The sequence below is a fragment of the Streptomyces globisporus C-1027 genome (assembly GCF_000261345.2).
Lineage (GTDB): Bacteria > Actinomycetota > Actinomycetes > Streptomycetales > Streptomycetaceae > Streptomyces > Streptomyces pakalii.
The window spans coordinates 3,484,400-3,597,225 of record NZ_CP013738.1; the positions used below are offsets into that span (position 1 = coordinate 3,484,400).

At 72.2% G+C, this 112,826-nt stretch carries 107 protein-coding genes, 1 tRNA gene and 2 pseudogenes (2 of these 110 running past the window's edge); 45 read left to right on the forward strand and 65 right to left on the reverse strand.

From position 1 onward, the window contains the following. On the forward strand, positions 1–189 hold the 3' portion of the coding sequence (gene cseC / locus WQO_RS14975; RefSeq protein ID WP_010063766.1) for a two-component system sensor histidine kinase CseC. The gene continues 1,149 nt to the left of window position 1, outside the view; only the last 189 of its 1,338 coding nucleotides appear in the window; its start codon lies beyond the left edge, outside the window; the stop codon is at positions 187–189. Between the two features lie 324 nt (positions 190–513). Here the strand turns inward: cseC and WQO_RS14980 are convergent, their stop codons facing one another. Then, a complete protein-coding gene (locus tag WQO_RS14980; protein WP_010063765.1) occupies positions 514–1,227 on the reverse strand; it encodes a M23 family metallopeptidase in 714 nt (237 codons plus the stop codon). A 455-nt stretch (positions 1,228–1,682) separates the two neighbouring features. On the opposite strand from WQO_RS14980, the gene WQO_RS14985 reads away from it, so the two are divergent. Both WQO_RS14985 and WQO_RS14990 read left to right on the forward strand, forming a co-directional pair. After that, on the forward strand, positions 1,683–2,039 hold the full coding sequence (locus WQO_RS14985) for a trypco2 family protein (protein WP_010063764.1): 357 nt from the start codon (positions 1,683–1,685) through the stop codon (positions 2,037–2,039). Next, positions 2,036–5,185: a serine protease gene (locus WQO_RS14990; RefSeq protein WP_010063763.1), complete on the forward strand. Its 3,150-nt coding sequence runs from the start codon at positions 2,036–2,038 to the stop codon at positions 5,183–5,185. Before WQO_RS14985 ends, WQO_RS14990 begins: the two co-directional genes overlap by 4 nt. Before the next feature lie 55 nt (positions 5,186–5,240). On the opposite strand, the gene WQO_RS14995 is transcribed toward WQO_RS14990, so the two are convergent. Further along, the gene (locus tag WQO_RS14995; RefSeq protein WP_006125502.1) at positions 5,241–7,769 is read right to left on the reverse strand and encodes an ATP-dependent Clp protease ATP-binding subunit; all 2,529 of its coding nucleotides are present in this window, start codon (positions 7,767–7,769) and stop codon (positions 5,241–5,243) included. Positions 7,770–8,219: 450 nt separating this feature from the next. Here WQO_RS14995 and WQO_RS15000 point away from each other — a divergent pair, with 450 nt between their 5' ends. Next, entirely contained in the window at positions 8,220–8,834 is a 615-nt protein-coding gene (locus tag WQO_RS15000; protein WP_010063762.1) for an SCO3374 family protein, read from the forward strand. Here WQO_RS15000 and WQO_RS15005 read toward each other — a convergent pair. The 10 genes from WQO_RS15005 to WQO_RS15050 all read right to left on the reverse strand — a co-directional run bounded on the left by WQO_RS15005 (position 8,813) and on the right by WQO_RS15050 (position 17,142). Next, entirely contained in the window at positions 8,813–9,148 is a 336-nt protein-coding gene (locus tag WQO_RS15005) for a histone-like nucleoid-structuring protein Lsr2 (protein ID WP_006125504.1), read from the reverse strand. The genes WQO_RS15000 and WQO_RS15005 overlap by 22 nt on opposite strands. Before the next feature lie 144 nt (positions 9,149–9,292). Continuing rightward, entirely contained in the window at positions 9,293–9,862 is a 570-nt protein-coding gene (locus WQO_RS15010; protein ID WP_029182643.1) for an amino-acid N-acetyltransferase, read from the reverse strand. Positions 9,863–9,871: 9 nt separating this feature from the next. Continuing rightward, a complete protein-coding gene (locus tag WQO_RS15015; protein ID WP_010063759.1) occupies positions 9,872–10,318 on the reverse strand; it encodes a BlaI/MecI/CopY family transcriptional regulator in 447 nt (148 codons plus the stop codon). Between the two features lie 171 nt (positions 10,319–10,489). Then, positions 10,490–10,669: a hypothetical protein gene (locus tag WQO_RS15020; RefSeq protein WP_006125507.1), complete on the reverse strand. Its 180-nt coding sequence runs from the start codon at positions 10,667–10,669 to the stop codon at positions 10,490–10,492. A gap of 81 nt (positions 10,670–10,750) precedes the next feature. After that, positions 10,751–11,335 carry a hypothetical protein gene (locus WQO_RS15025; RefSeq protein ID WP_010063758.1) on the reverse strand — a complete coding sequence of 195 codons (585 nt, stop codon included), beginning with the start codon at positions 11,333–11,335 and terminating at the stop codon, positions 10,751–10,753. Between the two features lie 160 nt (positions 11,336–11,495). Continuing rightward, a complete protein-coding gene (locus tag WQO_RS15030; protein ID WP_010063757.1) occupies positions 11,496–12,293 on the reverse strand; it encodes a type III pantothenate kinase in 798 nt (265 codons plus the stop codon). After that, positions 12,293–13,360, reverse strand: coding sequence for a carboxylating nicotinate-nucleotide diphosphorylase (gene nadC / locus WQO_RS15035; RefSeq protein ID WP_032749197.1), 1,068 nt, complete (start codon positions 13,358–13,360; stop codon positions 12,293–12,295). The genes WQO_RS15030 and nadC overlap by 1 nt, the downstream gene beginning before the upstream one ends. A gap of 133 nt (positions 13,361–13,493) precedes the next feature. Further along, positions 13,494–15,179 (reverse strand): L-aspartate oxidase, encoded by a 1,686-nt coding sequence (locus WQO_RS15040; RefSeq protein WP_010063753.1) that lies wholly within the window; start codon positions 15,177–15,179, stop codon positions 13,494–13,496. Beyond that, a complete protein-coding gene (panC, locus tag WQO_RS15045; RefSeq protein WP_010063752.1) occupies positions 15,176–16,195 on the reverse strand; it encodes a pantoate--beta-alanine ligase in 1,020 nt (339 codons plus the stop codon). The genes WQO_RS15040 and panC overlap by 4 nt, the downstream gene beginning before the upstream one ends. Further along, positions 16,192–17,142, reverse strand: coding sequence for a Rossmann-like and DUF2520 domain-containing protein (locus WQO_RS15050; protein WP_010063751.1), 951 nt, complete (start codon positions 17,140–17,142; stop codon positions 16,192–16,194). Before WQO_RS15050 ends, panC begins: the two co-directional genes overlap by 4 nt. A gap of 180 nt (positions 17,143–17,322) precedes the next feature. Here WQO_RS15050 and WQO_RS15055 point away from each other — a divergent pair, with 180 nt between their 5' ends. Further along, the gene (locus WQO_RS15055; RefSeq protein WP_010063750.1) at positions 17,323–18,486 is read left to right on the forward strand and encodes a threonine aldolase family protein; all 1,164 of its coding nucleotides are present in this window, start codon (positions 17,323–17,325) and stop codon (positions 18,484–18,486) included. A 230-nt stretch (positions 18,487–18,716) separates the two neighbouring features. On the opposite strand, the gene WQO_RS15060 is transcribed toward WQO_RS15055, so the two are convergent. Next, positions 18,717–18,914 (reverse strand): hypothetical protein, encoded by a 198-nt coding sequence (locus WQO_RS15060; RefSeq protein ID WP_010063748.1) that lies wholly within the window; start codon positions 18,912–18,914, stop codon positions 18,717–18,719. 103 nt (positions 18,915–19,017) lie between these two features. On the opposite strand from WQO_RS15060, the gene WQO_RS15065 reads away from it, so the two are divergent. Then, positions 19,018–20,130 (forward strand): DUF5937 family protein, encoded by a 1,113-nt coding sequence (locus WQO_RS15065; RefSeq protein WP_010063747.1) that lies wholly within the window; start codon positions 19,018–19,020, stop codon positions 20,128–20,130. Between the two features lie 27 nt (positions 20,131–20,157). On the opposite strand, the gene WQO_RS15070 is transcribed toward WQO_RS15065, so the two are convergent. Next, positions 20,158–20,832 carry a response regulator transcription factor gene (locus WQO_RS15070; RefSeq protein ID WP_010063746.1) on the reverse strand — a complete coding sequence of 225 codons (675 nt, stop codon included), beginning with the start codon at positions 20,830–20,832 and terminating at the stop codon, positions 20,158–20,160. Positions 20,833–20,929: 97 nt separating this feature from the next. After that, positions 20,930–22,132 carry a sensor histidine kinase gene (locus tag WQO_RS15075; RefSeq protein ID WP_010063745.1) on the reverse strand — a complete coding sequence of 401 codons (1,203 nt, stop codon included), beginning with the start codon at positions 22,130–22,132 and terminating at the stop codon, positions 20,930–20,932. Positions 22,133–22,228: 96 nt separating this feature from the next. Here WQO_RS15075 and WQO_RS15080 point away from each other — a divergent pair, with 96 nt between their 5' ends. Further along, complete coding sequence (locus tag WQO_RS15080) at positions 22,229–23,230, forward strand: SAM-dependent methyltransferase (protein WP_010063744.1); 1,002 nt, start codon at positions 22,229–22,231, stop codon at positions 23,228–23,230. Positions 23,231–23,268: 38 nt separating this feature from the next. Next, a complete protein-coding gene (locus tag WQO_RS15085) occupies positions 23,269–24,411 on the forward strand; it encodes an NADH-quinone oxidoreductase subunit D (protein WP_010063743.1) in 1,143 nt (380 codons plus the stop codon). A gap of 35 nt (positions 24,412–24,446) precedes the next feature. Here WQO_RS15085 and WQO_RS15090 read toward each other — a convergent pair whose 3' ends face one another. The 4 genes from WQO_RS15090 to WQO_RS15105 all read right to left on the reverse strand — a co-directional run bounded on the left by WQO_RS15090 (position 24,447) and on the right by WQO_RS15105 (position 28,146). Then, positions 24,447–25,529 (reverse strand): hypothetical protein, encoded by a 1,083-nt coding sequence (locus tag WQO_RS15090; RefSeq protein WP_107115821.1) that lies wholly within the window; start codon positions 25,527–25,529, stop codon positions 24,447–24,449. 138 nt (positions 25,530–25,667) lie between these two features. Continuing rightward, the gene (locus WQO_RS15095) at positions 25,668–26,642 is read right to left on the reverse strand and encodes an ABC transporter substrate-binding protein (RefSeq protein ID WP_010063740.1); all 975 of its coding nucleotides are present in this window, start codon (positions 26,640–26,642) and stop codon (positions 25,668–25,670) included. An 88-nt stretch (positions 26,643–26,730) separates the two neighbouring features. Beyond that, positions 26,731–27,405, reverse strand: a complete 675-nt coding sequence (locus WQO_RS15100) for an ABC transporter permease (protein ID WP_010063738.1) — start codon at positions 27,403–27,405, stop codon at positions 26,731–26,733. Between the two features lie 3 nt (positions 27,406–27,408). Further along, the gene (locus WQO_RS15105; protein ID WP_010063736.1) at positions 27,409–28,146 is read right to left on the reverse strand and encodes an ABC transporter permease; all 738 of its coding nucleotides are present in this window, start codon (positions 28,144–28,146) and stop codon (positions 27,409–27,411) included. A gap of 151 nt (positions 28,147–28,297) precedes the next feature. Here WQO_RS15105 and WQO_RS15110 point away from each other — a divergent pair, with 151 nt between their 5' ends. Continuing rightward, on the forward strand, positions 28,298–29,470 hold the full coding sequence (locus WQO_RS15110) for an ABC transporter ATP-binding protein (protein WP_010063735.1): 1,173 nt from the start codon (positions 28,298–28,300) through the stop codon (positions 29,468–29,470). A 101-nt stretch (positions 29,471–29,571) separates the two neighbouring features. On the opposite strand, the pseudogene WQO_RS15115 reads toward WQO_RS15110, so the two are convergent. Next, positions 29,572–30,641, reverse strand: a pseudogene (locus WQO_RS15115) (alpha/beta hydrolase). Between the two features lie 177 nt (positions 30,642–30,818). Between WQO_RS15115 and WQO_RS15120 the strand changes: the two are divergent. From WQO_RS15120 to WQO_RS15145, 6 genes are all read left to right on the forward strand, one after another. Continuing rightward, positions 30,819–32,675, forward strand: a complete 1,857-nt coding sequence (locus WQO_RS15120) for a phosphatidylglycerol lysyltransferase domain-containing protein (protein ID WP_193407195.1) — start codon at positions 30,819–30,821, stop codon at positions 32,673–32,675. Between the two features lie 40 nt (positions 32,676–32,715). Then, on the forward strand, positions 32,716–33,576 hold the full coding sequence (folP, locus tag WQO_RS15125) for a dihydropteroate synthase (protein ID WP_167552037.1): 861 nt from the start codon (positions 32,716–32,718) through the stop codon (positions 33,574–33,576). After that, positions 33,573–34,046, forward strand: coding sequence for a nuclear transport factor 2 family protein (locus WQO_RS15130; RefSeq protein ID WP_010063732.1), 474 nt, complete (start codon positions 33,573–33,575; stop codon positions 34,044–34,046). The genes folP and WQO_RS15130 overlap by 4 nt, the downstream gene beginning before the upstream one ends. 241 nt (positions 34,047–34,287) lie before the next feature. Continuing rightward, complete coding sequence (gene folB / locus WQO_RS15135; protein WP_010063731.1) at positions 34,288–34,647, forward strand: dihydroneopterin aldolase; 360 nt, start codon at positions 34,288–34,290, stop codon at positions 34,645–34,647. Beyond that, a complete protein-coding gene (gene folK / locus WQO_RS15140; protein ID WP_010063730.1) occupies positions 34,644–35,255 on the forward strand; it encodes a 2-amino-4-hydroxy-6-hydroxymethyldihydropteridine diphosphokinase in 612 nt (203 codons plus the stop codon). Before folB ends, folK begins: the two co-directional genes overlap by 4 nt. Before the next feature lie 74 nt (positions 35,256–35,329). Further along, positions 35,330–35,818, forward strand: coding sequence for a DUF3180 domain-containing protein (locus tag WQO_RS15145; protein WP_010063728.1), 489 nt, complete (start codon positions 35,330–35,332; stop codon positions 35,816–35,818). Positions 35,819–35,891: 73 nt separating this feature from the next. Here the strand turns inward: WQO_RS15145 and folE are convergent, their stop codons facing one another. The 6 genes from folE to dacB form a co-directional block, all read right to left on the reverse strand. Then, positions 35,892–36,497: a GTP cyclohydrolase I FolE gene (gene folE, locus WQO_RS15150; RefSeq protein ID WP_006125533.1), complete on the reverse strand. Its 606-nt coding sequence runs from the start codon at positions 36,495–36,497 to the stop codon at positions 35,892–35,894. Between the two features lie 165 nt (positions 36,498–36,662). Continuing rightward, the gene (ftsH, locus tag WQO_RS15155; protein ID WP_029182641.1) at positions 36,663–38,720 is read right to left on the reverse strand and encodes an ATP-dependent zinc metalloprotease FtsH; all 2,058 of its coding nucleotides are present in this window, start codon (positions 38,718–38,720) and stop codon (positions 36,663–36,665) included. A gap of 184 nt (positions 38,721–38,904) precedes the next feature. Then, a complete protein-coding gene (gene hpt, locus WQO_RS15160) occupies positions 38,905–39,444 on the reverse strand; it encodes a hypoxanthine phosphoribosyltransferase (protein WP_003968263.1) in 540 nt (179 codons plus the stop codon). A 108-nt stretch (positions 39,445–39,552) separates the two neighbouring features. Continuing rightward, entirely contained in the window at positions 39,553–40,665 is a 1,113-nt protein-coding gene (tilS, locus tag WQO_RS15165) for a tRNA lysidine(34) synthetase TilS (protein WP_010063726.1), read from the reverse strand. Positions 40,666–40,862: 197 nt separating this feature from the next. Beyond that, on the reverse strand, positions 40,863–41,996 hold the full coding sequence (locus WQO_RS15170) for a zinc-dependent metalloprotease (protein WP_010063725.1): 1,134 nt from the start codon (positions 41,994–41,996) through the stop codon (positions 40,863–40,865). Between the two features lie 70 nt (positions 41,997–42,066). Continuing rightward, positions 42,067–43,515 carry a D-alanyl-D-alanine carboxypeptidase/D-alanyl-D-alanine endopeptidase gene (gene dacB, locus WQO_RS15175; protein WP_032749201.1) on the reverse strand — a complete coding sequence of 483 codons (1,449 nt, stop codon included), beginning with the start codon at positions 43,513–43,515 and terminating at the stop codon, positions 42,067–42,069. A gap of 113 nt (positions 43,516–43,628) precedes the next feature. Here dacB and WQO_RS15180 point away from each other — a divergent pair, with 113 nt between their 5' ends. Together WQO_RS15180 and WQO_RS15185 are read left to right on the forward strand one after the other, a co-directional pair. Next, a complete protein-coding gene (locus WQO_RS15180) occupies positions 43,629–44,123 on the forward strand; it encodes an inorganic diphosphatase (protein WP_003968257.1) in 495 nt (164 codons plus the stop codon). 176 nt (positions 44,124–44,299) lie between these two features. Then, a complete protein-coding gene (locus tag WQO_RS15185; RefSeq protein WP_010063723.1) occupies positions 44,300–46,003 on the forward strand; it encodes a threonine/serine exporter family protein in 1,704 nt (567 codons plus the stop codon). Between the two features lie 109 nt (positions 46,004–46,112). On the opposite strand, the gene WQO_RS15190 is transcribed toward WQO_RS15185, so the two are convergent. Further along, positions 46,113–46,829, reverse strand: coding sequence for a DedA family protein (locus WQO_RS15190; protein WP_010063722.1), 717 nt, complete (start codon positions 46,827–46,829; stop codon positions 46,113–46,115). Positions 46,830–46,981: 152 nt separating this feature from the next. Here WQO_RS15190 and WQO_RS15195 point away from each other — a divergent pair, with 152 nt between their 5' ends. From WQO_RS15195 to WQO_RS15210, 4 genes are all read left to right on the forward strand, one after another. Continuing rightward, positions 46,982–47,347, forward strand: a complete 366-nt coding sequence (locus WQO_RS15195) for a YbjQ family protein (protein WP_010063720.1) — start codon at positions 46,982–46,984, stop codon at positions 47,345–47,347. Between the two features lie 134 nt (positions 47,348–47,481). Further along, on the forward strand, positions 47,482–48,783 hold the full coding sequence (locus WQO_RS15200; RefSeq protein ID WP_058953994.1) for an ion channel protein: 1,302 nt from the start codon (positions 47,482–47,484) through the stop codon (positions 48,781–48,783). Between the two features lie 124 nt (positions 48,784–48,907). Further along, complete coding sequence (gene wrbA, locus WQO_RS15205) at positions 48,908–49,531, forward strand: NAD(P)H:quinone oxidoreductase (RefSeq protein ID WP_010063718.1); 624 nt, start codon at positions 48,908–48,910, stop codon at positions 49,529–49,531. A 67-nt stretch (positions 49,532–49,598) separates the two neighbouring features. Beyond that, positions 49,599–51,026, forward strand: coding sequence for a glutamate decarboxylase (locus WQO_RS15210; RefSeq protein ID WP_058953995.1), 1,428 nt, complete (start codon positions 49,599–49,601; stop codon positions 51,024–51,026). A gap of 16 nt (positions 51,027–51,042) precedes the next feature. Here the strand turns inward: WQO_RS15210 and WQO_RS15215 are convergent, their stop codons facing one another. The 4 genes from WQO_RS15215 to WQO_RS15230 form a co-directional block, all read right to left on the reverse strand. Further along, the gene (locus tag WQO_RS15215; protein WP_010063716.1) at positions 51,043–51,870 is read right to left on the reverse strand and encodes an ABC transporter permease; all 828 of its coding nucleotides are present in this window, start codon (positions 51,868–51,870) and stop codon (positions 51,043–51,045) included. Next, entirely contained in the window at positions 51,867–52,832 is a 966-nt protein-coding gene (locus WQO_RS15220; RefSeq protein ID WP_010063715.1) for a daunorubicin resistance protein DrrA family ABC transporter ATP-binding protein, read from the reverse strand. The genes WQO_RS15215 and WQO_RS15220 overlap by 4 nt, the downstream gene beginning before the upstream one ends. A 95-nt stretch (positions 52,833–52,927) precedes the next feature. Further along, positions 52,928–53,569, reverse strand: coding sequence for a PadR family transcriptional regulator (locus WQO_RS15225; protein WP_010063714.1), 642 nt, complete (start codon positions 53,567–53,569; stop codon positions 52,928–52,930). 15 nt (positions 53,570–53,584) lie between these two features. Continuing rightward, positions 53,585–54,898 carry an MFS transporter gene (locus tag WQO_RS15230; protein ID WP_107115822.1) on the reverse strand — a complete coding sequence of 438 codons (1,314 nt, stop codon included), beginning with the start codon at positions 54,896–54,898 and terminating at the stop codon, positions 53,585–53,587. Between the two features lie 64 nt (positions 54,899–54,962). On the opposite strand from WQO_RS15230, the gene WQO_RS15235 reads away from it, so the two are divergent. Further along, on the forward strand, positions 54,963–55,970 hold the full coding sequence (locus WQO_RS15235; protein ID WP_029182639.1) for a GlxA family transcriptional regulator: 1,008 nt from the start codon (positions 54,963–54,965) through the stop codon (positions 55,968–55,970). 7 nt (positions 55,971–55,977) lie between these two features. Here WQO_RS15235 and WQO_RS15240 read toward each other — a convergent pair whose 3' ends face one another. After that, positions 55,978–57,435 carry an aldehyde dehydrogenase family protein gene (locus WQO_RS15240; protein ID WP_010063710.1) on the reverse strand — a complete coding sequence of 486 codons (1,458 nt, stop codon included), beginning with the start codon at positions 57,433–57,435 and terminating at the stop codon, positions 55,978–55,980. Between the two features lie 58 nt (positions 57,436–57,493). Further along, on the reverse strand, positions 57,494–58,357 hold the full coding sequence (locus WQO_RS15245) for a helix-turn-helix domain-containing protein (protein ID WP_010063709.1): 864 nt from the start codon (positions 58,355–58,357) through the stop codon (positions 57,494–57,496). A gap of 367 nt (positions 58,358–58,724) precedes the next feature. On the opposite strand from WQO_RS15245, the gene WQO_RS15250 reads away from it, so the two are divergent. Further along, a complete protein-coding gene (locus tag WQO_RS15250; RefSeq protein ID WP_058953996.1) occupies positions 58,725–59,222 on the forward strand; it encodes an ATP-binding protein in 498 nt (165 codons plus the stop codon). A 46-nt stretch (positions 59,223–59,268) separates the two neighbouring features. Here the strand turns inward: WQO_RS15250 and WQO_RS15255 are convergent, their stop codons facing one another. Further along, on the reverse strand, positions 59,269–59,511 hold the full coding sequence (locus WQO_RS15255) for a DUF397 domain-containing protein (protein WP_010063707.1): 243 nt from the start codon (positions 59,509–59,511) through the stop codon (positions 59,269–59,271). A 220-nt stretch (positions 59,512–59,731) separates the two neighbouring features. Between WQO_RS15255 and WQO_RS15260 the strand changes: the two genes are divergently transcribed. Further along, entirely contained in the window at positions 59,732–60,247 is a 516-nt protein-coding gene (locus tag WQO_RS15260) for a hypothetical protein (RefSeq protein WP_010063705.1), read from the forward strand. Positions 60,248–60,325: 78 nt separating this feature from the next. Here WQO_RS15260 and WQO_RS15265 read toward each other — a convergent pair whose 3' ends face one another. Both WQO_RS15265 and WQO_RS15270 read right to left on the reverse strand, forming a co-directional pair. Beyond that, the gene (locus WQO_RS15265; protein WP_010063704.1) at positions 60,326–62,452 is read right to left on the reverse strand and encodes an FUSC family protein; all 2,127 of its coding nucleotides are present in this window, start codon (positions 62,450–62,452) and stop codon (positions 60,326–60,328) included. 38 nt (positions 62,453–62,490) lie between these two features. Then, positions 62,491–63,669, reverse strand: a complete 1,179-nt coding sequence (locus WQO_RS15270) for a DUF2786 domain-containing protein (RefSeq protein WP_010063703.1) — start codon at positions 63,667–63,669, stop codon at positions 62,491–62,493. A 62-nt stretch (positions 63,670–63,731) separates the two neighbouring features. On the opposite strand from WQO_RS15270, the gene WQO_RS15275 reads away from it, so the two are divergent. Continuing rightward, positions 63,732–65,426, forward strand: coding sequence for a bifunctional 3'-5' exonuclease/DNA polymerase (locus WQO_RS15275; protein WP_010063702.1), 1,695 nt, complete (start codon positions 63,732–63,734; stop codon positions 65,424–65,426). Between the two features lie 42 nt (positions 65,427–65,468). On the opposite strand, the gene WQO_RS15280 is transcribed toward WQO_RS15275, so the two are convergent. The 4 genes from WQO_RS15280 to WQO_RS15295 all read right to left on the reverse strand — a co-directional run bounded on the left by WQO_RS15280 (position 65,469) and on the right by WQO_RS15295 (position 69,500). Continuing rightward, positions 65,469–66,386, reverse strand: coding sequence for a hypothetical protein (locus tag WQO_RS15280; RefSeq protein ID WP_010063701.1), 918 nt, complete (start codon positions 66,384–66,386; stop codon positions 65,469–65,471). Positions 66,387–66,461: 75 nt separating this feature from the next. Then, positions 66,462–66,971 carry a SigE family RNA polymerase sigma factor gene (locus WQO_RS15285; protein WP_010063700.1) on the reverse strand — a complete coding sequence of 170 codons (510 nt, stop codon included), beginning with the start codon at positions 66,969–66,971 and terminating at the stop codon, positions 66,462–66,464. A 178-nt stretch (positions 66,972–67,149) separates the two neighbouring features. Then, entirely contained in the window at positions 67,150–68,007 is an 858-nt protein-coding gene (locus WQO_RS15290; RefSeq protein WP_010063699.1) for a dioxygenase family protein, read from the reverse strand. A gap of 113 nt (positions 68,008–68,120) precedes the next feature. After that, positions 68,121–69,500: an alpha-lytic protease prodomain-containing protein gene (locus WQO_RS15295; protein ID WP_010063698.1), complete on the reverse strand. Its 1,380-nt coding sequence runs from the start codon at positions 69,498–69,500 to the stop codon at positions 68,121–68,123. A 200-nt stretch (positions 69,501–69,700) separates the two neighbouring features. Between WQO_RS15295 and WQO_RS15300 the strand changes: the two genes are divergently transcribed. Beyond that, positions 69,701–70,381, forward strand: coding sequence for a phosphotransferase (locus WQO_RS15300; RefSeq protein ID WP_010063696.1), 681 nt, complete (start codon positions 69,701–69,703; stop codon positions 70,379–70,381). 99 nt (positions 70,382–70,480) lie between these two features. Here the strand turns inward: WQO_RS15300 and WQO_RS15305 are convergent, their stop codons facing one another. Both WQO_RS15305 and WQO_RS15310 read right to left on the reverse strand, forming a co-directional pair. Further along, entirely contained in the window at positions 70,481–70,753 is a 273-nt protein-coding gene (locus WQO_RS15305) for a DUF3263 domain-containing protein (RefSeq protein WP_010063695.1), read from the reverse strand. Positions 70,754–70,822: 69 nt separating this feature from the next. Then, positions 70,823–72,100 (reverse strand): ABC transporter substrate-binding protein, encoded by a 1,278-nt coding sequence (locus WQO_RS15310; RefSeq protein ID WP_029182638.1) that lies wholly within the window; start codon positions 72,098–72,100, stop codon positions 70,823–70,825. A 434-nt stretch (positions 72,101–72,534) separates the two neighbouring features. On the opposite strand from WQO_RS15310, the gene WQO_RS15315 reads away from it, so the two are divergent. The 3 genes from WQO_RS15315 (at position 72,535) to WQO_RS15325 (ending at position 75,689) form a co-directional block, all read left to right on the forward strand. Continuing rightward, positions 72,535–73,428, forward strand: a complete 894-nt coding sequence (locus WQO_RS15315; protein WP_010063693.1) for an ROK family protein — start codon at positions 72,535–72,537, stop codon at positions 73,426–73,428. Next, a complete protein-coding gene (gene nagA, locus WQO_RS15320) occupies positions 73,428–74,585 on the forward strand; it encodes an N-acetylglucosamine-6-phosphate deacetylase (protein ID WP_010063692.1) in 1,158 nt (385 codons plus the stop codon). The genes WQO_RS15315 and nagA overlap by 1 nt, the downstream gene beginning before the upstream one ends. Before the next feature lie 177 nt (positions 74,586–74,762). Further along, positions 74,763–75,689, forward strand: coding sequence for a 1-phosphofructokinase family hexose kinase (locus tag WQO_RS15325; protein WP_010063690.1), 927 nt, complete (start codon positions 74,763–74,765; stop codon positions 75,687–75,689). A 42-nt stretch (positions 75,690–75,731) separates the two neighbouring features. Here the strand turns inward: WQO_RS15325 and WQO_RS15330 are convergent, their stop codons facing one another. Then, positions 75,732–76,742 (reverse strand): carbohydrate-binding protein, encoded by a 1,011-nt coding sequence (locus tag WQO_RS15330; protein WP_010063689.1) that lies wholly within the window; start codon positions 76,740–76,742, stop codon positions 75,732–75,734. A gap of 144 nt (positions 76,743–76,886) precedes the next feature. Beyond that, positions 76,887–78,545 carry a diguanylate cyclase CdgB gene (cdgB, locus tag WQO_RS15335; protein ID WP_010063688.1) on the reverse strand — a complete coding sequence of 553 codons (1,659 nt, stop codon included), beginning with the start codon at positions 78,543–78,545 and terminating at the stop codon, positions 76,887–76,889. A gap of 386 nt (positions 78,546–78,931) precedes the next feature. On the opposite strand from cdgB, the gene WQO_RS15340 reads away from it, so the two are divergent. Next, complete coding sequence (locus WQO_RS15340) at positions 78,932–79,438, forward strand: flavin reductase family protein (RefSeq protein ID WP_010063687.1); 507 nt, start codon at positions 78,932–78,934, stop codon at positions 79,436–79,438. A gap of 107 nt (positions 79,439–79,545) precedes the next feature. Here the strand turns inward: WQO_RS15340 and arfB are convergent, their stop codons facing one another. Beyond that, positions 79,546–79,980 carry an alternative ribosome rescue aminoacyl-tRNA hydrolase ArfB gene (gene arfB, locus WQO_RS15345; protein ID WP_029182636.1) on the reverse strand — a complete coding sequence of 145 codons (435 nt, stop codon included), beginning with the start codon at positions 79,978–79,980 and terminating at the stop codon, positions 79,546–79,548. Between the two features lie 184 nt (positions 79,981–80,164). Here arfB and WQO_RS15350 point away from each other — a divergent pair, with 184 nt between their 5' ends. Further along, positions 80,165–80,740 carry a TerD family protein gene (locus tag WQO_RS15350; protein WP_010063685.1) on the forward strand — a complete coding sequence of 192 codons (576 nt, stop codon included), beginning with the start codon at positions 80,165–80,167 and terminating at the stop codon, positions 80,738–80,740. Between the two features lie 270 nt (positions 80,741–81,010). Beyond that, a complete protein-coding gene (locus WQO_RS15355) occupies positions 81,011–82,621 on the forward strand; it encodes a M4 family metallopeptidase (protein ID WP_010063684.1) in 1,611 nt (536 codons plus the stop codon). A gap of 28 nt (positions 82,622–82,649) precedes the next feature. On the opposite strand, the gene WQO_RS15360 is transcribed toward WQO_RS15355, so the two are convergent. The 4 genes from WQO_RS15360 to WQO_RS15375 all read right to left on the reverse strand — a co-directional run bounded on the left by WQO_RS15360 (position 82,650) and on the right by WQO_RS15375 (position 86,629). Continuing rightward, a complete protein-coding gene (locus tag WQO_RS15360; protein WP_010063683.1) occupies positions 82,650–84,050 on the reverse strand; it encodes a M1 family metallopeptidase in 1,401 nt (466 codons plus the stop codon). Positions 84,051–84,167: 117 nt separating this feature from the next. Continuing rightward, entirely contained in the window at positions 84,168–85,433 is a 1,266-nt protein-coding gene (locus WQO_RS15365) for a YncE family protein (protein WP_010063681.1), read from the reverse strand. Next, positions 85,430–86,026 carry an ankyrin repeat domain-containing protein gene (locus tag WQO_RS15370; protein WP_010063679.1) on the reverse strand — a complete coding sequence of 199 codons (597 nt, stop codon included), beginning with the start codon at positions 86,024–86,026 and terminating at the stop codon, positions 85,430–85,432. Before WQO_RS15370 ends, WQO_RS15365 begins: the two co-directional genes overlap by 4 nt. 45 nt (positions 86,027–86,071) lie before the next feature. Further along, the gene (locus WQO_RS15375; RefSeq protein ID WP_010063678.1) at positions 86,072–86,629 is read right to left on the reverse strand and encodes a GlcG/HbpS family heme-binding protein; all 558 of its coding nucleotides are present in this window, start codon (positions 86,627–86,629) and stop codon (positions 86,072–86,074) included. A 243-nt stretch (positions 86,630–86,872) separates the two neighbouring features. On the opposite strand from WQO_RS15375, the gene WQO_RS15380 reads away from it, so the two are divergent. The 3 genes from WQO_RS15380 (at position 86,873) to WQO_RS15390 (ending at position 89,783) form a co-directional block, all read left to right on the forward strand. Then, on the forward strand, positions 86,873–88,375 hold the full coding sequence (locus WQO_RS15380) for a sensor histidine kinase (protein WP_058953997.1): 1,503 nt from the start codon (positions 86,873–86,875) through the stop codon (positions 88,373–88,375). Further along, on the forward strand, positions 88,372–89,052 hold the full coding sequence (locus tag WQO_RS15385) for a response regulator (RefSeq protein ID WP_010063676.1): 681 nt from the start codon (positions 88,372–88,374) through the stop codon (positions 89,050–89,052). The genes WQO_RS15380 and WQO_RS15385 overlap by 4 nt, the downstream gene beginning before the upstream one ends. A 233-nt stretch (positions 89,053–89,285) precedes the next feature. After that, a complete protein-coding gene (locus WQO_RS15390; RefSeq protein WP_010063675.1) occupies positions 89,286–89,783 on the forward strand; it encodes a hypothetical protein in 498 nt (165 codons plus the stop codon). Positions 89,784–89,805: 22 nt separating this feature from the next. Here WQO_RS15390 and WQO_RS15395 read toward each other — a convergent pair whose 3' ends face one another. Continuing rightward, a complete protein-coding gene (locus WQO_RS15395; protein ID WP_193407197.1) occupies positions 89,806–90,489 on the reverse strand; it encodes a pentapeptide repeat-containing protein in 684 nt (227 codons plus the stop codon). Positions 90,490–90,591: 102 nt separating this feature from the next. On the opposite strand from WQO_RS15395, the gene WQO_RS15400 reads away from it, so the two are divergent. From WQO_RS15400 to WQO_RS15410, 3 genes are all read left to right on the forward strand, one after another. Beyond that, positions 90,592–91,803, forward strand: coding sequence for an NAD(P)-binding protein (locus WQO_RS15400; RefSeq protein ID WP_010063673.1), 1,212 nt, complete (start codon positions 90,592–90,594; stop codon positions 91,801–91,803). A gap of 73 nt (positions 91,804–91,876) precedes the next feature. Beyond that, entirely contained in the window at positions 91,877–92,878 is a 1,002-nt protein-coding gene (locus tag WQO_RS15405) for a zinc-binding dehydrogenase (protein ID WP_010063671.1), read from the forward strand. A gap of 140 nt (positions 92,879–93,018) precedes the next feature. Then, entirely contained in the window at positions 93,019–93,975 is a 957-nt protein-coding gene (locus tag WQO_RS15410) for an IS481 family transposase (protein WP_058953910.1), read from the forward strand. Here WQO_RS15410 and WQO_RS15415 read toward each other — a convergent pair. Both WQO_RS15415 and WQO_RS15420 read right to left on the reverse strand, forming a co-directional pair. Then, positions 93,972–94,460: a GNAT family N-acetyltransferase gene (locus WQO_RS15415; protein WP_010056734.1), complete on the reverse strand. Its 489-nt coding sequence runs from the start codon at positions 94,458–94,460 to the stop codon at positions 93,972–93,974. The genes WQO_RS15410 and WQO_RS15415 overlap by 4 nt on opposite strands. A gap of 30 nt (positions 94,461–94,490) precedes the next feature. After that, a complete protein-coding gene (locus WQO_RS15420; RefSeq protein ID WP_382796553.1) occupies positions 94,491–95,414 on the reverse strand; it encodes an aminoglycoside phosphotransferase family protein in 924 nt (307 codons plus the stop codon). A 148-nt stretch (positions 95,415–95,562) separates the two neighbouring features. On the opposite strand from WQO_RS15420, the gene WQO_RS15425 reads away from it, so the two are divergent. Then, complete coding sequence (locus tag WQO_RS15425; protein ID WP_010056731.1) at positions 95,563–96,963, forward strand: NAD(P)/FAD-dependent oxidoreductase; 1,401 nt, start codon at positions 95,563–95,565, stop codon at positions 96,961–96,963. Positions 96,964–96,970: 7 nt separating this feature from the next. Here the strand turns inward: WQO_RS15425 and WQO_RS15430 are convergent, their stop codons facing one another. Together WQO_RS15430 and WQO_RS15435 are read right to left on the reverse strand one after the other, a co-directional pair. Further along, positions 96,971–97,609 (reverse strand): class E sortase, encoded by a 639-nt coding sequence (locus WQO_RS15430; RefSeq protein ID WP_032747576.1) that lies wholly within the window; start codon positions 97,607–97,609, stop codon positions 96,971–96,973. Positions 97,610–97,692: 83 nt separating this feature from the next. Beyond that, entirely contained in the window at positions 97,693–98,139 is a 447-nt protein-coding gene (locus tag WQO_RS15435; RefSeq protein WP_010056729.1) for a MarR family winged helix-turn-helix transcriptional regulator, read from the reverse strand. Between the two features lie 141 nt (positions 98,140–98,280). Between WQO_RS15435 and WQO_RS15440 the strand changes: the two genes are divergently transcribed. Next, positions 98,281–99,759, forward strand: a complete 1,479-nt coding sequence (locus WQO_RS15440) for an MFS transporter (protein ID WP_010056728.1) — start codon at positions 98,281–98,283, stop codon at positions 99,757–99,759. A 113-nt stretch (positions 99,760–99,872) separates the two neighbouring features. On the opposite strand, the gene WQO_RS15445 is transcribed toward WQO_RS15440, so the two are convergent. The 6 genes from WQO_RS15445 to WQO_RS15470 all read right to left on the reverse strand — a co-directional run bounded on the left by WQO_RS15445 (position 99,873) and on the right by WQO_RS15470 (position 106,340). Then, entirely contained in the window at positions 99,873–101,549 is a 1,677-nt protein-coding gene (locus WQO_RS15445) for an FAD-dependent oxidoreductase (protein WP_010056727.1), read from the reverse strand. Positions 101,550–101,558: 9 nt separating this feature from the next. Then, on the reverse strand, positions 101,559–102,473 hold the full coding sequence (locus WQO_RS15450) for an AurF N-oxygenase family protein (RefSeq protein ID WP_010056726.1): 915 nt from the start codon (positions 102,471–102,473) through the stop codon (positions 101,559–101,561). A gap of 224 nt (positions 102,474–102,697) precedes the next feature. Then, positions 102,698–103,489 carry an ABC transporter permease gene (locus tag WQO_RS15455; protein WP_010056725.1) on the reverse strand — a complete coding sequence of 264 codons (792 nt, stop codon included), beginning with the start codon at positions 103,487–103,489 and terminating at the stop codon, positions 102,698–102,700. After that, on the reverse strand, positions 103,486–104,487 hold the full coding sequence (locus WQO_RS15460) for an ATP-binding cassette domain-containing protein (protein WP_058953998.1): 1,002 nt from the start codon (positions 104,485–104,487) through the stop codon (positions 103,486–103,488). The genes WQO_RS15455 and WQO_RS15460 overlap by 4 nt, the downstream gene beginning before the upstream one ends. 331 nt (positions 104,488–104,818) lie before the next feature. Further along, the gene (locus WQO_RS15465; protein ID WP_010063531.1) at positions 104,819–105,709 is read right to left on the reverse strand and encodes a DUF4097 family beta strand repeat-containing protein; all 891 of its coding nucleotides are present in this window, start codon (positions 105,707–105,709) and stop codon (positions 104,819–104,821) included. A gap of 106 nt (positions 105,710–105,815) precedes the next feature. Further along, positions 105,816–106,340 (reverse strand): toxin-antitoxin system HicB family antitoxin, encoded by a 525-nt coding sequence (locus WQO_RS15470; RefSeq protein WP_010063532.1) that lies wholly within the window; start codon positions 106,338–106,340, stop codon positions 105,816–105,818. Positions 106,341–106,728: 388 nt separating this feature from the next. Between WQO_RS15470 and WQO_RS15475 the strand changes: the two genes are divergently transcribed. Genes WQO_RS15475 through WQO_RS15485 form a run of 3 tightly spaced genes read left to right on the forward strand, consistent with a single transcriptional unit; the run spans position 106,729 to position 109,789 of the window. Beyond that, positions 106,729–108,291, forward strand: a complete 1,563-nt coding sequence (locus WQO_RS15475; protein ID WP_010063533.1) for a PP2C family protein-serine/threonine phosphatase — start codon at positions 106,729–106,731, stop codon at positions 108,289–108,291. Then, positions 108,288–109,373, forward strand: coding sequence for a cobalamin B12-binding domain-containing protein (locus WQO_RS15480; protein WP_010063535.1), 1,086 nt, complete (start codon positions 108,288–108,290; stop codon positions 109,371–109,373). The genes WQO_RS15475 and WQO_RS15480 overlap by 4 nt, the downstream gene beginning before the upstream one ends. After that, entirely contained in the window at positions 109,370–109,789 is a 420-nt protein-coding gene (locus WQO_RS15485; protein WP_073825403.1) for an STAS domain-containing protein, read from the forward strand. The genes WQO_RS15480 and WQO_RS15485 overlap by 4 nt, the downstream gene beginning before the upstream one ends. A gap of 15 nt (positions 109,790–109,804) precedes the next feature. On the opposite strand, the gene WQO_RS36780 is transcribed toward WQO_RS15485, so the two are convergent. The 3 genes from WQO_RS36780 to WQO_RS15500 form a co-directional block, all read right to left on the reverse strand. Next, on the reverse strand, positions 109,805–110,200 hold the full coding sequence (locus WQO_RS36780) for an STAS domain-containing protein (RefSeq protein WP_010063537.1): 396 nt from the start codon (positions 110,198–110,200) through the stop codon (positions 109,805–109,807). Between the two features lie 88 nt (positions 110,201–110,288). Beyond that, positions 110,289–110,780: an ATP-binding protein gene (locus WQO_RS15495; protein ID WP_010063538.1), complete on the reverse strand. Its 492-nt coding sequence runs from the start codon at positions 110,778–110,780 to the stop codon at positions 110,289–110,291. A 177-nt stretch (positions 110,781–110,957) separates the two neighbouring features. After that, entirely contained in the window at positions 110,958–111,293 is a 336-nt protein-coding gene (locus WQO_RS15500; protein ID WP_010063539.1) for an STAS domain-containing protein, read from the reverse strand. A gap of 133 nt (positions 111,294–111,426) precedes the next feature. On the opposite strand from WQO_RS15500, the gene WQO_RS15505 reads away from it, so the two are divergent. Then, complete coding sequence (locus WQO_RS15505; protein WP_010063540.1) at positions 111,427–111,747, forward strand: hypothetical protein; 321 nt, start codon at positions 111,427–111,429, stop codon at positions 111,745–111,747. 24 nt (positions 111,748–111,771) lie between these two features. On the opposite strand, the pseudogene WQO_RS36785 reads toward WQO_RS15505, so the two are convergent. Together WQO_RS36785 and WQO_RS15510 are read right to left on the reverse strand one after the other, a co-directional pair. Then, a pseudogene (locus tag WQO_RS36785) lies at positions 111,772–111,912 on the reverse strand (ArsR family transcriptional regulator); the annotation flags it as partial. A gap of 152 nt (positions 111,913–112,064) precedes the next feature. After that, positions 112,065–112,140: transfer RNA gene (locus tag WQO_RS15510), tRNA-Thr, on the reverse strand. A 153-nt stretch (positions 112,141–112,293) separates the two neighbouring features. On the opposite strand from WQO_RS15510, the gene WQO_RS15515 reads away from it, so the two are divergent. Then, on the forward strand, positions 112,294–112,826 hold the 5' end (the start) of the coding sequence (locus WQO_RS15515; RefSeq protein ID WP_010063541.1) for an RNA-guided endonuclease InsQ/TnpB family protein. Its footprint extends 874 nt past the window's final position; the window shows 533 of its 1,407 coding nt (coding positions 1–533); it begins with the start codon at positions 112,294–112,296; the stop codon falls past the right edge of the window.

Below are 112,826 nucleotides of genomic sequence, written 5' to 3' on the forward strand. Positions count from 1 at the left end.
CTGACGATCGCGGCGGGCCAGGCGCGGGTGCTCGGGGCCCGGCTGACCTTCCGCAACGCGGCGCCCTCGGGTGCGGCGGAGGGCACGGGCGGGGCGATCGCGGTGCTGTGGCTGCCGGAGCACGCGCCGACGGTGACGGGCAGCTTCCCGGTGCTGCGGACGGCGGACCAGCGGCAGCCTTCGGACTGACCGGCAGCCCTAGGACCGGGCGGCAGCCTTCGGACTGACCGGCAGCCCTAGGACCGGGCGGCAGCCGTCGGACTGACCGGCGGCTCTCGGACCGGGGGCAGCCGACGCTCTTGGCGGCACCGCGTCCGGCGGGGAAACGCCGACGGCGACCCCGAGGAGTGAGCCGTGAGGCTGTCCTCGACGTCGCCGTCGGTCGGGTGACCCGGGCGCACGCCCCGGGTACCGGGGTGTAACGGGTCCACTGAACGCTCTTCGGTTGTGCTGCGCGGCCGCCGGGTGCCTACTGGTGTCCGGACGGGAGCCGCGCGGTTACGCCGGGCCGGATCAGATGGAGACGTGCACCGAGCGGAGGAACGCGGCCGGGTTCAGCGCCGAGCCGTAGTTCGGGGTGGTGCGGATCTCGAAGTGCAGGTGCGGGCCGCTGGAGTTTCCGGTGTTGCCGGACAGCGCGATCTTCTCGCCCGTCTTGACCTTCTCGCCGATCTTCACGTTGACCTTCGACAGGTGCGCGTACTGCGAGTACTTGCCGTTGGAGTGCTTGATCACGATGGCGTTGCCGTACGCGGGGCCGTCACCGGCGCCGTTCGGGCCGGCCTTCACGACGGTGCCCGTGTGGGCGGCCGTGACCGGGGTGCCGATCGGCACGGCGAAGTCCTGGCCGGAGTGCTTGGCGGCCCAGCGGGCGCCACCGGTGCCGTAGCTGGCGGTCAGCTTGTACTTCTTGACCGGGGTCTTCCAGGAGGCGGCGTTCTTCTTGGCGGCCTTCTTCTTGTCCTCGGCCTTCTTCTTGGCGTCGGAGGCCTTCTTCGCGGCCGTCTTCTTCGCCGCGTCCGCGGCCTTGGCCTGCGCGGCCGCCTGCTGGGCGACCGAGTCGGCGGTCGTGCTCGCGGCAAGGGGGGCAGCGGCGGCGGTGCCGCTGGAGGCGAACGCCGTTCCGGCACCCAGCACCACGGACGCCCCCAGGCCGGCGGCCAGGACGGCGCCACGGACGCGGAAGGCGGACGGGCGGACGGTGTGCTGGTTCGTTGCGCGCTTCATACGAGGAAGTCCTCCGAAGGTGAGTGGACCCGGCGTGCTGTCCGGGCTTGCTCAACCTTGGTAACCCGCACCCCGGCCGATGCTCAAACACCCCATCTACGAAGAAAAGCCGTAGAGGGGGCGGGGGGAATTGACCGAGGTTGTCCCTCGGTGAGGGGCCGGCGCGGGCGACGAAATCCTTCGCGCGAAAGACGTTTAACGCCTGTTCCATGGGACCTTTTCCGGACATGGCACCGCGAAACGTCCGAATCGCCCAGAGTCCCGGAAGGGCCTGGCGACACCGGGCCGAAGGTCCCGAGGCCGATCACGGCCTCTGCTCCTAGCCCGGGTAGTAGGCCTGTTTCGGGCTGTGCGCCTTGTCACCGCCGGTGGGACCTTGGTCCTTCCGATTCGGGACCTTCGGCCCGCTACTTCACTACGCTGACGGGAAAGCGCACCGGACCCCGGGGGACCCCATGACGGCCGAGAACAACCACGCCCTGGACGGCATCGAGCTGGCGGACGCCGTCGCCTCCATCCGCAACCAGCTCATCGACGCGGCGACCCGGGGCACGGACCACCCCGTCTCCTTCGCGGTCGGCGACATCCAGATGGAGTTCACCCTCGAACTGCGCCGGGAGGCGAAGGCGGGCGGCAAGGTGAAGGCCTGGGTGGTCGAGGCGGGCGCGGACGCCGCCCGCACCACGGGCCGCACGCACAAGGTCGCCTTCACCCTGACCCCGCGGAACGCCGCGACGGGCGAGGCGTGGGAGATCGGGACCGAGGACGACGGGTCGACGGCGGGGTTCGGTGACGGGGCCTCCCGTACATGAGCCACCCCGTCGTCCACCCCGCCGACCGTACGGTGGTCGTCACCGCGATCCAGCAGGGCAGCGGCGTCCTGCTCACCGACCGGCTGGTCCTGACCTGCGCCCACGTGGTCAAGTCCGGGTCCGTCCTGATCGCCCACCCGGCCATCTCCGACCGCGTACGGGCCACCGTCGCCTGGATCGACTACCGGCTGGACGTGGCCCTGCTGGAGGCCGTCGAACCGGTGCGGCCGGTCCCGCCCGTACGGCTCGGCGTGGTCGACACCCGCCAGGCGATACCCGAGTGCGAGATCACCGGCTTCCCCCGCGTCCAGCGGTACGGCCCCGACCGGCGGCTGGAGGCGGACCAGTACACGGCGACGGTCCTGCCCGTGGCGGGCCAGGTCCGCGACCTGCTGGTCTGTGATCTGGACGGCCCGCCCGCCGCCCGCCCGGACGACGAGTCGGCCGCGCTCGCCGGGCTCTCCGGCGGCCCGGTCTTCATGGGGGACGTGCTGCTGGGCGTGGCCCGCCAGGTCCCGCAGCAGCGCGACGGCCGCCGGGTCGAGTGCGTCCCGCTCGCCCCGGTCCTGGCGGCGACCCCGTTCCGCCTCGTCTACCGGCGGACCGGGGTCGACCTGCGCCAGGAACGCGTCCACGGCAGTTTCCCGCGCGACCTGCGGTACGAGACGGAGTACGCGCAGGCGCTCGGCGTCGCCTACCGCCGCACGAAGATCTTCGGGCTGGACGAGCTGCGCCGGCACGACCGGGAATGGGACCTGGACACGGCGTACCTGAGCCTGGAGGCCCAGGCGCAGGACCGGGCCGCCCCGGGCCCGCCCCTCCCCCGGCGCATCGACGACCTCCTCGCCGACCGCCCCCGGGTCCTGCTCCGCGGCGACGCGGGCGCGGGCAAGACGACGCTGCTGTGGTGGCTGGCCGCGCACGCCTCGGCCCGCACCCTGGACGACGACCTGGCCCCGCTGAACGGACTGGTCCCGTTCGTGGTGCCCCTGCGCACGCTGCGGGCCCGAGGCATGACGTTCCCGCGCCCGGCCGAGCTGTCGGGTGCGGCGGGTCTGCTGGTCGATACGGCTCCGGAGGGCTGGGCGGGCCGGGTCCTGGAGGCCGGGCGGGCGCTGTTGCTGGTGGACGGGCTGGACGAGGTGCCGCCGGAGGAGCGCGAGCAGGCCCACTTCTGGCTCTCGCAGCTCCTGGCCCGCTACCCGGACACGCGGTGCGTCGTGACCGTACGGCCGCTCGCCGTCGAGCCGGACTGGCTGCGGTCGGAAGGCTTCGCGGAGTTACGCCTGCTGCCGATGCGGAACGAGGACATCCAGGCGTTCACGGCCTCCTGGCACCGGGCGGCCCGGCGGTCGGAGGAGGACGACGCGGAGCGGCTGGACGAGCTGGAACGCGACCTCTCGCACCAGTTCGACCAGAACCCCACGCTCCGTGACCTGGCCCGTACGCCCCTGCTCTGCGCGGTGATCTGCGCCCTGCACCGCCGCCGCGACGGCTTCCTCCCGGAAACCCGCTGGAAGCTGTACCGCTCGGCCCTGGAGATGCTGCTGGGCCACCGCGACCACCGCCGCCGGATCGGGAACCCCGAGGGCATCGACCTGGACGTCGAGGAATCCACCCAGCTCCTCCAGCGGATCGCCGTCTGGCTGGTCCGCGAGGGCCAGTCGGAGTTCACCCGGGACCAGGCGCTGCGCCAGCTCCGGCGCGCCCTGGCCGGGATGGAGCGGGTCGGCGCCCAGGGCCCGCCGGAGAAGATCCTCACGCATCTGCTCAACCGCAGCGGCCTGCTCCAGGAGCGCGGGGACGACACCTACCAGTTCATCCACCGGACCTTCCAGGACTACCTGGCCGCGAAGGAGCTCGTCGAGGACGACCACCTGGGCGAACTGCTGCGGCACGTGGACGAGGAGGCCTGGGAGGACGTGATCCTGCTGGCGGCCGGTCACTGCGGCCGGCGCGAGCTGGCCGTTCTGGTGGACGGGTTGCTGGACGCGGGGCTGAGGCACGAGGAGGGCACGCTCGACCGCACGGGCGTCCATGTGCTGGCCGCCCTGTGCGCGCAGCACGCTGCGTGGCTGGAGCGGACCGTACAGGAACGGGTCCGGCAGAGCGTGGCCGCGCTGTTCCCGCCGGCGGACGAGAAGCAGGCCACCCTCCTGGCCTGGCTCGGGGAAGCGGCGCTGACGTTCCTGCCGGAGGCCGGAAGCCTGCCCTCCGACGCACCGTCCGTACGCTGCACGGTCAAGCTGGTGGGGCTGATCGGGGGCCGCTCGGCCGTCCCGCACGCCCGCGCGTGGGCCCGGGAGCATCCGGAACTGGGCCAGGATTTCATCGCCTCCTGGGACAACTTCCCGCTGGACCTGTACGCGTCCGAGGTCCTGGAGTCCTGTCGGCTCACCGGGGACTTCGTGACGCTCTCCCCCCACCACATGCGGTATCTGACCCGGCTGACGGACATCGACCAGCTTTTGGTGGCGGGTGACCTGTCGGAGGCGGAGTTCGTGACGGCCGTGGCGGCGCACCGGCTCACCAAGCTCGGGTTCGGCGACAACCGGCTGATCACCGACCTCGGCCTGCTGGCTTCCGTCGTGCCGGACCTGGAGTTCCTCCATTTCACGCGGTGCTCCGCCATCGAGGACTTCGGGCCCCTCGCGGACTACGCCCGGTTGGAGAGCTTCGCCCTCCGCCACTGCGGGATCTCCCGGCTCGACGCCTTGCCGCCCCTTCCGCACGCTCTCTTCCTGGGTATGGAGGAGAGCCGTCCCCTGACGCTGCGCGGGCTCGCGTCCTGGGAGCAGCTCACCTCGCTCGCCGTCTCCCGGCTCGCCTCGTTCGCCGATGCCGCCGCCGAGCTGCGGGAGCACGGGGGTGTTCTGGCACTCCGGCTCGCCGAGCCCCCGTCGGCCGCCGACTGCGCGACCCTGGCTCCGCTGCCCTCCGTCCGACGCCTCGTTCTCGACGCCACCCCTGCGGACGGTCAGGATCTGCCGCTCCTGCAGGGCCTCTTCCCGTCGCTCCGGGCGCTGGAGCTGAGTCCCGGAACCGGGTGCCCTGCGGGCAGCCTCGACGCGCTCCGCCGCAGCTGGCCGGAGCTGGAGGTCACGGTGGCCGCCGACGGACAAGGGGCTGCCCCGGACCGGCCGTGAAGCCGATTCCGGGGCACCCCCTCACACGCGCTCGGGCTCGCGCCCTACCTGCGCGTCACGCGTCCTTCGTCAGGTTCGGGCCGGCGCCGCCTGCCGCCTGCTCGATCGGGGGGACGTCGGGCAGAGCCGACTTCTCCTCGCCGCGGAAGGTGAACGTCTTGTCGTCGCCCTCGCCCTCGGTGCCCACGACCACGATGTGACCGGGACGCAGCTCACCGAAGAGGATCTTCTCGGAGAGGACGTCCTCGATCTGCCGCTGGATCGTCCGGCGCAGCGGCCGGGCGCCCATCACGGGGTCGTAGCCCTTCTTCGCGAGCAGCGTCTTGGCCTCGCCACTGAGCTCGATGCCCATGTCGCGGTCCTTGAGGCGCTCGTCGACCTTGGCGAGCATGAGGTCGACGATCTGGATGATGTCTTCCTCGGTCAGCTGGTGGAAGACCACCGTGTCGTCGACACGGTTGAGGAATTCCGGCCGGAAGTGCTGCTTGAGCTCTTCGTTGACCTTGACCTTCATGCGCTCGTAGTTGGTCTTGACGTCGCCCTGGGCGGCGAAGCCCAGGTTGAAGCCCTTGGAGATGTCCCGGGTCCCGAGGTTGGTCGTCATGATGATGACCGTGTTCTTGAAGTCCACGACCCGACCCTGGGAGTCGGTCAGGCGACCGTCCTCCAGAATCTGGAGCAGGGAATTGAAGATATCGGGGTGGGCCTTCTCGACCTCGTCGAAGAGGACGACGGAGAACGGCTTCCGGCGCACCTTCTCGGTGAGCTGGCCGCCCTCCTCGTAGCCCACGTAACCGGGGGGCGAACCGAAGAGGCGGGAAACCGTGTGCTTCTCGCTGAACTCCGACATGTCGAGGGAGATCAGCGCGTCCTCGTCGCCGAAGAGGAATTCGGCGAGCGTCTTGGACAGCTCCGTCTTACCGACACCGGACGGGCCGGCGAAGATGAACGAGCCACCGGGGCGCTTCGGGTCCTTCAGGCCGGCTCGCGTACGGCGGATCGCCTGCGAGAGGGCCTTGATGGCGTCCTTCTGGCCGATGACGCGCTTGTGGAGCTCGTCCTCCATGCGCAGCAGACGGGAGGACTCCTCCTCCGTCAGCTTGAAGACCGGGATACCGGTGGCGGTGGCCAGGACCTCGGCGATCAGCTCGCCGTCGACCTCGGCGACGACGTCCATGTCGCCGGCCTTCCACTCCTTCTCCCGCTTGGCCTTCGCCGCCAGCAGCTGCTTCTCCTTGTCACGGAGGGAGGCTGCCTTCTCGAAGTCCTGGGAGTCGATGGCCGACTCCTTGTCGCGGCGGACACCCGCGATCTTCTCGTCGAACTCGCGGAGGTCCGGCGGCGCGGTCATCCGGCGGATGCGCATCCGGGAACCGGCCTCGTCGATCAGGTCGATCGCCTTGTCCGGCAGGAAGCGGTCCGAGATGTACCGGTCGGCCAGGGTCGCGGCCTGGACGAGGGCCTCGTCCGTGATGGAGACCCGGTGGTGGGCCTCGTAACGGTCGCGCAGACCCTTCAGGATCTCGATGGTGTGCGGCAGCGACGGCTCCGCGACCTGGATGGGCTGGAAGCGGCGCTCGAGAGCGGCGTCCTTCTCCAGGTGCTTGCGGTACTCGTCGAGCGTGGTGGCACCGATGGTCTGGAGCTCACCGCGCGCCAGCATGGGCTTCAGGATCGAGGCCGCGTCGATGGCGCCCTCCGCGGCACCCGCACCGACCAGCGTGTGGAGCTCGTCGATGAACAGGATGATGTCGCCGCGGGTGCGGATCTCCTTGAGGACCTTCTTCAGGCGCTCCTCGAAGTCACCCCGGTACCGCGAACCGGCGACCAGGGCGCCGAGGTCCAGGGTGTAGAGGTGCTTGTCCTTGAGGGTCTCGGGCACCTCGCCCTTGACGATCGCCTGGGCCAGGCCCTCGACGACCGCCGTCTTGCCGACACCGGGCTCGCCGATGAGGACGGGGTTGTTCTTGGTCCGGCGGGACAGCACCTGCATGACCCGCTCGATCTCCTTCTCGCGCCCGATGACCGGGTCGAGCTTGGACTCACGAGCGGCCTGGGTGAGATTCCGGCCGAACTGGTCGAGCACCAGGGACGTGGAGGGCGTGCCCTCGGCGGGGCCGCCCGCGGCCGCCGTCTCCTTGCCGCCCGAGTATCCGGAAAGCAGCTGGATGACCTGCTGCCGGACCCGGTTCAGGTCGGCGCCCAGCTTCACGAGGACCTGGGCGGCGACGCCCTCGCCCTCGCGGATCAGGCCGAGCAGGATGTGCTCGGTGCCGATGTAGTTGTGGCCCAGCTGAAGGGCCTCGCGGAGCGACAGCTCCAGGACCTTCTTGGCTCGCGGGGTGAAGGGGATGTGCCCGGAAGGAGCCTGCTGCCCCTGCCCGATGATCTCCTCCACCTGCTGGCGGACCGCCTCGAGCGAAATCCCGAGGCTCTCCAGGGCCTTAGCGGCGACACCCTCACCCTCGTGGATCAGGCCCAGGAGGATGTGCTCGGTGCCGATGTAGTTGTGGTTGAGCATCCGGGCTTCTTCCTGAGCCAGGACGACAACCCGCCGCGCGCGGTCGGTGAACCTCTCGAACATCGTTAATCGCTCCTCAGAGCGGTCGGTCAGTGAGGGGTCGGTCCCCTCCCAGTCCTTCCGCATGCTAGTCCCGCAGGACGGGACAGCTCATTCCAACTGCCGACATCCGTCCGGATCACCCCGCGCCGGGCGGGGATTCTTACTGCCGAACAGCTGACAACTGCTCCAACCCGATGGTGCGAGACGATGTTCCCGCAGGCCAGGCAGATACCCCTTTCGCCAGTACGCCGATGGCGAACGTGAGACGCCTCGGCCAGCGTGTCGCCCCTTCCCACTAGGAAAGTCTTACCCGCAATCACTGACAGTCCATGCGGCGCGCCCCGGTTCCCTCCGCTACGGGCGAACATCCTTGCGCTGCTGAATGCTCCTGAGCGCCCCCTCGACGGGGACACGGAGTGATCGCGCACGGACTTTCCGTAACTCCGGAGGCGGTTGTGCGGTTCATCGGACATGACCCGTACCGTCCCGCAGCCCCGATCGTCGCCCGATGCAGCTCCGGGTTCCGCCGATGCCGCACTCGCCCGGCGGTACGCGCGGGAGCTGGGCTGGGCCGCCGACGGGCGCGATCCGCTGCGCCTGATCACCGGGGAGTCCTTCGATGTACTGGAGCTGCCCGCCGAGGCCGGTCACGCCGTGCTGCGGCGCGGTGTGCGCACCGGTCCGGTCCTGCTGTCCGGTACGCGGATGGGGCTGCTGGTCGCCGCGGGCGGCGCCGATGAGCTGCCGGGGCTGCTCGACTGGCTGGAGTGGGCTCCCCTCGCACCGGACCTGATCGCCGTCGGCGCGGGGGGCCGGGTCACAGCCCCGCCTCTCCCGGGCTCCGCGGGGGGCTCGACGGGGGCCGCCGTCTGGCTGCGGCCCCCAGAGCCGGGGCGTGGGCCCGGGCCGGCGCTCCCGGCCCTCGCAGGCTTCGGGAGCAGCGGTGGGGGTGCCCCCGATCTCGTACGCCTGGTGGACGCGGCGGCGACGGAATGCCATCGGGTCCGGTTGTCGCACGCCCGTTCCGGCGTGCCGGAAGAGGTGCTGGCAAGGGGTTCAGCAGATCAGCCGTTGGCCTTCTCGTAAGCCTCACGGATCTCGGCGGGAACACGGCCGCGGTCATTCACATTGTGGCCGTTCTCCCGGGCCCACCGGCGGATTTCCGCGGTGTCCTTGTTACCGCCGGCGGCGGCGCGGCCCTTGCCTCGGCCCGTGGCGGCACGGCCACCGGTGCGACGTCCACCCTTGGTGTAGGGCTCGAGAAGGCCGCGAAGCTTGTCCGCGTTGGCCGTGGTGAGGTCGATCTCGTACGTCTTGCCGTCGAGGGCGAACGTGACGGTCTCGTCAGCCTCGACACCGTCGAGGTCATCGACAAGAAGGACCTGAACCTTCTGTGCCACGGGATTTCCTTTCATCGAAAATGGAGTACGCGGAAAGGAAACCGCTTTTCCCGGGAAAACACAAACCCTCGTGAGAGGTTCAGCAGCCCGGGAAGACGGGAAACATGCGCGATTCGGACATAGGGAGGCAGGTCCTTCTGCAGATCACAGGTGCAGAAGCATCCGGCTGTTGCCCAAGGTGTTCGGCTTCACTCGTTCGAGACCGAGGAACTCCGCGACACCCTCGTCGTAGGAACGCAGCAGCTCACTGTAGACATCGGTGTCGACGGGCGTCTCTCCGATCTCGACGAAGCCGTGCTTGGCGAAGAAGTCCACTTCGAAGGTGAGACAGAAAACCCTGCGGACGCCGAGCCATCGCGCGGTCTGCAAGAGCTTCTCCAGCACGTGATGCCCGACTCCGGCGCCCTTCATGCGGGGGTCGACCGCAAGGGTCCGCACTTCCGCCAGGTCTTCCCACATGACATGAAGTGCGCCGCAGCCGATGACGGTCGCGTCCTCGTCGCGTTCCGCCACCCAGAACTCCTGGATGTCCTCGTAAAGGGTGACGGTCGCTTTGTCGAGCAGGATGCCCCCGGACACGTACCCGTCGAGGAGTCGTCGAACCGCCCCGACATCACTCGTCCTGGCCCGTCGGACGGTGATGGCGGGCTTATTTACCGACGGGTCGGTATGGAGTTCGGTATCGGGATCGCTTTGCGGCTGCTCTGAGGACATGCCCCGACGCTATCGCCCGCTCTCCGGCGTCGCGTCATCGGTCGGTACGTCATCTCGGGAGGCGCCGGCGGTCGGTTCCGCGGGGCTGCCCGGGATGGTTTCGGCAGCCGGGCCGGGGGCGGTTTCCGCGGGATTGGGGGAAACCATACGAACGGCGTCCTGCAGTGCTTCGCGCTGCCCGGCGGACATCATCCCGAAGAACGCGACAAGCGCTGCGGCGGGGTTGTCGCTCTGTGACCAGGCTTCGTTCATCAGTGCGGCCGAGTAGGCGGCCCTGGTGGAGACGGCCGTATATCGATAGGCGCGGCCGTCGACTTCCCTGCGGACCCAGCCCTTCTGATGGAGATTGTCCATTACCGTCATCACGGTCGTGTACGCGATGGACCGTTCCTGCTGAAGGTCCTCAAGGACTTCCCGCACGGTGACCGGTCGGTTCCATTGCCAGACGCGCGTCATCACGGCGTCTTCGAGGTCTCCCAATTGACGGGGCACGCGATCACTTTAGTGGCAGATGTCCCGAATGGTCTGCTCTTTGCGCAGCAAAAAGCGCACGGCTCTCGACGAGTCGTGCGCCAGGGCCTGTCGCGCGCCGGGAAGACGCGGGGCGGGCGGGGCCCGCTCCTGCGGTCAGACATTCTCCGGACGAGCGGTCTGCTTTGCGGATTCCGCGCGGGCGATCGCCGCGTCCACGGCGTCGTCCTCCTTGGTCTTGTTCGGACCGCCCTGGCTCTTGACGATGATCACGATCAGGGAGACGAAGAAGACGGCCATCACCACGGGGGGCACGAGCGCGGATACGTAGTCCATGCCGTCCAGAGTAGCGAGCCCGGAACGGCCCGACGCGGCGACCTCCCGGTGGAGGCCGCCGCGTCGGGGAGCGCCGGAGGGTCAGCCGGCCGCCCGCTCCTCGGACGGGGGCGGTGCGGGCCGTCGGCGCGGCGGGAAGACCTCGGAGGGCTTGGGCATGGGGCGCTCGCCCGGCTTCTGCGGCTTGCCCGGCGCGGCCGGGGTCCCGGGCCGTTCCGGTTCCCGGGTGGCGGCGCGGCCGCCGGGCAGGGCGAGCAGCCGGCTGCGGGGGCCGGGGGCCGCGGCGCCGGAGGAGCGGCCGGCGAGCCGGGCCCGTACGGAGCGCTCGGCGAGCACCTGGCAGCGCTCCAGGAGGGCCGCCGCGAGCGGTCCGCCGCGCAGGGCCCGCAGGGCGGCCAGATCGTCCGGGCGGGGGTCGTAGCCGGCCGCCAGGGCGTCCTGGAGCAGCTCCAGATAGCCGGTGGCGGAGCCGGGGAGGGCGTTGCGGTAGCGGGCGAGGTCGGCGAGGAGGAACGCTCGCAGCCGACCCGCCTCGCCGACCGCCTCGTCCACGGAGCCCGCGAGCCGCAGGCAGTCCTGGACGTCCTCGTCGGACAGGGGCATGGGGTGGAGGGCGATGGCGAGGGCACGTCGGAGCACCCGCAGCTCGTCCGCGCTGAACGCCATGCCGCCTCGTGAACCGTAGGGCGTGGGCATGACGCGACAATACGTGCTAAATGGACAAAATCCGTTTAACTGGTCGTCGGTGGCGCGGCGCGGCCGAACGGGCCGGCGGCTGCGGCCCCGGCCGTTCCCGCAGGTACGCCGGGGTCCTGTGCGGCCGCCCCTACGAGCGGGACACGTTCCGCTCGTAGACCAGGCGCAGCCCGATGAGCGTCAGCCACGGCTCGTGCTCGTCGATGACCGAGGACTCCCCCAACACCATCGGAGCAAGGCCGCCCGTCGCGATGACGGTGACGTCGTCCGGGTCGGCGGCCAGCTCCTTCTTCATCCGGGCCACCACCCCGTCGACCTGGCCCGCGAAGCCGTAGATGATGCCGGACTGCATGGCCTCGACGGTGTTCTTGCCGATCACGCTGCGCGGCCTGGCCAGCTCGATCTTGCGGAGCTGGGCGCCCCGGACGCCGAGCGCCTCGACCGAGATCTCGATGCCGGGGGCGATGACCCCGCCCGCGTACTCGCCGCGCGGGGAGACCGCGTCGAAGGTGGTGGCGGTGCCGAAGTCGACGACGATCGCCGGGCCCCCGTACAGCTCGACGGCGGCGACCGCGTTGATGATGCGGTCGGCGCCGACCTCCTTGGGGTTGTCCATCAGGATCGGCACGCCCGTCTTGACCCCGGGCTCGACCAGTACGGCGGGGACGTCGCCGTAGTAGCGGCGGGTGACCTCGCGCAGCTCGTGCAGGACCGAGGGGACGGTGGCGCAGATCGCGATGCCCTCGATGCCGTCGCCCAGCTCCATGCCGAGCAGCGGGTGCATGCCCATCAGGCCCTGGAGCAGAACGGCCAGCTCGTCAGCGGTGCGGCGGGGGTCGGTGGAGATCCGCCAGTGTTCGACGACGTCCTCGCCGTCGAAGAGGCCGAGGACCGTGTGCGTGTTGCCGACGTCGATGGTGAGCAGCATCAGGCGTCGTCCCCGGCGGAGGGGGACGCGTCCGCGTCGCGGAAGTCCAGGCCGATGTCGAGGATCGGCGAGGAGTGGGTGAGCGCGCCGACCGCGAGATAGTCGACGCCCGCGTCGGCGTAGGCGCGGGCCGAGTCGAGGGTGAGGCGGCCCGAGGACTCCAGGATCGCCCGGCCGCCGACCAGGGCGACCGCCTCGGCGGTCTCGGCCGGGGTGAAGTTGTCCAGCAGGATCAGGTCGACGCCCGCGTCCAGTACCTCGCGGACCTGGTCCATCGTGTCGACCTCGACCTCGATGGGCAGCTCGGGGAACTCGGCGCGCACGCGCTTGAACGCCTCCGCGACGCCGCCCGCGGCGATCACGTGGTTGTCCTTGACCAGGGCCGCGTCGGAGAGCGACATCCGGTGGTTGACGCCGCCGCCGCAGCGCACCGCGTACTTCTCCAGCGCGCGCAGGCCCGCCGTCGTCTTGCGGGTGTCGCGGACCTTGGCCCTGGAGCCCTCCAGCACGTCCGCCCAGGCGCGGGTGGCGGTCGCGATGCCGGAGAGGCGGCAGAGCAGGTTCAGGGCGCTGCGCTCACCGGTCAGCAGATCCCGGGTGCGGGTGGTGACGGTCAGCAGCTTCTGGCCGGGGGCGATCCGGTCGCCGTCCTCGACGTGCCGCTCGACCTCGAACTCCTCGGTGCAGACGATCGACAGGACCGCCTCGGCGACCCGGAGCCCGGCGACCACACCGGCCTCGCGGGCGGTGAAGTCACCGGTGATCACGGCGTCCTCGGGGACGGTCGCCACGGTCGTGACGTCCACCCCGCCGTCGAGGTCCTCCTCGATCGCCACGTGCGCGACGTCCTCGACCTGGACGGGGTCGAGCCCCGCCTCGGCCAGCAGCAGGGCGAGCGCGGGGTCGAGGCCGCACTCCAGGGCTTCGGGGTCGAATCCATCGTCACCGCCGCAGCCGCAACCGTCGCCGCAGCCGCCTCCCGCGGGGGCGGACGATACGGGCGCGCCGACGCTGATCAGCGGTACGTCCACGGGAGTGGGGCGCGGATTCTCTTCGGGCGTGCTCACGGTGTCGGCTCCTCGGGGGCGTGGCGGGTGGTGCGGGTGCGGCTGGTGCTTCGGGTGGTGCCGGTGGTGCGTGTGGCGGTGCGGGTGCTGCTCCGCGTGGTGCACGGCGGAGCGGCTGCTTCCAGCAGTCTGCTCAATCCGACGGGCGTACGGGCGGGAACGCGGCGGTCTCCGTGCGGTGGACGACCGGGGTGCGGTCCGGTCCGATGCGGACGACCAGGTGGCGGCGGCCGTGGGCGTCGTCGCGGTCGGGCCGGTCCTCGCGCCAGTGGCAGCCGCGCGTCTCCTCGCGTTCCCGGGCGGCGGCGACCAGGACCCGGGAGACCAGGAGCAGGTTGGTGACCTCCCAGGCGTCGACCCCGGGGACGACCGCCTTGGCTCCGTCCGCCTCGGCGTCGGCGGCGGCCTCGCGGTGGAGGGCCTCCAGCCCCTCGGCCGCGGTGGCCAGGGAGTCGGCGGAGCGCAGGACTCCGGCGCCCCGGGTCGTCGTGCGCTGGATCGCCGTACGGGCCTCGGGGGCCAGCAGCGGGACGGGGGCGTCACCGGGGGCGTCCGCCGGTTCCGTGCGGGGCGGGCGGACCTCGGCGATGTCGGCGGCGATGCGCTCGGCGAAGACCAGGCCCTCGAGCAGGGAGTTGGACGCGAGCCGGTTGGCCCCGTGCACTCCGGTGCAGGCGACCTCGCCGCAGGCGTACAGGCCGGGGACGGTGGTGCGGCCTCGCAGGTCGGTGCGGACGCCGCCGGAGGCGTAGTGCGCGGCCGGGGAGACCGGGATCGGCTCGGTCACCGGGTCGATCCCGTGGGACCGGCAGGCGGCCAGGATGGTCGGGAAGCGCTGCTCCCACATGGCCGTCCCGAAGTGCCGGGCGTCCAGATACATGTGCTCGGTGCCCTTCTCGTGCATCCGGCGCGTGATGCCCTTGGCGACGATGTCGCGCGGCGCGAGCTCCGCCAGCTCGTGCTGTCCGAGCATGAAGCGGACGCCGTCGGCGTCGACGAGATGCGCGCCCTCGCCCCGAACGGCTTCGGAGACCAGCGGCTGCTGGCCCTCGGAGTCCGCGCCGAGGAAGAGGACCGTGGGGTGGAACTGGACGAACTCCAGGTCGGAGACCTCCGCCCCGGCCCGCAGCGCGAGCGCGACCCCGTCGCCGGTGGAGACGGAGGGGTTGGTGGTGGCGGAGAAGACCTGGCCCATGCCGCCGGTGGCGAGGACCACGGAGGGGGCCCGGACCGCGCCGACGCCGTCGTGCTGCCCCTCGCCCATGACGTGCAGCGAGACGCCCGCCGTACGGCCTTCGGCATCCGTGAGCAGGTCCAGGACGAGCGCGTTCTCGATGGTGTGCAGGGCGGCCTCGCGGACCGCCCCGACCAGGGCGCGGGAGATCTCCGCGCCCGTCGCGTCGCCGCCGGCGTGGGCGATGCGGCGGCGGTGGTGGCCGCCCTCGCGGGTGAGCGCGATGTCGCCGCTGTCGGTGGTGTCGAAGTGGGCACCGGTGGTGATCAGCCGGCGTACGGCGTCGGGGCCCTCGGTGACCAGGGTGCGCACGGCCTCCTCGTCGCAGAGGCCCGCGCCCGCGACGAGGGTGTCGTCGAGGTGCTGCTCGGGGGTGTCGCCCTCGCCGAGGGCCGCGGCGATGCCGCCCTGGGCCCAGCGGGTCGAGCCGTCGTCGAGGCGGGCCTTGGTGACGACGACGGTGTCCAGGCCGGCGGCGGCGCAGCGCAGGGCGGCGGTGAGCCCGGCGACGCCGGAACCGACCACCACGACGTCCGCGTCGATGGCCCAGCCGGGGGCGGGGGCGGTCAGCCGTATTCCGGTCACGTCAGGGCTCCGAAGGTGAGGGGGATGTTGTCGATGAGGCGGGTGCTCCCGACCCGGGCCGCGACGGCGAGGATCGCCTCCCCGCTCTCGCGGTCGTCCGGGATCTCGGTGAAGTCCGCCGGGTCCACCAGGGCCAGGTAGTCCAGGACGAGCGGAACCCGGTTCCGGGCGGCGGCCTCGTCCAGGACCGTCCGGGCGGCGGCACGGACGGCGGCGGGCGCCCCGTTGGGCCGGGCCAGCGCCACGGCCTGGGCGTCGGCGGCGGCCCGGGCCTCGCCGAGCCTGTTGAGCCCGGCGGCCCGGTCACCCCCGGGCGCGGTGGCCTTGGCCCGCTCGTGCAGGGCCTGCTGGGCGGCGAGCCGGTCCTGGGCCGCGAACAGGGCGCGGGGCAGGGCGAGGGCGGTGTGCCGCTCCGGCGGGGAGAGGAAACGGTTGCGGCTGGAGAGCGCGAGGCCGTCCGCGTCCCGGACGGTGGGGACGCCGGTGATCCGGACGCCGAAATTCAGGTCCCGGACCATACGGCGGATCAGGGCGAGCTGCTGGGCGTCCTTCTGCCCGTAGAACGCCTCGTCGGGGCGGGTGAGGTGGAGGAGCTTGGCGACGACGGTGAGCATCCCGTCGAAGTGGCCGGGGCGGGACGCGCCTTCGAGGCGCTCGCCCATGGGGCCCGCGGTGATCCTGACCTGGGGTTCGCCGCCCGGGTAGACCTCGTCGACGCCGGGGGCGAAGACCGCGTCGGCGCCCGCGGCGGCGGCGGTCTCCAGGTCGGCGTCCAGGGTGCGCGGATAGCGGTCCAGGTCGGCGGCCTCGCCGAACTGGAGCGGGTTCACGAAGACCGTGACGACGACCTGCCCGTCGGGGCCTGCGGCGTCGCGGGCCGCGCGGATCAGGGTGGCGTGGCCGTCGTGCAGCGCGCCCATCGTCATGACGACGGCCCGCTCGGCCCCGGCGGGGCGGGGCAGCGCGTCCAGCTCGGCGGCGGTGCGCAGGAGGGTGGTCCGCAGCGTGCGCGTCATCGGGTCTCCCCCGGTCCGGGGCCGCCGGGGCGGCGCTCCTGGTCGGCCAGGACGACGAGGAGGTCCTCGGCCAGCTCGGCCTTGAGCAGGCCGTGGGCGAGCGCCCGGTCGGCCGTGGTGCGGGCCATCGCGACATATCCGGCCACGGCCTGTGGAGCGTGGGTGCGCAGCTCACCGATGTGGGCGGCGACCGTGCCCGCGTCCCCGCGGGCGACCGGGCCGGTCAGCGCGGCGTCGCCGGAGCGCAGGGCGTTGTCCAGGGCTGCGCCGAGCAGCGGGCCGAGCATCCGGTCGGGGGCGGCGACCCCGGCCTTGGACAGCAGCTCCATCGACTGGGCGACCAGGGTGACCAGGTGGTTCGCGCCCAGGGCGAGGGCCGCGTGGTAGAGCGGGCGCGCCTCCTCGGCGATCCACTCGGGCTCGCCGCCCATCTCGATGACGAGCGCCTCCGCCGCGAGCCGCAGCTCATCGGGGGCGGTGACGCCGAAGGAGCAGCCCGCGAGCCGCTGGACGTCGACGGCGGTGCCGGTGAACGTCATCGCGGGGTGCAGCGCGAGCGGCAGTGCCCCGGCCCGCAGCGCGGGGTCCAGCACCCGGGTCCCGTACCGCCCGGAGGTGTGGACGAGGAGCTGGCCCGGCCGTACGGCGCCGGTCTCGACGAGGCCCTCGACCAGCGTGGGCAGCACGTCGTCGGGGACGGTCAGGAGCACCAGCTCGGCGCGGGCCAGCACCTCGGCGGGCTCCACCAGGGGCACGTCGGGGAGCAGCGCCGCGGCGCGGCGGCGGGAGGCGTCGGAGACACCGGACACGGCGACCGGGCGGTGCCCGGCGAGCTGGAGCGAGGCGGCGAGGGCGGGTCCGACCCGGCCCGCGCCGACGACGCCGACCGTGAGACGGGCGGGGCGGTCCCTCGCGTCGAGGGGTTCCTTCGAAACTGATGCGTTCACGCGGCGATGGCCTTCCGTTCCAGTCCGCGGGGGGTACCGGACGACTTCTCTGCATGCTACGCCAGCGTTTCGGGGAAGCCCCGCCCCTGCCCACAGCCTGTGGATAACTTTCCGGGCGGGACGGGACGCGGGACGGAAGACCGCGAGCGCGCCGCCTGAGGTCCGGGTGATGATCGTCCCATGGCGACCATGGATGAGCAGGAGCAGCGGCGGCGCAGGCTGACCGCGTGGCGGGGTGCGCGGCGGGTGCTGGCCCGGGTGGGCGCGGACGGCACGCTGGGCGAACGGCTGGCGGCGCTGGCCGCCGGCGCCCCGTCCGTACACGATCCGGACGACTGGACCGATGTGTACGGCGGCGGGGTCGTCGCCGATCTGGAGCGGCGGACGGCCCGGCTGCTGGGGATGGAGGCGGCGGCCTTCTTCCCGACCGGGACGATGGCCCAGCAGGTCGCGCTGCGGTGCTGGGCGGAGCGTACGGGCAACGCGACGGTGGCGCTGCATCCGCTGTCCCACCCGGAGGTGCACGAGGGCGGGGCGCTGGGGGTGGTGAGCGGGCTGCGCACGGTGCATCCCACGGCGGAGCCGAGGCTGCCGGACGCCGAGGAGGTCCGGGAGTTCCCCGAGCCGTTCGGCACGCTGATGCTGGAGCTGCCGTTGCGGGACGCCGGGTTCGTCCTGCCGTCCTGGGAGGAGCTGACGGCGGTGGTCGACGCGGCCCGGGAGCGGGACGCGGTCGTCCACTTCGACGGGGCGCGGCTGTGGGAGTGCGGTCCGCACTTCGGGCGGGAGCTGTCGGAGATCGCGGGGCTTGCGGACAGCGTGTACGTGTCCTTCTACAAGTCGCTGGACGGGCTGTCGGGGGCGGTGCTGGCGGGGCCTTCGACGCTGGTGGAGGAGGCGCGGGCATGGCGTCACCGGTACGGGGGTCAGCTCTTCCAGCAGTTCCCGGCGGCGCTGTCCGCGCTGGTCGGTCTGGAGCGGGAGCTGCCGCGTCTGCCGTCGTACGTGGCCCACGCGAAGGTGGTGGCCGGGGCGCTGGCGGAGGGGTTCGCGGCGGCGGGGGTGCCGTGGTTCCGGGTTCATCCGGAGCCGCCGCACACGCATCAGTTCCAGGTCTGGCTGCCGTACGGGACGGAGGTGCTGGACGAGGCGTCGGTGCGACAGGCGGAGGGGACGGGCGTGGCCCTCTTCCGGCGCTGGTTCGCGGGGACGGGCGGGACGGGGCTGCCGCCGGGTGTCTCGTTCACCGAGGTGACGGTGGGGGGTGCGGGGCTGGAGTGGTCGGCGGGGGATGTGCGGGATGCGGTGGTGGGGTTCGTGGGGGTTGTGCGGGGGCTCTCCTAGAGCCGGGGGCTCGCGGAGAGCCGTGCTTCCCGGGGGCCCGTCGAGTGCCGGCCCCTGGGCCCCGGGGTTCCGTCCTCAAGCGCCGGACGGGCTGGAAATGTCCGGGCCCCCGTCCAGTGGCCCGGAACCCGGGCCCGGGGTTGCGTCCTCAAACGCCGGACAGGCTGGGCTGGGCTCGGCAGTCCGTCCTCAAACGCCGGACGGGCTGGGTGGGGCTCGGCAATGCGTCCTCAAGCGCCGGACGGGCCGGGTGGGGCGGACGACGGGCTGGAGTGGTCACGCGGGCCGCGAGTAGGCGGGTGCCTCAGCCAGTGTCTGTACAGGTCGCGCAGGACCGCGCGGTCGTGGCGGCCCGGGGGCGGCGGGGCCGGCTCCGAGAGCTGGGCCGCCCGGTAGGTGTCGAGCATGTGCTGCTGGATGGCGTCCATGCCTTCAGCCTGCGCAGCTCCCGGCAGACCCGCGCGTTGATTGACGGGCCCTGTCAATCGAAACGTCGGCCGTCTCGCGTACCCCCACTATGGAGGGGTGAGCGTGCACATAGACATCGCGGGACTGCCCGCCGACCGCGTCGTATTCGCGACTTCCCCCCTGGCCGAGCTGGGTCTCGCCCTGCACGCTCTCTCCGAGCCCGGGCACCACCCGGGGCTGCACGGCTGGACCACCGCGACCGCGGCGGCCCTGGAGCCCGACCTCGCGGACCGGCTGCTGGAGGCGGAGTTCCTCTGGCGCAACACCTTCGCCGACATCTTCCTGCCGTTCTCCGGCATCCGCGGCGGCGACGGCAGGACCGGGGCGACGCTCGCGGAGGACCTGGACATCCTGGACCGGCTCGACGACGAGCGGTTCGTCGCCGCGGCCACGGAGTTCACCTGCTCCAGCCTGTACGGAAGCGACGCCCCGTCCCCGCTGACGGACCCGGTCATGCGGGCCCGGGCCCTGGACATGGCGACGGCACGCGGCCCGCGCCAGGTGGAGTTCACCAAGCGGCTGCTGGCCGACCCCGTCTCCGTACGCGGATGGATCAGGCGGCTCCTGGAGGACTGCGACCAGGCGTTCTTCGCCGACACCTGGCGGCGGGTCTCCGTCCAGCTGGTCGCCGACGCCCGGCACAAGACGGAGCTGCTGCGCCGCAAGGGGCTGGCCGAAGCGGTCGGGGCGGTCTCCTCGGCCGTGACCCTGGACGAGGAGAGGGAGCGGATCAGCGTCGACAAGCTGACCGAGGGCCGGACCACCGCCGTCGCCCCGGAGGTCGGCCTCGGGATCACCCTCGTCCCCACCAGCTTCGGCTGGCCGCATCTGACCGTGCTGCACGCCCACCACTGGCGCCCGGTGATCCACTACCCGGTCCGGCTGCCCGACCTGCCGACGCCCGCCTCCGTGGAGCAGCTTCAGCGCCGGATGGAGGCCCTGGCCCACCCGATGCGGATGCGGCTGTGCCGCAACCTCGCCCGCTCCCCGTACACCACCGGCGAACTGGCCGAATCGCACAGCATCACCGCGCCCGAGGTCTCCCGCCACCTCTCCGTGCTCAAGAAGGCGGGCCTGGTCACCACGCGCCGCCGGGGCCGCTATGTCCTGCACCAGCTGGACCTGACGGTCGTCGCCCGGCTCGGCAGCGACTTCCTGGAGGGCGTCCTGCGCTGAGCCTCGGCCCGCGCCGCCGCCGGTTCCTCAGCCCGCGCCGCCGCCGGCCCGGACCAGGCCGGTCTCGTAGGCGAGGACGACGACCTGGACCCGGTCGCGGAGGTTCAGCTTGGTGAGGATGCGCCCGACGTGCGTCTTGACCGTCGCCTCGGAGAGCACCAGCCGGGCCGCGATCTCCCCGTTGGAGAGGCCCTGGGCGACCAGGAGCATGACTTCCCGTTCGCGTTCCGTGAGCTTGCCGACGTGCTTGTTCTTCGGCTCCTTCTCACCGCTGGGCAGCATCGGCGAGAAGCGGTCGAGCAGCCGGCGGGTGGTGGACGGGGCGACGACCGCGTCGCCGCTGTGCACCGAACGGATCGCGGCGAGCAGCTCGGCGGGCGGCACGTCCTTGAGCATGAAGCCGCTGGCCCCCGCCTTCAGCCCGGAGAAGGCGTACTCGTCGAGGTCGAAGGTGGTCAGGATGAGCACCTTCGGCGGGTCCTGCTGCGCGCAGATCCGGCGGGTCGCCTCGACGCCGTCCAGCCGGGGCATGCGGACGTCCATCAGGACCACGTCGACGGCGGTGGACCGCAGCATCTCGATCGCCTCCGCCCCGTCCCCGGCCTCGGCGACGACCTCCATGTCGGGCTGGGCGGCGAGCACCATCCGGAAACCGGTCCGCAGCAGCACCTGGTCGTCGACGAGCATCACGCGGATGGCCATGGTCATGAGGATCGCGTCCTGTCCTGGGGGTCGGTTCCCGGGGGTCGGTTCCTGGGGAACGGTCGTGGTCGGAGTGGCCGAGGAGGGCGTGGCCCGGTCAGTCCGGGGGTTTCAGCGGCAGCAGGGCGCTGATCCGGAATCCGCCGCCGGGCCGGGGCCCCGCGTCCAGGGTCCCGCCGACCATGCCGACCCGCTCCCGCATCCCGATCATCCCGTGCCCGGCGCCGTCCGCGCCGCCGTCCTCGTACAGCTCGTGCGCCGCGCCCCGGCCGTCGTCCTCGATCAGCAGCCCGAGGCCGTCGTCGAAGTAGACCAGCCGGACGCTGGCCCCGGCGTCGGGCCCGCCGTGCTTGCGGGTGTTCGTCAGGGCTTCCTGCACCACCCGGTACGCGGTCAGCTCCACGCCGCTGGGCAGCGGGCGCGGGGTGCCCTCGACCTTGAAGTCGACCTCCAGGCCGGTCTGCCGCACCTGCGCGACCAGGTCCTCGATCTGTTCGACGTCGGGCTGGGGGACGTACTCCCCGCTCTCCGGGGCGTCACCGGTCCGCAGCACCCCGAGCAGCCGCCGCATCTCCGCGAGCGCCTGCCGGCCGGTGCCGGAGATGGTCTCCAGGGCCTGCTTGGCCTGGTCGGGGGCCGCGTCCATGACATAGGCGGCACCGTCGGCCTGGACGACCATCACGGACACGTTGTGCGCGACGACGTCGTGCAGCTCCCGGGCGATCCGGGCCCGCTCGGCGGCGACCGCGACCTTGGACTGCGCCTCGCGTTCCCGCTCCAGGCGGGCGGCACGCTCCTCCAGCTGGTCGAAATAGGCGCGCCGGGTCCGCAGCGAGTCCCCGAGCACCCAGGCCAGCACGAACGGCACGGTCATGATGACCGTCACGAAGATCACCTGGGCCCAGGAGCCGCCGGGCTCGGCCTCCCACCGCAGCTGGGACAGGGCCGCCGCACTCAGACTGCCGATCAGGGCGAGCCGGGACGCCCAGCGCTCCCCGACCGTGGCCACCGTGTAGGTGATCACCAGCATCGCGAAGTTCCCGACGCCCGGCCGGACGTTGAACACCAGCTGGACGACGCCCACCAGGATGGCGAGCAGCAGCATCTTCTCGGGGGCCCTGCGGCGCAGCGCCACGACGGTGGAGAACCCCAGCGCGACCGGGACCGCGACGATCTCCTCGCGCCCGGCGTCGTACATGCCCGAGACCATCGACATGCCGGAGAGCCCGAGGAGGAAGACGGCCCAGAAGACGTCGACGCCCGTCGGGTGTCTGCGGATGAAGTCGTAGAGGCGCTGCACGTGACTAAGCGTAGGGACAGGCGATAGGTGCCCGGGTCAACCGGAGGGTCGATCCGGGTCCTGGGACCGTACTCCCCAAGGTGGAGACTTGCCTACGTGACGGACGAGTGGCGCGGTTGGCGGGAGGCGGCTCAGGCCGCTCTGTACGGGGATGAGGGCTTTTACCGCAGCCCGGTGCGGAGCCCGGAGGGGCCCGCGGGCCACTTCCGTACCTCGGTGCACGCCTCCCCCCTCTTCGCGACGGCGGTGGCCCGTCTGTTGACCGGAATCGCGTGGGAGCTGGACACCGGCACGGTCGCCCTGGTCGACGTGGGGGCGGGGCGCGGTGAGCTGTTGACCGGAGTGCTGGCCGCACTGCCGGAGGGACTGGAGGTGGTCCCGTACGCCGTCGAGGTCGCCGCCCGGCCGCCGGGCCTGGATCCCCGGATCGAGTGGTGCGCCGAACCGCCCGCCGGGGTCGCCGGGCTGCTGTTCGCCAACGAGTGGCTGGACAACGTTCCGGTGGAGGTGGCGGAGGCGGACGCGGAGGGAGTCCCCCGGTACGTACGGGTGCGCGCCTCGGACGGTGCGGAGCGGCTCGGCTCCGCGGTGACCGGGGCGGACGCCGCGTGGCTGGAGCGCTGGTGGCCGCTGTCCGCGCCGGGCGAGCGGGCGGAGATCGGCCGCCCCCGGGACACGGCCTGGGCCCGGGCTGTGGGCTCCCTGACGGCCGGTCTCGCGGTGGCGGTGGACTACCCGCATGTACGGGGCGCCCGCCCGCCCTTCGGGACGCTGACCGGCTTCCGGGGCGGGCGCGAGGTCCGCCCGGTGCCGGACGGCTCCTGCGATCTGACCGCGCATGTGGCGCTGGACGCCTGTGCGGCGGCGGTCACGGAGGCGGGGATCGGCGCGAGCACCGAGCTGACCGACCAGCGGGCGGCGCTGCGCCGCCTCGGTGTCGGCGGCGACCGGCCGCCGCTGAGCCTGGCGACCACCGATCCGGCGGGATACGTGCGGGCGCTGGCGGCGGCGGGCGAGGCGGCGGAGCTGACCGCGCGCGGCGGCCTCGGCGACTTCGGCTGGCTGCTGCACCGGGTGGGGCTGCCGGAACCCGGGTGACCGCCCTCGTACGGCGGCCGCAGGGAATACTGTCCCGCATGACGGAGACGACGATCGGCATCGGCGGAGCGGCGGAGAGCACCGACATGGTGCTCAACATCGGTCCCCAGCACCCCTCGACGCACGGGGTCCTCCGGCTGCGGATCGTGCTGGACGGCGAGCGCGTCCAGCACGCGGAGCCGGTCATCGGCTATATGCACCGGGGCGCGGAGAAGCTCTTCGAGGCCCGCGACTACCGGCAGATCGTCATGCTGGCCAACCGTCACGACTGGCTGTCCGCCTTCTCGAACGAGCTGGGCGTCGTGATGGCCGTCGAGCGGATGCTCGGCATGGAGGTCCCCGAGCGCGCGGTGTGGACGCGGACACTCCTCGCCGAGCTGAACCGGGTCCTCAACCACCTGATGTTCCTCGGCTCCTACCCCCTCGAACTCGGCGGCATCACCCCGGTCTTCCACGCCTTCCGGGAGCGCGAGGAGCTCCAGGCGGTGATGGAGGAGGTCTCCGGCGGGCGGATGCACTACATGTTCAACCGGGTCGGGGGCCTCAAGGAGGACATCCCGGCGGGCTGGACCGGCCGGGTCCGGGACGCCGTCGCCTCCGTCCGTTCCCGCATGGACGTGTACGAGAACCTCGTCCTCGGCAATGAGATCTTCCGGGGCCGTACGCGCGACGTGGGTGTGCTGTCCGCCGAGGCGGTGCACGCGTACGGGGTGTCCGGGCCGATCGCCCGCGCCTCGGGCGTCGACTTCGACCTGCGGCGCGACGAGCCGTATCTCGCGTACGGGGAGCTCCAGGACACCCTGAAGGTGGTCACCCGGACCGAGGCCGACTGTCTGGCCCGCTTCGAGTGCCTGCTGGAGCAGACCCTCAACTCCCTGGACCTGGCGGACGCCTGCCTGGACCGGATGGCCCACCTGGAGCCGGGGCCGATCAACCAGCGGCTGCCCAAGGTGCTCAAGGCGCCCGAGGGCCACACCTACGCCTGGACGGAGAACCCGCTCGGCGTCAACGGCTACTACCTGGTGTCCAAGGGCGAGAAGACGCCCTACCGGCTGAAGCTGCGCTCCGCCTCGTTCAACAACATCCAGGCGCTGACCGAGCTGCTGCCGGGCACCCTGGTCGCCGACATGGTGGCGATCCTGGGCTCGCTGTTCTTCGTCGTCGGCGACATCGACAAGTAGCGGGCGGGGCCGGGCGGGCCTGTCTCAGCCCTGCTTCAGGAGACCGCGCCGCGCAGTTGCGCCACGTCGATCTGCTCGGTCTCGTCGTGCGCGGTGAGGTCGATGACCTTGCCGACGGCCCGGTTGTCCACGGCCCCGGTGCGGTGGGCGGCGAGCGCCTCCTCGCCGACGACGTCCGCGAGGTCCTCGTTCTGCACGGACTCGATCGCGGCGTTCGCCTTCCGGGCGTTCTGGGTGCCGAAGAAGTCGAAGTTCCCCTGGGGGGCCAGCTGGCGGCGGGCCGCGTACGGGACGACGGCCGAGGCGGCCGCGATCGCGCGCGCCGCCCGCACCGGCTCCATGGAGGCCGGGCCGGTGTTCTGTGTGCTCGCGGTGTTCTGCGTGTCCGTGGCCGGGGCGGGCGGGGTGGTCGAGGGGCGGCCGTCCTGGTGGTCCCGGTGCTCGCCCGCCCCGGTGGCCGCCGCGTGCTTCCCCTCCGGGCTCTCCGCCTCCGCATCCCGGTGCCGCTCGGTGACGGCGAGCTGGCGCTGCCGGACCGCCTCCACCGTGCGGCGGGTCTCCTGGAGCGCCGCGTTCCGCGTGAGGTTCATCAGGGCCTCGTCCGCGCGCCGGTACGACTCGGGGGTCGGCGTGGACCGCGCGGGCAGCAGCTCCTTGGGGGCCGCGGCCTCGATGGCGAGCTGCCTGCGGCCCTCCAGCGCGCTGGCCCGCTCGGTCTCGGCGTTGGCGTAACGGCGGAGCAGTCCGGCGTGCTCCCCGCGCAGCCCCGCGAGCTCCACACGCTTGCGCCGGAGCTTGGTCTCCAGACGGGTGCGCAGCTCGCGCGACTCCTCCAGATCCTGCTCCAGCTCGGCTATCCGCTCCTCGGCCCGCCATTCGTCACTGGCGCGGGCCCGGGTCAGCTCGGCGACCCGCAGTCCGGCGGCCCGGTCCCAGCTGCGCATCAGATACGCACCGGTGACGGCGGTGGCCGCCACGGCGGCCACCAGGCCGCGCAGGACCAGGGGTTCGGCCAGCAGCCAGGCGCCCGCGGCGCCGACGACCGACACGCCCGCCACCACGGAGGGAGGCAGGATTCTGTGGAGAGGCGGCGAATGGCGGTGGCGTCCACGTGGCATGGCCTGAAATTTACCGTGTGTGCGGGCCACTTGGGGAGCCGCCCGGGAATCTGTTCCCCGCCAGTTACCTCGCGGCCCCCCAAAGGCCCTCCGCCCGAACCCTTTCTCCGGGATCTCCCGGATCTCCGGGATCGAGCGCTACTTCTTGATCAGATTCTTCGACTCCAGGTACTCCTTGGCGACATCGGCCGGCTTGGCGCGCTCGGCGTCGACCTTGCGGTTCAGCTCGGCGAGCTCTTCCGTGGTGAGGGTGTCGGTGAGCTTGCCGAGGGCTTCGGCGATCTCAGGGTCTCCCGCGTCCTTGGTATTCAGAACGGGCAGCACGTTGTCCGCGTTCTGGAGCTTCTTGTCGTCCTCCAGGAACACCAGCCCGTCCAGCACCGCGTCCGTGGTGGTCGTCAGGACCAGCTGGACCTTGCCGTCCCGGACGGCCTGCTTGGACTGCGGGGTGCCGACGCCCTTGGGGTCGATCCCGGTGACGTCGATGCCGTACGTCTTCTTCAGACCGGGTGCGCAGAACGGCCGCACCTCGCACTCGTCGCCCGCCGCGATCTTCACCTTCAGCTTCGACTTCCCGAGATCGGAGAGGGTCTTGAGGCTGTTCTTCTCGGCGAATTCCTCCGAAACCGCGAAGGCGTTCTGGTCCACGGCCTTTCCGGGCGGGAGGACCGTGAGACCCAGCGGGGTGGCGAGCTTCTTCAGCGCGGCGACCGTGGCGTCCACGTCCCCGGAGGCCACCGGCTTCTCCTGGGCCTGGTCGGCCCCGTTGACCTTGGCGTTGAGGAACTCGGCGATCGTGGCGGCGTACTCCGGTATGACGTCGATCTCGCCCTTCTCCACCGAGGGCTCGTACAGCTCACGGTTCTTCACCGTGGTGACCGAGGTGCTGTATCCGGCGTCGCCGAGGATCTGTGCGTACAGCTCGGCTAGCACCTTGGACTCGGTGAAGGAGGCCGACCCGACGACCAGGGTCCCCTTCTTGCCGTCACCGCCGGCCGAGGAGCCGGAGTCGCCCTTCTCCTGCTCCAGGCTGTCGCCACCGCAGGCCGCGAGCGACCCGGCCAGCGCCACCATGCCGATGACCGCTCCGGCTATCCGCGAGGTCCTGCTCATGTGTTGTTCTCCGTCCGAACAGAAGAAAAGTGACCAGAAGAAAGGTGATCAGAAACGAGGTGATCAGGAACGAGGTGCTGCGGGACGCTCACGCGGGCCTGCGGCGGCGCAGCGGGGACAGCAGCCGGTCGAGGCCCACCAGAACGCCCTCCACCACCAGGGCGAGACCGGCGACCAGGACCGCGCCCGCGAAGACCTGGGCGGTGTCGTAGGTGTTGAACCCGGCGGTGATGATCCGGCCGAGACCGCCGAGGCCGACCATCGCGGCGATCGACGCGGTGGCCACGACCTGGACGGCGGCGGACCGCAGCCCGGTCATGATCATGGGGTAGGCGAGCGGAAGCTCGACCCGGACGAAGAGCTGCCCGCCCGACATCCCCATGCCACGCGCGGCCTCCACCACGGCCCGGTCCACCTCCCGCATGCCGACGTAGGCGTTGGTCAGCAGCGGCGGCACCGCGAACAGGACCAGCGCGATGATCGTGGGCCAGTACCCCGAGTTGCGCAGGGACGTGACCATGAAGAGGGCCAGCACCGCGAAGACCGGGACGGCCCGCCCCACGTTGGAGAGGTTCACCGCGAGCGCGCCGCCCTTGCCCTTGTGCCCCAGGTAGAGGGCGATCGGCAGGGCTATCGCGCAGGCCACGGCGAGGGAGACCCCGCTCACGTACAGATGCTCGCCGAGCCGGTGCGCGGCCCCGCCGTCGCCCGACCAGTTGGCCCCGGTGGTGAGCCAGGTCCAGGCGTCGCCGATGACTCCCACGGGTCAGCCCGCCTTCACTGTCGCCGGGGCGGGCGGTCCCGCGTCCGTCTTCGCCGGGGCGGCCTCGACCGTCCCGGATATCCGGGTCCAGGGCGTCAGCAGCCGCTGGAGGCCGAGCAGCAGCAGGTCCGCCACCACGGCGAGCACCACGCACAGGACCGCGGCGGTGAGCACCTGGGCCTTGAAGAAGCTGGGCAGCGCGTCCTCGATGAGATTGCCGAGGCCCCCCTTGCCGACGAGCGAGCCGACCGTGGTCAGCGCGACCGTCGACACGGTGGCTATCCGCAGCCCCGCCATCACCGCGGGCAGCGCCAGCGGGAGCTCCACCTCCCACAGCAGCCGCCCCGGCCCGTACCCCATGCCGCGGGCCGCCTCCTTGGCCTCCTGCGGGACCGCGTCGAGCCCGGCCAGGATGTTGCGCACGAGGATGGTCAGCGAATAGAGCACGAGCCCCGTCACCACCAGCGCGGCCGACAGCCCGAACAGGGGCAGCAGCAGCGAGAACATCGCCAGCGAGGGCACGGTGTAGAGCACGGTCGTCAGCCCGAGCACCGGTGCGGCGAAGCGCGGCCCCCGGCGGGCGAGCAACGCCAGCGGAAAGGCCACCGCGAGCCCGATCAGCACCGAGACCACCGTGATCCCGATGTGCTGCACGGTCGCGTCGGCCAGCTCCTGGCTGCGGGAGCGCAGATACTCCCCGCAGATCCAGTCGTTCGTCACCAGGCAGCTCTGCTCGGCCATCCGCCCCCACCTCCTGCTTTCCCTCGTCTGCCCGGATCACCCGGGATCGAACTGATGACTGGCGAGCCTATCCTCGACCACTGACAATCGCGGAGGGCTGTCGCATTCCGGCAACATGGCCTTCACGATTCGCCCTCCACAATGGGGAACCATGATCCGTTTCGAGCACGTCACCAAGCGGTACGCCGATGGCACCACCGCCGTCGACGACCTTTCCTTCGAGGTCGCCGAGGGTGAACTGGTCACACTCGTCGGACCTTCCGGATGCGGCAAGACGACCACGATGAAGATGGTGAACCGGCTGATCGAACCGACCGAGGGCGTGATATTCCTGGACGGGGACGACATATCCACCATCGACCCCGTCGAGCTGCGCCGCCGCATCGGCTATGTGATCCAGCAGGTGGGCCTCTTCCCGCACAAGACGGTGCTGGAGAACACCGCGACCGTTCCGCATCTGCTGGGGTGGAAGCGCGGAAAGGGACGCGAACGCGCCGCCGAACTCCTCGACCTCGTCGGACTCGATCCGTCCGTTTACGGTGACCGCTATCCGGAACAGCTTTCCGGCGGACAGCGCCAACGCGTCGGTGTGGCCCGCGCATTGGCCGCCGATCCGCCCGTTCTCCTGATGGACGAGCCTTTCGGGGCGGTCGACCCGGTCGTCCGCGAACGCCTCCAGAACGAATTCCTGAAACTCCAGGCCCAGGTCCGTAAGACCGTGCTGTTCGTCACGCACGACATCGAGGAGGCCGTCCGCCTCGGCGACCGCATCGCCGTCTACGGGCAGGGCCGCATCGAGCAGTTCGACTCCCCGGCCACCGTGCTCGGCGCCCCCGCGACCCCGTACGTGGCCGACTTCGTCGGCGCGGACCGCGGGCTCAAGCGGCTCTCGGTGACGCCCATCGAGGAGAGCGACCTCGACCAGCCGCCGGTCGTCCACCTCGACGACCCGCTGGCCACGGCCACCGAACGGCTCAGGTCCGAGGGCGCGCGCTGGGCGGTCGTCCTGGACGGCCGGGACAACCTCCACGGCTGGATCCCCGCCGACGTGACCACCACCGCGACCGCGAAGGGCACCGTCCGCGAGCACGCCCGCCGGATGGAGGCCTGGCTGCCGCTCGGCGCGCCCCTCAAGCAGGCGTTCGCCACCATGCTCCAGCACGACGCGGGCTGGATCGCGGTCATCGACAAGGAGAGCGAGGGCCGCTTCCTCGGGGTGCTGACGCCCGCCCGGCTGCACGAGGCCCTGCGCCGCTCGATCGACGCCGACGCCCAGGACGTACCGCGCGCGGAGGTCGCGGTGGAGACGGTGGCGACCGCGTAGGACCGCCGGGACGGACCGGTCCGGACCTGCCGGGACCGACCGGCCCGGACCTGCCTGCCCGGGCCGGCTCGCGGGCTCCGGCTCGCGGGGTCCCGCCCGGCTCAGTTCTCGCCGAGCCGGGCGCTCAGCCACTGAAGGGCCGGCGGGATCTCCCGCCGCCAGGTCGTGAAGTTGTGCCCGCCGCTGTCGAGCACGATGGAGGACACCTTCGCAGGCGCCTTCACCTTCCCGATGAACCTCATCGTGCTCCCGAGGTTGTCCTCGCCCTGCCGGGACGTCGTCACCAGGAACGCACCGCCGGACGGCGGCCGGTTCTCCAGGGTCCAGAGCAGGTCGGCGCGGTCGCGCAGCCCCTGCTTCCCGTGGAACAGGTCGCCCGTCGTCGGGTCCTCGGCGGCCTTGTAGTACGCGGAGAGCCCGGCGCTCGCCGCGTACCGGTCCGGGTGGTGCAGCCCGATCTTCAACGCGCAGTAGCCGCCGGTGGAGTTGCCGATGGCGCCCCAGTCACGGGCCTCCTTCCCGACCCGGTAGGACCCCGTGACCGCCTCCGGGAGGTCCTTCGCGAAGAACGTCTCGGTCTGCGGGCCCCCGGGGATGTCCACGCACTCGGTGTCCCGGGGCGGGGCGACCGTCGGCCGCAGCATCACCAGGACCATCGGCCGGGCCTTCCCCGCCTTCACCAGCTCATGCGCGGTCTGCGGGTAACGCAGCCCCTTCAGCAGGTTCTCCGCCGTGCCCGGGTAGCCGGTGAGAACCACGGCCGCCGGGAACGTCCGCCCGGCGTACGCAGTTTGGAAGTACTCCGGCGGCAGATAGACGTACGCCGGGGACTCGATGCCCGACGTACGGCCCGAGATCACCACCTTGTCGATCCGCCCGCCGACGGAGGGCACCCGCCCGCCTCCCCGTCGGCGTGGTCGGTGACGACACCCAGCTCCTGCTTCCGCCCGAAGAGGTCGGCCCAGGAACCGTAGAAGAGAAAGGCGTTGTTGGCCGCCAGACCCACCGCGGCGAACAGCGTCAGCTGGGTCGCCAGCAGCAGCCCGATCCGGCCCGACACCGCGGCCGCGCCGGGCCGGGCCAGCCGCGGCCAGAGCCGGACCGTGGCGGCGAACAGCGCGACGGCCAGCGCGGCCACGACCGCCAGAACTGCGGTGCTGGTGAGACCCATGAGCGTGCTTTCTCCGTGATTCCTTGACGGGGGGCCGGGCGGCGGGATGCGGGAAATTTCCGGAATGTGGGTGAACCCGCGCTCCCCGGCCCACGTCCTAGAGGGCGCCCATCGTCCGCAGGCCCCGGCCCGCGGACGGACCCAAGAGAACCTCTCGCGAGCCACGGGAAACGATGGATGTCTGTCACGCTAGATGGGGATAAGTCAGTATTGGTTCCGGACGGGACGCGCCGGACGCACGCGCTGCGCGGCGTACGCCGGCTGCTGCGCGGGCCGCGCCCGGAATCCGTACCGGCCCTCGTCGGTACCGCCTGCACCGTCGTCGGGCTGATCGACGTCGCCGCCGGGGTCTTCCCCCGCTTCCGGCACAGCCGGATGCACACCCTCGCCGAAGTGCTCCCCGGGGCGCTCGGCCCGTTCGCCGCCGCGCTCTCGCTCAGCGCGGGCATGCTGCTCCTCCTGCTCGCCCACGGGCTGAAGCGGCACAAGCGGAGGGCCTGGCGCGCGGCGGTCATCCTGCTCCCCGTGGGGGCCGTGGCCCAGTTCGCGTACCGCCACTCGATCGTCGGGGTGCTCGTCTCGCTGACGCTCTGCTGGCTGCTGGTGCGTCACCGCGACCAGTTCCGGGCGCTGCCCGACCCGCGCAGCCGCTGGCGCGCGCTCGCCAACTTCGTCCTGCTCGGGGCCGGTTCGCTCGGGCTCGGGCTGGTCATCGTCAGCGTCCACCCCGGCCGGGTCGTCGGCGACCCGTCCATCGCCGACCGCCTCCAGCACGTGCTGTACGGCCTGTTCGGCGTCGAGGGCCCCGTCGACTACGCCGGGCGCACGGACTGGACCGTGGCCTACTCGCTGGGCGCGCTCGGCCTGCTGACCGCCGTCACCACCATCTACCTCGCCTTCCGCCCCGAACACCCGGCCGCCCGCCTCACCGAGGACGACGAGAGCCGGCTGCGGGAACTGCTGGAGCGGCACGGCGGCCGGGACTCGCTCGGCCACTTCGCGCTCCGCCGCGACAAGGGCGTCGTCTTCTCCCCCAGCGGCAAGGCGGCCGTCTGCTACCGGGTCGTCTCCGGGGTGATGCTGGCCGGCGGCGACCCCATCGGCGACGTGGAGGCCTGGCCGGGCGCCATCGAACGCTTCATGGACGAGGCGCGGGCGCACTCCTGGACCCCCGCCGTGATGGGCTGCAGCGAGACCGGCGGCCAGGTCTGGACCCGCGAGACCGGGCTCACCGCCCTGGAGCTGGGCGACGAGGCGGTGGTGGACGTGGCGGATTTCTCCCTCGCCGGACGGGCCATGCGGAACGTGCGGCAGATGGTCAAGCGCATCGAGCGGGGCGGTTACGAGACCCGGGTCCGGCGGGCCCGTGACATCGGCGACGCCGAACTGGACCGGATCCGCCGCGCCGCCGCCGACTGGCGCGGCACCGACACCGAACGCGGCTTCTCCATGGCGCTGGGCCGGATCGGCGACCCGGCCGACGGCGACTGCGTGATCGCCACCGCCCACCTGCCCGGCTCCGGCACGGAGGACTCCCCGCACGGCGACCTGAAGGCCGTCCTCCACTTCGTACCGTGGGGGCGCGACGGGATGTCCCTGGAGCTGATGCGCCGCGACCGCTCGGCCGACCCCGGCATGAACGAGCTCCTGATCGTCGCCTCCCTCCAGGCCGCCGGGAAGCTCGGCGTCGAACAGGTCTCGTTGAACTTCGCGATGTTCCGCTCGGCGCTGGCCCGCGGCGAGCGGCTCGGCGCGGGGCCGGTGCTGCGCTGCTGGCGCGGGCTGCTGATCTTCCTCTCGCGCTGGTTCCAGATCGAGTCGCTGTACAAGTTCAACGCCAAGTTCAAGCCCCGCTGGGAGCCCCGCTTCGTGGTCTTCCGCACCAGCCGGGACCTGCCCCGCATCGGAATCGCGGCGATGCGGGCGGAGGGCTTCGTGAACTTCTCGCCGCCCCGCCCCTTCCGTTCCCGCACGCCCCGCCCCTGCGGTCACACCGCGCGTACGCGCCCGGAGCACGAGGTGAGCGCGGCGTGAGACGTCGTACGACGGCCACGGCACGTCCTAGTCTGGTCGTATGAGTACGTCACGCACGCGGGGCACGGTCCGAGGGCTGCCGGAGTGGGACCGCTGCGCGGTCATGGGGGTCGTCAACGTGACGCCCGACTCCTTCTCCGACGGCGGCCGCTGGTTCGACACGACGGCCGCAGTCAAGCACGGCCTGCACCTGGTGTCCGAGGGCGCGGACCTGGTCGACGTGGGCGGCGAGTCGACCCGCCCCGGCGCCAGCCGGGTGGACGAGGCCGAGGAGCTGCGCCGGGTCATCCCGGTCGTGCGGGGCCTGGCCTCCGAGGGCGTCACCGTCTCCGTGGACACCATGCGCGCCCGTGTCGCCGAGCAGGCCGTCGCCGCCGGGGCCGTCCTGGTCAACGACGTCAGCGGCGGCCTCGCCGACCCGGACATGATCCCGGCCGTCGCCGCCGCCGAGGTCCCGTTCGTCGTGATGCACTGGCGCGGCTTCAGCGAGTCGATGAACAGCCGCGCGGTGTACGGGGACGTCGTCGCCGAGGTCCTCGACGAGCTGCGGAAGCGGATGGACGCGGTGATCGCGGGCGGGGTCGCCCCGGAACGCGTCGTGATCGACCCCGGCCTCGGCTTCGCGAAGGACGCCGCCCACGACCTGACGCTCGTCGCGCACCTGGCCGAGCTGCACGCCCTGGGCCGCCCGCTGCTGGTGGCCGCCTCCCGCAAACGTTTCCTCGGCCACGTCCTGGCCGGTCCGGGCAGCTCCCCGCCGCCCGCCCGCGAACGCGACGCGGCCACCGCCGCCGTGTCCGCGCTCTCCGCGCAGGCCGGCGCCTGGGCGGTCCGGGTCCACGAGGTACGGGCCACCGCCGACGCGGTCCGCGTCGCCCGCGCGGTCGAGGGAGCCGCGTGAACGAGGAGCACGCACAGGCCGCCGCCGACATCGCGGAGGTCGAGGCGGCGAACACCGCCTTCTACGAGGCGATGGAACGCGGCGACCACGAAGCGCTCTCCGGCAGCTGGCTGCCCGGCGAGGACCTCACCGTCTCCTGCGTCCACCCCGGCTGGCCGGTGCTCACGGGCCGGGGCGAGGTGCTGCGCAGCTACGCCCTGATCATGGCGAACACCGAGTACATCCAGTTCTTCCTGACCGACGTCAACATCGCGATGACCGGTGACACCGCGCTGGTCACCTGCACCGAGAACATCCTCAGCGGCGGCCCGGCCGAGGAGGGCGACGCGCTGGGCCCGCTGGTGGGCCAGCTGGTCGTCGCGACGAACGTGTTCCGGCGCACCCCCGACGGCTGGAAGCTCTGGTCCCACCACGGGTCGCCCGTCCTCACCGAGTCCGACGAGGACGACGACGAGGAAACCCGCTCCTGACGAAACCCCTCCCTGAGGAAACCCGTCCCTGAGGAGGAAACACCCTCCCGAGTGGGTACGGGACCGATAGGGATTCGAACCGATCACCCAGGGGTAGGGGCGGCTTCCAGACCGGTGAGGCGCAGTCCATGGCACCCACGGGCGAGCACTGTCGGTGCTCGCAGGTAGATTCGAAAGAAGGCACCTCGCCGCCCGCACGCGGCCGGGTGCCTCTCGACCAACGACAGCAGGAGTGATTCGCGTGGATCGTGTCGCGCTGCGCGGCCTCAAGGCCCGTGGGCACCACGGCGTCTTCCCCCGGGAGCGGGAAGAGGGCCAGACCTTCATCGTCGACCTGGTGCTCGGCCTCGACACCCGCCCCGCGGCAGCCGCCGACGACCTGGCCCGCACCGTGCACTACGGCGTGGTGGCCGAAGAAGTCGTCGACGTGGTGACGGGCGAACCGGTCGATCTGATCGAGACGCTCGCCGAGCGCATCGCCCAGCAGTGCCTGAAGCACGAAGGCGTCCAGGAGGTCGAGGTCGTGGTGCACAAGCCGGACGCGCCGATCACCGTCCCCTTCGACGACGTGACCATCACCATCACCCGGAGCCGAGCATGACCGCGTTTTCCACCGAGGGGCAGAGCGACCCGACCGTACAGCCGGTGCCCACCGCCGTCGTCAAGCAGGTGGACGCCGCCGACATCACCCTCTCCAACCCGAAGATGGCCGTGATCTCCCTCGGCTCCAACCTGGGCAACCGCCTGGAGACCCTCCAGGGGGCCGTCGACGCCCTGGAGGACACCCCGGGCCTGCGGGTCAAGGCCGTCTCCCCGGTGTACGAAACGGAGCCCTGGGGCGTCGAGGCGGACACCCAGCCGTCGTACTTCAACGCGGTCATCCTCGTGAAGACGACGCTGCCCCCCGCCTCCCTGCTGGAGCGCGGCCAGGCCGTCGAGGAGGCCTTCGACCGGGTCCGCGAGGAGCGCTGGGGCCCGCGCACCATCGACGTCGACATCGTGTCGTACGCCGACGTCGTCTCCGGCGACCCGGTGCTCACGCTCCCCCACCCGCGCGCCCACGAGCGGGCCTTCGTCCTCGCCCCCTGGCACGACGTGGACCCCGAGGCCCAGCTGCCCGGCGCCGGCCCGGTGGCCCAGCTCCTCGCGCAGGTCGGCCGCGACAGCGTGCTGCCCCGCGCCGACCTGGAACTGCGCCTGCCGGAGTAATCGTTAGGCTCGACGGACGGTGGTCCGGCGCACGGCCGGACCGGGCACAGGCGGCGCGAAGGGCGGCTCACTCGGTGAAGCAACTACGGCTCGGGGTACTGGCGGGCCTCTTCGCCGCCGCCGGTGTCCTCTCCTGGGGCGGGGCCCGCCTCTGGGACTCCTTCGGCACCCTGCCGAGCGTCCCGCTCGCCGCGTCGATCGTGCTCGCCGTGATCGCGGTGATCCTCCTCGCGACCGCCCTCTCCACCCGCACCCGCCTCCGCGCCCAGCGCGAACGCCGCCCCGGCGCCAAGGGCGTCGAGCCCCTGTTCGCGGCCCGCGCGGTCGTCTTCGGCCAGGCGAGCGCCCTGGTCGCCGCCCTGGTCGCCGGCATGTACGGCGGCACCGGCGTCTTCCTCCTGAGCTACCTCGACATCCCGCCCCGCCGCGACCAGGCGATCTACGCGGGCGCGGCGGTGATCGCCGCCATCGGCGTCATCGCGGCCGCCCTCTTCCTGGAACGCGTCTGCCGCCTCCCGGAGGACGGCAACGACCAAGACGGCACGGGCACGGCTGCGGCGTAACGCACGACGGGGGCCCCGGCTGCCGCGCTTCCACGGCAGCCGGGCCCTTACGCGGCCCCCGGCCCCCGGGGCGTCAGTTCGCCATGATGAGGCTCATCGCCTCGGCGCGGGTCGCGGGGTCGCGGAGCTGGCCGCGTACCGCGGAGGTCAGGGTCTTCGCACCCGGCTTGCGGATCCCGCGCATCGACATGCACATGTGCTCGCACTCGACGACTACGATGACGCCGCGCGGCTCCAGGATCGACATCAGGGATTCGGCGATCTGGGTCGTCAGCCGCTCCTGGACCTGCGGACGGCGGGCGTAGACGTCGACCAGCCGGGCCAGCTTGGACAGTCCGGTGATCTTGCCGGTGGAGGCGGGGATGTACCCGACGTGGGCAACGCCCCTGAACGGCACCAGGTGATGTTCACAGGTCGAGAACACCTCGATGTCCTTGACCAGCACCATCTCGTCGTGACCCAGGTCGAACGTGGTCGTCAGGACGTCCTCGGGCTGCTGGTAGAGGCCCGCGAATATCTCCTTGTACGCCCGCGCCACCCGCCCCGGCGTCTCCCGCAGGCCCTCCCGGTCCGGGTCCTCCCCGACGGCGAGCAGCAGTTCGCGTACGGCCGCCTCGGCCCGCTTCTCGTCGAATTCGCCGATCGAACCCTGGCCGTCCAGCGTCACCGGGTCGGTCATCTGTGCCTCGTTCCTCTGTGCTGTCCGATGCGCGGATTGCGCTCGGACCTCGCAGGCATACGGAAAAGCCGCGCCCCCACAGGCTAGAACCTGGGGGGCGCGGCGTGCATTCCGGAGCCGGTGCGGTGGCCCGTGACGGGCGTCTCACCTGGCGTGGAGCGCGGACTAGCTGTTGTTGTCCGGACGGTCCTCGGGGATCGTCTCGGTGGACGGGGTGATGTCCTTGGTCAGGTCCGCCGGGGCGATCTCCGGCGGGGTGGCCGAGCCGTTGGCGCTGCCGTTGGTGAGGGCCAGCTCCTTGGGCGAGAGGACCGGGGGCCGCGTCGACGGGGTGCGTCGGGCGGATCCGGTCCAGGCCGGGCGGGCGGGGCGCTTGACGATGGGGGCGAAGATCTCGGCGATCTCGTCCTTGCCGAGCGTCTCCTTCTCCAGCAGTTCGAGCACCAGGGCGTCGAGGATGTCGCGGTTCTCGACGAGGATCTCCCACGCGTCGTTGTGGGCGGTCTCGATGAGCTTCTTGACCTCCTCGTCGACCAGGGCCGCGACCTCTTCCGAGTAGTCGCGCTGGTGGCCCATCTCGCGGCCCAGGAAGGGCTCCGAGTTGTCGCCGCCGAACTTGATCGCGCCGAGGCGCTCCGTCATGCCGTACTGCGTGACCATCGCGCGGGCCGTCGCCGTGGCCTTCTCGATGTCGTTCGCCGCACCGGTCGTCGGGTCGTGGAAGACCAGCTCCTCGGCCGCGCGCCCGCCCAGCATGTACGCCAGCTGGTCGAGCATCTCGTTGCGGGTCGTGGAGTACTTGTCCTCCTCCGGGAGCACCATCGTGTAACCGAGGGCGCGGCCGCGGGAGAGGATCGTGATCTTGTGGACCGGGTCCGACTGGGGCGAAGCCGCCGCGACCAGGGCGTGTCCGCCCTCGTGGTACGCGGTGATCTTCTTCTCCTTCTCGGACATGATCCGGGTCCGCTTCTGCGGGCCCGCCACGACACGGTCGATCGCCTCGTCGAGGCTCTCGTTGTCGATGAGCTTCTTGTCGCTGCGCGCCGTCAGGAGCGCCGCTTCGTTGAGCACGTTCGACAGGTCGGCACCGGTGAAGCCGGGCGTGCGCCGGGCGACGGCGCCGAGGTCGACGCCCTCCGCGACGGGCTTGCCCTTCTGGTGCACCTTGAGGATCTCCAGGCGGCCCTGCATGTCGGGGCGGTCGACCGCGATCTGCCGGTCGAAGCGGCCCGGGCGCAGGAGCGCCGGGTCGAGGATGTCCGGGCGGTTCGTGGCGGCGATCAGGATGACGCCGCCCTTCACGTCGAACCCGTCCATCTCGACGAGCAGCTGGTTGAGCGTCTGCTCGCGCTCGTCGTGACCGCCGCCCATGCCGGCGCCGCGGTGGCGGCCGACGGCGTCGATCTCGTCGACGAAGACGATCGCCGGGGCGTTCGCCTTGGCCTGCTCGAAGAGGTCACGCACGCGGGAGGCACCGACACCGACGAACATCTCGACGAAGTCGGAACCGGAGATCGAGTAGAACGGGACGCCCGCCTCGCCGGCGACGGCTCGGGCGAGCAGCGTCTTGCCCGTACCGGGCGGGCCGTAGAGCAGGACGCCCTTGGGGATCTTGGCGCCGACGGCCTGGAACTTCGCCGGCTCCTGGAGGAACTCCTTGATCTCGTGGAGCTCCTCGACGGCCTCGTCGGACCCCGCCACGTCGGCGAAGGTCGTCTTGGGGGTGTCCTTGGTGATCAGCTTGGCCTTGGACTTGCCGAACTGCATGACCTTGGAACCGCCGCCCTGCATCTGGTTCATCAGAAACAGGAAGACGACCACGATGAGGACGAAGGGCAGCAGCGAGAGGAGGATCGAGACGAACGGGGACTGCTTCGACGGCGAGACGGTGTAACCCTTCTCGATGTCACCCGCCTCGAACTTCGTCTGCAGCGTGTCGGCGAGCTCGACGCCCTGGTTGCCGATGTAGCTCGCCTGGAACTTGCTGCCGGACTCGCCTTCGAGCTTCTGGCCGTCCTTCAGTTCGATCTTGAGGATTTGTTCGTCACCGGTGGTCAGCTTGGCCTGCTCCACCTGGTCCTTGCTGATCGCCTGGATCACCTTGCCGGTGTCCACCGTCTTGTAGCCGCCCGACGAGCCGACGACCTGCATCAACACGACCACGGCGAGGACGGCCAGCACGATCCACATGACCGGCCCACGGAAGTATCGCTTCACGTCCATCCACACGGAGCGAAGTCGCCCCGTCCCTCCTGCCCAGTAGTGAAATGCTGCTGTTTTAAAAGAGTGTTCTTCGGACGGTACCTCAGCATGGGCACCGGCGACCGCTGGGTGCGGCGGAGAAACCTGCTTTCGAAGCTCCAACGGCCCGGAGGCGGTGAGGGTTCCCCGGCGGTCGGCCCGGGGGTCAGCCGCCGTAGACGTGCGGGGCCAGCGTGCCGACGAAGGGCAGGTTGCGGTACTTCTCCGCGTAGTCCAGCCCGTAGCCGACGACGAACTCGTTGGGGATGTCGAAACCGATCCACTTCACATCGATCGCGACCTTTGCGGCATCCGGCTTGCGCAGCAGGGTGCAGACCTCCAGCGAGGCCGGCTCCCGCGAGCCCAGGTTGGACAGAAGCCAGGACAGCGTCAGTCCGGAGTCGATGATGTCCTCGACGATCAGGACGTGCTTGCCCTTGATGTCGGTGTCGAGGTCCTTGAGGATCCGCACGACGCCGGAGGACTGGGTGCCCGCCCCGTACGAGGAGACGGCCATCCAGTCCATCGTGACGGGGGTGGACAGCGCGCGCGCCAGGTCCGCCATGACCATCACCGCGCCCTTGAGGACGCCGACGATCAGCAGGTCCTTGCCCGCGTACTCCGCGTCGATCTTCGCGGCCAGCTCGACGAGCTTCGCGTCGATCTCTTCCTTGGTGAGGAGCACCGACTGAAGGTCGGTACCCATGTCCTTCTCGTTCACCCACGTCTCTTTCTGTGCTGCCGACGGCCCGGCCCGCCGGTCCGGGTGTGCCCGGGCCGGCGGCGGTTCGTCTGCACTTCAGCCGCTCGCGCGTCAGCTCTGCCGAATGACCAGTCTGCCACCCTGCCGCAGCGCCTCGACGCGGCCGGGCAGGTTGATGGCCCGCTGGCCGCGCCAGCCGGTGATCAGGCGGTCGACTTCTTCGAGGTGCCGGGCGAAGAGGGAGCCGGCGGGCGCACCGGCCTCGATGAGGGCGCGGCGCAGCACCCGGCGGCGTACCGCGGGGGGCAGGGCGTAGAGCCCCGCGCACTCCAGGCGGCCGGTCTCGTCGCGCACGGACAGCTCGGCCTCGGCGGCCCAGGTGTCCAGGGCGTCGGCGTCATCGCGGGAGAGCTGGGCGGTGCGGGCGAGGGCTTCGACGACGCCTTTGCCGAGCGCCTTCTCCAGGGCGGGCAGCCCTTCGTGGCGGAGCCGGGAGCGGGTGTAGGCGGGGTCGATGTTGTGCGGGTCGTCCCAGACGGGGATCGACTGGACCAGGCAGGCCTTGCGGGCGGTCTGCCGGTCGAGCTGGAGGAAGGGGCGGCGGTAGCGGCCGGCCGGTCCGGAGGCGGCGGCCATGCCGGAGAGCGAGCGGATGCCGGAGCCGCGGGCGAGGCCGAGGAGGACGGTCTCGGCCTGGTCGTCGCGGGTGTGGCCGAGGAGGACGGCGGCGGCGCCGTGGCGTTCGGCGGCGGCGTCCAGCGCGGCGTAGCGGGCGTCGCGGGCGGCGGCCTCGGGGCCGCCCTCGCGTCCGACGTGCACGGCGACGGCCTCGACGGGGTCGAGGTCCATGGCGGTGAGCCGGGTGACGACCTCGGCGGCGCGGAGGCCGGAGCCCGGCTGGAGGTTGTGGTCGACGGTGATGCCGCCGGCCCGGACGTCGAGCTTGCGGGCCTCGAAGGCGAGCGCGGAGGCGAGCGCCATGGAGTCGGCGCCGCCGGAGCAGGCGACGAGGACGAGCGGGGTGTCGGGCCGTTCGGGGAGGGCGGTCAGGGAGCCGCCCGAGGTGCCGGCCTCGGCGTAGGGGGAGCCAGCGGCGTGCGCGGGGCGCCTGGCCGCTTCGGCGGGCCGGTCGTGGCCGGCGTTCCGCTGGAATTCGGTGATGACGTCGTGGAGTACGCGGCGGACCGCCAGGCGTATCGCCGCGACCGCAGGATGGGGACCCATGTCCGGTGCCCTTCGTGGAGTTCGGGAAGTGCGTCGAGCGCCGGAACGCGTGAGTCCCGTCACTCAGAGTGCGTCGATGGTGACAGAGGCAAGCTGTTCATCGAGCATTGCACGCCTTCCCGGGCCTCCATGGTCCCTCGGATGGGTGATTGGGGGGCGAATATCGGTCCCTCGCGTGTATCCGGACGGCCCGATGGTCAGGATTCGGCCTTACGGTGCACGCGCGCGACCCAGTCGGCGGGCTTGGCGATCTCGGCCTTGGTCGGGAGGGTGTTGGGCGAGGTCCAGACGCGGTTGAAGCCGTCCATGCCGACCTCGTCGACGACCGACCGGACGAACTTCTCGCCGTCCTTGTACTGGCGGAGCTTGGCGTCGAGACCGAGGAGCTTGCGCAGGGCCTGGTCGAGGCGGCCGGCGCCCTGGGCGCGGCGCTGCTGGAACTTCTCGCGGATCTCGGAGACGGAGCCGACGACGTCGGGGCCGACGCCGTCCATGACGTAGTCCGCGTGTCCTTCGAGGAGGGACATGACGGCGGTGAGGCGGCCGAGGACCTCGCGCTGGGCGGGGGTCTGGACGATGTCGACGAGGCTGCGGGTGTCGCTCTCGCCCTGTTCGCCCTCGGGGCGGCCGCCGGACAGGGACTGGGCGGCCTCGCGGAGCCGTTCGAGGAAGGTCGTCGGGTCGACGTCGGTCTCGTCGAGGAACGTCTGGATCTCGCCCCGGAGGTGGTCGCGGAGCCAGGGCACGCCGGTGAACTGGGTGCGGTGGGTCTCCTCGTGGAGGGCGACCCAGAGCCGGAAGTCGTGCGGGTCGACGTCCAGCTCGCGTTCGACGTGGACGATGTTGGGGGCGACAAGGAGGAGCCGGCCGCCGCCGTTCGCGGAGGCGGGCAGCTCTCGGGTGGCGGGGGCGAACGTCTCGTACTGGCCGAGCACCCGCGAGGCGAGGAACGAGAGCAGCATGCCCAGCTCGACGCCGGTGACCTTGCCGCCGACCGCGCCGAGGACGGCACCGCCGGGTCCGCCGGAGCGGCGGCTCTCCATCTTGGCGAGCAGGGGCTGGAGGAGTTCGCGGAAGCCCGCGACGTTGGCCTTGATCCAGCCGGGGCGGTCGACGACGAGGACGGGGGTGTCCTCGGGTTCGGTGCCTTCGGGGATCATCCGGGTGAAGAGCCGGACGTGCTCCTCGGACGCCTTGGCGTGCCGCCGGAGCTCCGCGACGACGGCGCGGGCCTCCTCGCGGCTGATGTCGGGTCCGGGCCGCACGAGTCGGGTCGCGGTCGCCACCGCGAGATTCCAGTCGACCATCTGGGCACCACCGATGCTCGTCATGCGTCAACCGTACGTGAGCCTGTCCCCCGGTGGTGGGGTCTTGCACCGCTCTTCGGGTACGGCCCCGTGCTCAGCCGCCTGTTCCGGCGAGTGCGGTGGCCAGGGCGTCGAGGGCGGGTTCCGCCTGGCCCGCGTCGATGCTGCCGGAGGCGAGGAAGGCGAAGGCGAGCAGGCGGCCCTGGCGGTCGACGACGGTGCCGGCGAGGGAGTTGACGCCGAAGAGGGTTCCGGTCTTGGCGCGGATCAGGCCGGTGCCTTCGGCATCGGGCGCGTACCGGCCGCCGAGGGTGCCGCTGAAGCCGGCGACCGGGAGGCCGGTGAGGACCGGGCGGAGGCCGGGGCGGTCGGGGTCGGCGGCACGGGCGAGGAGCGCGGTGAGGAGGGCGGGGGTGACCCGGTCCTTGCGGTCCAGGCCGCTGCCGTCGGCGAAGTGGGCGCCGCCCACCGGCACCTCGATCTTCTTCAGCTCGTTGGTGACGGCGCGGCGGGCCCCGGCGAACGAGGCGCTCTCGCCCTTGGCGATGGCGGTCTGCCGGGCGAGCGCCTCGGCGATGTCGTTGTCGCTGTTGGTGAGGGTGCGCTCGACGAGGGCGTCGAGCGGGGCGGAGCGGTGGGTGGCGACGGTGCGGGCCTCGTCGGCGGCGCGGGCCTCGCGAGGGGCGCCGGTGACCTTGACGCCCGCCTTCTTCAGGGCGGCGGCGAAGGTGCGGGCGGCGTCGCCCGCGGGGTCCTCGGTGCGCTTGGCGGGGCCGCGGTCCGTGTCGTTGACGCGGCCCTCGTTGACCATGAGGGCGGTGACGGGCGCGATGTTGTCGTTGGGGCTGATCGGGTGGAGCACGGGGCCGGTGTAGCGGGAGATGTCGTACGTGAGCCGTACGGAGTCCCGGTCGTCCTCGCTCAGGGCGTCGGCGGTGTCGGCGGCCATCTCGCGCAGGGCCGCCTTGCTGAGCGTGGGGTCGCCGCCGCCGACGAGCGTGACGGTGCGGGAGTCGGGGGACAGCGCGGCGGTGGTCGCGATGCGGTGGTCGGGGCCGAGGACCGAGAGGGCCGCGGTGGCGGTGGCGATCTTGATGGTGGAGGCCGGGGTCATCGGGGTGGTGGCGCCCCGCCCGTACAGCTGCTCGCCGGTGGCGGTGTCGATGACGGACGCGGCGACCTTGTCCCCGAGGCCGGGATCGCCGATGAGCGGGGCGAGGGTGTCGCGGAGGGCGGCGGGGTCCTGGGGGGCGTCGTGGGTGGTGGTGCCGAGGGCGGGCAGGACGGCCGGGGCGCTGGGGGCCGGGCGGGGGCCCTCGGGCGTCGGGCGTCCGTGATGTGCGCCACCTGTGCGGTCACCGGCGGCTGCCAGTGCCCGCTCGGCCTTACGCTGACCGTTGTCCCAGGGGCCGGCGGCGAGGACGGCGCCGGTTGCGACGACCAGGCCGAGCGTTGCGGAGCCTGCGATCACCTGCCAGGTGTACGCCCCGTTGCGCTTCTTCGTCAGGATCTTCGGCCCGCCCCACGGGTCCGAGGGGCGCATCGACGGTTCTTCCACCTGCTCGGCCACCGCTGACCAGCCCCTTTCGCGAGCACACTTCTGCGTGGGGGACACTTAATCACCAGTCGTATGTGTTGATCATGGAGGAGCCACCCGTGGAGTTCGACGTCACCATCGAGATCCCGAAGGGTTCGCGGAACAAGTACGAGGTGGACCACGAGACCGGTCGGATCCGCCTGGACCGTCGACTCTTCACCTCGACCAGCTACCCGGCCGACTACGGCTTCGTCGAGAACACCCTCGGCGAGGACGGCGACCCGCTGGACGCGCTGGTCATCCTGGACGAGCCGACCTTCCCGGGTTGCCTCATCAAGTGCCGTGCCATCGGCATGTTCCGGATGACCGACGAGGCGGGCGGCGACGACAAGCTGCTCTGCGTCCCGGCGTCCGACCCGCGCGTGGAGCACCTGCGCGACATCCACCACGTGTCGGAGTTCGACCGCCTGGAGATCCAGCACTTCTTCGAGGTCTACAAGGACCTGGAGCCGGGCAAGTCCGTCGAGGGCGCCGACTGGGTCGGCCGCGCCGAGGCGGAGGCCGAGATCGAGGCCTCCTACAAGCGTCTTGAGGCGCAGGGCGGCGCGCACTGACGTCCCTCTTCCGGTTCCGTTTGTGAGCCGGACGGCCGTCTTCGAGCGGGCGGTGCATCTTCACGGGTGTACCGCCCGTTGCGCTGTGCGCATTGCCTCGTCATGCGGGGGTCATGTCGGTGGCCATACTGGGCACACGTGCGCCCGGAAGATCAGCCGAGCAGGAACGAGGTCGAGTGGTGGCGGAATCGGGCGGTCCTGAGGACCAGAAGCCCCAGTCCGACGAGGCGCGGAGCGCTTTCGCTCCGCCGGCCGGGACGATGCATCCGGTCTCGCCGCCCGAAGAGGACCATCCGACGTCGGAGTTCGCGATTCCGGACGGGGTGGTGTCCGACGCGAGCGGCGCGGCGTCTGCGGGAAGCGGACCGGCGGCCGGTTCGAACTCCGACACGCTGAGTTCCGCTTTCACCCCGCCGAGCACGTACAAGGCCCAGCAGTCGCCGCCCGCCTTCACCCCGGCGCAGGGCATTCCGATGGTCAAGCTGACCAAGGAGGCGCCCTGGCAGGACCGGATGCGCACGATGCTGCGGATGCCGGTGACCGAGCGTCCGGCGGCCGAGTCGATCCAGCGCACCGACGACGAGACGGGTCCGGCCGTGCCGCGCGTGCTCGACCTGACGCTGCGTATCGGGGAGCTGCTGCTGGCGGGCGGCGAGGGCGCCGAGGACGTCGAGGCGGCGATGTTCGCGGTGACCCGGTCCTACGGCCTGGACCGCAGCGAGCCGACGGTGACGTTCACCCTGCTGTCCATCTCGCACCAGCCGTCGCTGGTCGACGACCCGGTGACGGCGAGCCGTACCGTACGCCGCCGGGGCACCGACTACACCCGTCTGGCGGCGGTGTTCCGGCTGGTCGACGACATCACGAGCGAGGACGCCGAGGTGTCGCTGGAGGAGGCCTACCGGCGGCTGGCGGAGATCCGCCGTAACCGTCACCCGTACCCGGGCTGGGTGCTGACGGCGGCCGCCGGGCTGCTGGCGGGTTCGGCCTCCGTGCTGGTCGGCGGTGGGCCGCTGGTGTTCCTGGTGGCGGCGGCGGGCGCGATGCTCGGCGACCGGCTGGCGTGGCTGTGCGCCGGGCGCGGGCTGCCGGAGTTCTACCAGTTCACGGTGGCCGCGATGCCGCCCGCCGCGCTGGGGGTTGCGCTGACCCTGACCCATTCGACGGACGTCCGCCCCTCCGCGGTGATCACCGGTGGGCTGTTCGCGCTGCTGCCGGGGCGGGCGCTGGTGGCGGGCGTGCAGGACGGGCTGACCGGTTACTACATCACCGCCTCGGCCCGGCTGCTCGAAGTCATGTACTTCTTCATCGGGATCGTCGCGGGTGTGCTGATCGTCCTGTACCTGGGGCTCCAGCTGGGCGCGGAGCTCAATCCCGAGGCCCGGTTCTCGCCGTACAACGAGCCGGTGGTGCAGATCCTGGCGTCGATGGCGCTGAGTCTGGCGTTCGCCGTGCTGCTCCAGCAGGAGCGGTCGACCGTGCTGGCGGTCACCCTGAACGGCGGCGTGGCCTGGATCATCTTCGGGGCGATGGCCCGGACCGGGAACATCTCGCCGGTCGCGGCGACGGCGGTGGCGGCCGGCCTGGTGGGCCTGTTCGGCCAGCTGTTCTCGCGCTACCGGTTCCACTCCTCACTGCCCTACATCACGGCGGCGATCGGGCCGCTGCTGCCCGGTTCGGCGACGTACTTCGGTCTGCTGGGCGTGGCGCAGAACGAACTGGACACCGGGCTCGCCTCGCTGTCGACGGCGGTCGCGACGGCGCTGGCCATCGCGATCGGGGTGAACCTGGGGAGCGAGATCTCGCGGCTGTTCATGGGGCTGCCGGGGGCGATCGGCGGGGCGAGCCGCCGGGCGGCGAAGCGGACCAGGGGATTCTGAGCCCGCGGGCTTCGTGGCTCTACGAACGCCGTACGAACGCCGTACGCGCAGAAGCGCCCCTCACCCGGAGCTGCGGGGGAGGGGCGCTTCGTCGTGTACGTGCGTGGGGTCAGCGCTTGGCGTGCCGGCCGCGCTGGCCGGAGGAGGGGCCGTTGCCGCCCGGGGGGCGGCCGGAGCCGTCGCCCGCCTCGGCCACGGCGGCCTTCTTGCCCTGGCTGCGGGCCCGCAGCACCTCGATCACGATCGGCACGACGGAGATGAGCACGATCAGGATGAGGATCATCTCGATGTGCTCGTGCACGAAGTCGATCTTGCCGAGGAGGGCTCCGAGCACGGTGACGCCGACGCCCCAGAGGATCGCGCCGACGACGTTGTACGTGATGAAGGAGCGGTAGTTCATCCGGCTGACGCCCGCGATGATCGGCGTGAACGTGCGCACGATGGGCACGAAGCGCGCCAGGACCAGGGACTTCGGGCCGTGCTTCTCGAAGAACTCGTGGGCCTTCTCCACGTTCTCCTGCTTGAAGAGGCGGGAGTCGGGGCGCTTGAAGAGGGCCGGGCCGACCTTGCGGCCGAAGAGATAGCCCACCTGGTCGCCGACGATCGCGGCCACCGCGATCAGCGTGCAGACCAGCCAGAGGGGGTACTTCAGCTGTCCCGTGGTCACCAGCAGACCCGTGGTGAACAGCAGCGAGTCGCCGGGCAGGAAGAACCCGATCAGGAGGCCGGACTCGGCGAAGACGATGAGGAGCAGGCCGGGGAGCCCGAACGTGTTGAGCAGATAGTCCGGGTCCAGCCAGCTCGGTCCGAGCGCAAGCGTATTCAAGGGTCCGGGCTCCAGGATGAGGGGTGCGATGGCGGCTCTGTGGCCGCCCCAAGCTATCAACGCCCGATGCGTGCCCGTGGTTCCAGTGGCGTACAGCGGGAATGCGCATCCTACGAAGCGGCCCGAAGCTGATCACAGGAGGTGCCACCACCATGGGCATTGAGGAATTCGGCGGCGGTCAGACCGCACAGGCGGACGTGCTGGTCGTCACCACGAACGACGTACCCGGCTACCAGGTGACCCAGGTCATCGGCGAGGTCTTCGGGCTGACCGTGCGCTCCCGTCACCTCGGCAGCCAGATCGGGGCCGGGCTGAAGTCGATGATCGGCGGCGAGCTGAGGGGGCTGACCAAGACGCTGGTCGAGACCCGTAACCAGGCGATGGAGCGGCTCGTGGAGCAGGCGCGGGCCCGGGGCGCCAACGCGGTCCTGATGATGCGCTTCGACGTGACCGAGGCGGCGGACGTGGGTACGGAGGTCTGCGCGTACGGGACGGCGGCGGTGATCAGCAAGGTGTGACGGGCGCACGGTGTGGCGCGGCACCGGCCCGACCGCCCGGCGTGACCCGGCGCTCCCGGGCCGCACGGTGTGACGCGGTGCCGATCGGTGCCAGCTTGGGCGTTATATGTGTTTTGCCGCCCTAGGGTGGGCCGGTGGCCCCCGAATCCCCCGCACCCTCGCCCACTCCCCCGCACCCTCAGCAGCCGCCGGCCACCCCGGCCCGGCGGCTGCTGCCGCTCGTGCTGCCCGCGATCGTCGTCGGCGTCGTCTGCGCGCTGATCCTGCTCGGGGTGAGTCTGCTGGCGGAGCAGCTCCAGGACGTGCTCTGGGAGTCCCTGCCCGACGCGCTCGGGGTGGGGCGGTTCTCCTCCGTGTGGATGGTCGTGATGCTCACCGCGACCGGCCTCGCGGTGGGGATCGCCCTGCGGGCCGTACCCGGTCACGGCGGGCCCGATCCGGCCACCACCGGGCTGGTCGACGCCCCGATGCGGCCCGGCGTCGTGCCCGGGCTGCTCCTGGTAACCGTTCTGGCGCTGGCGGGCGGGGTGAGCCTCGGGCCGGAGAACCCCATCACCGCGGCCAACATCGCCCTGGCCTTCTGGCTCGGCCGGCGGCTGGCGCCGGGCGCTCCCGGCGAGGTGTGGGTGGCGCTCGCGGCGGCCGGGACGATCGGGGCCCTCTTCGGCACCCCGGTCGCCGCCGCGCTGATCCTCTCCGAGGTGCTGGCCTCGCAGCCGGGCCCCGGGGCGTTCTGGGACCGGCTGTTCGCCCCGCTCGCGGCCGGTACGGCGGGCGCGCTGACCATGTCGCTGATCGCGGAGCCCAGCTTCGACCTCTCCCTCCCCGCGTACACCGGACCGCACTGGGGCGATCTGCTCTCCGCCCTGCTGATCGCCTCAGCGGGCGCGCTCCTCGGGCTGCTCGCGGTGTACGCGTTCCCGGTGGCGCACCGGGTCTTCGCGGCGCTGCGGCATCCGGTGCTCGCCCTGACGGCGGGCGGTCTCGTGCTGGGGCTGCTGGGCGCGCTGGGCGGCCATCTCACCCTGTTCAAGGGGCTCGACGAGGTGAAGACGCTGGCCGGGGACCCGGACGGGTGGTCGGCCGGGGAGTTCGCGGGGATGGCGATCGTGAAGATGGCCGCCGTCGTGATCGCGGCCACCTGCGGCTTCCGGGGCGGCCGGATCTTCCCGTCGGTCTTCGCGGGGGTGTCGCTCGGACTGTGCGCCCATGCGCTGGTCGACGCGGTCCCGCCGTCGCTCGCGGTGTCCTGCGCGGTGCTGGGGGTGCTGCTCGCCGTCACCCGGCAGGGCTGGGTGAGCCTGTTCACCGCGGCGGTGATGGTCGGCGACGCGTCCGTGCTGCCGCTGCTGTGCGCGGCGACCCTGCCCGCGTGGCTGCTGGTCACGGGGCGGGCCCAGATGCAGGTGGACGCGGACGGGAAGTCACTGCGATGAGCGGCGTGCGCGGTCACGGGGAAGGACCCGCCCGGCGCGCCGGAACCACTGAACCTCCGTATCGTCTGGTTAGTGCGCTTTTGCGCCACCCTGTACCGATTCTGGTTCGATGGAGGTTCCCCGCATGCCCACGCCCGTCAACGTCGCCGTCGTCTATTACTCCTCCACCGGCACCGTCGCCACGATCGCGAAGGCGATGGCCGAGGACGCCGAGCGGGCCGGGGCGCAGGTGCGGCTGCGCCGGGCGGCGGAGCTCGCGCCGCAGGCGGCCATCGACTCCAACCCGGCGTGGGCGGAGAACGCCAGGGCGACCGCGGACATCCCCGAGGTCTCGCCGGACGACATGGTCTGGGCGGACGCGGTGATCTTCGGTACGCCGACCCGGTTCGGGAACGTCACCGCCCAGCTGAAGCAGTTCCTCGACACGCTCGGCGGGCTGTGGCAGTCCGGGCAGCTCGCCGACAAGGTCTACAGCGGCTTCACCTCCACGGCCACCGCCCACGGCGGCCAGGAGTCCACGCTGCTCGCGTTGTACAACACGATCCACCACTTCGGCGGCATCCTCGTCACCCCCGGGTACACCGACCCCACGAAGTTCGTCGACGGCAACCCGTACGGCACCTCGCACATCGCCGGGCAGGGCGACCTCCCGGTCGGCGAGCAGACGCTCACCGCCACCCGGGTGCAGGCCGAGCGGGTCGTGAAGCTGACCCGGGCCGTCAAGGCGGGCCTGGCCGCCGAGAACTGACCCCGTCCCCGCGGACGCCCACGGGCGCGCACCGACCCCCGTAGGCCGAGAGAAGGGTTTCCCCGCCATGCCGCTCCACCGTGGTGCCCACCCGGACCAGGACGAACCCTCCGACGAGCGGCGCAGGCTCGCCCTGAACCCGTTCTTCGGCGAGGCGGACCCGACGGCCGCGATGAACACCGCGCCGCCCCGGCACCGGCTGCCCGACGGGCCGCTGCCGCCGCTGACGGCGTACCGGCTGGTCCACGACGAGCTGATGCTCGACGGCAACTCCCGGCTCAACCTGGCCACGTTCGTCACCACCTGGATGGAGCCGCAGGCCGGCGTCCTGATGGGCGAGTGCCGGGACAAGAACATGATCGACAAGGACGAGTACCCGCGCACCGCCGAGCTGGAGAAGCGCTGTGTGGCGATGCTCGCCGACCTGTGGAACGCGCCCGATCCGTCGGCGGCCGTGGGGTGTTCGACCACCGGGTCGAGCGAGGCGTGCATGCTCGCGGGGCTCGCCCTGAAGCGGCGCTGGGCCAAGCGGAACGCGGACCGCTATCCGGCGACGGCACGGCCCAATCTGGTGATGGGCGTGAACGTGCAGGTCTGCTGGGAGAAGTTCTGCAACTTCTGGGAGGTGGAGGCCCGGCAGGTCCCGATGGAGGGCGGGCGCTTCCACATCGACCCGCAGGCCGCCGCCGAACTCTGCGACGAGAACACCATCGGGGTCGTCGGCATCCTCGGCTCCACCTTCGACGGGTCCTACGAGCCGATCGCCGACCTCTGCGCGGCCCTGGACGCCCTCCAGGAGCGCACAGGACTTGATGTCCCCGTCCATGTGGACGGGGCGTCCGGCGCGATGGTGGCGCCGTTCCTCGACCCGGACCTGGTGTGGGACTTCCGGCTGCCGAGAGTGGCGTCGGTCAACACCTCGGGCCACAAGTACGGCCTGGTCTATCCGGGGGTCGGCTGGGCGCTGTGGCGGACGGCGGACGAGCTGCCGGAGGAGCTGGTCTTCCGGGTCAACTACCTGGGCGGCGACATGCCGACGTTCGCCCTGAACTTCTCCCGGCCAGGGGCGCAGGTGGTCGCGCAGTACTACACGTTCCTGCGGCTCGGGCGCGACGGCTACCGGGCGGTCCAGCAGGCGTCCCGGGACGTGGCCTGCTCCCTGGCCCGCGCGGTGGAGGACCTCGGCGACTTCCGACTCCTCACCCGAGGGGATGAGTTGCCGGTGTTCGCCTTCACGACGACCGCCGAGGTCCACGCGTACGACGTCTTCGACGTGTCGCGCCGGCTGCGGGAGCGCGGCTGGCTGGTGCCGGCGTACACCTTCCCCGCCAACCGGCAGGATCTGTCGGTGCTGCGGGTGGTGTGCCGCAACGGTTTCTCCTCGGATCTGGCCGAGCTGCTGGTCGAGGACCTGAAGCAGTTCCTGCCCGAACTGCGGGCGCAGAAGCACCCGGTGAGCCACGACCGGAAGGCCGTTACGGCCTTTCACCACTGAGGGGGCGGCCCCGCCTCTACCGGCTGAGCCGCGTGAACTTGCCTACGGCCAGTGGGAAGAACACCGCGATGATGGCCACCGGCCAGAGCACCGCGAGGAGCCCGGCGTGTTCGGCGGCCCAAGAGCCGGTCGCGCCGCCGGGGTTGCCGAACAGGTCCCGTACGGCGGTGGCGGTCGCGGACATGGGGTTCCACTCGACCACCGCGCCCAGCCAGCCCGGCATCGACGCGGGGGTCGCGAAGACGTTGGAGAGGAAGCCGACCGGCCAGACCAGGATCTGGACCGCCGTGACCATCTCCGGCCTGCCCGCCACCATGGCGAGCTGAATGCCGACCCACAGCATCGCGAACCGCAGCAGGAGCAGCAGCCCCACCGCCCCCAGCGCGGCGGCCGCCCCGTTGTGCCAGCGCCAGCCGACCGCGTAGCCGACCCCGGTCATCACGGCGAGCGAGAGAACCGACTGGAGCATGTCCGCGGCGCTGCGGCCCACCAGCACCGCGCCGGGGACCATCGGCATCGAGCGGAACCGGTCGATCACGCCCTTGCCGAGGTCCTGGGTGACCGCGAGCATCGTGGCCTCCAGGCCGAAGGCCATGGTCAGCGCGAGCATGCCGGGGACCAGGTACTCGGTGGGGTCGCCCGGCACGCCCCGGCCGCCGCCCACCAGATAGGTGAACATCAGGAGCAGCATCACCGGGAACACCAGGTTGACGAGGACCGCCACGGGCTGGCGGGCCCAGTGCGCCAGTTCGCGGCGGGTCATCGTCCAGGAGTCGGCCAGTGCCCAGCCGAGCCGGGAGGCCGCCCCGTCCGGTCCGAGGACCGTCGTCGTCGCCGCGCTCATGCCGCCACCTCCGCCTTCTCCGCCGCCTGCCCCGCGGCCGGTTGCCCGGTCAGGGACAGGAACACCTCGTCCAGGGTCGGGCGGCGCACCGCGATGTCCTCCGCCTCGATGCCCGCCTCGTCCAGCACCCGCACCGTCCGGGTCAGGGCCGCCATCCGGTCCGGGGCGGGCGCGCCGATCCGCCGCCGGTCGGGGTCGAGCGTCAGGCCCTCGCCGCCGAGCAGCGCGGCCGCCTCGGCCAGCCGGGACGCGTCGCGCAGGACGACGTCGATCCGGTCGCCGCCGACGCGGGCCTTCAGCTCGTCGGGGGTGCCCTCGGCCACCGCCCGGCCGTGGTCGATCAGGGAGATCCGGTCGGCCAGCTGGTCCGCCTCCTCCAGATACTGCGTGGTCAGCAGCACCGTGGTGCCGCCGCCGACCAGGGACCGCACCGCGTCCCACACCTCGGTCCGGCCGCGCGGGTCGAGGCCGGTCGTCGGCTCGTCCAGGAACAGCACGTCCGGATCGGTGATCAGCGACGCGGCCAGATCGAGCCGCCTGCGCATGCCGCCGCTGTACTGCTTGACGGCCTTGCGGCCGGTGTCCGCGAGGCCGAACCGCTCAAGGAGTTCGTCCGCCCGGCTGCCCGACCGGCGTGCGCCCAGGTGGTACAGCCGCCCGAACATCTCCAGGTTCTGCCGTCCGCCGAGCTGTTCGTCCACCGCCGCGTGCTGCCCGAGCAGCCCGATCCTGCGCCGCACCTCGCCCGCCCGTTCGCGGACGTCGAGGCCGGCCACGGTGACCCGGCCCGCGTCGTGGCGCAGCAGCGTCGACACGATCCGTACGGCGGTGGTCTTGCCCGCCCCGTTGGGGCCGAGCACCCCGTGGACGGTGCCGCGGCCGACGGCCAGGTCCAGTCCGTCCAGGGCGCGTTTCTCCCCGTACCGCTTGTGCACTCCGTCCATGACGATCGCTTCCGTCACGTTCCCCGCCGCCCTTCCGTGCCTTCACAACCCTTGTAGTCAAACTTGACTAGTAGGTCGAAGGTAAACCCCGGTCCGGCATTCGTCAAACTTGATTACTCGTCGTCCCCAGGGTCGGGCACCCCGGTGGCGTAGGGGTTCTCCTCGCCGTCGGCGAGCACCCCGACGAACGGGTCACCCTCGCCCGCGAAGGTGTACGCGCCGCCCTCGATGCGGGCGATCAGGCCCCGGGTCCACTCCGCGCCGCTGTCCGCCGAGTGCACCCACAGATTCATGATCTCGCCGATGTGGCCGAGGGATTCGGGCCCTTCCTCGGGGGTGTAGTACTCGGTGACCGCCTCACGCCACTCGCGGATGCCCTCGATCCGCGCCTTGAGCAGCGCGACCGCCTCCTCGCGGGGCAGGTCGACGATGAAGCCGACCGCCGCCGACAGGACGTCCATGTTCCGGTCGTAGGAGCGGATGGCGTCCCGGAGCAGGGCGCGGTACTCCTCCAGCCCCTCGTCCGTGACCTCGTACTCGGTGCGCGGCGGGCCGCCGGCCGTGGAGGGGGCCGTCTCGTGCGCGAGGAGCAGTCCCTGCTTCGCCATCTGCTTCAGGGCGTGGTAGATCGACCCGGGCTTGGCGTTGGACCACTCGTGCGCGCCCCAGTACTCCAGGTCGTTGCGGACCTGATAGCCGTGCGCGCGGCCGTGCATACGCACCGCGCCGAGGACCAGCAGCCGGATCGCGGACATGACACTCCTTCGTATTCAACTTTGACTAGGGTAGCCCCGCCCGCTTGCGTCCGGCCGGCAGGTGTGCCCTCGCAGCCGGACCGCCGGGGCCAGCAGGGCCGCGACCATGCATCCGGCCGCCAGCGCCGCCCACACCACGTCGTAGCTGCCGAGCGCGTCCCGGGCGGTGGCGCCGAGGAACGCCGAAGCACCCGCGCCCAGTTGGTGGGCGGCGTTCGTCCAGCCGAAGACGATGGGGCCGTCCTCCCCGTACACCCGGCGGGCCAGCTCGATGAAGGGCGGCACGGTCGCGACGTCGACGAGCCCGTAGACCGCCGTGAACAGGAGCATGGGGGCCGTGACCGTCGAGGCGAACACCAGGGGCAGAGCAAGGAGGGTGAGGGCGCGGACGGCGAAGCAGACGGTCAGCACACGGCGCGGGTCGAACCGGTCGGTCAGCCAGCCGGCCAGCAGCGCGCCGAGGGCGGAGAAGATCCCGATCAGGGACAGCAGCGAGGCCGCCGCCGTGGCCCGCATGCCGTGATCGTGTGCGGCGGGCGCCCAGTTGGACCACATGATGCCGTTGGTGGACGCCCCGCAGAGCGCGAACGCCCCGGCCAGCAGCCAGAACGGGCCGGTGCGCGCCGCCCGAAGGAGCACCTTCAGCGTGCGCGCCGCCGCTCCGGCGGCCGGGGGCGGCATCGCCACGAACTCCGTGGCCCCGTACGGCCTCACGCCCGCCTCGGCCGGGTGGTCGCGCAGCAGCAGGAAGACCAGGGCGGCCACCGCCAGGGCCACGAGCGCCAGCGTCACCACCGGCGGACGCCAGCCGTGGTGGCCGACGGACCAGGCGAGGAGAGGGAGGAACAGCAGCTGGCCCAGGTGGCTCGCGGAGCTGAGCGCGCCCGTCACCAGTGAGCGCCGCCGGTCGAACCAGCGGGCGGTGACCCCGGCGGCGAACGTCATGGTCAGGCAGCCGCTGCCGAGGCCGATCAGCACACCCCAGTACGCGACCAGCTGCCACGGCCGCGTCATCACCCCGGTCAGCAGCGCCCCCGCCGCGACCAGCAGCAGCGCGCCCATGACCACCCGGCGGGTCCCGATCCGGTCCATCAGCGCCGCCGCGAACGGGGCGGTGAGGCCGAAGAGCACCATGTTCACCGAGGCGGCGAGCGCGATCTGCCCGCGCTCCCAGCCGTACTCCTGGCGCAGCGGCGTCATCAGCAGGCCGGGCACGGTGGTGAACGCGCCCGCCGTGACGATGGCCGCGCCGGCCACGGCGGCCATCAGCCATGCGCGGTGGATACGGGCGGGCGGGGTCCTGGTCGAAGTCGAGGCAGATGCGGTCATGGAATCAGCGTCGCGAGCGGCCCCCGCCCTCACGAGTGTCCCGATGGACCAGGTGCGCAAGGATATGGCCATGACCGTCTTCACCCACCCCGGGCGGCACCGGGTCGCCGTGCTCGCCCGCGCGGTCCTGCTCCCCATCGAGCTGGGCATCGTCCACCAGCTCTTCGGCCAGGCCCGGCAGGGGGCGTCGGCGGACGGCGAGCCGCTGTACGAGGTCGCCACCTGTTCCCCCACGCCCGGCGACGTGCGGACGGACGGCGATTTCACCGTGGCCGTCGCGCACGGTCCCGAGGCGCTGGCCGAGGCCGACACGGTGATCGTCCTGTCGTCGTACGAGGACTACGTCCAGGAGACGCCCGCGCTCCCGGCCCCACTGGCGGAGGCGCTCGCGCTGATCCGGCCCGGCGTCCGGGTGGCCTCGATCTGCACCGGCGCGTTCGTGCTGGCCTCGGCCGGGCTCCTGGACGGGCACACGGCCACCACGCACTGGCGGTACACGGAGCTGTTCGCCCGGCTCTTCCCCCGCGTCGGGCTGGACCCGGACGTGCTCTACACCGACGGGGGGTCCGTCCTGACCTCGGCGGGCTGCGCGGCCGGGATCGACCTGTGCCTGCACATGATCCGGCGCGACCACGGGACGGCCGTCGCCAACGACGTGGCGCGGCGCACGGTCGTCCCGCCCCACCGTGAGGGCGGCCAGGTGCAGTACATCCGGCGGCCGGTGCCCGCGCGGTCGGCCCCGGGAACCTCGGCCGCCCGCGACTGGGCGCTGCGACGGCTCCAGGACCCCATCACACTGAGGCAGTTGGCGGCCCGCGAGTCGATGAGCGTACGGCACTTCACCCGGCGGTTCCGGGAGGAGGTCGGCCTGACGCCCATGGCCTGGCTGACCCGGCAACGTATCGAGCTGGCACGGGAGTTGCTGGAGGAGTCGGACACGCCCGTGGAGCAGGTGGCCGCCCGCACCGGGCTCGGCACGGCGGCCAATCTGCGCCGGCACTTCCATGAGGCGCTGGGCGTCTCGCCGAGCGCCTACCGCACCACGTTCCGGGGTCCGCCGGACCGGTCATGACGGCTCGTCAGTAGGGGAAGACCGAGCGGCCGTGCTGGATCGACATCCACCGCTGTGTGGTGAAAGCCTCCACCGCCGCCTCGCCGTTCAACCGCCCGATCCCGGATGCCTTTTCGCCGCCGAACGCGACCAGCGGGTCGTCCTGCACGGTGGAGTCGTTGACGTGGAACATGCCGCTGTCGATGCGCCGCGCGAACCGCACCCCGCGTTCGACGTCCCCGGTGTGGACCGCACCGCTGAGGCCGTAGGGGCCGTCATTGACGATACGTACGGCCTCCTCCTCGCCGTCGAAGGCCATCAGCAGAGCCACCGGGCCGAGGATCTCCTGCCGGAGCAGCGGGGAGTCCTCGGCGAGGCCGGTGAGAACGGTCGGGCCGAAAACGTTGCCGACGGTCCGGCCCCGGTGGAGCGCCGTCGCGCCGTCCGCGATCGCGCGGTCCACGACCGCGTTCAGCGCGTCGGCCTGGAAGGCGTTGATCACCGGCCCGATGCTGGTCTCCGGATCCCTCGGGTCGCCTGCCCTGAGGGCGGCCACCTCGGTGATGAACTTCTCGGTGAACTCCGCCGCCACCGCCCGGTCCACCAGGATGCGGGTGGCGGCAAGGCAGGTCTGTCCCTGATAGACGAAACGACTGAAGAGAGCCGCCCGCACCGCCTGGTCGATGTCGGCGTCCGCCAGCACCACCAGGGCGCTGTTGCCGCCCAGCTCCAGGACGGTCCGCTTGAAGGCGCCGGCGGCGGTGGCGGCGATATGGCGGCCGACCCGTTCGGAGCCGCTGAACGAGATCACCCTGGGGACGGGGTGCTCGATGAACGCGTCGCCGATCTCGGCGCTGTCGGTGATCACGACGTTGAGCAGCCCGGCCGGAAGCCCGGCGTCCTCGAATATCTTCGCTATCAGACCGCCGCCGACGACAGGCGCGTTCTGGTGGGGTTTCACGACGACCGCGTTGCCGAGCGCCAGGGCGGGAGCCACCGACTTCATCGCCACCAGGAACGGGAAGTTGAAGGCGCTGATCACACCCACCACCCCTACGGGCAGCCGGTAGAGCCGGTTCTCCCGGCCGTCGCCCACAGCGGGCAGCAGCCTCCCCGTGGGCCGCACCGCCTGACGGACCGCTTCGCGCAGAGTCTCCGAGGCCGCTCCCACCTCATGGGCCGCCCGCGAACGGATACCGCCCAGTTCGTCGATGATCGCCTCGGCGATCTCCTCGGCTCGCTCGCCGGTGATGCGGAGCGCGCGTTCGAGGACGGCCCGCCGCTCGTACGGGTTGGCCGCGGCCCATTCCTGCTGCGCCCGCTCGGCGGCCCGGTAGGCGCGGTCGACCTCCAGCGCGGTGGCCACGGTGACGGCGGCGAGTTTCTCACCGTTGTAGGGATTGAAATCGATGATGTCCCACGAGCCGCTGCCGGTCAGCCACTCGCCGTCGATGTACTGGTGGGCCAGTTCATGGAAGAAGGACATGCAATCCCTTACTGCAGGCGTTCGCAGACTCCTGATGCGACGTCATCGTAACGAGAATTTACGTCAGTTGGAGTAGTCCGCGCAGAAGATCCCGGCTCTCTTCCGGAGCCGGGCTCTCCTGGGCGAGGCCCGCCATCGCCTTTTCGTACTGCGCGACTTCCTCGGGCTTGTCCAGATAGAGCGCGCTCGTCAGCTGCTCCAAATAGACAATGTCCGACAGATCGGATTCCGGAAAACGCAGCATCGTGAATGAGCCGCTCTCGCCCGCATGGCCGCCGTGACTGAAGGGCATGACCTGAAGCGTGATGTTCGGCTGCTCCGACATATCGATCAGATGCCGCAATTGGGCGCGCATGACCTCGCGTTCGCCGTACGGGCGGCGAAGCGCCGCCTCGTCGAGCACGGCGTGGAACGTCGGGGCGCGCTCCGAGACGAGGGCCTTCTGACGCTCCAGGCGCAGGGCGACGCGGCGGTCGATCTCGGCGGGCGAGGCTCCGCGCATCCCGCGCGAGACGACCGCGTGGGCGTACGCCTCGGTCTGCAACAGCCCGTGGACGAACTGGACTTCGTAGATACGGATGAGGGAGGCGGCACCCTCCAGGCCGATGTACGTCTGGAACCAGCCGGGCAGCACATCGCCGTAACTGTGCCACCAGCCCGCCACGTTGGCCTCGCGGGCGAGACCGAGCAGGGAGTCGCGCTCCGCCTCGTCGGCCACCCCGTAGAGCGTGAGCAGGTCCTCGACGTCCCTGGCCTTGAAGCTCACCCGTCCCAACTCCATGCGGCTGATCTTCGATTCGGAGGCCCGGATCGAGTAGCCGGCCGCCTCACGGGTGATACCGCGCGACTCCCGCAGTCTCCTGAGCTGAGAGCCCAGGAGGATGCGCCGCACCACCGATCCACTCGACTCGCCTGCCGACACTGGTCCGACCCTCCCCATCGCTCACCCTGGCACCGGAGCCCCCCGGAACCCCCCGGAACCCCGACTGCCGGATTCTGCCACCAAAACGCTTCAGCCCGTACTCATTCGATTACGGAAATGAGAAGACGTCCGGAAAGCTCCGAAACTGACCCCGGGAAGAAATGCCCCGTAACCACCACGGTATCGGGCAGGTCCGGCGCGTGCACGTGCATCTGCCCTTGCATCTGCTGTGCGCATTCGGAACCATGGTCCTCGCGCACCTGCGTGCTCGTGTTGTGCCGCTGTACCCCCCGCAGTACCGCTACAGGCAGTGCCGCTACAGCCGCGAATCCCGGGAGTGCCTCGTATGGGGACGAATGGATCGACGATGCTCGAGCCGTTACGGCAGGGGCTTCCCCCCACCGACCCCTCAGGGGTTGCCGGATCGGCCTCGTGCGCTCTGCCCGCGCGTTACGAAGCGGTCGGCGGGGCGCGGAAGTTCACCCGGACCACGCTGGAGCGGTGGGAGCTGGACGAACGGTTCGAGGATGTCGCCCTGGTGGTGTCCGAACTCGTCACCAACGCCCTGCGCCACGCGCTGCCCGCCGATCCGCCCCGGGATTTCCAGGACCCGCCGGTGCGGCTGCATCTGATGCGGTGGACCTCGCGGCTGGTGTGCGCGGTGCGCGATCCCAGCCGGGAGAGCCCGGTGGCGGGCGAGGCGGCGGATTGCGCCGAATCGGGCCGCGGCCTGTTCCTGGTGGAATGCGTCAGCGACAGCTGGGGCTGGCACCCCTCGCCCGTACCGCTCGGAGAACTGCCGTCCGGACCGCTGTACGGCAAGGTCGTCTGGGCCCTTTTCCGGCTGCCGGAAAAGACGAAGTAGGGCTCACGGAAGCCCCGGTCCGGTCCCTCGGGGGCCGGGCCCGGCGTCAGGCGCCTGCCGCGAGATGGTCGAACTCGCCGTCCTTGACGCCCAGCAGCAGCGCCTCGATCTCCGCGGGCGTATAGACAAGGGCGGGCCCGTCGGGGTGACGGGAGTTCCGCATCGCCACATCCCCTCCGGGCAGCCGCGCGAACTCCACGCAGGATCCCTGGGAGTTGCTGTGCCTGCTCTTCTGCCAGACGACTCCGCGAAGCTCTGTGGCCGCCATGCCGTTGTACACGTGGTGCACAGGACGCTCCCCGAGTTGCAAGGTGCAAGTGTCAACTAGCTCGGATCATAGCTCTGTTCATATGCCAATGCATGAGCAGATGCACGTGCACGCGGGGTGTTCCTTTGATTACAAGACGAACGGCGCGCCTATTTCGCTCCCGCTTACCGGAGTTGATCGTCACGGACCTTGGTAACGTGGCGCGGTCTTTCGACCGGAAAACACCAAGGGGGAACTCCACGTGACCAGGTCTCTACGCACCGGCGCCGTCGCGGTGGCCGCTCTGGCCGCATCGTTCGCGCTGACCGCCTGCGGCAGCGACGACCCGAAGAAGGACTCCGGCACGGATACCCCGGCGAGCGCGACGCCCGGCGCCGGTGGCGGCGAGGACTCCGGGGAGTCCGGCGGGAGCGCCGTCGACGCCGCCGCGCTGGAGGGTACCTGGGTGGGGCTGACGGACGGCAAGAACGTCACCGTGTCCATCGCCTCCCGCAAGGTCGCCCTCGTCGCCGACCAGTCCGTGTGCCAGGGCGATGTGAAGGACATGGGCGGCGAGCCGATGCTCGCGCTCAAGTGCACCGACGGCGGCACCGACCGCACGATGGGCGCGATCGACTCCGTCGACGGCTCGAAGCTGGTCGTCTCGTGGGACGGCGGCGCCAAGGACACCCTCGCCAAGGCGGAGGCGGGCAAGCTGCCGAGCGGCATGCCCTCGCTGCCCGACCTGGGAGACCTGCCCGAGGTGCCCGCGCCGTAAGGCCACCGCGGCCCGAGGCCCGCGCCGTAGAGCCACACGCCGTAGAGCCACGCGCCGTGAGGCCGCCGCCGCGGGCGCTCAGCTGTCGGCGAGGACGCTGCTGACGCGGGTGGAGCCGCCGCGTTCGTCCAGGGCGCGGGTGAACTCCTCCAGCGCGTCCAGCAACAGCGCCGCGCCCCGGCGCACCACCGGGTCGCCGACCGGTGTCGTGCCGTCGTCCGTCGGGGTGGGCATGTCCCAGTGGGCCACCGCGTCCACCACCGGCTGCCAGTCGGGCAGCCGCCGCTCCCGTACGGCCTTGGCGCCCTTCTCGGTGGCGCGGCGCAGCGCCTCGGCCAACTGGGCCGCGCCGGGCACCGGGTCGGCCGACCGGGCCGGCAGATGGGCCTCCAGGACCATCGCGGACCGGCCCAGCTGGGCCAGCGCGTGCTGGGCGTCGGTGGCGGCGGCCCGGGAGATGCCCCGGTGGCGTACGGGTTCGTGCTGGGCGGTCGCCAGCGCCTCCTGCCACGCGACACGGGCCTCCCGGGTGGCGATCAGCGCGTCCCGGACGTCCTCGTCGTCCCGGGAGGCGGGGTCGGCGTACCGGTCGACGACCGTGGCCGCGTACCGGCCGTCCGCCACCAGCCACTCGGCCAGCCGGTTGCGCAGCCGCGGGGTCTCCCAGGCCGGGTAGAGGGCGTACGCGGCCATCGCGAGGAGTCCGCCGACGAGGGTCAGCACGATGCGTTCGGTGACGGTCTGGGACCAGTCGTCGCCGGCCATGCCGAGCAGGAAGACGACGTACGCGGCGACGCAGACCTGGCCGACCGCGTAGCCGGTGCCCATCAGCAGGTACATCAGCCCGGCGCAGATAACCGCGAGGAGCGCGGAGAGCCGGGCGTCGGGGTGGGCGGTCTGCACGATCGCGGTGGCGAGCCCGACCCCGACCAGGGTGCCGCCGAAGCGTCCGGCGGAGCGGGCGTACGTCTGCGAGAAGTCGGGCCGCATCACCATGACGGCGGTCATCGGCGCCCAGTAGCCGTGGCCGAGCGGTACCGCCTCGCCCACGAAGTAGCCGGAGACGGCGACCACCGCGACCCGGATCGCGTGGCGCAGGATCGGCGAGCCGTGGTGCATCTCGCGGCGCATCGCGGCCAGCACCACCGGGACCAGCTTCAGCAGCGAGGGCCGGTGCCGGGTGTCCGGGGCGAGGTCCGTGGGGATCCCGCTGTCGGTCCCCGTGCCCTCCGCGATCTCCAGGACGTCGTCGAGCAGGGCCGAGAGCCGGTCGGCGGCGCGGCGGGCGGGGCCGACGAGGATCACGTCGTTGTCGGGGGTCTTCAGGACGCCCAGGTCGGTGGCGGAGAGGTGGACGGGTTCGCCGTACCGGACGGCCCGCGCGGCGGCGTCCAGGACCGATCCGGCCGCGCCCAGCAGCTCGTTCACCCAGAGCCGCTCCAGGCCGTCGCCGGGCACCCCCATCGCCGGGTCCGCCAGCGAGGCCAGCACCGGGCGCAGCCGCTCGGCCACCCCCCGGGCCCCGCGCAGCTCGGCGGGGCGGCGGCGGGCCTCGCGCGGGGTGACGGCGGCGGCGCTGCGGGCGGTCATCAGAGGCAGCGGGTCGAAGGGGACGACCGGGTCGTGGCGCAGCCGGCGGGCGTAGTCGGCCTCGGCGGCCAGGGCGTCGGCGAGCGCGTCGCGCTGGGCGCCCCATCTGCGGACCGGAAAGAGCACGATGAGCGCGGCCTGCACCAGGCCGCCGACGGCGATCATCCCCGCGTGGGCGGCGGCGTCCACGACCGAGGTGGGCAGGGTGATGGTCACCAGCATGATCGCGACGTTGGACGCGGCGATGATGCCCGCTGTGGGGCCCGCGGCCCAGGCGAGCCCGGCGAGGAAGGTCCAGAGGCCGAGCAGGCAGAGGAAGAGCACGACGTGCGCGCCGCTGACGTACCCGACGAACGTCGAGACGGCGAGGCTCGCCCCGGAGACCAGGGCGAGGACGGGGCGCGGCCGCCAGCTGCGCTGGAAGGTGGCGATGGCCGCCTGGAACGCGCCGAACGCGGAGCTCGCCGCGATCTCCGGACCGAACAGCAGGAGGCTGACGCCGACGACGAGGGCGAGTCCGGCCGCACCGCGCAGCGCGATGAGGGGTTCCAGTTTCTGCCGCTCGATCTCCAGCCCCGAGCGGGCGGTCTCCTTCAGCGCCCGGAGCCAGCTCATGGGCCGAGCCTAACGGTGCATAGTCGGACAAGCCCGACTTACGACGTGATCTCTCCGTCGGGTCGGTGGGACGCGCCGCCCGTGCGGGCCCGGTCGGCGGCCTCGGTGCCGTGCGTCCAGCCCGCCAGATCGGAGACCCCGCGGAGCCGGGTGGTCGTGGTCCTCGGGAACATCCGCTCGGCGGTGTCGGCGACCGCGACGTCCCGGGCGGCGAGGACGGGAAGCAGTCCGCCGCCTGCTCCTGTTGTGCTTGTACCGGTGTCCGCCTCCGCCGTGATCCGCTCGGCGTCGGCGGTCAGCCGCCGCCCCAGGCGCTGGGCGTACCCCATCCAGAACGCCTGCCGGAAGGTCTTGGTCCGCTTACGGCCTCCGGCGCGCTGTCCGGCCTCCGCCCGGGTCATCGCCGTCGTCCCCTGGACGAGCAGCGAGGTGAACAGCAGCTCGACCGCCTCCAGGTCCGCGTCGAAGCCGACGACGGTGGAGAAGGCCAGGTCCTCGTTCCACACGGCCCGGCAGCGGTTCGCGGAGGCGACGGCGTCCAGCAGGACCGCCTTGGCGCTCTCGTACGGGGGCTCCACCCCGATCCGGCAGGCTCCCGGGGTCTCGCGGCTCCGGGTCCGGGCGGCGAGGAGGGCCTCGTCGATGGTGTGCCGGGCCATCAGCTCCTGCGCCTTGGTGGTCAGCGCCTCGGCCTCCTCCGGGAAGCCGGTCGCCTCCGCCTTCGCCAGCAGCGCCCTGATCCGGGTGAGCATGCGGGGCTCGTCGGCGGCGGGCGGCCGGTGCAGGTGGTCGGCGGCGGCGCCGGGCGGCGGTCCCACGGGCTCGATGGCGGGCAGCCGCAGCAGTACCCGGTAGAGCTCCAGCAGATCGGCGGCGTAACTGAACCGGTCGGGCCGGTTGCGCTCGACGGGCGGCACCAGCTCGGAGAGCTGCTGCCGCCACCGGGGCGGCAGCTCCGCGTACCGGGCGGTCTCGGCGGCGATCAGGGTCCCGGCCAGCGCCGCCCGCCGCTCGTCCAGCTCCCGGCGGACGAACCGGACCAGGTCGGCGGGGTGCCAGCCGCGCTCCCACGCCCGGCGCACGAACTCCTCGCCGCGCCGGTGCGCCTCGTCGTCGGCGTCCGGGGCCGCGGCGAGCAGGGACGCGCCGGTGTCCAGGGCGGCGTCGCCCTCCGCGTAGAGGGCCGCCGCGCACGCCCGGTCGATCACGGATTCCATCCGGCCAAGGGTAGGCGCGCGGCTTCCGGGCGTTGTCAGTGGCGGGTGCCAGACTCGCACCCATGACCGAACGGTGGGCGGTGGCGGCCGCGGACGGGGGCGGGGCGCTGCTCGCGCCGCTCGCCCGCGACGGCACGCCCGCCGGCCCCGTCGTCGCCGAGCCCGACCTCGTCGAGGCGGTCCGCTCCCGCCCCGACGTGGTCCGCTGGGTGTGGCGGTCGACCGCCGCGATCTACCCCCGGCTGCTCGCCGCCGGGGTGCGGGTCGAGCGGTGCTACGACATCGAGTGCGCCGAGCTGCTGCTCCTCGGCCACGCCGGACGGCTCGGCGAGCCCCGGTCGGCCGCAGCCGCGCTGGCCCGCCTCGACAGCGGACCGGTGCCGCCCGATCCGCCCGCCCGGTCAGCCGAACCGGGCGCCCAGTCCTCCCTCTTCGAGGCGTCGTCGGGGACCGACGTGCCGTTCGAGGGGCTCCTGCGGGTCTACGCGGACCAGCTGCGCCGCCACGACGCGGCGGAGCACCCGGACCGGATGCGGCTGCTGACCGCCTCGGAGTCGGCGGGGATGCTCGTGGCCGCCGAGATGCACCGGGCCGGGCTGCCCTGGCGCGCCGACGTCCACCGGGAGCTGCTGAACGGCCTGCTGGGCGAGCGGTACGCGGGCGGCGGCGAGCCCCGCAGACTCGCCGAGCTGGCGGACGAGGTCTCGGCGGCGTTCGGCAGGAGGGTCCGCCCGGATCTGCCCGCCGATGTGGTGAAGGCGTTCGCGCAGGCCGGGATCCGGGTGAAGTCGACCCGGCGGTGGGAGCTGGAGGAGGTGGACCATCCGGCGGTCGAGCCGCTGATCGCGTACAAGAAGCTGTACCGGATCTGGACCGCGCACGGCTGGTCCTGGCTCCAGGACTGGGTGCGCGAGGGCCGCTTCCGCCCGGAGTACCAGCCGGGCGGCACGGTCAGCGGCCGCTGGACGACCAACGGCGGCGGGGCGCTCCAGATCCCCAAGGTGATCCGGCAGGCCGTCGTCGCCGATCCGGGGTGGCGGCTCGTCGTCGCGGACGCCGACCAGATGGAGCCCCGGGTGCTGGCGGCGATCTCCCGCGACCGGGGGCTGATGGAGGTGGCCGGTCATGACGGCGACCTCTACAAAGCCCTGTCCGACCGGGCGTTCTCCGGCGACCGCGAGCACGCCAAGCTGGCGCTGCTCGGCGCGGTCTACGGCCAGACCTCCGGCGACGGGCTGAAGAACCTGGCCGCGCTGCGCCGCCGCTTCCCGCTGGCCGTCGCCTACGTCGACGACGCGGCACGGGCGGGCGAGGAGGGGCGCGTGGTGCGGACCTGGCTGGGCCGCACCAGCCCGCCGGTCGCGCTGGCGGGCCAGGACGAGGAGGCGGGCATCCCCCAGGAGGACCCGGCAGGCTCCGGTGACACCGAGGGGCCCGGGGCCGCGTCGGGCGGCGGCACGGCCCGGGCCCGGGGGCGCTTCACGCGTAACTTCGTGGTGCAGGGCAGCGCCGCCGACTGGGCGCTGCTGCTCCTGGCCGGGCTGCGCCGGTCCCTCTTCGAACAGGGACTGCGGGCGCAGCTGGTGTTCTTCCAGCACGACGAGGTGATCGTGCACTGCCCGGCCGAGGAGAGCGCCGCCGTCGCCGAGGCGATCCGCGCGGCGGGCGAGCTGGCCGGGCGGACCGCCTTCGGGGAGACGCCGGTGCGCTTCCCCTTCACGGTGGCGGTGGTGGAGCGGTACGCGGACGCGAAGTGACCGTCCGGACGGGACAGCCGGGAAAGCGCCTGTACCCCCGGCCTACCGCTGCTGGAGCTTCGGCCACTCCGGGCTGATGACCAGGGCGGTGAGCTGGTCCATGGTGAGCGCGGGCGCCTTGCGGGTGGCGGCGCTCGACTGCTCGCCGGAGTTGAAGGCCGAGACGACGACCCGCATGCCGTCCGGGCGCATGCTGTCGGCCGTCCACATGACGACCCCCGCGCCGCCCTTCTCGCCGGGCTTCTTCGAGGTGGCGAGCAGGGTGCCATCAGGCAGCGTGGTCGCGTCGCCGTACAGCTGGTGGGCGACGTCCCGCATGTCCTGCTGCACATTGATCTGCACGAGGGAACGGCCCTTGCCGTCGTTCACGACGACCGAGGCGAACTCGCCCCCGCTGTCCGTCACGTCCGTCACGGTCAGACCCTCGGGCAGCAGCGCGCGGAAGGTGGGCATCAGCAGCGTGTGGTCGAGCGGCGGCGCCGGCTCCCCGGCGTCGTGCGTTCCGCGCGAGGCGGGGTCCGGCGAGGGCTCACCGGTGCCCGTACCCGCCGTGGGGGTGGCGGTGGCGGACCCGGCCGTCGGCTTGTCCGAAGGCTCCGACGGCGAGGGGGCGACCGTCCCGGCCTCCTCGGGTGTGGCCGTCGGCGTCGGCGTGGCGGCGTCCGTGGGGGTCACCGCAGGGGTGGCCGTCTGCCCGACCGGGCCGCTGCTCGCGACGTTCACCCCGTCGCCCAAGGTGCCCGACTGGCCGGTGGCGAAGGTGACTCCGCCGCCGATGAGGGCCAGGGTCAGCACGCTTCCGGCCACGGCGGCGACCCGACGGCGGCGCACGGTGCGCCGCCCCTGTTCCAGCGCGCCGTCCACCAGGGCGGTGCGGCCGGACAGGTCGAAGGTCTCTCCGGCGCGGCGCAGTTCCGTACCGAGGCTGTCCTCGAACGGGGGCTCGTCTTCGCTGGGCATGGGGAACCACCACTTCTCGTACTCGTATCGGATTGCTCGACAGTTCTCCGACCACAAGGGCCGGGGGCCCCGACGTCAGCGGGCGGCGAACTCCGCGATGCTGCCGCCTAGGTGCTCCCGCAGCCGCCCGAGCGCCCGCACACAGCGGGTCCGTACGGCGGCCGGGCTGACCTGGAGGGCGGCGGCGGTCTCCTCGATGCTGCGGTCCTCCCAGTACCGCAGGACCACGACCGCGCGGTCCTTGGGCGCCAGGTGGGACAGGGCGCGCAGCAGCGTCATCCGGAGCGCGGGGTCGTCGGGTTCGGCCGAAGCGCCCTCGGGCAGTTCGGCCAGCGGGCGTTCGCTCGCGGAGCGGCGCCGCCGATGGGTCAGGAAGGTCCTCACCAGCACGGTCTGCGCGTACGCCGCCGGGTTGTCGATCCGGCGGGCGCGGCCCCACGTCACATACATCCGGCTCAGCGTCTCCTGCACCAGGTCTTCGGCAAGATGCACATCGCCGCTGGTCAACAGGCAGGCCGAGCGGAACAGATGGCCCGCCCGGCCGGCCGCGAACACTCTGAACTCGTCGGTACGCGCAGCTTTCATGTTCTCCCCCGTCAGCCCACCCGTTCCGCCCTTCCCCCTCTACGACGCGACGGGACCGGGCGAATGTTTCAGGCGGTCCGCGAGAACTTCTTCCGGCCCCGCACGCGGAAGCGCCCCGTTCACGCGCCGGACGGCGTGAACGGGGCGCGGGCGGTGGTGCGCTCGCTGTTCCTGTCGTCTACCCGCGCTCCCACAACGCGGGGACGTTCGGCGGCTCCCAGCCGGAGACGGCCTGGTGCGCCTGCAGACAGCGGTAGGCGACCCCGCCGTAGGTCACGCGGTCGCCCGCGCGGTAGGAGGTGCCGGCGGCCCAGCTGGTCCCCGGCTCGGTGGGTGGGTCGGTGGGCGGATCGGTCGGGCCCGGCGTCTGGGCGACGTCCAGGACGAAGTCGAAGGAGCCCTGCCGCCCGTTCCCGACGTTGCGGACGTTCATCAGCAGCTCGGGGTCGAACAGGGCGTCGGTGTTGTTGCGGGGCTCGTTCGGGAAGTACAGCTGGGTGGTGAGGATGCGGCCGCCGGGTGCCTGCGCCTTCACGTGGATGTGGCGCGTGCGGCCGGGGTAGAGGCCCGGCACGATCGTGGTGAGGCTGAACGAGCCGTCCGCACCGGTGAACTGATGCCCCCGGAAGTTGAACCGGGCCATGTCGTATGCCCCGTTCGTGTCTGCCTGCCAGAAGTCGAGCAGGGCTCCGGAGATGGGCCGGCAGGCCCGGCCGAAGACGTAGCCGCTCACGGTGAGCGGTACGCCGGGGGTGCTCGGGGTCACCAGACTGGTGCGGCGCGGCGAGTTGGGCTTGAAGTACGGCCCCTCCATCTGCGGCGGCGTCGTGTCGTCGCCGTCGTCGCACTCCGGGGTCGGGGCCAGGGGCCCGTTCCCGGTGGCGGCGGCGTCGCGGGCGAGCGCGACGCTCCCTCCGGCGAGCAGGGGCGCGGCGCTCGCGACGAGCGCGGCCTTCAGGAGACCTTTGCGGCTGATCCGCCGGTCGCCGGACGCCTCGTCGGACGCGTCCGGGTCGTGGGGGTTCGCGTTGTCCATTTGTGGGGTCATGACGGTTCCTCGGAGTCCTCGGGGAGCCTCGACGCGGGAGGCGGGAGGCGGGGAGGTTCAGGAGGTGCTGGTACGGGGGCGCCGGGCCGGGCCCGGGGCCCTCAGATCCGCTGCCAGAGGGCGGGGACGGCCGCGGGGGTCCAGCCGGGCTGCGCCGTGTGCGCCTGGAGGCAGCGGTAGGTCGCTCCGCCGTACGTCACCGTGGCTCCGGCGGCGTACGCGGTGCCGGCCGCCCAGGTGCCGCCCGGCGGGTCGGTGGGCGGGTCGGTCGGCGGCGTGGTGGGCGGGTCGGTGGGCGTACCGCTGGTGACCAGGGTCAGCCCGTACGCCTGGAGCAGCGGGTTGAGCGGCTGGAAGTACGTCGTGCCGCCCGACGAGCAGTTGCCCGAGCCGCCGGAGGTGACGCCCTGCGCCTGGTTGCCGGAGATGTAGGAGCCGCCGGAGTCGCCGGGCTCCGCGCAGACGCTGGTGCGGGTCACTCCGGAGATGGTGCCCTCCGGGTAGGTGACGCTGGTGTTCAGCTGCTGGATGGTGCCGCAGTGCCAGCCGGTGGTGGAGCCGGAGCGGCAGACCGAGGCGCCGACGACGGAAGCGGTGGATCCGGCGACGGTGACGTCGCCCCGCCCGTAGCCGTTGACCGTCGGGCGCGGGGTCCAGTTGGCGTTGGTGGCGACCCAGGCGTAGTCGCGGCCGGGGAAGGTGGAGCCCTGGAAGGTGCCCTGGGCCTGCTGGTTGAAGCCGTTGGTGGTCGTGCCGGCCCGGCCGCAGTGGCCCGCGGTGGCGAAGCCGTTCTGGGTGCCGCGCTTGACGGAGAAGCCGATGGAACAGCGGCCGGAGCCGTTCATGTAGTACGCGTCGCCGCCCCGCAGGTCGGCGAAGGTGCGGGGCTTCTCGGCGGAGCGGGCGACGGTGACGAGGGAGCTGTCGGCCCCGGCCGCCTTGAGGAACGCCGTTCCGGCGGCGGTGCTCGCGGCGTTCACGACGACCCGGTTGGCCTCGACGTCGACGTACCAGACGGGCACGTCCTTCGGGGCCTTGCGCAGCGCGGACCTGTCGAGGGCCTTCTTGACGCCTTCGAGCCGGTCCAGGCTGTGGGCGACGACCTCGGCCTTCGCCCCGGCCCCGGTGATGCGGGCGGCGTGGGAGGCGTCGGTGGTGGAGACGGTCAGGGTCGCCTTCCCGCCGCTGACCCGGGCTCCGGCGAAGTCGGCGCCGAGGGACTTCTCCAGACCCGCGGCGACGGCTGCGGCACGGTACTCGTTCGCTATCCGGCTCCGGGCGTCGTCCGCGTCCAGGCCGAGGTCGCGTTCCATGGCGGCCAGCAAACCGGGCGACAGGCTGTCGGCGGAGACCGGCGCGGCGGTGCTCCCCGCGGGGTCGGCGGACGCCACGCCGGTCAGCCCGGCGAGGGCGAGCGCGCCCACGGCCACCGTGGCGGTGCCGGCGGCGAGGGCGCGTCTGCGGAGCGTGGTTCTCTCCACGTGATTCTCCTTGGTTCAGGGGGTGTCCCGATCCGGCGGGGGTTGGTCCGGACCAGGGAATTGCCGAAACCGTAACGGCGGTGACACCCGGCACAGGAGATCCCGTTCACCCCCCTCCCTCCGCGTTATGGGGGCCGGACGCCCTCCGGGTGACGGAAGCCGTCTCCCTTTCGGCGGGGCGCCCGGGTAGGTTCGCCCTCATGCACACAGGGCAACTTCTGGGCTCGGGACGCACCGCCGACGTGTACGCACTCGACGGCTCCTGGGTCCTTCGCCGCTCCCGGGACCGCTCCGACACCACGGAGGAGCTGGCCGTGATGAGTTACGTCGGCGCCTTCGGCTTCCCGGTGCCGCGCATCGGTCCGCCCGCCGAGGGGGCCCGCCCCACGGATCTGGTGCTCCAGCGACTGACCGGCCCGACCCTGGCCGAGGCCCTGCCGGCGGGGCGGCTGGGGGTGGCCGAGGCGGGGGCCCTGCTCGCCCGGCTGCTACGGGAGTTGCACGCGATACCGCCCCGGGTCTCGACGAACCCGGAGGACTGTGTGCTCCATCTGGACCTGCATCCGGAGAACGTGATGCTGACGGCCGAGGGCGCGGTGGTGATCGACTGGTCCAGCGCGGCGGAGGGCCCGCCCGGCCTCGACCGGGCGATGTCGGCGCTGACCCTGGCCCGGATCGCGCTGGACCCGGCGTTTCCGGCCGGGGCCGACGTACGGCCGCTGCTGGCGGCGCTCCTCGCCGAACTCGCCGACGACGGGGGCGCGTCGGCCACCGATCTGGCGCTGGCCCGGACCCGCCAGCAGCAGAACCCGTATCTGACGGAGGCTGAACGGGGCCGCCTGGACGAGGCGGTGGATTTGGTGCTGGATTCCTCGCCGTAGATCAAGCCCCGCCGGCACGTCCGAGTGCCTCCGGCACGTTCCAGCCCCTCCGGCGATTGAGGAGCGGGGGCGCGGGGGCGGAGCCCCCGACACGAAGCCTCAGCGGCGAGTGCGCCGCGCGTCCCGCACCCGCCGCAGCCGGTTCACCGTGACCGGATCCTCCCGCAGCGCCCGCTCGTCCTCGATCAGCGCGTTCAGCAGCTGGTAGTAGCGGACCGGCGAGATCCCGAGCTCCTCGCGGATCGCCCGCTCCTTCGCCCCGGGCCCCGGCCAGGGCCGCCGCTCCAGGGCGAGCAGGGCCCGGTCCCGTACGGACAGCTCGTCCGCACCGGGCGCGGCCGGTCCATCGTGGTGCTCGTCGGGGGCGGTCATGTCAACCAACCTAATACCCGCCCCCGACACCCACGCGCGGCCCGGCGCCGCCCGCGCCGCCCGCGGCCGCTACTCGGCGGCTTCCGCCTGTGCCGCCTCGGCGGATATCTCGCCGAGGATGCTCTCGGGGTTGCTGCCCGGCGCGACCGCGCCGCCGATCTTCCTCTTGATCGTGTCGCTGACCGTGGCCCAGGACGTCTTGCCGAACGGGGGCAGGGTCGAGTTGGGCAGGGCGGCCAGGAACTCGTGCAGCTTCTTGTGCTTCTTGTCGGTCTCCATCGCGGCGGAGGCGCTGCCGGTCACCGGGAGGAGGTCGTACTGCTCGGCGAACTCCAGCACGTTCTCGTCGGAGTAGGCGTAGTCGAGGAACGTGCCGATCTCCTTGCGGTGGCCGTTCTCCTTGAAGCCCATCATCCAGTCGGCGACGCCCATGGAGCCCTTGGTCGGGCCGTCGGCGCCGGGCAGCGGCACCATGCCGACCTTGACGCCCTTGGCCTCGGCCTCGTCCATCAGGGTCGGGTGGCCGTTGAGCATGCCGACCTTGCCGGCGGTGAACGCCTCGAAGGCCTTCGCCCGGTCCAGCTTGCCCGGCGCGACCGGGCCGGTGAGGCCCTTGCCGACGAGGTTGTCCCGCAGCCAGCGGAACGTGGCGACGTTCTCGGCCGAGTCGATGTCGTACGAGCCGACGTCGTCCGTGTAGCCGCCGTTGCCGCTGAGCAGCCACATCAGGGTCTCGGCCTGGGCCTCCTCCTGGCCGAGCGGTAGGGCGAAGGGGTAGTCGACGCCCTTCGCCTTGAGGGCCGCGGCGTCGCTGCTGATGTCGTCCCAGGTCTCGGGGGCGTCCAGGCCCGCCTGCTGGAAGAGCTTCTGGTTGTAGAAGAGCAGCCGGGTGCTGGCGACGAAGGGCAGGCCGTACAGCGTGCCGTCGACCTTGCCCGCGTCGGTGAGCGAGGGCAGGAAGTTGGCCGCGGTGCGGATGGCGAGCATCTCGTCGGCGCTGTAGAGCTTGCCCGCCTTGGCGTAGTCCGCGTAGGCGCCGATCTGGGCGATGTCCGGCGCGTTGCCCGCCTTGACCATCGCGGCGACCTCGCGGTCGACGTCCTTCCAGGAGAGGACGGTGACCTCGACCTTGATGCCGGGGTGCTCCTTCTCGAAGCCCGAGGCGACCCCGCTCCAGTACTTCTCGGAGCTGTTCTCCGGACCGGTGCCGTAGTCCGCGGCGACCAGCTTCAGCGTGACGTCGCCCGAGCCGGCGTCACCACCGCAGGCCGACAACGTTGCCGTCATTCCCAGCGCGGCCACCACCGCGGTCAGACCCAAAAAGCGCCGCTGCACAGCCTCGCCCATCCTCGTCGATCGCCCTTGCCCACGGGCGGTGCGCATGGCGCGGGCCGCAGGCCTCGTTCGGCCGCGGCAGTGCCGCCCTGTCCTGGGCACCGTCCGGATGAACTGCGATTTTCCCCCATTGCCGACGCGAAGGTCTACACCACCGGCGTATCGCTTCGGCAACGTATACGGGCCCTGAGGGCCACAACTGGCTTGCGGGTACTGGAAGTCGGAGGCCCCGGCCCGTATCTTGGTCCAGACCTTTGACCCGGATTCCCGCCGATCCGGGGTTCTCATACGTGATCTTCCGGAAGAAAAAGGTCCGTTCTTCACTCGTTCATCATTTTGTATGGGTGCGCAACAAACCGCGCTAGTGGACTAGACCTTTTGGGGGTCGGCGGGCGAAACTGTCTCCCGTGAGACATGTCATCGCCCTCGATGTGGGCGGCACCGGAATGAAGGCCGCACTGGTCGGGACCGACGGCACCCTCCTTCACGAGGCGCGGCGGGCCACCGACCGGGAACGCGGCGCCGAAGCGGTCATCGAGTCGATCCTCGCGTTCGCGGCGGATCTGCGGGCCCACGGCGAGGAGCACCTCGGCGAGAGCGCCGTCGCCGCCGGGGTCGCCGTGCCCGGCATCGTCGACTCCGCCCAGGGCATCGCGGTGTACGCCGCGAACCTGGGCTGGCGCGACGTACCGCTGCGCGCCCTGCTCTCCGAGCGGCTCGGCGCCATCCCGGTGGCCCTCGGCCACGACGTCCGCACCGGCGGGCTCGCCGAGGGGCGCATCGGGGCCGGACGCGGCACGGACCGCTTCCTGTTCGTCCCGCTCGGTACCGGGATCGCCGGGGCCATCGGCATCGCGGGCGCCATCGAAGCGGGCGCCCACGGGGACGCGGGCGAGATCGGCCACATCGTCGTCCGCCCGGACGGACCCGACTGCAGCTGCGGCCAGCGCGGCTGCCTGGAGACGCTGGCCTCCGCCGCCGCGGTGACCCGGGCCTGGGCCGCCGCATCCGGGGACCCGACGGCGGACGCCGCGGACTGCGCGAAAGCCGTCGAGTCGGGCGACCCGGCGGCGATCGAGGTCTGGCGGAACGCGGTCGACGCGCTCGCCGCCGGCCTCGTCACCGCGCTCACCCTGCTCGACCCGGGCACGCTCATCATCGGTGGCGGTCTCGCCGAAGCCGGGGAAACCTTGTTCACACCACTGCGTGCGGCCGTCGAGGAACGGATCACGTTCCAGAAGCTGCCCCACATCGTCCCGGCGGCCCTCGGGGACACCGCCGGATGCCTGGGCGCGGGGCTGCTCGCCTGGGATCTACTCGCCACGGAGGTTTCCGCCTGATGGCCCCACGCGCAGCAGACAGCACCGTTCTCGCCGGCGCCCGGGTGGTGCTTCCCACCGGCACGGTCGAGGACGGCCGGGTGACCGTCGAAGGCACCCGTATCGCCGCCTCCGCACCGGAGGGCGCCCGGACCGTCGACCTCTCCGGCCACTGGGTGGTCCCCGGCTTCGTGGACATGCACAACCACGGCGGCGGCGGGGCATCCTTCACCTCCGGCACCGTGGACGAGGTGCTCACCGGCATCCGTACGCACCGCGAGCACGGCACCACCACGATGGTCGCCTCCACCGTCACCGGCGAGATGGACTTCCTCGCCCGGCGCGCGGGCGAGCTGTCCGAACTGGTCGAGCAGGGCGATCTGGCCGGGATCCACTTCGAGGGCCCCTTCATCTCACCGTGCCGCAAGGGCGCCCACAGCGAGCAGCTGCTGCGCTACCCGGACCCGGCCGAGGTCCGCAAGCTGGTCGACGCCGCCCGCGGCACCGCCCGCATGGTCACCCTCGCCACCGAACTGCCCGGCGGCCTCGACTCCGTGCGGCTCCTCGCCGAGCTGGGGGTCATCGCCGCCATCGGCCACACGGACGCGACGTACGAGCAGACCGTCGAGGCCATCGACGCGGGCGCGAGTGTCGCCACGCATCTGTTCAACGCGATGCCGCCGCTGGCCCACCGCGAGCCCGGTCCGATCGCCGCGCTCCTGGAGGACGACCGGATCACCGTCGAGCTGATCAACGACGGAACGCATCTGCACCCGGCCGTCCTGGAGCTGGCCTACCGGCACAAGGGCGCAGGACGGGTCGCGCTGATCACCGACGCGATGGACGCGGCCGGTTTCGGCGACGGCTCCTACGACCTCGGGCCGCTCGCGGTCGAGGTCAAGGACGGCGTCGCCCGGCTGGTGGAGGGCGGCTCGATCGCCGGCTCCACGCTCACCCTGGACACCGCGTTCCGCCGGGCGGTCACCCTGGACGAGATCCCCGTCGAGGACGTCGTCCGGTCCATCTCCGCCAACCCGGCCCGGCTGCTCGGCGTCTACGACCAGGTCGGTTCGCTCGATGCGGGCAAGGACGCCGACCTGGTGGTCCTCGACGAGGACTTCGTCCTCAAGGGCGTCATGCGCCGGGGCGAGTGGATCATCGAGCCGAAGACGGCCTGAGGCCCCCGGGCCCTTGGACCCGAGGCCTCCGGGCCGTTGAACACGTAACGAAGCGATGGCGGTCGGCGCCCGGGACTGGGCCGGCCGTCATCGCTTTGACATGATCATCGGCATCGCGTGCCGCAAGCGGCAGGCGTGCACCGCTGGGGCCACGCACCGAGGGAGGGACCGGACCAGGTGATCCTGACCGTCACCCTGAACACCGCGCTCGACGTGACGTACACCGTCGACGCACTCGTCCCGCACGGCAGCCACCGGGTCGGCGAGGTCACCGAACGCCCCGGCGGCAAGGGCCTCAACGTCGCCCGGGTGCTGGGGGCGCTGGGCCACGACGCCGTGGTCACCGGCTTCGTCGGCGGCGCGACCGGAGACGTCCTGCGCGGCCTGCTCGCCCCGCTCCCGCCGCGCGACGCCCTCGTCGAGGTCGCCGGGAACACCCGCCGCACCCTCGCGATCACCGACCGCTCGACCGGCGACACCACCCAGCTCAACGAACCCGGACCGCAGGTGAGCTCCGCCGAGTGGGCCGCCTTCCTGCGGACGTACGAGGAGCTGCTCGCCGGGGCCGACGCGGTCGCGCTCTGCGGCTCCCTGCCGCCCGGCATCCACGTCGGGGCGTACGCCGAACTGGTCCGGATCGCCCGCGCCGCCGCCGTACCCGTGCTGCTGGACACCAGCGGCGAACCGCTGCGCCGGGGCATCGCCGCCCGCCCCGACCTGGTCAAGCCGAACGCGGAGGAGCTGGCCCGGCTGACCGGCTCCCGCGACCCGCTGCGCGCCGCGGGGGACGCCCGCCGCCGCGGGGCCCACGCCGTGGTCGCCTCGCTCGGCCCGGAGGGGGTGCTCGCGCTCACCCCGGACGGCGTCTGGCGGGCGGCCCCGCCCGCACCCGTGCGGGGCAACCCGACCGGCGCGGGCGACTCCGCGGTGGCCGGGCTGCTCTCCGCCCTGGCCGAAGGCCTGCCCTGGCCGGAGCGCCTCGCCCGGGCGGTGGCCCTGTCGACGGCGACGGTGCTGGCCCCGACGGCCGGCGAGTTCGACGCGGCGGCCTACGCGGAGCTGCTGCCGCGCGTCACGGTGGAGCCGCACACGCCGACGCCCTGACCACCGGGCCGGTGATCAGGGCGTGAGCGGAGGGACCGGCGGTCAGCCGTTCTTCTTGATGTGGCCTGACTTCAGCTCCAGCTGGTCGAGGTTGGCGTCGCACTGGTCGCCTTCCTCGCAGGACAGCTTGAGGGTGTTGGCGCCCTTGTCGAGCTGGACGTACGCGTAGGTGTTGGTCCAGCCCTTCTCCAGGTCGCCCTCTTCGGCCTGCGCGAAGTTCTTCATGTTGATGGAGCGGGGCTCCTGGTCGTTGACCGTCAGGGTCGTCTTCGCGTCCTTGCCGGGCACGCCGTAGGTCACGTACAGGGTGTACGCGCCGGCCTCGGGCACCTCCACCGACCAGGTGGCCGACCGGCCGATCTCGTTCAGGTTGATGTAGTTGCCGTTCGCGCCCTTGGCGCCCTTGACCGTGGAGTCCAGGGCCGCCGTGCCGCCCAGCGTCAGCGTCGCCGCGTCCTGCTTCGGCAGCTCGACCGGCTTCGGGGTCTCCTTCGGCTTCTTCTCCGGCTTCTTCGACTCCTCGACCTCGCCGGCGGGGCCCTCCGAGGACGACGCCTCGTTCTTCTTGTCGTCCTTGTCGCCGTCGTCGCCTGTGAGCAGGGCGGCGCCGATGCCGATGAGGACGACCGCGACCACGGCGACCGCCGCGATCAGGAGCGCTTTCGTGTTCGGGCCGCCGCGGCCCGTGCCGCCGCCGTGGCCGCCCTGGGCGGGGGGCTGCCCGTGGGACGCGCCGCCGGGGTAGGTCTCGGGGGCCGCGTACTGCGGGTTCGGCCGGTTGTACTGCTGCGCGGGCTGGCCGTACGCCTGCTGGGGCGGGTAGCCGTACCCGCCCTGCTGCTGCGGCACCTGCTGCTGGCCGTACTGGCGCTCGCCGACGGCACGCACCTGGTTGTAGGACGTTCTGGGCACGCCCGGCTGCGCGGCCGGACCCGGGTAGCCGTAGCCGCCCTGGCCGGGCGCCTGGGCGCCTGCCGCCTGTCCGTCCGCGTACAGATAGCCGAACGGATCGTCGTCCTCGGGCTTGCTCGCGCCGTTGTTCCCGGCCGTCATCCCTGGGTCACTCCTCACCATCTCGCCAGCCGTCGCCGACCGGCCGAGCCTACCTCGAACGGAGCAGCCCCCGAATTGCGCTCACCCACCGGGACGGCTCCGGGGGAACGGGTACGGGGTAGGGGGAGGAACCCGCCGTGAACGTCATCCGGCCCTGCGGTGAACCTTCGACCGGGACCGTTTCTCCACGTACATCCGCTGGTCGGCGGAGCGCAGGACCTCTTCGACGGTCATGCCGCACTCGGCCCAGCCGATGCCGAAACTCGCCCCGACCCGGACCGCCCGGCCGTCGACCCTTATGGGCGGAATGATGGCATTTCTCAGGCGAACGGCCAGGTCAGCGGCGTCCGCCGCCCCGAGGCCGTCGGCGAGAACGACGAATTCGTCACCTCCGAGCCGGGCGACCGTGTCGCCGTCCCGCACACAGGTGCTTAGCCGCCGGGCGACCTCGATGAGCACGGCGTCGCCGGTGTGGTGCCCGAAGCGGTCGTTGATGGACTTGAAACCGTCGAGGTCGCAGAAGAGGACCGCGAGCCCTTTCGTCCCGTCGTCGTGCTCCGGATCCGGGGCCGCCGTGTGCACATGGTGGTCGAAGGGCCCGCCGCCGGGGATCGCCTCACCCTCGTAGCCGTCGGGCTGGTAGCCGTGGGTGAGGGACGACTCGACGTCCCCGTACGCCGCGTCCAGCGCCTCGATCGCGGTCGCGGCCGGGGAGGAGTGCGGCCGCTCGCAGATCCGGGCGCTGAGCCGCGACTTCAGCTCGGCGCTGTTGGGCAGCCCGGTCAGCGCGTCGTGCGAGGCGCGGTGGGCGAGGTTCAGCTCGTGGCGCTTGCGCTCCTCTATGTCCTCGACATGGGTGAGCAGGAAGCGCGGCCCGTCGGCGGTGTCCGCGACGACCGAGTTGCGCAGCGAGACCCAGAGGTAGGTGCCGTCCCGGCGGCTGAGCCGCAGCTCGGCCCGGCCGCCCTCGGCGGAGGTGCGCAGCAGGGTGCCGATGTCCTCGGGGTGGACCAGGTCGGCGAAGGAGTAGCGGCGCATCACGGAGGCCGGGCGGCCGAGCAGCCGGCACAGGGCGTCGTTGGTCCGCAGCAGCCTGCCCTGCTGGTCACCGCCCATCTCGGCGATGGCCATACCGCTGGGCGCGTACTCGAAGGCCTGCCGGAAGGACTCCTCGCTGGCCCGCAGCGCCTGCTGTTCCCGCTCCAGGCGGACGAGGGCGCGCTGCATGTTGGACCGCAGGCGGGCGTTGCTGATGGCGATGGCGGCCTGGGAGGCGTACATCTGGAGCGCTTCGCGCCCCCATGCGCCGGGGCGGCGTCCGTTGCGCGGCCGGTCGACGGATATGACCCCGAGGAGGTCCCCGCCGCCCGCCGACGCGTACATCGGGGCGTACAGCCGGTCGAGCGGATGCCACTCGTCCTCGAACCGGGGTTCGGGCCCCTCGGTGTGCCACTGCGGTACGTCGTCGTCGAGGAGGACCCAGCCCTCGGTGTGCGGGATGAAGCGGAGACTGCCCCATGCCTCACCCATGGAGAGCCGCCGTTCCCAGGAGTCGCGGGAGCCGACGCGTCCGGTGATCAGGGCCTCGGCGGCGGCGTTGCCCGCGAAGGCGGCGATGACGAGGTCACCTTCGGGCCGGACCAGGTTGACGCAGGCCAGCTCGTATCCGAGGCCCTCGACGATTCCGTCGACCACGCTCTGGAGCGTGTCCGCGAGACTCCGCGCCGTGTTGAGATCGGCGACGGCCTGGTGCAGCTGACGCATGGTCGCCAGGCGGACGTACGGCTCCGACTCGGCCTCCATCGCTCGCACCCCCGGGACCTCGACAGCAACTCCAGGTTTCCTATTGACGTACTTGTTGCAGTGTCACCGCCACTGAATCACAGTGAGCTGTGCACCCGGTACACAGGGTCAGCAGAAAATGGACTCTGTGACTCAAGTCACAACAGATGGCCGGGCGGTGCCGGTGACTCACGGCGACGACGATCGTTCCGCGGTCACCGGGAGGAACGGATTCCCCTTGTGTGCGCCCGCGCACGCCCCCTCTCGCCCGTTCCCCTTCCACGGTCCTAGGACCTGCCTGGTCCCCTGGCCCGATGCGGCCGTCCGGCCCCCGCGGTTAGCGTCGGGGTGTGCTCCAGACGAAGCCCCCCACCCCGCGCCCCGAGACCGTCCCTCATGCTGAGGGGGTGAGCAACGACGAGTTCCGAGCCGCCCTCGCGCGGCTGGCCGCCGGGGTGGTGCTGGTCACCGCCCAGGAGCCGCCTCTCGACGAGGACGGCCGGGGCGAGGACGTGGGCATGACGGCGACCGCCTTCATGTCCGTGTCCCTGGAACCGCCCCTGGTGATGGTCAGCCTGCGCAACGGCTCCCGGATGGACGATCTGCTGGACGAGCAGCCGCTGTGGGCGGTCTCCGTGCTGGCCGCGAGCCAGCGGCACATCGCGGGCCGGTTCGCCATGAAGGGCCGGATCAGCGACCGGCTGCTGTTCGAGGACGTCCCGTACGTACGGGGCGAGGTGACGCACGCGCCGCTCATCGGCGGGGCGCTGGCGACGCTGGAGTGCCGGACCGAGCAGCGCGTGGTGGCCGGGGACCACACCCTGGTGATCGGGCGGGTGCTCACGGCGGAGCTGCCGAGCCCGGAGGGCGACCCGCTGACGTACTTCAAGGGGCGCTACCGCCAGCTGGGCTGACACCTCGTCCCGGCGTCCCGGACGCCCGTACCCGTCGGTCCGGCGCGCCCGCCCCCGCCTGAACGGGACGCCCCGTCCCGGCCGGGAGGCGCGCCCGCGGCCTCCGGCTACCAGTCGCGGCCGGAGCGCCCGCGCTTGGTGTCACCGCGCTGCTTCTTCTCGCGCAGCCTGCGTTCGTTGATCCCGCGCGGGACCTTCCGCTTGATCCGGGGCTTGGGCGGCGGCGCCGTCGCCTCGGCGAGGAGGGCGGCGAGCCGCACGGCGGCCGTCTCGCGGTTGCGCCACTGGGAGCGGTGCTCGGAGGCCCGTACGGAGACCACCCCGCCCACCAGCCGGCCCGCGAGCCGCTCCAGCGCCCGGGCCTTCCACACCTCGGGAAGCGCGTCGGTCGCGGCCAGGTCGAAGCGCAGCTCGACCTGGGAGTCGCTGGTGTTGACGTGCTGACCGCCGGGCCCGGAGGACCGCGAGAAACGCCACATGAGCTCGGCCTCCGGAAGGGAGACCGAGCCGCGGATGACATAGGGCCCGGACATGACACCCATGGTCCCTCCCCCGCACCCCGCCCGTCACCTTCTTTTGCCCTGCCGCGGCCCCCCGCGTCCGGAGGAACTTCGTAAAGAAAGTAAAGCGAGCAGGAACCTCGTGGTCTCCTGCTTGCGTTATGACGGGTGACGGTAGCTTTCGTGATGGCACGAAGCCCGCACACGACGAGGAAAGGGACTTCCCATGGCAGTAAGCCTGTCCAAGGGCGGCAACGTCTCGCTCACCAAGGAGGCACCGGGCCTTACCGCCGTCACGGTCGGCCTCGGCTGGGACGTCCGCACCACCACCGGCACCGACTTCGACCTCGACGCCTCGGCGATCGCGGTCAACCCGACGGGCAAGGTCGTCTCGGACGGCCACTTCGTCTTCTTCAACAACAAGTCGACGCCGGACCAGACCATCGTGCACACCGGTGACAACGTCACGGGTGAGGGCGAGGGCGACGACGAGCAGATCAACGTGAACCTGGCGGGCCTGCCGGCCGACGTGGACAAGATCGTCTTCCCGGTCTCCATCTACGACGCCGAGACCCGCAGCCAGAACTTCGGCCAGGTCCGCAACGCGTTCATCCGCATCCTCAACCAGGCCGGCGGCGCCGAGATCGCCCGCTACGACCTGAGCGAGGACGCCGCCACCGAGACCGCCATGGTCTTCGGCGAGCTCTACCGCAACGGCGCCGAGTGGAAGTTCCGCGCGGTCGGCCAGGGGTACGCCTCCGGCCTGCGCGGCATCGCCCAGGACTTCGGCGTCAACCTCTGACCCGTCGCCCCGAGCGCACCACAGTTTCACCGGAGCCCCCGGCCGCGATCGCGGCCGGGGGCTCCGGCGTGGCTGAGCCACCGTCAAGCCGACTGTCCCGCACCGCTGAAACCCGCCACTTCGCCGAATACCGGACAGTACAGCACCCCATTCGTACAAGAACTGGTCAAAAACTTGTGAGGCAATTGTCGGCACACCGTCAATTTCGCTCATTCGATGGCACGCTCTCCGCTCGTAGTCCCCCCACAGGACGACCGACGGAGAACACACATGAACCTCCACACCACCCCCCACAACTCCCGCGCCCCGCGCACCACGCGGCGACTCGCAGCACTCGCGGCCACGGCCGCGATGGTCGTCGCCGGAGTCCAGGCCGGAACCGCCGTCGCCACACCCGACGACGACGCCCGCACCACCGCGGCGAAGCCCGCCACGGCGGCCGCCCTCGGCGTGAACCCCTCCGCGCAGCGCGCCACGGCCATCAAGTCGGCGCAGGCGGACGCCTCCTCGGCGGCGAAGGCCCTGAAGCTCGGCGGTCAGGAGAAGCTGATCGCCCGCGACGTCATCAAGGACGCCCGGGGCACCGTCCACACCCGCTACGAGCGCACCTACGACGGCCTGCCCGTCCTCGGCGGCGACCTCGTCACCCACACCACCGCCGCCGGCAAGCTGAAGAGCGTGGACAAGGCGACCGACGCGAAGATAGCCGTGGCGTCGACGACGCCGAAGCTGAAGGCCGCGGCGAGCGCCCGCAAGGTGATCTACGCGGGCGGCGAGCACCCGGTCCTCGCCTGGGAGACCGTCAAGAAGGGCGTCCAGAAGGACGGCACGCCCAGCCGCGTCCACACCATCACCGACGCCACCACCGGCAAGAAGCTGCACAGCTACGAGGCGATCGAGACCGGCACCGGCAACAGCCAGTACAGCGGCGAGGTCGAGCTCACCACCACGAAGTCCGACGCGGGCTTCGAGCTGACCGACGGCGAGCGCGGCGGCCACAAGACGTACGACCTGAACCAGGGCTCGTCCGGCACCGGCGACCTCGTCACGGACGACGACGACACCTGGGGCGACGGGACGGGCGGCGACCGGCAGACCGCCGCCGTCGACGCCCACTACGGCGCGGCGAAGACCTGGGACTTCTACAAGACGGCCCTCGGGCGCGACGGCATCGCGGGCGACGGCAAGGCCGCCTACTCCCGGGTCCACTACGGCGAGAACTACGTCAACGCCTTCTGGGACGACAGCTGCTTCTGCATGACGTACGGCGACGGCGAGGGCAACAAGGCCGCCCTCACCTCGATCGACGTCGCGGCCCACGAGATGACCCACGGCCTCACCTCCGCCACCGCCAACCTGGACTACGCGGGCGAGTCCGGCGGCCTCAACGAGGCGACCAGCGACATCCTCGGCGCCTCGGTGGAGTTCTTCGCCGACAACGCCTCGGACGCCGGGGACTACCTCATCGGCGAGAAGATCGACATCAACGGCGACGGCACCCCGCTGCGCTACATGGACAAGCCCTCCAAGGACGGCAACTCCGCCGACTTCTGGGACGAGAACCTCGGCAACCTGGACGTCCACTACTCCTCCGGCGTCGCCAACCACTTCTTCTACCTGCTCGCCGAGGGCAGCGGAAAGAAGACGATCAACGGCGTCGAGTACGACTCCGCGACCTCCGACGGCTCGACGCTGACGGGCATCGGGCGGGAGAAGGCGTACCAGATCTGGTACAAGGCGCTCTCGGTCTACATGACCTCCACCACCGACTACGCGGGCGCGCGCGTCGCGACCGAGAAGGCGGCGACCGACCTGTTCGGCGCGGACAGCGAGGAGCTGAAGGCGGTCTCGGCCACCTGGACCGGGGTCAACGTCAAGTAACCCCAGCCGTAGGAACCACGGAAGCCGGTCAGCCCTCCCGGGCGGGCCGGCTTCCGCCGTACAGCCAGGCGTCCCACATCCCGGTGAGGTCCTGGCCGGTCTTCTCCTCCACGTACGCGGTGAAGTCGTCGGTGGAGGCGTTGGCGTGCCGGTACTTCTCGGTCCAGCCGCGCAGCAGCGCGAAGAACGCCCGGTCGTCGTCGATCGCGAGCCGGATCCGGTGCACGACCATGGCCCCGCGCCCGTAGACCGGCGGGTCGGAGAGGTCGAGGGCGGCGGGCGGATCGGCGGGCGGGAACGCCCAGTTGGCGTCGTCCTCGTACGCCTCGTCGAAGCTCTCCCCGACCGGTACGCCGTCGTGGTCGGCGGCCCAGAGCCACTCCGCGTACGTGGCGAAGCCCTCGTTGAGCCACATGTCCCGCCAGGTCTTCGGGGTGACGGAGTTCCCGAACCACTGGTGGGCCAGCTCGTGGACGAGGAGGCCGGTGTCGGGCGGGCCGGGGAAGACGGGCCGGTTCTGGGTCTCCAGGGCGTACGTCGAGTCGCCCGCGCGCTCCACGATCGCCCCGGCGGAGGTGAAGGGGTACGGCCCGAACCTGGCCCGCGACCACGCCAGCACCTCGGGGATCTCCGCGAGCACGTCCTCGCTCGCCGCCGCCGACGCGGGGTCCACGGCGGTGAACAGCCGGATGCCCTCGGGGGTGCGCGCCTGCTCGGTGGTGAACTCCCCCACGGCCACGGTCGCCAGATAGCTCGCCATCGGCTCGGTGGTCCGCCAGTGGTAGGCGGTGCGTCCGTCCTCCGTACGCCGGGCGACCAGCTGCCCGTTGGAGATCGCCTTGAGCGGATCGGGGACGGTGACCTCGATGTCGTACGCGGCCTTGTCGCCCGGGCGGTGGTTGCCGGGGAACCAGGCCATGGAGCCGGTCGGCTCGCCGAGGGCGACCGAGCCGTCCGCCGTCCGCAGCCAGCCCTCCTCCTCGCCGTCGGCGTCGGTGATGGTCTTCGGGGAGCCGGAGTAGCGCACGACGGTGGTGAACGTGCGCCCCTCGCGCATCCGGTCGTCCACCGAGGCGTCGGGGCGGATCGTCAGCTCCTTGCCCGCCCGGTTCACGGCGGCCGGCTCCCCCTCGACGGTGGCGCTCTCCACGTCGAGCCCGGCGAGGTCGAGGTGGAAGGCGCTCAGATGCTGGGTGGCGCGGGCGGTGATGGTGGCCGTGCCGCGCAGCCGCCCTGCGGCGGGGTCGACGTCGAGCTTCAGGCCGTAGTGGGTGACGTCGTAGCCGCCGTTGCCGAGCCAGGGGAAGTACGGGTCGCGCACGCCGACCGCGCCCGGGGCCCCCTCGACACCGCCGGTGCAGCCCGAGCCGAGGAGGGTGAGGGCCAGGGCGAGCAGGAGGGGGGCGGCGGCCGGGGTGCGGGGGTTCACCGGTCGATTTTAGGCGGTTTCCGGTGGGGGAAGGAGCCGCCCGCCTCGGGGGAGGAGGGCGGTTTCCGCCGCCGGAAGGAGCCGCCCGCCTCGGGGGAGGAGCGGGCGGCTCCCGGCTCAGAGGACGGCGATACCGAGGGGCCGGTTGCCTGCCGTCAGACGGACGGGCTCGCTCCTCTCGTCGTCCAGGTCGACGACGGTGATCCCGTTCCAGTAGCCGTCGCGGGTGAAGCCGCCGGTGACGTACGCCGTGCGGCCGTCCGCCGACACCGCCACGTCCTCGTGCGGACCCTCCAGCGGAACGACCCGTTCCGTGCCGTCGGGGGCGCGGACGGTCAGCGAGGGCTCCTCGTCGTCCGAGCCGATCGGGCCGGTGCCGACCACGAGAAGGGTGCCGTCGGGGGCGAGTGCCGCGCCGTGCTGGTGGGTGTTGGCGGTCATCCGCTCGATCGTCACCTTCCCGGTGCGCGGGTCGAGCACGGCCAGCCGCTCCCCCTCGAAGGGCAGCAGCAGCCTGCCGTCGGCGGGGCGTACGACGGCGTAGTGCGGCTTCAGCCAGGAGCCGAGCCCGCCCTCCGTGCCGTACGGGGCGACCTCCATGCGGCGGGTCTTCAACGTGTCCGCGTCGACCGCCGTCACGTCGAAGGAGTCGTGATCGGTGGCGTACACCTCGCGGCCGTCCGGTGAGACGTCCACGTCGAAGGGGCGCATGCCGACCGGCGCGGTGCCGGTGACCTCGCGGGTCGCGGTGTCGATGACCTCGACCGCGCCGTCCTCGCCGGGCACGTTGACCCCGACGTAGACGCGGCTGCCGTCCGGGGCCAGGGCGATGCCCATGCCGCCGCCCCGGTACTCGCCGGTGGTGACGGGGCCGGACTCCGTCGCGTACGGGATGAGCGCGATCCGGGTCCGCTGCTCGGTGTCGACGACCGCGACGCCCTCGGCGGTGGCGACCCAGGCTCGCCCGTCCTCGCCGACGACGAGTCCGTAGGGCGCGGTGCCGACCTTCACCGAGGCGATGGGCGCCCCGCCCTTCCCGGAACCGCCCCGGCCGGGGTCGACGAAGGTCACGGTGCCGCTGCCGAAATCGGCGACGAGAAGGGTGCCGTCGGGGGTGCGGCCCTCGGGGGCACGGGAGGGGTCGGGGGCCGCGACGGTGCCGGACGCGGCGGACGGTGCCTCCGGGGTGCCCGGGTCCGCTTCCGTGGTGCCGGTGGCGCAGCCGGCGAGGAGACCGGCGGCGACGAGGGCGAGGCCGAGGTGGCGGACCCGGGGGGCGGACGCCTCGCGGAAGGCGGCGCGGGGGGCGGACGCCTCACGGGATGCGGCGCGGGGGCCGGACGCCTCACGGGATGCGGCGCGCGGGCCGCCGGTGCCGGTCATGCGGCGGCCCGCAGCTGGGCGGCCAGCTCGGCGAAGCCGCGTCGTTCGGCGTGGGCGAGCGGGGTCACCCCGTCGCCGTCGGGCAGGTCCGGGCTCGCCCCGGCCGCGAGCAGCAGCTCCACGACCTGCCGGTGCGCGAGGCCGCCCTCGCCGAGGATCACCGCCTCCAGCAGGGCGGTCCAGCCGAGCCGGTTGACGTGGTCGACGTCGATGTCGGTGACCCGCAGCACCTCTCGTACGTACGCGACATGGCCGCGTTCGCTCGCCGGGATGAGGGAGACACCGCCGAACCGGTTGCACAGGGTCAGGTCCGGGCCGGCCGGCAGCAGCACGTGCAGCATCGCGACGCTGCCGGTGACCCCGGTGGCCAGCCACGGGGAGTCCTCGCGCCGGTCCTGGGCGTTCGGGTCGGCCCCGGCGGCCACGAGCAGCCGGGCCGCCTCGACGTGGTCGCCGAGGGCGGCGAGGAGCAGCGGCGTACGCAACTCCTCGTCGCGGACGTCGACCCGTGCGCCGCCCTCGATCGCGGTGCGCACGCGGTCGGTGTCGCCGGTGCGTGCGGCGGTGAGCAGGTCGTGATCGAGGGCGTTCATGGGGACTCCGTTCCGTCGGTCGTGCGGAGAGGACCGCGCGGGTGGCTACCGGGCGAGCGAGGCGACGCCCGCCTGGGCGAACTTCTCGTCGAGGTCGCCGCCGGGCGCGCCGGCCACGCCGATGCCCGCCACCGGGGCGCCCTTGACCTGGACCGGGGCGCCGCCGCCGAGGAACAGCGTGCCGGGGATGTCCTTCAGGTTCGGGGTCTGCTCCAGGCGCTTGACCAGCTCGGAGGTGGGGGCGTTCCAGGAGACGGCGGTGTACGCCTTCTTCACCGCGGACTCGGGGGACTGCGGGCCCGCGCCGTCGCCGCGCAGGGAGACGATGGTGTTGCCGTTGCGGTCGACGACCGCGACGGAGATCCGCTGGTTCTCCTTCTTCGCCGCGTCCAGCGTGGCCTGCGCGGCCTTGGTGGCGGCGGCGACGGTCAGGTGCGTCGTCTGCTGGAGGTTGCGGTTGTTCGTGTCGGCCTTGACCGCGGCGGCGGGGGCGGCCGCCGGGGAGGAGGCGCTCGCGGACATCGCGCCGAACGTGCCGGCCCCGAGGGCGGCGACGACGACGGCGCCGGTGACGACACGAGTGCGCAGCGACAGCTTCTTCATGGTGGCTCCTTGGTGATCCGGGTCGGCCCGGTGGCGAGGGGTGCGAGGCGGCCCGGAATGGTCCGGGCGTTTCGCTCTGGTATCGATCCTCCCGGCGGAACCGGCCCCGTACGGTCGGCGTACCGGCTGGAAGCGGCGGGCGGGACGGTCGACGCCCCCGTCAGCCGATCGGTTGATGCGGGGGTGGCCGGATCGGGTCACCATGGAGGGGTTTACGCAGGTCAGCGACGGAACGTGAGGTACGTGGTGGAGCACCGCAGCGGTTCGCCGGACGCGGAGGCGGCCGAGGGCTCCGGGGTATCCGGGGCTGCGGCCGGGGGCTCCAGGGTGTCCGGGTCCGCGGCCGAAGCCTTCGAGATCCCCGGGTCCGGGGCGGAAGCTTCCGGAACCGCCAGGTCCGCGGCCGAGGGCTCCGAGGCCCCCGGGACCGGGGCCGAGACCCCCGGATCCGCCAGGTCCGCGGCCGAGGGCTCCGGGGTCCCCGGGTCCGCGGCCGAGGGCCCCGGAGTCGCCGGGTCCGACCCCGACGCCCGCTGGCTCGCCCTCCTCATGCACGCCGCGTTCTTCCTGCTGCTCGGCGCCTCGCTGACCCGGTTCCTGATGCGGCACCCCGGCGAGGACCGCACCCCGTGGATCATCGCCCTGTCGATCACCCTGGCGGTGCTGTATCTCCTCGGCCCCGTCCTCGGCTCGCGCCCCACCCCGCGCCGGCTCACCTGGCTCGCGGTGCTCGTCGTCGTCTGGATGGTGCTGGTCGTCCTGGCGCCGAGTTTCGCGTGGTGCGCGGTGCCGCTGTTCTACACCGGACTGCGGATCCTGCCGCCGCGCGCGGCCCTCGCGCTGGTCGCCCTGCTCACCGTGTTCGTCGTGGCCGCGCAACTGCGCCTGGCCGACGGGTTCGACCCGAACCTGGTCCTCGCCCCGCCCGCCGTCGCCGCCGTGGCGACCGCGGTCTTCGTCCATATGCAGCGCCAGGCGGTACGCCAGCGGGAACTGGCCGCACGCCAGCGCGAGCTGATCGACGACCTGCTGCGGACCCGGCGCGAACTGGCCGCCACCGAACGGCGCGAGGGGACCCTCGCCGAGCGCCAGCGGCTCTCCATGGAGATCCACGACACCCTCGCGCAGGGCCTGTCCAGCCAGCAGATGCTGCTCCAGGCCGCCGACCGCACCTGGAGCGCCGACCCGGACGCCGCCCGCCGCCACGTCCGTACGGCCACGGGCATCGCCGAACGCAACCTCGCCGAGGCCCGCCGCTTCGTCCACGACCTGGCCCCCGCCGATCTGGCGGAGGGCGGCGGCCTGGAGGCGGCCCTGCACGCACTGGCGGCCCGTGAGAGCGCCCAGGCGGAGGGCGCGCTCACCGTCCACTGCCATGTGGAGGGCACCCCGCACGCCCCGCTGCCGGACCGGGTGCAGTCGGCCCTGCTGCGCATCGCCCAGGGGGCCCTGGCCAATGTGCGGGAGCACTCCGGGGCGAGTGCCGCCGGGCTGACCCTGACCCACCTCGACGACCGGGTGGTCCTGGACATCGGCGACAACGGCCGGGGCTTCACCGCCGAGCCCGAGGGCGTACGCGGCGCCCGCACCGTACGCGGCCACGGGCTTCCGGCGATGCGGGCCCGGGTGCGGCAGCTCGGCGGGACGCTCACCATCGAGTCGGCGCCGGGCGAGGGCACGGTGCTCTCGGCCGAGGTTCCGCTCACCGCGGTCCCGCTCCCCACCACCACGGAGGACCCCACATGACCGGCGAGACGACCGGCGGCACGACCGGCGGGGCAAACCCGGCCCCCGGCCCCGCCGGCCCCGTACGCATCCTGCTCTGCGACGACCACGTGGTCGTCCGGGCCGGGCTGCTCGCGCTCCTCGGCAGCGAACCGGACATCGAGGTCGTCGGCGAGGCGGGCAGCGGCGAGGAGGCCGTGGTGCTCGCCGCCCGCCTCACCCCGGACGTCGTCCTCATGGACCTCCAGCTCGGCGAGGGCATCGACGGCGTCGAGGCGACCCGCCGCATCGCGGCCGACGGCACGGTCCACGTCCTGGTGCTGACCACGTACGACACCGACGCCGACATCACCCGCGCCATCGAGGCGGGGGCGACCGGCTATCTGCTGAAGGCGGAGCGCCCGGAGGAACTGTTCTCCGCGATTAGGTCCGCCGCCCAGGGCCGCACCACGCTCTCCGCCCCCGTCGCCAGCCGGGTCATGGCCCGGATGCGCAGCCCCCGCCCCAGCCTCACCGACCGTGAACGCGACATCCTGGCCCAGCTCTCCCAGGGCCTCGGCAACCGGGACATCGCCCGCGCCCTGTTCATCAGCGAGGCCACGGTCAAGACCCACCTGGGCCGCATCTACGACAAGCTCGGCGTCGACACCCGCGCGGGCGCGGTGTCGGTGGCGAAGGAGCAGCGGCTGCTGCCATAGCCGCCGGGTCTGCCTGCCCTGTCAGCCGCCGTCGAACACCGCCTCGGCGGTCACCGCCCTCCGTCTCACGGGCCGGGGTGGTTCCCGGACCCGCCCCGGTGCGTTGAGCCCTCGTGCGGCGAACCGACCATGAGCCGGACGCCAGGGGCCCATCCGCATATGCGTACGGCAAACCCCGACCACTTCACCCGTTCGTGGCGGCCCGCCCCGAACCGGCATGACACCATCGATCCGTGCTCGACATCGGCTACTCCCTCTCCCGCCGCTTCCCCGATCCCCCGCAGACCGACTACCGCCGCGCGGACGTCCGGGCGCTGCGGCACGATCTGTTCTCCGGCGACGTCTACCTCGCGGACACGAAGGCGGACCGCGAGCTGTCCACAGCCTGGGGATGGGTGCCGGTGCTCGACTTCGCGTGGGCGCTGTGCGACATCGTCGAGCAGATCGACCAGGACCCGCGCGGCAACCGCTCGCACCGGCGGCAGTACGCGGAGCTGGACTTCACCGAGTCCTCGGACGTCATGATCTTCGAGCGGCGCTTCGGCTGGGTCGACGTCGAGGCGGACTGGATGCCCGGCGACGAGCCGCCGCTCACCTTCAGCCACTCCCTCCTGCGCCGCGAGGCCCGCGACTTCCTGCACGACCTGATCGCCGACCTGGCCGATCTGCACGACGGCCTCGCCGACAACCCCGTGATCTGGGACCTCCAGGCCCGCTTCCCCCGCATGTGAGACGTGCGGACGGCGGCCGCCCTCACGCCTCCACCCGCACCCCGATCTGCGCCGCGAACGCGGGAGCCAGCTCCATCAGCTGCACCGGGGTGATCACCGCGCCCGCCAGCCGGTCCACGCCCCGGGCGATGTCCAGCTCGGCCACCGTGCGCAGGTCCACCGACTCCATGCGGGCGCTGCTGAAGTCCGCCCGCTTCAGCACGCAGTCCCGGAACTCGACCCGGACCAGGTGCGCGTCCCCGAAGTCCGGCTCGGACAGCACGCAGCCCTCGAAGACGACGTCCTTCAGCCGGGCCTTGCGGAGATTCAGGTAGTCGATCTTGCCGCCCCGCACCACCACCCGCTCCAGCACCGCACCGTGCAGCTGCACCCCGCCCAGGCGGGCGTCCACCACCTCCACGTCCCGCAGCGACGCCTCCGAGAGGTCCGTGCCCACGCCCCGTACGCCCGTCAGCACCGCGTCGATGAAGCGGGCCCGCGCCAGCTCCGCCCGGTCCAGGGCGCAGCCGTCCAGGGCGCAGTCCATGAACCGGGCTCCCCGGCCCGAGGCGTCCGTCAGGTCCACCCCGTCGAACCGCACCCCGTCGTAGTCCCCGTCGGGCTCCAGGCCGTCCCCGTCCCACGGAACGAGCGGGGGCAGCCGCACCTCCGGACGCCGCGCCGCCGTCACGCCCGTGGTGCTCTTCTTCCTGCCGCTCGCTGCCATGCCCCCATCGTGACGCACACCACTGACAACGCCCCGCCGCCGATGTCACGGGCCGCCGCCCCCGATCCGTCGCATCATCAAAGAAGCGAAGGAGATCCAGCCATGGGACTCATGGGAAACCCGGGACACATCCACGTCGTCGGCGGCGGCCTCGCCGGACTCACCGCCGCGATCACCGCCGCCGAATCCGGTGCGCGCGTCACCGTGCACGAAGGCCACCGCGGCCTCGGCGGCCGGGCCAGGACGGCGGAGGGCCCGTACCGCACCAACGAGGGGCCGCACGCCGTGTACCACCGCGGGCCGTTCGGCACCTGGCTGGCCCGGCGGGATCTGCTCGGCCCCGTCGTCTCCGTACCGCCCCTCGACGGGCTCCGCTTCCGCTTCCGGCGGGCGGGAGCCCTCCGCGCGCTGCCGCCCGCCGCCCTGCTGAGGCTCTCCCGCCGGGACCCCCGCACCGCCCCGGTGGACGGCACCTTCCGGGAGTGGGCCACCGGTCAGGTCGGCGAGGAGGGGGCCCGGGCCGCCGCGAACTTCGCCGCCGCCGCGCTCTTCCACCACGACCCCGGCGCGCTCTCGGCACGGTTCGTCCAGGAGCGCTTCCGACGGCTGACCTCGCTCCCGCCCGAGGCCCGTTACCCGGTCGGCGGCTGGGCCCGGCTCGTCGAGCGGATGGCCGCGCACGCCCGGGGGCTCGGGGTCGTGGTCGAGACGGGCGCCCGCGTCGACACCCGGACGCTCGGCGAGCTGGCCCGTACCGGTCCGGTGATCGTCGCCACCTCCCTCGACTCCGCCCGCTCCCTGCTCGACGACGCCTCCCTCACCTGGGAGAGCGGCCGCACCGTCCTGGTGGACCTGGCGGTACGCACCCGGCGCGGCGACGCGTTCATCGTGTCGGACCTGGACGCGCCCGGCTGGCTGGAGCGGTTCACCGCCCAGGACCCCTCGCTCGCCCCGGCCGGCGAACAGCTGCTCCAGGGCCAGTTCGCGATCGGCCCCGACGCCCGGCGGGCGGAGGGCGTCGCCCGCGCCGAGGCCCTCCTCGGCCTCGGCTTCCCCGGCTGGCGGGAGCGCACCACCTGGCGCGCGGAGGCCCTCGCCGACGGCCGCACCGGAGCCGTCGACCGCCCCGGCACCACCTGGCGGGACCGGCCCTCCGTGGTCCGGGGCGACGGCGTCTTCCTGGCGGGCGACCAGGTCGCCGCCCCCGGACTCCTCAGCGAGGTCTCCTTCACCAGCGGCCTCGAAGCCGCGATGCTCGCCGTGCAGGCCGCCGGACTGCGTTCCGGATCCGGGGTTGACCTCAACCAAACCTGAGGTACGAGGGTGGGGCACGGCCCGCCCCGGCGGTGGGCCGGACCGCCAGGACCACGACCCCGGGGAGCCCTTCATGCACGTCGTACGCCTTCACACCTTCGGCCCCGCCGAGAACCTGGTGTACGAGCGGGCCGAGGATCACGTGCCCGGCCCCGGCCAGGTCCGTATCGCCGTGGCCGCGGCCGGTGTGCACCTGCTGGACACGGTCCTGCGGGAAGGGGAGGCGGGCCCTTTCCCGGCCCCCGTCGCCCTGCCCACCGTCCCCGGCCGCGAGGTCGCCGGGACCGTCGAGTCGGTGGGCGAGGGCACGGACCCCGGATGGCTCGGCAAGCACGTCGTCGCCCACCTCGGCACGGCGCCCGGCGGGTACGCCGAACTCGCCGTCACCGGGGCCGACCGGCTCCACGAGATCCCCGAGGAGCTCGACGCCGCCGCGGCCGTCGCCATGATCGGCACCGGCCGCACCACCCTCGGCATCCTCGGGTTCACCCCGCTCGGCCCGGACTCCGTGGTCGTCGTCACCGCGGCGGCGGGCGGCATCGGCACACTGATCGTCCAGTACGCCAAGAACGCGGGCGCCACCGTGATCGCCCTGGCCGGGGGCCCGGCGAAGGTGGCGCGGGCGACGGGGAACGGGGCCGGCCTCGCCCTCGACTACACCCGCCCCGACTGGCCGCTCCGGGCCAGGGAGTATCTCGACGCGGCCGGTCTGCGGGCCACCGTCGTCTACGACTCCGTCGGCGGGACCACCGCCCGCGCCGCCGTCGGTCTCCTCGGCCCCGGCGGGCAGCACGTCGTCTACGGCTGGTCCGGCGAGGGGCTCCGCGACGGGGAACCCCTCACCTTCACCGCCGCCGAACTGGCCGAACGCTCCATCACGTCCACGTCCGTCCTCGGGCCGAAGATGATCGAGCGGGGAGGCGGCCTGCGCGCCCTGGAGACCCGCGCCCTCGCCGAGGCGGCGGCCGGCCGGCTGCGCCCCGCCGTCCAGCGCTTCCCGCTCGCCGAGGCCGCCGCCGCACACCGCGCGCTGGAGACCCGGGGCACGATGGGCAAGGTGGTCCTGGAGCCGTAACGGCCCGGGGCCTCGGCAAGACACCCCCTAGGTGTGTAGTCCCGGGACGTTGGTGACACGCGTGCTGGGTTCTTGATATGGGTGAGGGCCTCCGGGTTCGGTGTGGATTGCGACATCTCCACCGAGATCAGGAGGCCCTCGTGGTCCACCGTAATGCCCCGCTGACCGAGACCGGGAGACTCCGCCTGGCCCGCTGCGTCGTCGAGGACGGATGGCCCGTACGGCGGGCGGCCGAGCGTTTCCAGGTCAGCCACACCACCGCCGCCCGCTGGGCGAGCCGCTACCGGCAGCTCGGCGTCACCGGAATGAGCGACCGCTCCAGCCGCCCGCACCACCAGCCCCGCAGGACCACGGTCACCGTCGAGGAACAGGTACTCCGGCTGCGACGCGAGCACCGGATCGGGCCGCTACGACTGGCCGCCCGATGCAACATCGCCGCCTCGACCGCCCACCGCATCCTGGTCCGGCACGGCCTGCCGCCACTGGCCGCCCTGGACCGGGCCACCGGCGAGCCCGTCCGCCGCTACGAACGCGCCCGACCCGGCGAACTGGTCCACATCGACGTCAAGAAGCTCGGCCGGATCCCCGACGGCGGCGGCCACAGGACTCTCGGCCGGGCCGACGGCCACCGCAGCCGGACCAACGGCGCCGGCTGGGCCTACCTGCACACCGCCCTCGACGACCACACCCGCATCGCCTATACCGAGGACCTGCCCGACGAGACCGCCCCGACCTGCGCAGGCTTCCTCGTCCGGGCCACGGCCCACTTCGCGTCCCTGGGCATCCGGATCGAACGGGTCCTGACCGACAACGCCTGGGCCTACAGCAAGAACACCTGGCGAAACACCTGCCGCGACCTGGACATCAGCCCCCGCTGGACCAGGCCCTGGCGACCCCAGACCAACGGCAAGGTCGAACGCTTCCACCGCACCCTGCTCGACGAATGGGCCTACCAGAAGCCCTACACCTCAGACCACGAACGCAGGGAAGCGTTCACCCACTGGCTGCACTGGTACAACTACCACCGACCCCACACCGGCATCGGCGGCCAAACACCCGCCAGCCGCGGCACCAACCTCTCCGAACAGCACACCTAGGGGGTGCCGCCACCCCCGAGGCTCGCCAACGCCCCGTCCGTCAGCCGGTACACCGTCCACTCGTCCTGCGGCCGGGCGCCCAGCGACTCGTAGAACGCGATGGACGGGGCGTTCCAGTCGAGCACCGACCACTCCAGCCGCTCGTACCCGCGCTCCACACAGATCCGTGCCAGCTCCGCCAGCAGCGCCTTGCCGTGGCCGCCGCCGCGCCGCTCGGGGCGGACGTACAGGTCCTCCAGGTAGATGCCGTGCACACCGCGCCAGGTGGAGAAGTTGAGGAACCTCAGGGCGAACCCGATGACCTCGCCGCTGCCGTCGTCGGCCGCCGCCACATGCGCGTACGCGGCGGGCCGGTCGCCGAACAGGGCCTCGGCCAACTGCGCCTCGGAGGCGACGACCTCGTCGAGGGCCTTCTCGTACGCGGCGAGTTCACGCACGAGGGCGTGCAGGACGGGAATGTCGTCGGGGGTGGCGATACGAATCATGGGCGCAGCGTAGACAGCCCGCCGCCCCTCTCACCGCCCCAGCAGCCGCCGCGCGATCTCCGCGTGGTCGGGGGCGAGCCGGACCTCCCCCTCCTCGGCCCCCCACAGCCCGTTCTGGAGCACCCGGCCCAGCGTCCAGGCCCGCGCCCGCTCCCGGTCCCGCTCCAGGCCCAGGGCCTCGGTCAACGCGTCGAACCGCCACACCACCTCGTCCGCGTCGAAGAGGTTGTCCAGCGCCGGGAACAGCTCGAAGCCCGGGTCCCCCGCCAGCGGCTTCGGGTCGAGGGCGATCCACTCCCCCGACCGCCCCGCGTCCGCGCGCCCGGCCAGGATGTTGTCGTAGTGCAGGTCCCAGTGCAGCAGCCGGTCCCCCGGCTCGCCCGCGACCTCCCGTACCGCCGCCGCGCAGTCGGCGAGCAGCCGCCGGTCCGCCGCGTCGGCCAGCAGGCCCACCCGCTCCGGCGCCTCCGCGAGCATCCGCTCCGCCACCCCGCCCAGCGTGCGCAGCCCCTCGGGCGCGGGCACCGCCACCAGCCGGGCCAGCACCGAGCCGAGGACCTTCACCGCCTCCCGCACATCGGCCTCGCCGGACAACGGCCGCCGCTCGTCGAGCCGTTCCAGCAGCAGCGCACCGCTCTCCGGGTCGTGGCCGAGCAGCTTTACCGCCCCCGCTCCCGCCGCCGACCAGGCCCGCAGGGCGACCGGTTCGCCCGCCGTCTCCTCGTCCACCATCTGGAGCTTCAACGCGGCGGGCCGCCCGTCCGCCTCCCGCACCACCGGCAGGACCAGGGCGCACATCCCGTACATCGACGGGCCGTCCGGCCGCAGCCCCCACCGCTCCAGCAGCCGCGCGGCGAGGTCCGGCAGCCCGGCGACGAAGGCCCGCCCGGCCGCTCCGTTGAAGGCGGACTGGGTGGCGGCCAACTCGGGCGGGATCTCGATCACGCGACCGATCCTAGGGAGGCGCAGGTCTCGGGAAGGAGTGATTTTCGGGGACCGGAAGGGGACCGGAAAGGGCGAGGAGACGAAACGGCCCCGCGCGCAGTAACGTCCCGCCACACGTACGCTCGGCATCTCACCGGACAGGGACACCAGGGGCATCATGAGCACCGTCAGTACCGTCGTCGGCGGCATATCGTTCTGGTACGCGCAGGAGGGGACCCCCGCCCCGCGCGAACCGCTCCCCGGCGACACGAGCGTCGACGTCTGCATCGTCGGCGGCGGCTACACCGGCCTCTGGACGGCGTACTACCTGAAGAAGGCCGTCCCCTTCCTCAACATCACCGTCCTGGAGGCCAAGTTCTGCGGTTACGGGGCCTCCGGCCGTAACGGCGGCTGGCTGTACAACGGCATCGCGGGCCGCGACCGGTACGCCAAGCTGCACGGCCACGAGGCCGCCGTACGGCTCCAGAAGGCGATGAACGAGACCGTCGGCGAGGTCGTCAGGACCGCCGCCGAGGAGAAGATCGACGCGGACATCCACCAGGGCGGCGTCCTGGAGGTGGCCCACACCCCGGCCCAGCTCGCCCGCCTCAAGGACTTCCACAGCGTCGAGATCGCCTTCGGGGAGACCGACCGGATCCTGCGCGGAGCGCGCGAGACCGCCGAGCGCGTCCATGTGACCGGGGCCGTCGGCTCCACCTGGACCCCGCACGGCGCCCGGCTGCACCCGGCGAAGCTGGTCAAGGGCCTCGCGGACGCCGTGGAGGCGCTCGGAGTCACCCTCCACGAGTCGACCCCGGTCACCGAGATCAAGCCGAAGCACGCCGTCACCCCGTACGGCACGGTCCGCGCCCCGTACGTCCTGCGCTGCACCGAGGGCTTCACCGCGAGCCTCAAGGGCCAGAAGCGCACCTGGCTCCCGATGAACTCCTCCATGATCGTCACCGAGCCGCTGCCCGCCCGGATCTGGGACGCGATCGGCTGGGAGGGCCGCGAGACCCTCGGCGACATGGCCCACGCCTACTTCTACGCCCAGCGCACCGCCGACGACCGCATCGCGCTCGGCGGCCGCGGCTACCCGTACCGCTTCGGCTCGGCCACCGACAACGACGGCCGCACCCAGGCCTCCACCGTCACCGCCCTGCGCGAGCTCATGGTCCGGCTCTTCCCCGTCACGGCGGGCGTCCACGTCGACCACGCCTGGTCGGGCGTCCTCGGTGTGCCGCGCGACTGGTGCGCCACCGTCACGCTCGACCGCTCCACGGGCCTCGGATACGCGGGCGGTTACGTCGGCTCGGGCGTCGCCACCGCCAACCTCGCCGCCCGCACCCTGCGCGACCTGATCCAGCAGGACTCCGGCCAGGCGGGGCCCACCGAGCTCACCGCCCTGCCGTGGGTGAACCACAAGGTCCGCCGCTGGGAGCCCGAACCCTTCCGCTGGCTCGGCGTCCACGGCATGTACGCGGCCTACCGCGCCGCCGACCGCCGCGAGACAACCTCGCCGCGCCCCGGGACCGACCCCATCGCGAAGGCGGCGGACCGGATCGCGGGCCGCCACTGAGGCCGGGCTACGACGCGGGGCGCTCCGCCACCAGCACACCGACCTTGTCGATGCGGTGCTCGGGGTTGCCGAATTCATCGCGCCAGAAGTTCCCGGCCGCGTCGTCCTCGGGGGTCGCGCAGGTGGAGAGCGTGATCATCGCCCGGGCCGGCTCCTCCCCCGGCTTCCCCGGCACCTCGGCCCGCTGCTCGGCGAGCGAGCGCTCGCTGCGGAAGGAGGTCTGCCGGGTGGCGGTGATCTCGTAGGTGTAGCGGGTGCCGTCCTCCGTCACGTACACGGAATCGCCCTGCTCCAGCTCCGGCAGGTCGCGCAGCACCCCTCCGGCGCTCAACCGGTGGGCGGTGACGAGGTAGTTGCCGACATCGCCCGGCCCGACCCCGCCCTCCTCCCCGTACGGGCTGGCCGCGACGCCCCGGTCCTGGATCCGGCTGCCGGGGCGGTCGTCGGTGGTCCCCTCGTACGGCACGACGTCCAGGTCCTCGACGCCGATGGCGGGGACGGCGAGGACGGCGACCTCGGCACGCGGGTCCGTGCGGTCGGCGGGGGCAGCGGCGGCGGTACCCGCGCCGACGGTCAGCAGCACGGCGGCACCGGCGCAGGCCGAGGCCCTGAGGAACGTAAGGGCACGAAGGCGGTGGCGGCGCATGAGCTTCCCCATCCAGAACCGGATCAGTGCCTCCGGTCCCTGTACTTCCAGTACACCAGGACACCGCCGGGAGCGCCCGGGGATCAGTCGCGGGGCCAGGGCCGTCCGTCGAGCCGTTCGATCGAGAGGTTCAGCCGGCTGAGGGAGGCGGCGAGCTGCTCAGCCTCCTCCGGGGTCCAGTCGGCGAGGACCTTGGCGAGGCCCGCCACGTTCCTGCTCCGGTCGCTGTCGAGGCGGCGTTCGCCCTCCTCGGTGATGGCGAACTTGCGGGCGATCCCGCCGTCGGGGTCCGGGATGCGCTCGACGACCCCGGCCCGCAGCATCGCGGCGGTCTGCCGGTTGAGCGTGGAGGCGTCCAGCCGGAAGGCGTCGCCGAGCTGGCCGATGGACATGGGTCCCTCGACCTGGATCCGGCTGAGCAGGATGTAGGCGGATCGGTCGAGCTGCCAGTCCACCCGCGGGGTGACCATGTGCATGTACCGGCCGAGCAGCATCGTCTCGCGTTCGATCCGGCCGATGGGCTTGTCCACGTGCTCTTCCTCCGTTGACCAGGTCTCACGATAGATGTGCATAATGCACATGCTATGCATGATGCATATCCCCTGTATCGTGCGTCGTCGAACACCGCATGCGCGTCGACCCGCCCGGAAGGGCAAGAGGGAGCAGTACCCGTGGAGAGTTCACCCCCCGCACCCCGCCCGGGAGGCGCGATCGGCATCCTCGCCTTCGCCGGGATCGTCGCGGCACTCACGCAGACCCTGGTGGTGCCGCTGATCGCGGAGCTGCCGAAGCTGTTCGACACCACCGCGTCCAACGCCTCCTGGGTCATCACCGCCACCCTGCTCGCCGCCGCGGTGGCCACTCCCGTCGCCGGCCGGCTCGGCGACATGTACGGCAAGCGGCACATGCTGCTGCTCTCGCTCGTCCCGCTGGTCCTCGGCTCGGTGGTCTGCGCCCTGTCCTCCGCCGTGGTCCCGATGATCGCCGGACGCGGCCTCCAGGGCCTCGGCATGGGGGTGGTCCCGCTCGGTATCAGCCTGCTGCGCGACGTGGTCCCGGCCGAGAAGCTCGGCCCGTCCATCGCGATCATGAGCGCCTCGATGGGCGTGGGCGGTGCGCTGGGCCTGCCGTTCGCCGCCGCCATCGCGGAGAACACCAGCTGGCGGGTGCTGTTCTGGGTGGTCGCCGTGCTGGCTCTCGCGGTCGGCGCGCTGATACTCGCCCTGGTCCCCGGTGACCGTCCGGCCGCCCGGTCCGGACGGTTCGATCTGCCCGGGGCCGTCGGCCTCGGCACCGCCCTGATCTGCCTGCTGCTCGCCGTGTCCAAGGGTGCCGACTGGGGCTGGGGCAGCGCCACCACGCTCTCCCTGTTCGCCGCCGTCCTGGTGCTGCTGCCCGCCTGGGGCTGGTGGGAGCTGCGGCTGACCGACCCGCTGGTCGACCTGCGCGTCACGGCTCGCCCCCAGGTCCTCATGACGAACACCGCCTCGATCCTGGTCGGGTTCGCGATGTACGCCCAGTCCCTCGTCGTGCCCCAGCTGCTCCAGCTGCCCGAAGCCACCGGGTACGGCCTGGGGCAGTCGATGCTCGCGATGGGCCTGTGGATGGCTCCGGCGGGCCTGATGATGATGGCGATGTCCCCGGTCGGCGCGAAGCTGTCCGCCGCCAAGGGCCCGAAGGTCACCCTGGCCGTCGGCAGCCTGCTCATCGCGGCCGGCTACGGCCTGTCCGTACCGCTGATCGGCGCGGACTCCCCGTGGAGCCTGCTGGTCGTCACCCTCGTCTGCAACTCCGGCGTCGGCTTCGCGTACGGGGCGATGCCCGCGCTCATCATGGGCGCGGTGCCCCAGTCCGAGACCGCGTCGGCGAACAGCTTCAACTCCCTGATGCGCTCGATCGGCACGTCCTTCGCGGCGGCGGTGATCGGCGTGGTCCTGGCCCGGATGACCACGGACTTCGGCGGCTTCGCGCTGGCCTCCCAGGACGGTTTCCGCGTCGCGATGCTGATCGGCTGCGGGGTCGGCCTCGCCGCCGCGGTCGTCGCCGCCCTCATCCCCGAACGCCCGGCGACCGCGCTCCTTCCGCCCGCCGCCGCGACCGGACCGGCGGGGACGCGGGAAGCCTCGGAGGTTTCGCAGACCAAGGCCTGAGCGGTACGCGTACGAGTACGAATACGGACTGCGGCCCGGGGTCCGGCGGTTCACCCGCCGGGCCCCGGGCCCCGGACCGCGTTTCGTACGTACGGCGCCGATACGGGCGTACGTCAGCGGCCCAGCCGCAGCAGCCGCCCCGACCTCGCCGTGGCCACCAGCTCCTCGACGGTGGCGAGCTTCACCCGGGGCCGGCCGTCGCGCCGCCCCCGGTCCCGCTCGGCGCGGTCGATCGCGGCCAGGCCGCGGGCGTCCACGACCCGGCGGTTGCGCTGCCGCGCCAGGCGCCGGAACGCCTTGGCGTCGCCCGTCGGCGCGGGCAGCTCCCCGGCGACCGCGTCGGCCAGGAGCGTGCCGACCGTCTCGGCGGCGCAGGTGCGGTTGGCGCCGATCCCGCCGGACGGACCCCGCTTGATCCAGCCGACCACATAGCTGCCGGGCACCCCGGCCACCCGGCCGCCCTCGTGCGGAACGGTGCCCGAGGTCTCGTCGAACGGCAGCCCGGGGACCGGGAGTCCGCGGTACCCGATGGCCCGCAGCAACAGCCCGGCGGCCAGGTCGGCCGTGCCGCCGCCGTCACCGTCCCCGCCGCCGTCCGTGACGCGTACGGAGTGCACGCCGTCGCCCTCGCCCCGGATCTCCACGACCTCGGAGTGGAAGCGGAGCACGATGCGGCGCTCACCGCCCGTGGGGGACGCGGCGTCCGTCCGCACCCGGGCGAGCCCCTTGAGCGCCCCGGCCCGGTCGCCCGCCCCGGCCGCGTCGATCGCGGCCGCCGTCCGCAGGTCGTGGCCGTCCACCACCAGCTCCACGCCCGGCACATGCTTCAGCGCGAGGAGTTCGGAGCGGGTGTACGCGGCGTCCTCGGGACCCCGCCGCCCCAGCACCACCACTTCCCGGACCCGGCTCGCGCGCAGCGCGTCCAGGGCGTGGGCGGCGATGTCGGTGGCCGCGAGGGCCTCCGGGTCGGCGACCAGGATCCGGGCGACGTCGAGGGCGACATTGCCGTTGCCGACCACGACGACCCGCTCGGCGGAGAGGTCGACGCCCTGCGCGACGGCCTCCGGGTGGGCGTTGTACCAGGCGACGAACGCGGTGGCCGACAGGCAGCCGGGCGTCTCCTCCCCCGGCACCCCGAGCCGCCGGTCCGTGGAGGCGCCGACCGCGTAGACCACCGCGTCGTGGTGGGCCGACAGCTCCTCGGCCGTGACGTCCCGGCCCACCTCGATCCCCAGGTGCATCCGGACCCGGGGATGGGAGTGGAAGCGGGAGAAGGTGTCGCCGACCTTCTTCGTCGCGGGGTGGTCGGGGGCCACCCCGTACCGGACGAGCCCGCCCGCCACCGGCAGCCGGTCGATCAGCGTCACCTCGGCGGCGGTGTGCAGCAGCAGGTCCTGCGCCGCGTACATCCCTGCGGGTCCGGTGCCGACGACGGCCACCCGCAGCGGCCCGAAGTCGGAGGGCAGGTTCCGCTCGAAGACCGGCTCGCCCCAGGCGTGGAAGTTGGGCCCGTCGACCTCCGCCGCGAGCGGTTCGGCACCTTCGTAGTAGGCGGCGTTGATGTCCGCGTACTCCCGCTGCCCGGCGGACAGCGAGTCCACCGGGAAGATCGCGTCCACCGGGCAGGCGTCCGCGCAGGCCCCGCAGTCGATGCACGCCCGCGGGTCGATGTGCAGCATCTCCGTGGAGCCGAAGGCGCGTTCCTCCGGCGTCGGGTGGATGCAGTTGACCGGGCACACGGCCACACAGGTGGCGTCGTTGCAGCAGGTCTGGGTGATGGCGTAGGTCATGGCCCCGGCTCAGATCAGGTTCGCGCGCTTGTAGAACGCGAGGGCGGGCTTGGTGAGCAGACGGGCGGAGGCCAGGAAGTCCATCAGCCCCGAACAGCTCGACCGCATCATCGACTTGTGGTGCGCATTGCTCTTCGCGGCGGCCAGCGCCCGCCGCTTGTCGAGGCCGGCCTTCCGGTAGACCTCCGGGTTCACCATGCTGGTCACGATGAAGTACGAGGCGACGGCGACGACGAACGCGTTGATCTGCCGCCGCGCCCACCCCGCGCCCTCCAGCCGCTTGAGGGTCTCGTCCCGGGCGAACTTCATGTGCCGGGACTCCTCCACGACGTGGATGTTGTTGATGGTGCGGACGAACGGCACGACCCGCTCGTCGCGCATCCAGTCCCGCTGCATCACGTCGAGGACCTCCTCGGCGACCAGGATCGCCGCGTACGCCGCCTCACCGAACGCCAGCGTCTTGAACGCCCGGCCCAGCTCCATCACCGCCCGGCGCGGCCGGTAGTGGGGCGCGCCCAGCTTCTGCGCGCCGCGCGCGAACATGATCGAGTGGCGGCACTCCTCGGCTATCTCGGTGAGCGCCCACTGGAACTCCGCGCCCGCCGGGTTCTTCATGTAGATGTCCCGCAGCACCATCTGCTGGAGGATCATCTCGAACCAGATCCCGGTGCTGGCGACCGAAGCCGCCTCCTGCCGGGTCAGCTCCTTGCGCTGCGCGTCGGTCAACTCGCCCCAGTAGGCGGTGCCGTAGAGACTGCTCCACTCCGGGCTCGCGCCGTGGAACTCCTTGTCCAGCGGCGTCTCCCAGTCCACCTCGGTGGCCGGGTCGTACGCCAGCTGCGCGGCCGAGTCGAGCAGCCGCCGCGCGACGTCGTCACCCTCGGGACTTTCCTGGACCTTCGACGGAACGGTGCTGCCGGCCATGCTGCGGCTCCTTGGGTCGAGTGCGGTGATCCTTGATCGTGGTGAGCTGCGGACGACGACGTCCCTGCCGTACGGGGCGGCCGCGCCGGACCTGACACCGGCCGGACACCCACCCGCTTGTTAGACGCAAGGTATAACAAGGAGCCCGGGCCGCCTACCCCTCGGTCAAAATCGGCCCGGGACCTCACCACATCTCCTCACCCCGCAAGGCTCCTTCGCGCCAACTACCGGGGATCCTGGGCGAACTTCGCGGTCGCCCAGAAGTAGCCGAGGACCACGAGGCCGAGGCTCCAGCCGACGGCCAGCCAGCCGTTGTGGCCGATCTCGGTGCCGAGCAGCAGGCCGCGCAGGGTCTCGATCGCCGGGGTGAAGGGCTGGTACTCGGCGATCGGCCGGAACCAGCCCGGCATCGTCTCCACCGGGATGAAGGCGCTGGACAGCATCGGGAGCAGGACCATCGGCAGGGCGTTGTTGCTGGCCGCCTCCGCGTTCGGGCTGACCAGGCCCATGCCGACGGCGACCCAGGTGAGGGCGGCGGAGAAGAGCACGAGCAGCCCGAACGCGGCCAGCCACTCCAGGACCGTGGCGTCCGTGGACCGGAAGCCGATGGCCACCCCGACCGCACCGACCACGACCACGCTCAGCACGCTCTGCAGCACGCTGCCGACGACATGCCCGACGAGCACCGAGCTGCGGTGGATCGCCATGGTGCGGAAGCGGGCGATGATCCCCTCGGTCATGTCGTTGGAGACGGACACCGCGGTCCCGACCACCGTGGAGCCGATGGTCAGCAGGAGCAGCCCCGGCACGATGTAGGCGATGTAAGCGGAGCGGTCGGCCCCCGCGCCGCCGATGCCGGCGCTCATCACGTCGCCGAAGATGTAGACGAAAAGCAGCAGGAGCATGACAGGCGTGAGGAGCAGGTTGAGGGTGAGGGAGGGGTAGCGCCGGGCGTGCAGGAGGTTGCGGCGCAGCATGGTGGTGGTGTCGCGGGCGGCGAGGGCGAGCGAACTCATCGGGCGTTCTCCTTGGGCTGGTTGTGCTGGGCCGGGACGGTGGAGGCGGTGAGGGCGAAGAACACGTCGTCGAGGTCGGGGGTGTGGACGGTGAGTTCGTCGGCTTCGACACCGGCCGAGTCCAGCCAGTCCAGGATGGAGCGCAGTTCGCGCTGGCTGCCGTCGCTGGGGATCTGCAGCGACAGCGCCTCGTCGTCGCGGACGGCCTCGCGCAGGGCGGAGGCGGCGGACCGGTAGGCGCCCGGGTCGGTGAAGCGGAGCTTGACGTGCCCGCCCGGGACGATCCGCTTGAGCTCTTCGGCGGTGCCCTCGGCGGCGATCTTCCCGCCGTGGAGGACGGCGATACGGTCGGCCAGCTCGTCGGCCTCCTCCAGGTACTGGGTCGTGAGGAAGACCGTCACACCGTCGGCGACCAGCTCGCGGACGATGCCCCACATGGTGTGGCGGGAGCGCGGGTCGAGCCCGGTGGTCGGCTCGTCGAGGAAGATGATCCGCGGCCCGCCGACCAGAGTCATGGCGATGTCGAGGCGGCGCTTCATGCCCCCGGAGTAGCCCGCGGCGGGCTTCTTGGCGGCGTCCACCAGGTCGAAGCGTTCGAGCAGTTCGGCGGTGACGCGTCGCCCCTCACGCTTGGACAGGTGGTGCAGGTCGGCCATCAGCAGCATGTTCTCCTCGCCGGTGATCAGCCCGTCGACGGCGGAGAACTGACCCGTGACACCGATCGCGGCACGCACGGCCTGCGGATCGGCGGCCGGATCGTGGCCGCCGACGCTCAGTTCACCGGCGTCGGCGGTGATGAGGGTGGAGAGGATCTTGACGGCGGTGGTCTTGCCCGCACCGTTCGGGCCGAGCAGGGCGAAGACCGTGCCCTGCGGCACCGAAAGGTCGATACCGTCCAGGACGGCCTTGTCACCGTAGGACTTGCGCAGTCCGGTGGCGGTGATCGCCTGCGTCGCGGCCTGGGCGGCACGCGGCGCGGAGGCCCGGGTGACAGTCATGCTGGTTCCCTTTCGCGAGGGGTGGGTCTAGCGGGGTGGGGCGGGGCGGGCACTTGCCGGGCGGTGTTGAGAGGCCGAGCCGGCCCGAGTTGGGCTGCCGGGGTGGCGAGGGCGAGTCGGCCGGTGCAGGCCGGGGTGGGCTGCCGGGCGGTACGGGGCGTATCGGGGTGGGCTGCCGGGCGGTACGAGACCGGGCGGGGCCGGGCGGTACGGGCCTGACCGGGCCGCCTCCGGCCTGACCTGGGCCGCCTCCGGCCTGACCTGGGCCGCCTTCGGCCTGGCCGGGCGGCCTCGGCCCGGCCCCCGAGGCCCCCGGGGCCCCGGCGCGGGGTCAGGCGCGGCGGACGATGATGTCGCCGGCCCCGCTCCGGGCGTGCACCTCGACGGTCTCGTCGGAGTCCTCGGGACCGGCGGCGGCGCCGAGCGCGTTGCGTACGGTGCCGAACTTGGGGTTCAGGTCGAGCCAGGCGGCCGTGCCCTCGTGGATGCCCACTTCCAGGTCGCCGACCGACGTCCGCAGAGCGATCCGCCCACGGATCACGTCGCCGACCCGGATGCGGCCGTTGGAGGAGGTCGCCTCCACCCCGGCGTGGGCGACGCCGATCTCGATCCGGCCGTTGGCGGACTTGGCGACGACGTCGCCGTACGCGACGCCCACGGAGACGTCGCCGTTGGCCGCGTTGACCTTCAGCTCCCCGCCGACCTCGTCGATCTCGGTCGTACCGTTGCCGTTCTTGACGACCGCCGCTCCGGCGACCGAGCCGATCTCGACCCGTCCCGAGCCGACGGCCTCGGCGTTTCCGGTGGAGCGTGCCAGCCGGATGTCGCCGTGGTCGGTGGTGAGCTCGGCGCGGGCCGCCTCGTCCACCTGGAGATCGCCGAGCGAGGTCTTCAGCCGTACCTCGCCGAGGGGGCCCTCGCAGAAGAAGCCGCCCAGGGCGGAGGTGCCCCGCACGTCGGACCCGGCGGGCAGTTCGATGCTCACCACGACGGAGCCCGGCTTGCCGAACAGGGTCCGCTTCTTCGGGGTCTTGACGGTGAGGCGACCGCCCGAGCAGGAGACCTGGGTCTGCTGCACGGCACGTACGTCGTCCTGGTCGGCTCCGTTGCCCGGCAGCACCTCGACGACCGTGTCGGTGCGCTTGCCGGCGGTGATACGGGCGGTGCCGGCGTCCAGCTCGACGACGGCGGAGACCGGCTCGGGGGTATCGAAAGAAGGCATGGCTGTCCCGTCCTCTTGGCTCGGTGAGTTGATGAGCGATCGATTGCGCCGGCCGGATCGGCGATCCGCCGGTGAAAAGGTGAGAGGGAGCCGGGGCTCCTGGTCGCTAGCGGACCCAGCCGGTGAAGCCGCGACCGCCCGAGTCCTTGCCCCGGCCCGGTGCGCTGGCGCGCGCCCCGCCGTCGAGGGCGACGGACACGGCCCGTACGAGCCAGGCGTTGACCGACAGGCCCTCCGCCGCCGCCGCACCCTCGGCGCGGCCCTTGAGGTGGGCGGGGAGGCGGAGGTTGATCCGCACCATGGTCCCGTCGTCGGCCTCCGCGGCGGGCGGCGCGGCCACGACGGGCGCCGCGACCGGCTCCCGCGCCTCCCGCACCGGCTCGGGCGCCGGCGGCGGTGTCACCACGAACTCGGGATCGAGCCCGCGCAGCCGCACGTCGACCGAGCCGGGAGCCAGCTCCCGGGTGACGTCGCTCATCGCCGCGGAGAGCACGTTGAGCAGGGTCAGCCGGGCGGCGGACTCCAGGGGAGCACTGAGCCGCTCGGCGAGGGCGCGGGCTTCGTCACCGCTGGCATCCGCGGCGACGGCGAGTTCCCGCCGGAGATGGTCGACGTAGGGGGTGAGGTCCATGACGCCATCATGGCACATAAGTGGCACCACGTCGAGCCAACCTGGCACCGCGCTCCACAAAACCCATCCGACCTGCAAGAACGCAACGAGAAGACAGGCGGTGGCACCATCAGAACCATCACGAGGGCCAGAGATGGCACCACTTCGACGCCAGATAACACGCCCGGCGTGCCACCTCGGCACAACCCGCCCCACCCACCAGGAAGGTTTGCCAACGGGGACCGCGAGGGTGGATGGTTGCCTGACGGCAACATTCCCGACCGGATGAGGTGAGGAGTTCGCCCAGCGGGCTCTCCCCGATGTGACGTCAATCCCGCAGGTCCCCACGGCCCGCGCGGCCGAGCCCCTCGAAGCCGCGGCGTGGAATACGGCTCCGTATCCCGCGCTGATGCTGGACGACCTGGGCGCGGTCCGCCTCTACAACGACGCCGCGAAGGCCCTGATACCTCGGCTGCGCCGGGGCCGCCCCCTGTCCGAAGCCGGGATCGACTGGCTGGACCAGGGGCACCGTCGACGCGTCGCCGGACCGATGGACGACGCGCCGCCGAGCGGCACCATCGGCGACCGCGACTTCGCCGCACACCCGAGCGACCACACCGACGGAACGGTCGTCTGGTGGCTGGTCGACGACACCGACCACCGCCTCGCCCGCCAGGCGCTGCGGACGGAGCGGCAGCGCAGCGCGTTCCTCGGCGAGGCGTCCAACGCGCTGCTGTCGTCGCTGAACCTCGAACGGTGCATGGACGTCACCGCGGAGCTGGCGGCACAGCACCTCGCCGACGCGGCCCTCGTCATCACACCGCGCACCGGGAAGAGGTACCCGGTGGTGACCTGCCTGCGCGACGGACAGCCCCACTCCGCCATACGGCTGGAGGACCCGGAGGAGGTGCCCGGGCTCGCCGAGGCGCTCCAGGGTTTCCCCCCGGTCCCGTCACGCTGGATCGACCCCGCCTCCGCCCCCGCCTGGCTGGAGCCCGAGGGATTCGGCCCGATCGGCTCGATCGTCGTGACACCGCTGCCCGGCCACGGCGTCCCCGCCGGGGCCCTCGTCCTGCTGCGCCGGGACGCGTCGGCCGCCTTCAGCAGCGAGGAGGAGGTCTTCGCCCGGATCTTCGCCGCCCGGGCCGGTGCCGCCATGTCGGCCGCCCGCCTCTACGCGGAGCAGTCCTCCCTGGCCCACACCCTGATGCAGGACCTGATGCCGCCGGTGCTGCGCCGGGTGGCCGGGGTGGAATTCGCGGGCGGCTACCGGCCGTCGAAGAACAACGAGCGCGTCGGCGGGGACTTCTACGACGTGCACCCGGCCGCCGACGAAGCGGAAGCCTCCCTCGCCGTGCTGGGCGACGTGTGCGGCAAGGGACTGGAAGCCGCCGTGCTGACCGGGAAGATCCGCAACACGCTGCACGCCCTGCTGCCCCTGGCCGACGACCACCAGCGGATGATCAACCTGCTGAACGGGGCGCTGCTCAGCTCGCACCACACCCGCTTCGCCTCCCTCGTCCTGGTCTCCACCCTGCGCAAGGCCGGATCCGTACACCTGGCGGTGACCAGCGCCGGCCACCCCGCACCCCTCGTCGTACGCAACGACGGCACCGTGGAACCGGTCCCCTCCCGGGGCACGGTCGTCGGCGTCCTCCCGAACGCCGCCGCGACCACGAGCCGTACGGCCCTGGCGCCCGGCGAGTTCTGCCTGCTCTACACGGACGGCATCACCGAGGCCAGAGGCGGCCCGCTCGGCGACGAGATGTTCGGCGAATCCCGGCTGACCGAGGCGCTCTCCCACTGCGCGGGCATGCCGGCGGAGGCCGTCGTGGAACACGTGCAGATGCTCGCCTCCCAGTGGACCGGCGACCGGGCCCACGACGACATGGCCGTCATGGCCATCGCGGCACCCCGCTCGCACCACCTCAGCGCGGTGGACGGCCACACCCGGGGCAGGTTCACCGCATGACGCTCGCTCCCCCGCTCACCCCCGCACCCTGGATCGAACAGCTGTGGCAGTCCGTGACGGAGGGCGACGAGTACGCCGCCACCGAGCTCGTCCTGCGCGCGCTCGACGAGGGCTGGGAGCCGGAGAGCATCCTGCTCGACCTGATCGCCCCGGTCCAGGGCAGAGTCGGCGAGGAATGGGCCGCCAACCGCTTCACCGTGGCCCAGGAGCACGCGGCCACCGCGATCAACGACCGCGCCATCGCCGCCCTGTCGCACCGCACCCGCACCCGGCCCGCGGGGCAGCCCAGACGACTGGCCGTGGCCTGCGTGGACGGCGAGTGGCACGCCCTGCCCGCACGCCTGGTCGCGGAAGTGTTCCGACTGCGCGGCTGGCACGTGGACTACCTCGGCGCCCAAGTGCCCACCCACCACCTGATCTCCCACATCCACCGCACCGGCCCGGAGGCCGTGGCCCTCTCCAGCTCCATCGCGACCCACCTGCCGGCCGCGCACGCGGCCATCACCGCGGTACAGGCCACCGGAACCCCCGTCATGGTCGGCGGAGCCGCCTTCGGCGACGGGGGACAGTACGCGGCCCTGCTCGGCGCGGACCTGTGGGCCCCCGACGCCCGGACCGCGGCCGCCCGCCTCCACGAAGGCCCCCTCCCCCGGCCCGCGTCGCCGCACCAGCCCGTCGACGACCTCCCCCACCTGTCCGACCAGGAGTACACCCTGGTCACCCGCACCCGCCCGGCACTCGTGCGCACGGTCATGGCAGGCCTGGCGGAACGGTTCCCCCCGATGCGGGACTACAGCCGCGCCCAGCACGACCGCACCGCCGAGGACATCGCCCACATCGTCCACTTCCTGGCCACAGCCCTCTACCTCGACCGGGCCGACCTGTTCACCGGGTTCCTGGCCTGGACGGCACGCATCCTGGACGCGCGCGGCGTGCCCGCCCACTCACTCGTCCCGGCGCTGGACCTCCTGCGCACCGAGCTCAAGGACTTCCCCCGCACCACCCGCATGATCGACCAGGCGACGGACCACCTGACCGGTGCAGGCCCCGTCCACCGCACCGACACCAGGAACCCCGCATGATGCCGCCCTACGGGTCCGCCCCGTCCCCCTTCACCCTGACACCCGCCCCCACCCCGAGCACCAGGAGCGTCCGGGTACGGGCGGAGGGCTACCTGGACTACGACACCTGCGACGACTTCCTGGTCAAGGCCACCCGGTACCTCGACCAGATCCCCGCCCCGGACGTACTGCACCTGGACTGCTCCGGAATCGACGGCCTCGACTCCATGGGCCTGGCCGCCCTCCTGATGCTCCACCGCCGCTGCACGGCCGCCCGCGTGACCCTGAACCTGGAACGCCTCCACCCCACGGTCGACCGGATCCTGCGCCTCACCGGCACCCTGGAACACCTCGTCCCCGGCAGCACGAAGAGCGGAGCGACCACCCGCCCCGGAAACCATGGAAGGCCCTCACCCGGGCTCGACGGCGACGCCTGACCCCCACCCGTACCGCTACAACGGCGTACGCAAGAAGAACGCGGACGTGCCGGTCACCGTGAACAGCCGCTCCACCACCGGCTGAAGAGCCCCCGCCAGAACGAGACGGGCGTCCCTGGCCCGGTGGACACGCTGCGCATCCAGCAGCAGGTGGAGCAACGAGGAGTCGGCGAACTCCAGACCGGAGAGGTCGAGCCAGGTCTCCGACGTGGCCGCCAGACACTCGTGGTCCAGGGCCTGTTCCAGCGCCCAGGTGCACCGCCACTCCATGCCGCCCACCACCGTGACCAATGCCCTGCCGTCGGACAGCGCCACCGAAACCGACAGCTCACCACCGTCCGAAGACGCGGCCCGCCTGTACCACACGGTCCCCGAGCCACCCTGCTCGTCGGCCGTCGTGCTGCTGCTCATCGCTCTTTCCTCGGTATCCGGGTGACGGGCGTGTACCCCCCGGCTGAACGATCAAGCACGCGCTTCGACACCACCGCCCGCCCGCGCCTCACTCCAGCCGCAGGGACACCACGATCGTCTTGCCCGGTCCGTCACCGGCCGTCCACGGCCTGATCCGCGCCTCGGCGGACAACCGCCGCACCAGCGACCAGCCGAAGCCACCCGGGACCAGCGGATCATGGGCGGCACTCTCCGGCAGCACCTCACTGTGATCGGCCACCTCCAGCCACAGATGCCCGTCCTCGACACCCGCGGCGAACTCACGCAGCCCGCCGCCGTGACGGTCCGCGTTGGAGATCAGCTCGGAGACGACCAACAACGCGTCGTTGACGCACCTCTCACCGGCCACACCGGCCAGCAGCCGGCTCACCTCCGCCCGCGCGTCCCGGGCCTTCAGAGGAGCGGCGATCCGCACGGAACGCTTCTCCGGCCCCGGACGCCGTACGCCGACGGCCTCGGGATCGAACTCCGGAAGGCGAGAACCCTCGTCCGCGGGAGAGAACTCCGGAAGACGGGAGCCCCCGTCCGTCAGCTCGGACATCGGCCACCTCGCCCTCTCCGTACAGAATCGTGCTCGCCCGGTCAACGGGGTCTGACCCTCCCCGGTACCCGCTCCGCGTCTCAAAATACCTACCGGTCCGGCCGGACCGGCCGGACCCCGCTCCCGCGGCGAAGGCCGACACGCGATTCCTGCCGGACGCCGCACGGAGTCACCGCCTCACGCCGCGTCCCCGGCACCCGTGACGGTGAACGCCTCATAGGTGCCCGTCTCCCGCAGCAGGCGCTCCACCGCAGGAGCGAGCGGCCCCCGGACCTCCAGCCGCCCCCCGGCAGCGGTCTGCGCCCGCTGCGCGGACAGCAGGAAGTGCAGCAGCACCGAGTCGCCGAAGAGAAGCCGCGACACATCGACGATCAGGACCGGGGACGAACCCTCCACCACCACCGTGAGCGCCTGCTCCAGGACCTCCACATCGTCCTGGTCGCACTCGCCCGAGATGACCAGCGTGGTACACCCGGGGGCGACCCGGGTGTCGAGCTGCAACGACGGAACCATGCCCGCATTCTGTCAGCCCCCCGAAGGACGCCTCCCACCCCCACCCGGCGGACGCACCGGAGAGCCGCCCCCTTCGAAGCCGCCGCTCCGCCCATACTGAAGCCCCCTTCACGCCCGCCCCCGGGAGCCCGGAATGACCGAACCGGACGCCTACCTCGCCCTCTGCACGCACACCCACCTGTTCCCGGGCGCGCGCTGCCGCCTCCAGGGCCTGCCCCACCCGGCCGCCTTCGCAGCGACCCCGGAGCCGACCGAGGTACACCTCCGCTTCTCCGACGGAACGGCCACCGCGGCAGAACTCCACCCCGACACCCCGACCGGCCCGACCCTCACGGTCGCCGCCTACACCACCGCGGCCGGCACCCACATCGACGACAGCACCTGGACCGTCAAGGGGATCGCACAGAAGCAGGACGAGGTGGAACTGACCATCGGCACCCCCAACCGCGCCTGAACACCCGCGCCACGCCGGCCCCGCCCGATACCACCCGGCGTGGGCCCAGCGCCCCCGGCTGGACTGCAGCCGATGCATGCTCGCGGCGATCTCGAACTGCGGATCGGAAGCGGGGGCGAGCCGGGTACTGGCCAGATCCGCGTCATTGAAGTGGATGCGGAGCATGTGGTTCCCCCACAAGGAGTCGGTCCTCGCCCGCGACCGTAGGGAAACGCGATGAGAGTCTGATGGGCGCCCCATAAACGAGCCTGCGCCGCCCACGGCGGACGAACGGAAGAAGCCCAGGTCGGAGGAGATCTGACCTGGGCTTCATGCTGAGCCCCCTGTCGGATTCGAACCGACGACCTGTGTATTACAAGTACACCGCTCTGGGCCGGACTGAGCTAAGGAGGCAGGGACGCACGCCGCAGACGTGCGTCAAGACGCCACAACTCTACACAGCCCCGCTCCCCCACGGGCATGCATATCGGGCAGTCGTAACCTCCCACTCACCTGTTCGTTGAACGCACTGCAGTGCCATCCGAATATCGGACAGGGGGAGGGGTCGTGGCCGAGGCCGCAGGGGGAAACAAGCTGATCCGCGTCACCGGCGCGGAGGCCAAGCGCGTCAAACGCGAAGCGTTGGGCGTTCCTGACCGCATCAAGCATCAGCAGCGAGTGGCTGTCCCCATGCAGCGGAGAGCGCCGGAGGCCGACGCCCGCCAGCGTGTCTACCGGTACCGCTGCTACCCCACCCCCGCGCAGGCCGAGCAACTGATCAAAACCTTCGGCGCCTGCCGCTGGACTTACAACGAGGGCCTCGCCCTGCGGGACAAGGCCTGGCGCGAGCACCAGGTGGCCCTTGGGTTCGCCGAGTCCTGCCGGGCTCTCACGGGCTGGCGAAATGCCGAGGGGACACGATGGCTGCAGGAGGTTTCCTCGACCGTTCTCCAGCAGGCGCTCCGCCATCTCGACTCCGCGTTCGGACGGTTCTTCCAGGGCACGGCGAAGCACCCGAAGCGCAAGAAGAAGAGCCGCAACCGCGACTCCGCGACCTATGTCCGTACGGGCTTCCGCTGGGTGGAGGACCCGGAGCGGCC

Coding starts and splice junctions, on each gene's coding strand:
- panC (WP_010063752.1), bottom strand. CDS start 16,195: ATGACGCGCACGCTGCGGACCACCCTCCTGCGCACCGCCGCCGAGCTG.
- WQO_RS15195 (WP_010063720.1), top strand. CDS start 46,982: ATGGGCATTGAGGAATTCGGCGGCGGTCAGACCGCACAGGCGGACGTG.
- WQO_RS15265 (WP_010063704.1), bottom strand. CDS start 62,452: ATGAGCTGGCTCCGGGCGCTGAAGGAGACCGCCCGCTCGGGGCTGGAG.
- WQO_RS15020 (WP_006125507.1), bottom strand. CDS start 10,669: ATGGACTACGTATCCGCGCTCGTGCCCCCCGTGGTGATGGCCGTCTTC.
- wrbA (WP_010063718.1), top strand. CDS start 48,908: ATGCCCACGCCCGTCAACGTCGCCGTCGTCTATTACTCCTCCACCGGC.
- hpt (WP_003968263.1), bottom strand. CDS start 39,444: ATGGGTACCGACCTTCAGTCGGTGCTCCTCACCAAGGAAGAGATCGAC.
- WQO_RS15275 (WP_010063702.1), top strand. CDS start 63,732: ATGACCGAACGGTGGGCGGTGGCGGCCGCGGACGGGGGCGGGGCGCTG.
- WQO_RS15070 (WP_010063746.1), bottom strand. CDS start 20,832: ATGGCCATCCGCGTGATGCTCGTCGACGACCAGGTGCTGCTGCGGACC.
- WQO_RS15010 (WP_029182643.1), bottom strand. CDS start 9,862: ATGTCCTCAGAGCAGCCGCAAAGCGATCCCGATACCGAACTCCATACC.
- folK (WP_010063730.1), top strand. CDS start 34,644: ATGACCGCGTTTTCCACCGAGGGGCAGAGCGACCCGACCGTACAGCCG.
- WQO_RS15480 (WP_010063535.1), top strand. CDS start 108,288: ATGACGCTCGCTCCCCCGCTCACCCCCGCACCCTGGATCGAACAGCTG.
- WQO_RS15105 (WP_010063736.1), bottom strand. CDS start 28,146: ATGGCCGAGCAGAGCTGCCTGGTGACGAACGACTGGATCTGCGGGGAG.
- WQO_RS15250 (WP_058953996.1), top strand. CDS start 58,725: ATGCTCGAGCCGTTACGGCAGGGGCTTCCCCCCACCGACCCCTCAGGG.
- WQO_RS15505 (WP_010063540.1), top strand. CDS start 111,427: ATGACCGAACCGGACGCCTACCTCGCCCTCTGCACGCACACCCACCTG.
- WQO_RS15430 (WP_032747576.1), bottom strand. CDS start 97,609: ATGCGCCGCCACCGCCTTCGTGCCCTTACGTTCCTCAGGGCCTCGGCC.
- WQO_RS15025 (WP_010063758.1), bottom strand. CDS start 11,335: ATGGCGTTCAGCGCGGACGAGCTGCGGGTGCTCCGACGTGCCCTCGCC.
- WQO_RS15375 (WP_010063678.1), bottom strand. CDS start 86,629: ATGAAGAAGCTGTCGCTGCGCACTCGTGTCGTCACCGGCGCCGTCGTC.
- WQO_RS15500 (WP_010063539.1), bottom strand. CDS start 111,293: ATGGTTCCGTCGTTGCAGCTCGACACCCGGGTCGCCCCCGGGTGTACC.
- WQO_RS15405 (WP_010063671.1), top strand. CDS start 91,877: ATGCACGTCGTACGCCTTCACACCTTCGGCCCCGCCGAGAACCTGGTG.
- WQO_RS14980 (WP_010063765.1), bottom strand. CDS start 1,227: ATGAAGCGCGCAACGAACCAGCACACCGTCCGCCCGTCCGCCTTCCGC.
- WQO_RS15365 (WP_010063681.1), bottom strand. CDS start 85,433: ATGACCGGCACCGGCGGCCCGCGCGCCGCATCCCGTGAGGCGTCCGGC.
- WQO_RS15085 (WP_010063743.1), top strand. CDS start 23,269: ATGACGGAGACGACGATCGGCATCGGCGGAGCGGCGGAGAGCACCGAC.
- WQO_RS36780 (WP_010063537.1), bottom strand. CDS start 110,200: ATGAGCAGCAGCACGACGGCCGACGAGCAGGGTGGCTCGGGGACCGTG.
- WQO_RS15090 (WP_107115821.1), bottom strand. CDS start 25,529: ATGCCACGTGGACGCCACCGCCATTCGCCGCCTCTCCACAGAATCCTG.
- tilS (WP_010063726.1), bottom strand. CDS start 40,665: ATGGGTCCCCATCCTGCGGTCGCGGCGATACGCCTGGCGGTCCGCCGC.
- WQO_RS15280 (WP_010063701.1), bottom strand. CDS start 66,386: ATGCCCAGCGAAGACGAGCCCCCGTTCGAGGACAGCCTCGGTACGGAA.
- WQO_RS15495 (WP_010063538.1), bottom strand. CDS start 110,780: ATGTCCGAGCTGACGGACGGGGGCTCCCGTCTTCCGGAGTTCTCTCCC.
- WQO_RS15470 (WP_010063532.1), bottom strand. CDS start 106,340: ATGGACCTCACCCCCTACGTCGACCATCTCCGGCGGGAACTCGCCGTC.
- WQO_RS15095 (WP_010063740.1), bottom strand. CDS start 26,642: ATGAGCAGGACCTCGCGGATAGCCGGAGCGGTCATCGGCATGGTGGCG.
- folP (WP_167552037.1), top strand. CDS start 32,716: ATGAGTACGTCACGCACGCGGGGCACGGTCCGAGGGCTGCCGGAGTGG.
- arfB (WP_029182636.1), bottom strand. CDS start 79,980: ATGGGTGTCATGTCCGGGCCCTATGTCATCCGCGGCTCGGTCTCCCTT.
- WQO_RS15235 (WP_029182639.1), top strand. CDS start 54,963: ATGGCCATGACCGTCTTCACCCACCCCGGGCGGCACCGGGTCGCCGTG.
- WQO_RS14985 (WP_010063764.1), top strand. CDS start 1,683: ATGACGGCCGAGAACAACCACGCCCTGGACGGCATCGAGCTGGCGGAC.
- WQO_RS15055 (WP_010063750.1), top strand. CDS start 17,323: ATGGCGACCATGGATGAGCAGGAGCAGCGGCGGCGCAGGCTGACCGCG.
- WQO_RS15425 (WP_010056731.1), top strand. CDS start 95,563: ATGAGCACCGTCAGTACCGTCGTCGGCGGCATATCGTTCTGGTACGCG.
- ftsH (WP_029182641.1), bottom strand. CDS start 38,720: ATGGACGTGAAGCGATACTTCCGTGGGCCGGTCATGTGGATCGTGCTG.
- WQO_RS14990 (WP_010063763.1), top strand. CDS start 2,036: ATGAGCCACCCCGTCGTCCACCCCGCCGACCGTACGGTGGTCGTCACC.
- WQO_RS15355 (WP_010063684.1), top strand. CDS start 81,011: ATGAACCTCCACACCACCCCCCACAACTCCCGCGCCCCGCGCACCACG.
- WQO_RS15210 (WP_058953995.1), top strand. CDS start 49,599: ATGCCGCTCCACCGTGGTGCCCACCCGGACCAGGACGAACCCTCCGAC.
- WQO_RS15230 (WP_107115822.1), bottom strand. CDS start 54,898: ATGACCGCATCTGCCTCGACTTCGACCAGGACCCCGCCCGCCCGTATC.
- WQO_RS15455 (WP_010056725.1), bottom strand. CDS start 103,489: ATGAGTTCGCTCGCCCTCGCCGCCCGCGACACCACCACCATGCTGCGC.
- WQO_RS15270 (WP_010063703.1), bottom strand. CDS start 63,669: ATGGAATCCGTGATCGACCGGGCGTGCGCGGCGGCCCTCTACGCGGAG.
- WQO_RS15465 (WP_010063531.1), bottom strand. CDS start 105,709: ATGCCTTCTTTCGATACCCCCGAGCCGGTCTCCGCCGTCGTCGAGCTG.
- WQO_RS15350 (WP_010063685.1), top strand. CDS start 80,165: ATGGCAGTAAGCCTGTCCAAGGGCGGCAACGTCTCGCTCACCAAGGAG.
- WQO_RS15110 (WP_010063735.1), top strand. CDS start 28,298: ATGATCCGTTTCGAGCACGTCACCAAGCGGTACGCCGATGGCACCACC.
- WQO_RS15485 (WP_073825403.1), top strand. CDS start 109,370: ATGATGCCGCCCTACGGGTCCGCCCCGTCCCCCTTCACCCTGACACCC.
- folE (WP_006125533.1), bottom strand. CDS start 36,497: ATGACCGACCCGGTGACGCTGGACGGCCAGGGTTCGATCGGCGAATTC.
- WQO_RS15170 (WP_010063725.1), bottom strand. CDS start 41,996: ATGACGAGCATCGGTGGTGCCCAGATGGTCGACTGGAATCTCGCGGTG.
- WQO_RS15450 (WP_010056726.1), bottom strand. CDS start 102,473: ATGGCCGGCAGCACCGTTCCGTCGAAGGTCCAGGAAAGTCCCGAGGGT.
- WQO_RS15290 (WP_010063699.1), bottom strand. CDS start 68,007: ATGGACAACGCGAACCCCCACGACCCGGACGCGTCCGACGAGGCGTCC.
- WQO_RS15415 (WP_010056734.1), bottom strand. CDS start 94,460: ATGATTCGTATCGCCACCCCCGACGACATTCCCGTCCTGCACGCCCTC.
- WQO_RS15385 (WP_010063676.1), top strand. CDS start 88,372: ATGACCGGCGAGACGACCGGCGGCACGACCGGCGGGGCAAACCCGGCC.
- WQO_RS15060 (WP_010063748.1), bottom strand. CDS start 18,914: ATGGACGCCATCCAGCAGCACATGCTCGACACCTACCGGGCGGCCCAG.
- WQO_RS15225 (WP_010063714.1), bottom strand. CDS start 53,569: ATGTCCGCGATCCGGCTGCTGGTCCTCGGCGCGGTGCGTATGCACGGC.
- nagA (WP_010063692.1), top strand. CDS start 73,428: ATGGCCCCACGCGCAGCAGACAGCACCGTTCTCGCCGGCGCCCGGGTG.
- WQO_RS15000 (WP_010063762.1), top strand. CDS start 8,220: ATGACCCGTACCGTCCCGCAGCCCCGATCGTCGCCCGATGCAGCTCCG.
- WQO_RS15395 (WP_193407197.1), bottom strand. CDS start 90,489: ATGGCAGCGAGCGGCAGGAAGAAGAGCACCACGGGCGTGACGGCGGCG.
- WQO_RS15445 (WP_010056727.1), bottom strand. CDS start 101,549: ATGACCTACGCCATCACCCAGACCTGCTGCAACGACGCCACCTGTGTG.
- WQO_RS15285 (WP_010063700.1), bottom strand. CDS start 66,971: ATGAAAGCTGCGCGTACCGACGAGTTCAGAGTGTTCGCGGCCGGCCGG.
- WQO_RS15215 (WP_010063716.1), bottom strand. CDS start 51,870: ATGAGCGCGGCGACGACGACGGTCCTCGGACCGGACGGGGCGGCCTCC.
- WQO_RS15240 (WP_010063710.1), bottom strand. CDS start 57,435: ATGTCCTTCTTCCATGAACTGGCCCACCAGTACATCGACGGCGAGTGG.
- WQO_RS15305 (WP_010063695.1), bottom strand. CDS start 70,753: ATGACCGCCCCCGACGAGCACCACGATGGACCGGCCGCGCCCGGTGCG.
- WQO_RS15400 (WP_010063673.1), top strand. CDS start 90,592: ATGGGACTCATGGGAAACCCGGGACACATCCACGTCGTCGGCGGCGGC.
- WQO_RS15300 (WP_010063696.1), top strand. CDS start 69,701: ATGCACACAGGGCAACTTCTGGGCTCGGGACGCACCGCCGACGTGTAC.
- WQO_RS15030 (WP_010063757.1), bottom strand. CDS start 12,293: ATGCTGCTCACCATCGACGTCGGCAACACGCACACGGTCCTCGGCCTC.
- WQO_RS15370 (WP_010063679.1), bottom strand. CDS start 86,026: ATGAACGCCCTCGATCACGACCTGCTCACCGCCGCACGCACCGGCGAC.
- cdgB (WP_010063688.1), bottom strand. CDS start 78,545: ATGGAGGCCGAGTCGGAGCCGTACGTCCGCCTGGCGACCATGCGTCAG.
- WQO_RS15015 (WP_010063759.1), bottom strand. CDS start 10,318: ATGACGCGCGTCTGGCAATGGAACCGACCGGTCACCGTGCGGGAAGTC.
- WQO_RS15310 (WP_029182638.1), bottom strand. CDS start 72,100: ATGGGCGAGGCTGTGCAGCGGCGCTTTTTGGGTCTGACCGCGGTGGTG.
- WQO_RS15120 (WP_193407195.1), top strand. CDS start 30,819: ATGTCTGTCACGCTAGATGGGGATAAGTCAGTATTGGTTCCGGACGGG.
- WQO_RS15330 (WP_010063689.1), bottom strand. CDS start 76,742: ATGACGGCCGGGAACAACGGCGCGAGCAAGCCCGAGGACGACGATCCG.
- dacB (WP_032749201.1), bottom strand. CDS start 43,515: ATGCGCCCCTCGGACCCGTGGGGCGGGCCGAAGATCCTGACGAAGAAG.
- WQO_RS15475 (WP_010063533.1), top strand. CDS start 106,729: ATGCTGGACGACCTGGGCGCGGTCCGCCTCTACAACGACGCCGCGAAG.
- WQO_RS15315 (WP_010063693.1), top strand. CDS start 72,535: ATGAAGGCCGCACTGGTCGGGACCGACGGCACCCTCCTTCACGAGGCG.
- WQO_RS15460 (WP_058953998.1), bottom strand. CDS start 104,487: ATGACTGTCACCCGGGCCTCCGCGCCGCGTGCCGCCCAGGCCGCGACG.
- WQO_RS14995 (WP_006125502.1), bottom strand. CDS start 7,769: ATGTTCGAGAGGTTCACCGACCGCGCGCGGCGGGTTGTCGTCCTGGCT.